This is a genomic window from Streptomyces gelaticus, assembly GCF_014649535.1.
Classification (GTDB): domain Bacteria; phylum Actinomycetota; class Actinomycetes; order Streptomycetales; family Streptomycetaceae; genus Streptomyces; species Streptomyces gelaticus.
In genome coordinates, this window is record NZ_BMTF01000008.1 from 168,375 (window position 1) to 282,598 (window position 114,224).

General features: G+C 71.2%; 103 protein-coding genes, 1 pseudogene and 1 CRISPR repeat array (1 of these 105 only partly in view). Of the genes and pseudogenes, 56 read left to right on the forward strand and 48 right to left on the reverse strand.

The window, feature by feature from the left end; genetic code table 11:
• Window positions 1–21: 21 nt before the first annotated feature.
• Window positions 22–1,005, reverse strand: a complete 984-nt coding sequence (locus IE107_RS14790) for an alpha/beta fold hydrolase (protein WP_189544204.1) — start codon at window positions 1,003–1,005, stop codon at window positions 22–24.
• Between the two features lie 327 nt (window positions 1,006–1,332).
• On the opposite strand from IE107_RS14790, the gene icmB reads away from it, so the two are divergent.
• On the forward strand, window positions 1,333–1,746 hold the full coding sequence (icmB, locus tag IE107_RS14795; protein WP_189544205.1) for a coenzyme B12-dependent isobutyryl CoA mutase small subunit: 414 nt from the start codon (window positions 1,333–1,335) through the stop codon (window positions 1,744–1,746).
• Window positions 1,747–1,778: 32 nt separating this feature from the next.
• Here the strand turns inward: icmB and IE107_RS14800 are convergent, their stop codons facing one another.
• Window positions 1,779–3,386 (reverse strand): DUF5691 domain-containing protein, encoded by a 1,608-nt coding sequence (locus tag IE107_RS14800; protein ID WP_189544206.1) that lies wholly within the window; start codon window positions 3,384–3,386, stop codon window positions 1,779–1,781.
• Window positions 3,387–3,408: 22 nt separating this feature from the next.
• Window positions 3,409–4,818: an SWIM zinc finger family protein gene (locus IE107_RS14805; protein WP_189544207.1), complete on the reverse strand. Its 1,410-nt coding sequence runs from the start codon at window positions 4,816–4,818 to the stop codon at window positions 3,409–3,411.
• A gap of 337 nt (window positions 4,819–5,155) precedes the next feature.
• Here IE107_RS14805 and IE107_RS14810 point away from each other — a divergent pair, with 337 nt between their 5' ends.
• The 5 genes from IE107_RS14810 (at window position 5,156) to sucD (ending at window position 12,328) form a co-directional block, all read left to right on the forward strand.
• Window positions 5,156–6,268: an ATP-binding protein gene (locus IE107_RS14810; RefSeq protein ID WP_189544208.1), complete on the forward strand. Its 1,113-nt coding sequence runs from the start codon at window positions 5,156–5,158 to the stop codon at window positions 6,266–6,268.
• Window positions 6,265–8,694, forward strand: a complete 2,430-nt coding sequence (locus IE107_RS14815; protein WP_189544209.1) for a DUF5682 family protein — start codon at window positions 6,265–6,267, stop codon at window positions 8,692–8,694. The genes IE107_RS14810 and IE107_RS14815 overlap by 4 nt, the downstream gene beginning before the upstream one ends.
• Window positions 8,691–9,980 (forward strand): VWA domain-containing protein, encoded by a 1,290-nt coding sequence (locus IE107_RS14820; protein ID WP_229866924.1) that lies wholly within the window; start codon window positions 8,691–8,693, stop codon window positions 9,978–9,980. Before IE107_RS14815 ends, IE107_RS14820 begins: the two co-directional genes overlap by 4 nt.
• Window positions 9,981–10,240: 260 nt before the next feature.
• Window positions 10,241–11,422 carry an ADP-forming succinate--CoA ligase subunit beta gene (gene sucC, locus IE107_RS14825; protein ID WP_189544210.1) on the forward strand — a complete coding sequence of 394 codons (1,182 nt, stop codon included), beginning with the start codon at window positions 10,241–10,243 and terminating at the stop codon, window positions 11,420–11,422.
• Between the two features lie 21 nt (window positions 11,423–11,443).
• Entirely contained in the window at window positions 11,444–12,328 is an 885-nt protein-coding gene (gene sucD, locus IE107_RS14830; protein ID WP_189544211.1) for a succinate--CoA ligase subunit alpha, read from the forward strand.
• A gap of 139 nt (window positions 12,329–12,467) precedes the next feature.
• Here the strand turns inward: sucD and IE107_RS14835 are convergent, their stop codons facing one another.
• Window positions 12,468–13,826: a helix-turn-helix domain-containing protein gene (locus tag IE107_RS14835; protein WP_189544212.1), complete on the reverse strand. Its 1,359-nt coding sequence runs from the start codon at window positions 13,824–13,826 to the stop codon at window positions 12,468–12,470.
• Between the two features lie 116 nt (window positions 13,827–13,942).
• Between IE107_RS14835 and IE107_RS14840 the strand changes: the two genes are divergently transcribed.
• Window positions 13,943–15,562: a cell division protein PerM gene (locus IE107_RS14840; protein ID WP_229866925.1), complete on the forward strand. Its 1,620-nt coding sequence runs from the start codon at window positions 13,943–13,945 to the stop codon at window positions 15,560–15,562.
• Here the strand turns inward: IE107_RS14840 and IE107_RS14845 are convergent.
• Window positions 15,559–16,452 carry a hypothetical protein gene (locus IE107_RS14845; protein WP_189544213.1) on the reverse strand — a complete coding sequence of 298 codons (894 nt, stop codon included), beginning with the start codon at window positions 16,450–16,452 and terminating at the stop codon, window positions 15,559–15,561. The genes IE107_RS14840 and IE107_RS14845 overlap by 4 nt on opposite strands.
• 317 nt (window positions 16,453–16,769) lie before the next feature.
• On the opposite strand from IE107_RS14845, the gene purN reads away from it, so the two are divergent.
• The gene (gene purN, locus IE107_RS14850) at window positions 16,770–17,426 is read left to right on the forward strand and encodes a phosphoribosylglycinamide formyltransferase (RefSeq protein ID WP_189544214.1); all 657 of its coding nucleotides are present in this window, start codon (window positions 16,770–16,772) and stop codon (window positions 17,424–17,426) included.
• On the forward strand, window positions 17,413–18,966 hold the full coding sequence (gene purH / locus IE107_RS14855) for a bifunctional phosphoribosylaminoimidazolecarboxamide formyltransferase/IMP cyclohydrolase (RefSeq protein WP_189544215.1): 1,554 nt from the start codon (window positions 17,413–17,415) through the stop codon (window positions 18,964–18,966). The genes purN and purH overlap by 14 nt, the downstream gene beginning before the upstream one ends.
• 69 nt (window positions 18,967–19,035) lie before the next feature.
• Here the strand turns inward: purH and IE107_RS14860 are convergent, their stop codons facing one another.
• Window positions 19,036–19,758, reverse strand: coding sequence for an RDD family protein (locus tag IE107_RS14860; protein WP_189544216.1), 723 nt, complete (start codon window positions 19,756–19,758; stop codon window positions 19,036–19,038).
• Between the two features lie 226 nt (window positions 19,759–19,984).
• On the opposite strand from IE107_RS14860, the gene IE107_RS14865 reads away from it, so the two are divergent.
• From IE107_RS14865 to IE107_RS14880, 4 genes are all read left to right on the forward strand, one after another.
• On the forward strand, window positions 19,985–20,845 hold the full coding sequence (locus IE107_RS14865; protein WP_189544217.1) for a bifunctional methylenetetrahydrofolate dehydrogenase/methenyltetrahydrofolate cyclohydrolase: 861 nt from the start codon (window positions 19,985–19,987) through the stop codon (window positions 20,843–20,845).
• 29 nt (window positions 20,846–20,874) lie between these two features.
• Window positions 20,875–21,465 (forward strand): DUF3017 domain-containing protein, encoded by a 591-nt coding sequence (locus tag IE107_RS14870; RefSeq protein ID WP_189544218.1) that lies wholly within the window; start codon window positions 20,875–20,877, stop codon window positions 21,463–21,465.
• Window positions 21,466–21,990: 525 nt separating this feature from the next.
• Entirely contained in the window at window positions 21,991–22,980 is a 990-nt protein-coding gene (locus IE107_RS14875) for a malate dehydrogenase (RefSeq protein ID WP_189544219.1), read from the forward strand.
• A gap of 120 nt (window positions 22,981–23,100) precedes the next feature.
• Window positions 23,101–24,477 (forward strand): B12-binding domain-containing radical SAM protein, encoded by a 1,377-nt coding sequence (locus IE107_RS14880; protein WP_189544220.1) that lies wholly within the window; start codon window positions 23,101–23,103, stop codon window positions 24,475–24,477.
• Between the two features lie 20 nt (window positions 24,478–24,497).
• Here the strand turns inward: IE107_RS14880 and IE107_RS14885 are convergent, their stop codons facing one another.
• Both IE107_RS14885 and IE107_RS14890 read right to left on the reverse strand, forming a co-directional pair.
• Window positions 24,498–25,232 (reverse strand): isocitrate lyase/PEP mutase family protein, encoded by a 735-nt coding sequence (locus tag IE107_RS14885; protein ID WP_189544221.1) that lies wholly within the window; start codon window positions 25,230–25,232, stop codon window positions 24,498–24,500.
• 60 nt (window positions 25,233–25,292) lie between these two features.
• Entirely contained in the window at window positions 25,293–25,808 is a 516-nt protein-coding gene (locus IE107_RS14890) for a carboxymuconolactone decarboxylase family protein (RefSeq protein ID WP_189544222.1), read from the reverse strand.
• Window positions 25,809–25,855: 47 nt separating this feature from the next.
• Between IE107_RS14890 and pdxR the strand changes: the two genes are divergently transcribed.
• The 3 genes from pdxR (at window position 25,856) to IE107_RS14905 (ending at window position 28,822) form a co-directional block, all read left to right on the forward strand.
• Window positions 25,856–27,271, forward strand: coding sequence for a MocR-like pyridoxine biosynthesis transcription factor PdxR (gene pdxR, locus IE107_RS14895; protein WP_189544223.1), 1,416 nt, complete (start codon window positions 25,856–25,858; stop codon window positions 27,269–27,271).
• Window positions 27,272–27,359: 88 nt separating this feature from the next.
• The gene (locus IE107_RS14900; protein WP_189544224.1) at window positions 27,360–27,635 is read left to right on the forward strand and encodes a hypothetical protein; all 276 of its coding nucleotides are present in this window, start codon (window positions 27,360–27,362) and stop codon (window positions 27,633–27,635) included.
• A gap of 5 nt (window positions 27,636–27,640) precedes the next feature.
• Window positions 27,641–28,822 (forward strand): glutathionylspermidine synthase family protein, encoded by a 1,182-nt coding sequence (locus tag IE107_RS14905; RefSeq protein ID WP_189544225.1) that lies wholly within the window; start codon window positions 27,641–27,643, stop codon window positions 28,820–28,822.
• Between the two features lie 230 nt (window positions 28,823–29,052).
• Here the strand turns inward: IE107_RS14905 and IE107_RS14910 are convergent, their stop codons facing one another.
• Entirely contained in the window at window positions 29,053–29,820 is a 768-nt protein-coding gene (locus tag IE107_RS14910) for an SMI1/KNR4 family protein (protein WP_189544226.1), read from the reverse strand.
• Window positions 29,821–29,887: 67 nt separating this feature from the next.
• On the reverse strand, window positions 29,888–31,093 hold the full coding sequence (gene rocD / locus IE107_RS14915) for an ornithine--oxo-acid transaminase (RefSeq protein ID WP_189544227.1): 1,206 nt from the start codon (window positions 31,091–31,093) through the stop codon (window positions 29,888–29,890).
• Between the two features lie 131 nt (window positions 31,094–31,224).
• On the opposite strand from rocD, the gene trpS reads away from it, so the two are divergent.
• Window positions 31,225–32,247, forward strand: coding sequence for a tryptophan--tRNA ligase (gene trpS, locus IE107_RS14920; protein ID WP_189544228.1), 1,023 nt, complete (start codon window positions 31,225–31,227; stop codon window positions 32,245–32,247).
• 112 nt (window positions 32,248–32,359) lie between these two features.
• A complete protein-coding gene (locus IE107_RS14925) occupies window positions 32,360–32,950 on the forward strand; it encodes a 2'-5' RNA ligase family protein (RefSeq protein ID WP_189544229.1) in 591 nt (196 codons plus the stop codon).
• Between the two features lie 42 nt (window positions 32,951–32,992).
• Here IE107_RS14925 and dprE2 read toward each other — a convergent pair whose 3' ends face one another.
• Complete coding sequence (dprE2, locus tag IE107_RS14930; protein WP_189544230.1) at window positions 32,993–33,838, reverse strand: decaprenylphospho-beta-D-erythro-pentofuranosid-2-ulose 2-reductase; 846 nt, start codon at window positions 33,836–33,838, stop codon at window positions 32,993–32,995.
• Between the two features lie 49 nt (window positions 33,839–33,887).
• Entirely contained in the window at window positions 33,888–35,237 is a 1,350-nt protein-coding gene (gene dprE1 / locus IE107_RS14935; protein WP_189544231.1) for an FAD-binding oxidoreductase, read from the reverse strand.
• A gap of 143 nt (window positions 35,238–35,380) precedes the next feature.
• Here dprE1 and IE107_RS14940 point away from each other — a divergent pair, with 143 nt between their 5' ends.
• Window positions 35,381–36,328: a YihY/virulence factor BrkB family protein gene (locus tag IE107_RS14940; RefSeq protein ID WP_189544232.1), complete on the forward strand. Its 948-nt coding sequence runs from the start codon at window positions 35,381–35,383 to the stop codon at window positions 36,326–36,328.
• On the opposite strand, the gene IE107_RS14945 is transcribed toward IE107_RS14940, so the two are convergent.
• The gene (locus tag IE107_RS14945) at window positions 36,276–37,529 is read right to left on the reverse strand and encodes a D-alanyl-D-alanine carboxypeptidase family protein (RefSeq protein WP_373302448.1); all 1,254 of its coding nucleotides are present in this window, start codon (window positions 37,527–37,529) and stop codon (window positions 36,276–36,278) included. The two genes, IE107_RS14940 and IE107_RS14945, sit on opposite strands and share 53 nt — an antisense overlap.
• Before the next feature lie 121 nt (window positions 37,530–37,650).
• Between IE107_RS14945 and IE107_RS34885 the strand changes: the two genes are divergently transcribed.
• From IE107_RS34885 to IE107_RS14955, 3 genes are all read left to right on the forward strand, one after another.
• Window positions 37,651–37,896: an SCO4848 family membrane protein gene (locus IE107_RS34885; protein ID WP_229866927.1), complete on the forward strand. Its 246-nt coding sequence runs from the start codon at window positions 37,651–37,653 to the stop codon at window positions 37,894–37,896.
• A gap of 29 nt (window positions 37,897–37,925) precedes the next feature.
• The gene (locus IE107_RS14950) at window positions 37,926–39,317 is read left to right on the forward strand and encodes a metallophosphoesterase (RefSeq protein ID WP_189544234.1); all 1,392 of its coding nucleotides are present in this window, start codon (window positions 37,926–37,928) and stop codon (window positions 39,315–39,317) included.
• A 187-nt stretch (window positions 39,318–39,504) separates the two neighbouring features.
• Window positions 39,505–41,061, forward strand: coding sequence for an ABC transporter substrate-binding protein (locus tag IE107_RS14955; RefSeq protein WP_189544235.1), 1,557 nt, complete (start codon window positions 39,505–39,507; stop codon window positions 41,059–41,061).
• Window positions 41,062–41,179: 118 nt separating this feature from the next.
• Here IE107_RS14955 and IE107_RS14960 read toward each other — a convergent pair whose 3' ends face one another.
• The 4 genes from IE107_RS14960 to IE107_RS14975 form a co-directional block, all read right to left on the reverse strand.
• Window positions 41,180–41,920, reverse strand: a complete 741-nt coding sequence (locus IE107_RS14960; RefSeq protein WP_189544236.1) for a TetR/AcrR family transcriptional regulator — start codon at window positions 41,918–41,920, stop codon at window positions 41,180–41,182.
• Window positions 41,921–41,943: 23 nt separating this feature from the next.
• Complete coding sequence (locus tag IE107_RS14965) at window positions 41,944–42,411, reverse strand: thiol-disulfide oxidoreductase DCC family protein (RefSeq protein ID WP_373302449.1); 468 nt, start codon at window positions 42,409–42,411, stop codon at window positions 41,944–41,946.
• On the reverse strand, window positions 42,384–42,815 hold the full coding sequence (locus IE107_RS14970; RefSeq protein ID WP_189544237.1) for a hypothetical protein: 432 nt from the start codon (window positions 42,813–42,815) through the stop codon (window positions 42,384–42,386). Before IE107_RS14970 ends, IE107_RS14965 begins: the two co-directional genes overlap by 28 nt.
• A 67-nt stretch (window positions 42,816–42,882) precedes the next feature.
• Window positions 42,883–44,109, reverse strand: coding sequence for an MFS transporter (locus tag IE107_RS14975; RefSeq protein ID WP_189544238.1), 1,227 nt, complete (start codon window positions 44,107–44,109; stop codon window positions 42,883–42,885).
• Between the two features lie 88 nt (window positions 44,110–44,197).
• Here IE107_RS14975 and IE107_RS14980 point away from each other — a divergent pair, with 88 nt between their 5' ends.
• The gene (locus IE107_RS14980; protein ID WP_189544239.1) at window positions 44,198–44,707 is read left to right on the forward strand and encodes a MarR family winged helix-turn-helix transcriptional regulator; all 510 of its coding nucleotides are present in this window, start codon (window positions 44,198–44,200) and stop codon (window positions 44,705–44,707) included.
• Window positions 44,708–44,826: 119 nt separating this feature from the next.
• Here IE107_RS14980 and IE107_RS14985 read toward each other — a convergent pair whose 3' ends face one another.
• The 6 genes from IE107_RS14985 to IE107_RS15010 all read right to left on the reverse strand — a co-directional run bounded on the left by IE107_RS14985 (window position 44,827) and on the right by IE107_RS15010 (window position 49,729).
• Window positions 44,827–45,426, reverse strand: a complete 600-nt coding sequence (locus tag IE107_RS14985; protein WP_189544240.1) for a hypothetical protein — start codon at window positions 45,424–45,426, stop codon at window positions 44,827–44,829.
• Window positions 45,427–45,599: 173 nt separating this feature from the next.
• Window positions 45,600–46,358, reverse strand: a complete 759-nt coding sequence (locus tag IE107_RS14990) for a succinate dehydrogenase iron-sulfur subunit (protein ID WP_189544241.1) — start codon at window positions 46,356–46,358, stop codon at window positions 45,600–45,602.
• Complete coding sequence (gene sdhA / locus IE107_RS14995; RefSeq protein WP_189544242.1) at window positions 46,358–48,112, reverse strand: succinate dehydrogenase flavoprotein subunit; 1,755 nt, start codon at window positions 48,110–48,112, stop codon at window positions 46,358–46,360. Before sdhA ends, IE107_RS14990 begins: the two co-directional genes overlap by 1 nt.
• A 29-nt stretch (window positions 48,113–48,141) precedes the next feature.
• Window positions 48,142–48,618: a succinate dehydrogenase hydrophobic membrane anchor subunit gene (locus IE107_RS15000; RefSeq protein WP_114246213.1), complete on the reverse strand. Its 477-nt coding sequence runs from the start codon at window positions 48,616–48,618 to the stop codon at window positions 48,142–48,144.
• Between the two features lie 5 nt (window positions 48,619–48,623).
• Window positions 48,624–49,004: a succinate dehydrogenase, cytochrome b556 subunit gene (gene sdhC / locus IE107_RS15005; protein ID WP_072486591.1), complete on the reverse strand. Its 381-nt coding sequence runs from the start codon at window positions 49,002–49,004 to the stop codon at window positions 48,624–48,626.
• 206 nt (window positions 49,005–49,210) lie between these two features.
• The gene (locus IE107_RS15010) at window positions 49,211–49,729 is read right to left on the reverse strand and encodes a 2-oxo-4-hydroxy-4-carboxy-5-ureidoimidazoline decarboxylase (protein ID WP_189544337.1); all 519 of its coding nucleotides are present in this window, start codon (window positions 49,727–49,729) and stop codon (window positions 49,211–49,213) included.
• Between the two features lie 318 nt (window positions 49,730–50,047).
• Here IE107_RS15010 and IE107_RS15015 point away from each other — a divergent pair, with 318 nt between their 5' ends.
• The 5 genes from IE107_RS15015 to IE107_RS15035 all read left to right on the forward strand — a co-directional run bounded on the left by IE107_RS15015 (window position 50,048) and on the right by IE107_RS15035 (window position 55,430).
• Window positions 50,048–51,655 (forward strand): beta-N-acetylhexosaminidase, encoded by a 1,608-nt coding sequence (locus IE107_RS15015; RefSeq protein WP_189544243.1) that lies wholly within the window; start codon window positions 50,048–50,050, stop codon window positions 51,653–51,655.
• A gap of 114 nt (window positions 51,656–51,769) precedes the next feature.
• Window positions 51,770–52,600 carry a DUF4328 domain-containing protein gene (locus tag IE107_RS15020; protein WP_189544244.1) on the forward strand — a complete coding sequence of 277 codons (831 nt, stop codon included), beginning with the start codon at window positions 51,770–51,772 and terminating at the stop codon, window positions 52,598–52,600.
• Window positions 52,601–52,716: 116 nt separating this feature from the next.
• The gene (locus tag IE107_RS15025; RefSeq protein WP_189544245.1) at window positions 52,717–53,286 is read left to right on the forward strand and encodes a hypothetical protein; all 570 of its coding nucleotides are present in this window, start codon (window positions 52,717–52,719) and stop codon (window positions 53,284–53,286) included.
• A 273-nt stretch (window positions 53,287–53,559) separates the two neighbouring features.
• A complete protein-coding gene (locus IE107_RS15030) occupies window positions 53,560–54,330 on the forward strand; it encodes an RNA polymerase sigma factor (protein ID WP_189544246.1) in 771 nt (256 codons plus the stop codon).
• On the forward strand, window positions 54,309–55,430 hold the full coding sequence (locus IE107_RS15035; RefSeq protein WP_229866929.1) for a hypothetical protein: 1,122 nt from the start codon (window positions 54,309–54,311) through the stop codon (window positions 55,428–55,430). The genes IE107_RS15030 and IE107_RS15035 overlap by 22 nt, the downstream gene beginning before the upstream one ends.
• Before the next feature lie 225 nt (window positions 55,431–55,655).
• Here IE107_RS15035 and IE107_RS15040 read toward each other — a convergent pair whose 3' ends face one another.
• Window positions 55,656–56,585 carry a L,D-transpeptidase family protein gene (locus tag IE107_RS15040; RefSeq protein WP_189544339.1) on the reverse strand — a complete coding sequence of 310 codons (930 nt, stop codon included), beginning with the start codon at window positions 56,583–56,585 and terminating at the stop codon, window positions 55,656–55,658.
• 232 nt (window positions 56,586–56,817) lie between these two features.
• Between IE107_RS15040 and IE107_RS15045 the strand changes: the two genes are divergently transcribed.
• The 5 genes from IE107_RS15045 (at window position 56,818) to IE107_RS15065 (ending at window position 63,998) form a co-directional block, all read left to right on the forward strand.
• Complete coding sequence (locus IE107_RS15045; RefSeq protein ID WP_189544247.1) at window positions 56,818–58,398, forward strand: acyl-CoA mutase large subunit family protein; 1,581 nt, start codon at window positions 56,818–56,820, stop codon at window positions 58,396–58,398.
• An 87-nt stretch (window positions 58,399–58,485) separates the two neighbouring features.
• On the forward strand, window positions 58,486–59,097 hold the full coding sequence (locus IE107_RS15050) for a Uma2 family endonuclease (RefSeq protein WP_189544248.1): 612 nt from the start codon (window positions 58,486–58,488) through the stop codon (window positions 59,095–59,097).
• A gap of 61 nt (window positions 59,098–59,158) precedes the next feature.
• Complete coding sequence (leuE, locus tag IE107_RS15055; protein ID WP_189544249.1) at window positions 59,159–59,824, forward strand: leucine efflux protein LeuE; 666 nt, start codon at window positions 59,159–59,161, stop codon at window positions 59,822–59,824.
• 302 nt (window positions 59,825–60,126) lie between these two features.
• Window positions 60,127–61,644, forward strand: coding sequence for a hypothetical protein (locus tag IE107_RS15060; RefSeq protein ID WP_189544250.1), 1,518 nt, complete (start codon window positions 60,127–60,129; stop codon window positions 61,642–61,644).
• Window positions 61,641–63,998 (forward strand): glycosyltransferase, encoded by a 2,358-nt coding sequence (locus IE107_RS15065; protein ID WP_189544251.1) that lies wholly within the window; start codon window positions 61,641–61,643, stop codon window positions 63,996–63,998. Before IE107_RS15060 ends, IE107_RS15065 begins: the two co-directional genes overlap by 4 nt.
• A gap of 75 nt (window positions 63,999–64,073) precedes the next feature.
• Here the strand turns inward: IE107_RS15065 and IE107_RS15070 are convergent, their stop codons facing one another.
• Both IE107_RS15070 and IE107_RS15075 read right to left on the reverse strand, forming a co-directional pair.
• On the reverse strand, window positions 64,074–65,459 hold the full coding sequence (locus IE107_RS15070) for a polysialyltransferase family glycosyltransferase (RefSeq protein WP_189544252.1): 1,386 nt from the start codon (window positions 65,457–65,459) through the stop codon (window positions 64,074–64,076).
• Window positions 65,456–66,445, reverse strand: coding sequence for a glycosyltransferase family 2 protein (locus tag IE107_RS15075; protein WP_189544253.1), 990 nt, complete (start codon window positions 66,443–66,445; stop codon window positions 65,456–65,458). Before IE107_RS15075 ends, IE107_RS15070 begins: the two co-directional genes overlap by 4 nt.
• 209 nt (window positions 66,446–66,654) lie before the next feature.
• Between IE107_RS15075 and IE107_RS15080 the strand changes: the two genes are divergently transcribed.
• From IE107_RS15080 to IE107_RS15095, 4 genes are read left to right on the forward strand one after another with little or no spacing between them, the layout of a single operon-like run.
• A complete protein-coding gene (locus tag IE107_RS15080; protein ID WP_229866932.1) occupies window positions 66,655–68,004 on the forward strand; it encodes a DUF6716 putative glycosyltransferase in 1,350 nt (449 codons plus the stop codon).
• 20 nt (window positions 68,005–68,024) lie between these two features.
• Entirely contained in the window at window positions 68,025–69,260 is a 1,236-nt protein-coding gene (locus IE107_RS15085) for an acylneuraminate cytidylyltransferase (protein ID WP_189544255.1), read from the forward strand.
• Window positions 69,261–69,311: 51 nt separating this feature from the next.
• On the forward strand, window positions 69,312–70,247 hold the full coding sequence (locus IE107_RS15090) for an N-acetylneuraminate synthase family protein (RefSeq protein WP_189544256.1): 936 nt from the start codon (window positions 69,312–69,314) through the stop codon (window positions 70,245–70,247).
• Window positions 70,248–70,258: 11 nt separating this feature from the next.
• Window positions 70,259–71,314 (forward strand): hypothetical protein, encoded by a 1,056-nt coding sequence (locus IE107_RS15095; RefSeq protein WP_189544257.1) that lies wholly within the window; start codon window positions 70,259–70,261, stop codon window positions 71,312–71,314.
• A gap of 16 nt (window positions 71,315–71,330) precedes the next feature.
• Here IE107_RS15095 and IE107_RS15100 read toward each other — a convergent pair whose 3' ends face one another.
• Window positions 71,331–71,573, reverse strand: a complete 243-nt coding sequence (locus IE107_RS15100) for a type II toxin-antitoxin system Phd/YefM family antitoxin (protein WP_189544258.1) — start codon at window positions 71,571–71,573, stop codon at window positions 71,331–71,333.
• Window positions 71,574–71,846: 273 nt separating this feature from the next.
• Between IE107_RS15100 and IE107_RS15105 the strand changes: the two genes are divergently transcribed.
• The 3 genes from IE107_RS15105 (at window position 71,847) to IE107_RS15115 (ending at window position 74,104) form a co-directional block, all read left to right on the forward strand.
• Window positions 71,847–72,488, forward strand: coding sequence for a hypothetical protein (locus tag IE107_RS15105; protein ID WP_189544259.1), 642 nt, complete (start codon window positions 71,847–71,849; stop codon window positions 72,486–72,488).
• Between the two features lie 193 nt (window positions 72,489–72,681).
• Window positions 72,682–73,914, forward strand: coding sequence for an amidohydrolase (locus IE107_RS15110; RefSeq protein WP_189544340.1), 1,233 nt, complete (start codon window positions 72,682–72,684; stop codon window positions 73,912–73,914).
• A 79-nt stretch (window positions 73,915–73,993) separates the two neighbouring features.
• Entirely contained in the window at window positions 73,994–74,104 is a 111-nt protein-coding gene (locus IE107_RS15115; protein WP_229866946.1) for a transposase domain-containing protein, read from the forward strand.
• A gap of 726 nt (window positions 74,105–74,830) precedes the next feature.
• On the opposite strand, the gene IE107_RS15120 is transcribed toward IE107_RS15115, so the two are convergent.
• The gene (locus tag IE107_RS15120; protein WP_189544261.1) at window positions 74,831–75,157 is read right to left on the reverse strand and encodes a hypothetical protein; all 327 of its coding nucleotides are present in this window, start codon (window positions 75,155–75,157) and stop codon (window positions 74,831–74,833) included.
• Window positions 75,158–75,610: 453 nt separating this feature from the next.
• Here IE107_RS15120 and IE107_RS15125 point away from each other — a divergent pair, with 453 nt between their 5' ends.
• The 7 genes and pseudogenes from IE107_RS15125 (at window position 75,611) to IE107_RS15155 (ending at window position 83,427) form a co-directional block, all read left to right on the forward strand.
• Complete coding sequence (locus IE107_RS15125; RefSeq protein ID WP_189544262.1) at window positions 75,611–76,651, forward strand: BMP family lipoprotein; 1,041 nt, start codon at window positions 75,611–75,613, stop codon at window positions 76,649–76,651.
• Window positions 76,652–76,900: 249 nt separating this feature from the next.
• Window positions 76,901–78,502, forward strand: a complete 1,602-nt coding sequence (locus IE107_RS15130; protein ID WP_189544263.1) for an ABC transporter ATP-binding protein — start codon at window positions 76,901–76,903, stop codon at window positions 78,500–78,502.
• The gene (locus IE107_RS15135; RefSeq protein ID WP_189544264.1) at window positions 78,499–79,617 is read left to right on the forward strand and encodes an ABC transporter permease; all 1,119 of its coding nucleotides are present in this window, start codon (window positions 78,499–78,501) and stop codon (window positions 79,615–79,617) included. The genes IE107_RS15130 and IE107_RS15135 overlap by 4 nt, the downstream gene beginning before the upstream one ends.
• On the forward strand, window positions 79,614–80,903 hold the full coding sequence (locus IE107_RS15140; protein WP_189544265.1) for an ABC transporter permease: 1,290 nt from the start codon (window positions 79,614–79,616) through the stop codon (window positions 80,901–80,903). The genes IE107_RS15135 and IE107_RS15140 overlap by 4 nt, the downstream gene beginning before the upstream one ends.
• Entirely contained in the window at window positions 80,900–81,298 is a 399-nt protein-coding gene (locus IE107_RS15145) for a cytidine deaminase (RefSeq protein ID WP_189544266.1), read from the forward strand. Before IE107_RS15140 ends, IE107_RS15145 begins: the two co-directional genes overlap by 4 nt.
• Before the next feature lie 145 nt (window positions 81,299–81,443).
• Window positions 81,444–82,721 (forward strand): thymidine phosphorylase, encoded by a 1,278-nt coding sequence (locus IE107_RS15150; RefSeq protein ID WP_189544267.1) that lies wholly within the window; start codon window positions 81,444–81,446, stop codon window positions 82,719–82,721.
• A 116-nt stretch (window positions 82,722–82,837) separates the two neighbouring features.
• A pseudogene (locus tag IE107_RS15155) lies at window positions 82,838–83,427 on the forward strand (Uma2 family endonuclease).
• Between the two features lie 113 nt (window positions 83,428–83,540).
• On the opposite strand, the gene IE107_RS15160 reads toward IE107_RS15155, so the two are convergent.
• Entirely contained in the window at window positions 83,541–86,873 is a 3,333-nt protein-coding gene (locus IE107_RS15160; RefSeq protein WP_444545017.1) for a S8 family peptidase, read from the reverse strand.
• Between the two features lie 303 nt (window positions 86,874–87,176).
• Here IE107_RS15160 and IE107_RS15165 point away from each other — a divergent pair, with 303 nt between their 5' ends.
• A complete protein-coding gene (locus IE107_RS15165; RefSeq protein ID WP_189544269.1) occupies window positions 87,177–87,587 on the forward strand; it encodes an STAS domain-containing protein in 411 nt (136 codons plus the stop codon).
• Window positions 87,588–87,618: 31 nt separating this feature from the next.
• On the opposite strand, the gene IE107_RS15170 is transcribed toward IE107_RS15165, so the two are convergent.
• The 4 genes from IE107_RS15170 to IE107_RS15185 form a co-directional block, all read right to left on the reverse strand.
• Window positions 87,619–87,825, reverse strand: a complete 207-nt coding sequence (locus tag IE107_RS15170) for a hypothetical protein (protein ID WP_189544270.1) — start codon at window positions 87,823–87,825, stop codon at window positions 87,619–87,621.
• 109 nt (window positions 87,826–87,934) lie between these two features.
• A complete protein-coding gene (locus IE107_RS15175) occupies window positions 87,935–88,924 on the reverse strand; it encodes a sigma-70 family RNA polymerase sigma factor (protein WP_189544271.1) in 990 nt (329 codons plus the stop codon).
• Window positions 88,925–89,029: 105 nt separating this feature from the next.
• The gene (locus IE107_RS15180; protein ID WP_189544272.1) at window positions 89,030–89,746 is read right to left on the reverse strand and encodes a L,D-transpeptidase family protein; all 717 of its coding nucleotides are present in this window, start codon (window positions 89,744–89,746) and stop codon (window positions 89,030–89,032) included.
• A gap of 85 nt (window positions 89,747–89,831) precedes the next feature.
• Complete coding sequence (locus IE107_RS15185; protein WP_189544273.1) at window positions 89,832–91,154, reverse strand: MFS transporter; 1,323 nt, start codon at window positions 91,152–91,154, stop codon at window positions 89,832–89,834.
• A gap of 62 nt (window positions 91,155–91,216) precedes the next feature.
• On the opposite strand from IE107_RS15185, the gene IE107_RS15190 reads away from it, so the two are divergent.
• Window positions 91,217–92,170: a LysR family transcriptional regulator gene (locus IE107_RS15190; protein WP_072486541.1), complete on the forward strand. Its 954-nt coding sequence runs from the start codon at window positions 91,217–91,219 to the stop codon at window positions 92,168–92,170.
• 82 nt (window positions 92,171–92,252) lie between these two features.
• Window positions 92,253–93,684: direct repeats of the CRISPR family, unit length 29 nt; unit sequence GGGACCAACCCCGCGTGCGCGGGGACCAC.
• 303 nt (window positions 93,685–93,987) lie between these two features.
• Here the strand turns inward: IE107_RS15190 and IE107_RS15195 are convergent.
• Entirely contained in the window at window positions 93,988–94,665 is a 678-nt protein-coding gene (locus tag IE107_RS15195; protein WP_189544342.1) for an alpha/beta hydrolase family protein, read from the reverse strand.
• Window positions 94,666–94,852: 187 nt separating this feature from the next.
• On the opposite strand from IE107_RS15195, the gene IE107_RS15200 reads away from it, so the two are divergent.
• Both IE107_RS15200 and IE107_RS15205 read left to right on the forward strand, forming a co-directional pair.
• Complete coding sequence (locus IE107_RS15200; RefSeq protein WP_189544274.1) at window positions 94,853–96,007, forward strand: adenosine deaminase; 1,155 nt, start codon at window positions 94,853–94,855, stop codon at window positions 96,005–96,007.
• Window positions 96,008–96,143: 136 nt separating this feature from the next.
• The gene (locus IE107_RS15205; RefSeq protein WP_189544275.1) at window positions 96,144–96,476 is read left to right on the forward strand and encodes a hypothetical protein; all 333 of its coding nucleotides are present in this window, start codon (window positions 96,144–96,146) and stop codon (window positions 96,474–96,476) included.
• Between the two features lie 72 nt (window positions 96,477–96,548).
• Here the strand turns inward: IE107_RS15205 and IE107_RS15210 are convergent, their stop codons facing one another.
• The 5 genes from IE107_RS15210 to afsQ1 form a co-directional block, all read right to left on the reverse strand.
• The gene (locus IE107_RS15210; protein WP_189544276.1) at window positions 96,549–96,752 is read right to left on the reverse strand and encodes a PspC domain-containing protein; all 204 of its coding nucleotides are present in this window, start codon (window positions 96,750–96,752) and stop codon (window positions 96,549–96,551) included.
• A gap of 94 nt (window positions 96,753–96,846) precedes the next feature.
• On the reverse strand, window positions 96,847–97,395 hold the full coding sequence (locus IE107_RS15215; protein ID WP_189544277.1) for a VanZ family protein: 549 nt from the start codon (window positions 97,393–97,395) through the stop codon (window positions 96,847–96,849).
• 113 nt (window positions 97,396–97,508) lie between these two features.
• Window positions 97,509–98,129 (reverse strand): GerMN domain-containing protein, encoded by a 621-nt coding sequence (locus tag IE107_RS15220; RefSeq protein ID WP_189544278.1) that lies wholly within the window; start codon window positions 98,127–98,129, stop codon window positions 97,509–97,511.
• On the reverse strand, window positions 98,126–99,664 hold the full coding sequence (locus IE107_RS15225; RefSeq protein WP_189544279.1) for an ATP-binding protein: 1,539 nt from the start codon (window positions 99,662–99,664) through the stop codon (window positions 98,126–98,128). Before IE107_RS15225 ends, IE107_RS15220 begins: the two co-directional genes overlap by 4 nt.
• Complete coding sequence (gene afsQ1, locus IE107_RS15230) at window positions 99,661–100,338, reverse strand: two-component system response regulator AfsQ1 (protein WP_176729344.1); 678 nt, start codon at window positions 100,336–100,338, stop codon at window positions 99,661–99,663. Before afsQ1 ends, IE107_RS15225 begins: the two co-directional genes overlap by 4 nt.
• A 192-nt stretch (window positions 100,339–100,530) precedes the next feature.
• Here afsQ1 and IE107_RS15235 point away from each other — a divergent pair, with 192 nt between their 5' ends.
• The gene (locus IE107_RS15235; RefSeq protein WP_189544280.1) at window positions 100,531–101,292 is read left to right on the forward strand and encodes a SigE family RNA polymerase sigma factor; all 762 of its coding nucleotides are present in this window, start codon (window positions 100,531–100,533) and stop codon (window positions 101,290–101,292) included.
• A 133-nt stretch (window positions 101,293–101,425) separates the two neighbouring features.
• Here IE107_RS15235 and IE107_RS15240 read toward each other — a convergent pair whose 3' ends face one another.
• The gene (locus tag IE107_RS15240; RefSeq protein ID WP_189544281.1) at window positions 101,426–102,133 is read right to left on the reverse strand and encodes a nucleoside/nucleotide kinase family protein; all 708 of its coding nucleotides are present in this window, start codon (window positions 102,131–102,133) and stop codon (window positions 101,426–101,428) included.
• Between the two features lie 63 nt (window positions 102,134–102,196).
• Here IE107_RS15240 and IE107_RS15245 point away from each other — a divergent pair, with 63 nt between their 5' ends.
• Window positions 102,197–102,598: a hypothetical protein gene (locus tag IE107_RS15245; RefSeq protein WP_189544282.1), complete on the forward strand. Its 402-nt coding sequence runs from the start codon at window positions 102,197–102,199 to the stop codon at window positions 102,596–102,598.
• Window positions 102,599–102,663: 65 nt separating this feature from the next.
• On the opposite strand, the gene IE107_RS15250 is transcribed toward IE107_RS15245, so the two are convergent.
• The 3 genes from IE107_RS15250 to deoC are packed head-to-tail and all read right to left on the reverse strand — an operon-like array spanning window position 102,664 to window position 105,960.
• Window positions 102,664–103,563 (reverse strand): aldehyde dehydrogenase family protein, encoded by a 900-nt coding sequence (locus IE107_RS15250; protein WP_189544283.1) that lies wholly within the window; start codon window positions 103,561–103,563, stop codon window positions 102,664–102,666.
• A complete protein-coding gene (locus tag IE107_RS15255) occupies window positions 103,553–104,992 on the reverse strand; it encodes an aldehyde dehydrogenase family protein (protein ID WP_189544284.1) in 1,440 nt (479 codons plus the stop codon). Before IE107_RS15255 ends, IE107_RS15250 begins: the two co-directional genes overlap by 11 nt.
• A 5-nt stretch (window positions 104,993–104,997) precedes the next feature.
• A complete protein-coding gene (gene deoC / locus IE107_RS15260) occupies window positions 104,998–105,960 on the reverse strand; it encodes a deoxyribose-phosphate aldolase (protein WP_189544343.1) in 963 nt (320 codons plus the stop codon).
• A 124-nt stretch (window positions 105,961–106,084) separates the two neighbouring features.
• Here deoC and IE107_RS15265 point away from each other — a divergent pair, with 124 nt between their 5' ends.
• A complete protein-coding gene (locus tag IE107_RS15265) occupies window positions 106,085–106,744 on the forward strand; it encodes a PH domain-containing protein (protein ID WP_189544285.1) in 660 nt (219 codons plus the stop codon).
• Between the two features lie 62 nt (window positions 106,745–106,806).
• Here the strand turns inward: IE107_RS15265 and IE107_RS15270 are convergent, their stop codons facing one another.
• From IE107_RS15270 to IE107_RS15280, 3 genes are all read right to left on the reverse strand, one after another.
• The gene (locus tag IE107_RS15270) at window positions 106,807–108,447 is read right to left on the reverse strand and encodes a phospho-sugar mutase (protein WP_189544286.1); all 1,641 of its coding nucleotides are present in this window, start codon (window positions 108,445–108,447) and stop codon (window positions 106,807–106,809) included.
• A gap of 54 nt (window positions 108,448–108,501) precedes the next feature.
• Window positions 108,502–109,326, reverse strand: coding sequence for a purine-nucleoside phosphorylase (locus IE107_RS15275; protein WP_189544287.1), 825 nt, complete (start codon window positions 109,324–109,326; stop codon window positions 108,502–108,504).
• 101 nt (window positions 109,327–109,427) lie between these two features.
• Window positions 109,428–109,865, reverse strand: a complete 438-nt coding sequence (locus IE107_RS15280; RefSeq protein WP_072486709.1) for a gamma-glutamylcyclotransferase family protein — start codon at window positions 109,863–109,865, stop codon at window positions 109,428–109,430.
• Between the two features lie 250 nt (window positions 109,866–110,115).
• On the opposite strand from IE107_RS15280, the gene IE107_RS15285 reads away from it, so the two are divergent.
• Both IE107_RS15285 and IE107_RS15290 read left to right on the forward strand, forming a co-directional pair.
• The gene (locus IE107_RS15285; protein ID WP_189544288.1) at window positions 110,116–111,555 is read left to right on the forward strand and encodes an NAD(P)H-quinone dehydrogenase; all 1,440 of its coding nucleotides are present in this window, start codon (window positions 110,116–110,118) and stop codon (window positions 111,553–111,555) included.
• A 187-nt stretch (window positions 111,556–111,742) separates the two neighbouring features.
• Complete coding sequence (locus IE107_RS15290) at window positions 111,743–112,723, forward strand: DeoR/GlpR family DNA-binding transcription regulator (protein ID WP_189544289.1); 981 nt, start codon at window positions 111,743–111,745, stop codon at window positions 112,721–112,723.
• 125 nt (window positions 112,724–112,848) lie between these two features.
• On the opposite strand, the gene IE107_RS15295 is transcribed toward IE107_RS15290, so the two are convergent.
• Entirely contained in the window at window positions 112,849–113,448 is a 600-nt protein-coding gene (locus IE107_RS15295) for a TetR/AcrR family transcriptional regulator (RefSeq protein WP_229866934.1), read from the reverse strand.
• Between the two features lie 149 nt (window positions 113,449–113,597).
• Window positions 113,598–114,224: the 3' end of an acetyl/propionyl/methylcrotonyl-CoA carboxylase subunit alpha gene (locus IE107_RS15300; protein WP_189544290.1), read on the reverse strand. The gene runs 1,128 nt beyond the window's last position; the window shows 627 of its 1,755 coding nt (coding positions 1,129–1,755); the start codon falls outside the window, past its right edge — the gene reads right to left on this strand; the stop codon is at window positions 113,598–113,600.

A 114,224-nucleotide genomic window follows, 5' to 3' on the forward strand; every position in this document is an offset into this window, starting at 1 on the left:
GTCTCCGTCGGGCCGTGGAGCTCATGCGGCTCCCGCGACTCCTCCGATTCCTCCGGCTCCGGTTGCGTCGGTGGTTTCGGCCGTCGGTTCGCGGCATTCCAGCGCCTGCCGGACCGCGGCGGCGACGGTGGGATGCACCGGCAGTGCGAGATGGCCGATCCCGGTGATTCGCACGTTCTGCGCGTCGAGGTCCGGGTGATCGATGCGGCCGGCCTCGGCCGGGACGATCACCCGGTCGAGCTCGCTCCAGAAGCTGACGAACCGGGTGCGGCAGCCGGGCGCCGGCCTGCGCAGCTCCTCGATCGGTGCGGAGCCCGTACGCATCTGCCGCACGATGGGGTGAGCGCTGGCCAGCCGCGCGGCGGTCGTGCCCGCGTGCGGTGTGCCGAGGGTGACCAGGGTGCGGACCCGCTGGTCACCGCCGAGTCGCTGTACGTAGTAGCGGGCGATCAGGCCACCGAGGCTGTGCCCGACGATGTCGACCTCGTGATGTCCGGTGCGTGCGCAGATCTCCTCGACGTGGCGCCCGAGCAGCTCGGCTGCCGTTCGGATGTCGCAGGTCAGCGGCGAGTAATTGAGCGATTCCAGGTGGCGCCAGCCGTGCCGGGCGAGGGAGCGGCACAGCAGGACGAAGACCGAACGGTTGTCGATGAAGCCGTGCAGCAGGACGACGGGGGGACGCTCGTCGCCCTCTGCGGGAATGCCCTCTGCGGGAAGGCTCTGGGTGTGAAGGTGCTCGGAGGGAAGGCCTTCGGCGTGAGGTGCGGAGGCTGCGCCCGGGGCGGTGGGGGCGGCGTCGGGGGCGGCGCCGGTGGGCGAGGCGGGCGGTACGGCCGGGTGGGGCGCGGCCCGTCGTTCCCCCGTGATGCCGGTGGGGTAGAGGAGTACATGGCCCGCGAGGACCACCAGCTCCAGCGCGGTGGCCTTCAGCAGCGCGGCCGACAGCGGAGCAGGGCCCGGACACGGCCGGCCCAGTGGCAGCGGAAGAAAAGGCAGGACCTTCATGGCCGACCTCCTGCTTCGGCGAGCGGGGGAGGCGGCTGGGTGGTACCGGCGCGCAGTCGGCCGGCGGACCGGATGGACCGGGCGGGCCGTACCACCGTGCCGTGCGGCTGCCGGCGCGGTGGTACGGCGACCTCGTCGCGGCTCCCCTGGCGCCGGCCCCGCACGGCAGGTCTGCCGTATGACGCGGGGATGGCGCCCGGTGAACATGTCCCACGTGTGATTTCCCCCTCCCCGTCCACCGCGAAACGGCGGCTTGCGGGATGCTGTAGATAACGTTCGTTCACATCCCCGGCCCTTCAGGCACGGGAGACGCATGTGGAGGCAGTGATGGGTGTGACCGGTCCGATCCGTGTGGTGGTGGCGAAGCCGGGGCTGGACGGCCATGATCGCGGGGCCAAGGTGATCGCGAGGGCGCTGCGCGATGCGGGTATGGAGGTCATCTACACGGGGCTCCACCAGACGCCCGAGCAGATCGTGGCCACCGCGATCCAGGAGGACGCCGACGCGATCGGCCTCTCGATCCTTTCCGGTGCGCACAACACGCTCTTCGCCAAGGTGATCGAGCTGTTGAAGGAGCGCGAGGCGGAGGACATCAAGGTCTTCGGCGGCGGCATCATCCCGGAGGCGGACATCCCGCCGCTGAAGGACCAGGGCGTCGCGGAGATCTTCACCCCGGGCGCCACGACGGCGTCGATCGTCGACTGGGTCAACGCGAACGTCCGCCACCCCGCGGAGGCCTGACGCCAGGAGCCCCGGGCTCGGGGCCGGTTCCGTCAGGCCGGGATCAGCTCCGAGTCCATCGCCGCGCGCAGCCGCAAGGTGGAGACCAGCCGCTGGAAGGCCTCGGACCAGTAGCCGTTCGCACCCGGTGAGGCGTCCTCCGGTTCGTCCGGGGTGGTGGTGAGGACCTCCAGACGGTCCGCTTCGGCCGGGTTCAGGCAGCGTTCGGCGAGGCCCATCACGCCGCTGAAGCTCCAGGGGTAGCTGCCCGCGTCCCGGGCGATGTCCAGGGCGTCGACGACCGCGCGGCCCAGCGGTTCGGCCCAGGGCGTCGGGCAGACCCCCAGGATCTGGAAGGCCTCCGACAGGCCGTGCGCGGCGATGAAGCCGGCCACCCAGCCCGCCCGTTCGGCCGGGGGAAGTATGCCGAGGAGCTTCGACCGCTCGGCGAGCGACGCGGTACCGGGGCCGTTCGACGGCGGGACCGAGGGAGTGCCGAGCAGCGCGCGGGCCCACTCGGGGTCACGCTGCCGCACCGTCGCCCGGCACCAGGCCGCGTGCAGCTCCTCCGCCCAGTCGTCCGCGACCGGAAGGCCGACGATCTCCCGCGGGGTCCGGCCGGAGAACCGCGCAGGCCAGGTGGCGAGCGGTGTCGCCTCCACCAGTTGGCCGAGCCACCACGACCGTTCTCCCCGCCCGGACGGGGGCACCGTCACCACCCCGTCGTGCTCCATCGAGGCGTCGCATTCGTGCGGTGCCTCCACGACGACCGTGGCCCCGTCGCCGGTGAGGTCCGGGCTCACACAGGACAGCGCGCGGGACGCCATCCGGCCGGCCAGCGCCGACTCCGGCAGCGCGGACAACAACTCCGCGGCGGTCGAGCGGACATTGCGGCTGCGGTCGGAGAGGGCCTGCTCCAGGAACGCCTCGTCCACCGGGGACAGCCCGGTGCGCAGCGAGTCGAGGAACATCAGCCGGTCCTCGGCCCGCTCGGTGCTCCAAGTGGTCGCGAGCAGCACGAGCGCTTCGGCGGGATCGTGCGCCCGGACAGCCGCGAGCAGCGCGATCCGCTCGGCGAACAACCCTTCCTCCCACAGCCGGGCGACCGATTCCGGCTCCGTCGGGTCGGGCAGCGAAGAGCCACCGGACGAGCCGCGCAACGCGAACTTCCACTCGGGGTTCAGCCCGGCCAGCCACAGCCCGCGCGGCCCGGCGAAGGCCAGGGCCTGCGGCCGCAGGTCCGTGCGGGCCCTGGCCGCGTCGAGCAGGGCCGGGAGCAGCGAAGCCGGGGCCCGGAAGCCGTGTCGGTTGGCGGTGGCCAGCCATTGCGGGATCAGCTCCGTGAGATCGGGAGCCGTACCGCGCCGGCCGGCCGGCCCGCCCGCCGCCGACCGGTCCGCCAGCAGCTGGGCGAGCCGGCGCCGCGCGGCCGGGGGCAGTGCCGGCCGCGGGTCGGCGGGCGCCGGCTCGGGCCGGGCGGCGGGGGCGGCGGGCAGGAGACCCGCCCTGCGCCGCACGGTGTGGAGCGCCGCCGCGTCCAGCAGTCCGGCGGGCCCGCCGGACGCCCCGGCCGGGCGGCGGTCGGTGCCGAGAAGCGCCGTGGTGACGAGCTCTTCCCACGGGACGGGTGCGGACGGCGCGGGCGTGATGGTGCCGGACATGGGTCCCCCTTCGAATCCAACGTCAGATGAGCGGCACGGTCCCGCACGCCGCGTCGTCGCCGACCCCGGCGGACCAGGTCGCGAACGGGTCGAAGCCGCGGTGGCCGCATGCGCCGAAGACCGTGACCGGCGCGCCGCCGGAAAGCGCGACGAGCCTCCACAGACCGGGCCGGGACAGCGCCGCCGGGGCGACGGGCAGGGCCGCCCCGCCCGCCGCGTCCGCCAGTTGCCAGCCGTCCCCGGACGGCACGGGTATGACGTCGCGCAGCGTCACCGGCCAGGCGTCCAGCCAGGGGTCCTCCCGCAGGGCGTGTCCGTACGCGCCGATCGCGGTCGCTGCCGTGCCGCCCGGTGGCGGGGTCCCGGCCGGCGACGGCACACCGAACTGCCGGCCCAGCTCCGCCCGCAGCTGCCCGGCGCCCGGGTACGGCGTGATCTCGGCATCGATCGTGCCGCCCACCGGCAGCGCCAACGCGGGGGAGCGCCCGGCCGCCCCGAAGGAGAGCAGCAGTGCCGTGCGGCCGGTCTCCCTCCCGTGCAGCCAGATGCGGCGCGCGACGATCTTGCCGTCCGGGGTGTCGTACTGGGCGAGGACCAGCCAGTGATCGCGGACCGGCGGGCCCTCGGCGGGAGCCGTCAGCCCCACCCGGGTGCGGACCGTGGCGGCCAGCGGCTCCGGCAGCCGGTCGATCCCCAGCCAGGCGCTGTCCAGCAGATGCAGCAGCGCGCACTCCTCCAGCAGCCGCACCGGCCAGCCCGGACCGGATGCCGCGATGGCGCCCAACTCCCTTACCCGCGCGGCCAGTCCGGGCGCCTGGGCGTCGACCATGCGGGCCGCTGCCTCCTCCCAGAGCCCGTATCCCGGCTGATCGGCCGCCGCCAGCCCGCCGCGCAGCAGATCGGCCAGCCGCTCCTCCAGCTCCTGTGCGCCGCCGGTGATCCGTTCGGCGCGGCGCTCGGCCCGCCGCCGGGCGGCCTCCGGATCGGCCGGGCCCGCGGCCGAAGTGCCGTCCGCCGCAGGCCGCTCCGTCTTCTCGGCCTTCCCGGCCGACCGCTCGCGGCGGCCCGTCAGCCACTCACCGGCCCAGTCCGGCGCCTCGCCCGGGGGCAGGGCCGATTCGTCCGACGCCCAGACCAGCAGCAGGCCCAGCGCGTGCTTGCAGGGAAACTTCCGGCTGGGGCAACTGCACTTGTACGCGGGGCCGGTGAGGTCGACCACCGTCCGGTACGGCTTGCTGCCGCTGCCCTTGCACAGCCCCCACACCGCATCCGAACCGTCGCACCCGCCGCCCGACCAGGGACCGGCCGAACCGAGCTTGCTCCCCGCCTTGCGTGACGCATCGTCAGGAGCGAGGGCCAGTACCTGCTCCACCGTCCAGCGCGCCACCGGACCGGCGGTGCGCGAGGGTTCTCCCCCGTGAGATAGCAGCATGGGAACGACGGTAGGGCGCCCCACTGACAATCGCCCTGACCTGCTGTTCCAGTGGTGTGCGCGCAGTCGACGGGGACGGAGCCGGTGCCTCCTGCTCGATCACGCACAAGGGCGAGGTCATCAAGGAGGCGAAGGGCGAGAGCATGCCTGCCGCGGGCGGCTGCGTCGCAGTCTCGCCGGTGGCAGGCCGAACTCCCCGTCCCCAGCGGCTGTCCGGCCTCGATGCGCCGGACACGCCCCGGCCGACGGATCGGCCCGACCTGCGGGCGGGGCCGATTGTCAGTGCCATGGTGCACGGTGGAAAACGCATCGGGTCGACCGATCCGGAGGGGGATCCATGACCGTGTCCGAAACCACCGCCGCCGTCGCCGTACAGGCGCTCCGGCCGCATGCCGAGGTCGCATTCGCCCATGAGCTGGAGGCCCTCGCCGCGGCCGACGACCGCCCGCGGCCCGCTCGTTGGAACCTTTCGCCGTGGGCCGTCGCCACCTACCTGCTCGGTGGCACCCTGCCGGACGGCACCGTGATCACACCGAAGTACGTGGGCCCGCGCCGCCTCGTCGAGGTCGCCGTGACCACACTCGCCACCGACCGGGCCCTGCTGCTCCTCGGCGTCCCGGGCACCGCCAAGACCTGGGTCTCGGAGCACCTCGCGGCAGCCGTCAGCGGCGATTCGACGCTGCTCGTCCAGGGCACCGCGGGCACCCCCGAAGAGGCCGTCCGCTACGGCTGGAACTACGCGCAGCTGCTCGCGCACGGGCCCAGCCGCGACGCCCTGGTGCCCAGCCCGCTCATGCGCGCCATGTCCGACGGCACGACCGCGCGGATCGAGGAGCTCACCCGCATCCCCGCCGATGTGCAGGACTCGCTCATCACGATCCTGTCGGAGAAGACACTCCCCGTCCCCGAACTGGGGCAGGAGGTCCAGGCCGTCCGCGGATTCAACGTCATCGCCACCGCCAACGACCGCGACCGCGGGGTCAACGAGCTGTCCAGTGCGCTGCGCCGCCGGTTCAACACCGTCGTGCTCCCGCTGCCCGCCACCCCCGACGCCGAGGTCGACATCGTGTCCCGGCGCGTCGAGCAGATCGGGCGCTCGCTCGACCTCCCGGCCGCACCGGACGGCATGGCCGAGATCCGTCGCGTCGTCACGGTCTTCCGCGAACTGCGTGACGGAGTCACCGCCGACGGCCGCACCAAGCTCAAGTCCCCCTCGGGGACGCTGTCGACGGCCGAGGCGATCTCCGTCGTCACCAACGGCCTGGCTCTCGCCGCCCACTTCGGCGACGGGATGCTGCGCCCCGGCGATGTGGCGGCGGGCATTCTCGGCGCGGTCGTCCGCGACCCCGCAGCCGACCGTGTGGTCTGGCAGGAGTATCTGGAGACGGTGGTCCGGGAACGGGACGGGTGGAAGGACTTCTACCGCGCCTGCCGCGAGGTATCCGCATGACCCGGGCCGGACGTCCTGCGGGACCACTGCTGCTGGGGGTGCGGCACCACGGACCGGGCTCGGCCCGCGCCGTCCGCGCGGCGCTGGACGCCGCCCGCCCGCGGGCGGTGCTCGTCGAAGGGCCCCCGGAGGCCGACGCGCTGCTGCCGCTGGCCGCCGACGAGCGGATGCGGCCGCCGGTCGCGCTGCTCGCCCATGCCGTCGGCGACCCGGGGCAGGCGGCGTTCTGGCCGCTGGCCGCGTTCTCGCCCGAATGGGTCGCGATCCGCTGGGCCCTTGAGCACGGCGCTGCGGTCCGGTTCATCGACCTGCCCGCGGCGAACTCCCTGGCCATGACGTGGGCCGCGGAAAGCGAAGCGCACGAGCACGGGGAGGGCGAGCCCGGAGCGGGCGGCCCGGCGGCGCGGGCCCCGATCGACCCCGTCGCCGTGCTCGCCACAACAGCGGGCTACGACGACCCGGAGCGCTGGTGGGAGGACGTCGTCGAACACCGCACCGGCCGTGAAGCCGCCGATCCACGGGCCCCGTTCGCCGCGCTCGCCGAGGCGATGACCGCCCTGCGCGAGGTGTACGGCGACGGCGGTCACCCCCGCGACGCCGTCCGCGAGGCGCACATGCGCATTCAACTGCGCAAGGCCGGCAAGGAGTTCGGCGACGACCTCGCGGTCGTCTGCGGCGCCTGGCACGTACCCGCGCTCGGTACCGGGACCACGCTCGCCGCCGACCGTGCCCTGCTCAAGGGACTGCCCAAGGTCAAGGCCGAGTTGACCTGGGTGCCCTGGTCGCACCGGCGTCTCGCCCGGCACAGCGGATACGGGGCGGGGATCGAATCGCCCGGCTGGTACGGACACCTCTTCGACGCCGCGGACCGCCCGATCGAGCGGTGGATGACGAAGGTCGCCGGACTCCTGCGCGACGAGGACCGGTTCGTGTCGTCCGCCCATGTCATCGAGGCCGTCCGGCTCGCCGGGAGCCTCGCCGCCATGCGCGGCCGCCCGCTCGCCGGACTGAGCGAGACCACCGACGCGATCCGCGCCGTGATGTGCGAGGGCTCCGATGTGCCGCTCGCGCTCGTCCAGGACCGGCTGGTCGTCGGCGAGACCCTCGGCCAGGTCCCGGACACCGCCCCCGCCGTCCCCCTCCAGCGCGACCTCACCCGCCAACAGCGCACGCTCCGGCTCAAACCGGAGACGCAGGAGCGGGAGCTGGAGCTCGACCTGCGCAAGGACAACGACGCGGCCCGCAGCCGGCTGCTCCACCGGCTGCGCGTCCTGGCCGTCGGCTGGGGCGAGCCCGCCGAAGGCCGCGCCGGCACCGGCACCTTCCGGGAGAGCTGGCGGCTGCGCTGGGAACCCGAGCTGTACGTACAGGTCGCGGAGGCCGGGACCTGGGGCACCACCGTGCTCTCCGCGGCGACCGCCAAGGCCGCTTCCCGGGCCGCCTCGGCGACCACGCTCGCCGAGGTCACGGCCCTCGCCGAGCAGTGCCTCCTCGCGGAACTGCCCGACGCGCTCCCCGTGGTGATGCGGGCGCTCGCCGACCGCGCCGCGCTCGACGCCGATGTGGGCCATCTCGCCGACGCCCTGCCCGCGCTCGCCCGCACCCTGCGCTACGGCGACGTGCGGTCCACGGACACCGCGGCACTCGGGGAGGTCGCGGCCGGGCTCGCCGAGCGGATCTGCGTCGCACTGCCACCCGCCTGCACCGGACTCGACGCCGACGGCGCCGCGGCACTGCGCGGCCGGGTGGACGGGGTCCACACCGCGATCGGCCTGCTCACCGGCACGGCACGGAGCGGCGCGGACGCCGACGGACTGCGCGAGCGCTGGACGGCCGTACTGCACAGGCTCGCCGCCCGGGACACGGTCGCGGGGGTCATCCGGGGGCGCGCGACCCGCCTGCTGCTCGACGACGGGCGGCTCGCGGAGGACGACGCGGCACGGCTGATGGGCCTGGCCCTCTCGCCCGGCACACCCCCGGCCGACGCCGCGGCGTGGATCGAGGGGTTCGTCGGCGGCGCCGCCGGCGGAGGCATGCTCCTCGTCCACGACGAGCGGCTGCTCGGTCTGGTCGACGCCTGGCTCACCGCAGTGCCCGCCGCCCTCTTCGCCGACGTACTGCCCCTGTTGCGACGCACGTTCTCGGCGTACGAGGCGGGTGTGCGGCGCACCCTGGGCGAGCTCGTCGGGCGGGGCCCGGCCGCCGGGGGACCGGCGGCCACCGGTGCCGGAACGGGGCCCGGGACAACGGCATCCGGATTCGCCCCGGGACTGGACGAGGCACGGGCCGAAGCGGTCGAGCCGGTGCTGCGTCTGCTGCTCGGACTGCACGACGATCCGGGCCCGGCCGGCGACACCCTGTCCGGGCGGGCCGGGCGGGCCGGGAGAGCCGCGGACGCCGAAGAACCACTGGGGGCGACGGGATGACCACGACCACGACCACGACCACGGGCGCGGGCGCGGGCGCGGACACGGCCGGCGCCGCACCGCGCCCGGCGCACACCACACCCCCGGCGCACACCGGCCCGCAGTCCGGCGGCCCGCAGTCCGGTCCGGCGAACGACGAGCGGCTGCGGCGGTGGCGGCTGGTCCTGGGCGCGGACAGTGCGGAGGGCACCGGCTGCACCCTCACGGGGCGCGACGCCGCGATGGACGGCGCACTGACCGCGCTGTACGGCGCCGGCGGCAGGCCCGGCGGCCGGGGCAGAAACAGCCGCGCGGCCGGGCTGGGGGCCTCCGCCCCCTCAGTGGCCCGCTGGCTCGGCGACATCCGGACGTACTTCCCCAGCTCCGTCGTCCAGGTCATGCAGCGTGACGCGATCGACCGGCTCGGCCTCGCCGCGCTGCTCCTCGAACCGGAGATGCTGGAGGCGGTCGAGGCCGACGTCCATCTCGTGGGCACGCTCCTCTCGCTCAACAAGGCGATGCCCGAGACGACGAAGGAGACCGCGAGAGCGGTCGTGCGCAAAGTCGTCGAGGACCTGGAGAAGCGGCTCGCCACCCGCACCCGCGCCACGCTCACCGGCGCCCTGGACCGCTCGGCGAAGATCAGCCGTCCCCGTCACCACGACATCGACTGGGACCGCACCATCCGGGCCAACCTCAAGAACTACCTCCCCGAGTACGGCACCGTCGTTCCCGAACGGCTCATCGGTTACGGACGGGCCGCCCGGTCCGTGAAGAAGGACGTGATCCTCTGCATCGACCAGTCGGGGTCGATGGCCGCCTCCGTCGTCCACGCCTCCGTCTTCGGCGCCGTGCTCGCGTCCATGCGCACCCTGCGCACCAGGCTCGTCGTCTTCGACACGGCGGTCGTCGACCTCACCGACCAGCTCGACGACCCCGTGGACGTACTCTTCGGCACCCAGCTCGGCGGCGGCACCGACATCAACCGCGCGCTCGCCTACTGCCAGTCGAGGATCACCCGCCCCGCCGACACTGTGGTCGTCCTCATCAGCGACCTCTACGAGGGCGGGATACGCAACGAGATGCTGAAGCGGGTCGCCGCGATGAAGTCATCCGGCGTGCAGTTCGTGACGCTGCTCGCGCTGTCCGACGAGGGTGCGCCCGCCTACGACCACGAGCACGCCGCCGCACTCGGCGCCCTGGGCGCACCGGCCTTCGCCTGCACCCCGGACCTCTTCCCGGAGGTGATGGCGGCGGCCATCGAGCAGCGGCCCCTTCCCGTGCCGGACAAGGAGGCCCACCGGTGACATGGCGAAGGCGCCGGTCGCGGGTGCCCTTCTGTCCACTGACACACGGCCACCGGCGTGATCTGTGACCGTAATCACCGCTCGGGTGTGATCTCTGATTTAGGGTCCTGCGGACCACGGGGATAACCTGCGAGATGGACATGCCGCGTATCCGGGGTCACCGTGTGCGCATTCCTGGTGACAGAGCAGTCACATTGCCCCTCGCGGCACGCCCACGCAGAAAACCAACCGCGAGACCATTGATTAAGGGACGGACGCGCGTGGACCTGTTCGAGTACCAGGCGAGGGACCTCTTCGCCAAGCACGGTGTACCGGTGCTGGCCGGTGAAGTCATCGACACGCCTGAGGCAGCCCGCGAGGCGACCGAGCGGCTGGGCGGCAAGTCGGTCGTCAAGGCGCAGGTGAAGGTCGGCGGCCGCGGCAAGGCCGGCGGCGTCAAGCTGGCCGCCACCCCCGACGAGGCGGTCGCCCGCGCGACCGACATCCTCGGCATGGACATCAAGGGCCACACGGTCCACAAGGTGATGATCGCCGAGACCGCGCCGGAGATTCTCGAGGAGTACTACGTCTCGTACCTCCTCGACCGCACCAACCGCACCTTCCTGGCCATGGCCTCGGTGCAGGGCGGCATGGACATCGAGGAGGTCGCGGAGAAGACCCCCGAGGCCCTCGCGAAGGTCCCGGTCAACGCCGTCGACGGCGTCGACATCGTCAAGGCCCGCGAGATCGTCGCGCAGGCGAAGTTCCCGGCCGAGGTCGCCGAGAAGGTCGCCGAGGTCCTGGTGACGCTGTGGGACACCTTCGTCGCCGAGGACGCGCTCCTCGTCGAGGTGAACCCGCTCGCCAAGGTCGCCTCCGGCGACATCCTCGCCCTGGACGGAAAGGTGTCTCTCGACGAGAACGCCGACTTCCGTCAGCCCGAGCACGAGGCCCTCGAGGACAAGGCCGCGGCCAACCCGCTCGAGGCTGCCGCCAAGGCCAAGAACCTCAACTACGTCAAGCTCGACGGCGAGGTCGGCATCATCGGCAACGGTGCCGGTCTGGTCATGTCGACCCTGGACGTCGTCGCGTACGCCGGTGAGAACCACGGCAACGTGAAGCCCGCCAACTTCCTCGACATCGGTGGCGGCGCCTCCGCCGAGGTCATGGCGAACGGCCTGGAGATCATCCTCGGCGACCCGGACGTCAAGTCCGTCTTCGTCAACGTCTTCGGTGGCATCACCGCCTGCGACGAGGTCGCCAACGGCATCGTCCAGGCGCTCGCGCTGCTCAAGTCCAAGGGCGAGGAAGTCACCAAGCCGCTGGTCGTGCGCCTCGACGGCAACAACGCGGAGCTGGGTCGCAAGATCCTCTCCGACGCCAACCACCCGCTGGTTCAGCGCGTGGACACCATGGACGGCGCGGCCGACAAGGCCGCCGAGCTCGCCGCGGCTGCGAAGTAAAGGACGAGGGACTCCAACACCATGGCAATCTTCCTCACCAAGGACAGCAAGGTCATCGTCCAGGGGATGACCGGCGCCACCGGCATGAAGCACACCAAGCTCATGCTCGGTGACGGCACCAACATCGTCGGCGGCGTGAACCCGCGCAAGGCCGGCACGTCAGTCGACTTCGACGGCACCGAGGTACCCGTCTTCGGGACCGTCGCCGAGGCGATGGAGAAGACCGGCGCGGACGTGTCCGTCCTCTTCGTGCCGCCGGCCTTCGCGAAGGCCGCCGTCGTCGAGGCGATCGACGCCGAGATCCCCCTCGCGGTCGTCATCACCGAGGGCATCGCCGTCCACGACTCCGCCGCCTTCTGGGCGTACGCGAGCTCGAAGGGCAACAAGACCCGGATCATCGGCCCGAACTGCCCCGGCCTGATCACCCCCGGTCAGTCCAACGCCGGCATCATCCCGGGCGACATCACCAAGCCCGGCCGCATCGGTCTCGTGTCCAAGTCCGGCACGCTGACCTACCAGATGATGTACGAGCTCCGTGACATCGGCTTCTCGTCCGCCGTCGGCATCGGTGGCGACCCGGTCATCGGCACGACGCACATCGACGCCCTCGCGGCGTTCGAGGCCGACCCCGAGACCGACCTGATCGTGATGATCGGTGAGATCGGCGGCGACGCCGAGGAGCGTGCGGCCGACTTCATCAAGGCCAACGTCACCAAGCCGGTCGTCGGCTACGTCGCGGGCTTCACCGCCCCCGAGGGCAAGACCATGGGCCACGCCGGCGCCATCGTCTCCGGCTCCTCCGGTACCGCCCAGGCGAAGAAGGAGGCCCTCGAGGCCGCCGGCGTCAAGGTCGGCAAGACGCCGACCGAGACCGCCAAGCTGGCCCGCGAGATCCTCGGCGCCTGATCGCTCCACCACACCGGAGCAGCACCGCAGTATCGCGGCACCGCACAGACGGCGCGGGTCCGTACCCGATCAAGGGGTACGGGCCCGCGCCGTTTCTGCGTGTTTGCCGGCCCCTGCGCGGAACGGTGGACCTCTCCGTTCAGCCGGCCTCGGGGACCAGCCGCGCCGGACCCCGTACGAACCCGCCGTGGAGCCTCTTCTGCAGCTTCAGGTCCTGCGGCGTCAGCTTCTGCGTACCGCCTCGCGGAGGCACCCCGTCGACCTGCTGGGCGGGTGACTCCGGGGTCTCGTACCGCGCCGGGGCCGTCCCCAGCGTGAACAGCGTCAGGCCGATGATCAGCACCGTGAAGGAGATGGCCGCCCGGGTCCACAGCCGGGCCTTGCGTTCGCTGTCCGTGCGGACCGTGAGCGGCGAGGGGAGCGAGTCGGAGGGCTGGGCCAGGGCGAGCGCCCCGAGCCGCTCGTTCAGGAGCGCGGACTGCTCGGCGGGCGACGAGGGCTCCGCCAGCTCGGGCAGCCGCTCGGCGACCGCGGCGCGGGCGTTCATCAGCCGGCCCGCGGCCGCCGGGGTGCTCGCCTCCGTCTCCGCCGCCGTCTCCGGCAGATCCAGGCCGACACCGTCGTAGAGCAGCAGGGTGCGGCGGTACGAGGGCGGCAGTGCGAGCATCGCGTCGAGCAGGGCGCGCGGCCCCGGCTCGGCCGGCGGCGGGTCGAGCCGGCGGTGGGAGCGCCGCAGGCGGTGCCACGGCGACGTGGCGTACTCGTACGCGGCGGCCCGCACCCAGCCCACCGGGTCCCGGTCCACCGCGACCTCGGGCCAGCGCTCCCAGGCCAGCGCGAAGGCCCGTGCGACCGACTCCCGGGAGAGGTTCCGGCGCCCGGTCAGCAGAAAGGTCTGCCGGAAAAGGGCGGCGGCGGAGTGCTTGTACAGGGCATCGAACGCCTCGGCGGGGGAGGGCCCGGCGGCTTCGGTCCCGGAGGCCGGCCCGGGTGTCGCGGATACGTCATTGGAGGTGGGGACCGGTCCGGGCGTCGTGGACGCGCCGGGGGTGCCGGGCAGATCGGGGGTGGTGCCGGGCTCGGTCGGGGCCATGGCGGTGCTCCCGGTGGCTTCGACGGGGGTCGGCGGACGCGACGGCGGTTTTGTGGACGTCACCGGCCTGGAAAGCCTGGCGACCGTCGTGGGCGCCGCAGGGCGGGCCGCACGCTTGACGGCGGCTTTCGGCCGGGTGTTCGGAGCGGCCGGTTCGGTCCGGGCGCTCGGCGATGTGGCCTGCCGGCTCGTCCGGCCGTCGTTGATCAGCCTGGCGTACGCCTCGCGTTTCCGCCCCCGGGGCGTGGTGCGGCCGGCCTCCCAGGACCGGACCGTGGCGCGGGTGACGCCCACCACCGTCGCGACCTGCTCTTCACTCAGTGACTTCGCCTCACGCAGCCTGCGTCGCTCCTCGGGGGAGGGGAGCGGGTGGGGAGAGGCCATATCGGTGGGGCCCTGCGTCATGAAGGACCCCCCACAGGGCTGCACCGGGTAGAAAAGTACATAAATGCATATTGAGCGACACAGCGGCCATTCGCCTGTTACGCGGAATAAGTGTGTGTCGTTGGGAGCATGGCCCGATGACCCAAGCGACCGAAGGCAGCCCGTCGTTGTCGGCAGAGCAGAGCCGCTCCGCTGTACTGGCCCTCGCCCTCCTGCGTGGAGCAGTTGCGGCCGGGCTCGGACTGGGCTCCATGGCCGTCCTCGTCCTGGCGCTGTGGATCAGCTCCCCGGCCTCCGGCAGCAACCCCGGCGGCGCGCTCCACGCGGCGGCCGGGCTCTGGCTGCTCGCCCACGGCGCCGAACTGATCAGGCCCGACACGCTCAGCGGGGTCCCCGCCCCGGTGGGCCTCGTGCCGCTGCTGCTCACCGTGGTCCCGGTGTGGCTGGTGCACCGGGCGGCACGGGACGTCCTGGTGCCGGAGGAGGGGCGCCCGGTGCCTTCCGCGATGGGCGCGTTCGCCATGGTCGTCGGCGGATATCTGCTGGTCGGAGCCGTTGTCGCGTACTACGGGAGGGGCGGCTCACCGGCCGTGCACCCGCCGCCGCTGCTCTTCCCGCCGGCCGTCGTGGTGGCGGGTGCGGCGGCGGCCGGGGTCTGGACGGCGGCCGGGCGGCCGGTCGGGCCGCCGCCGTCCTGGGCGCCGGTGAGCCTGCACGAGGCGCTGGCGCGCGGCCGGTTCAGGGAGCGCGCGGGGACGGTGTGGCGGTCGGCGGCGGCCGGGGTGACGGTGCTGCTCGGCGGCGGGGCACTGCTCGTCGCGGTGGGGCTGGTGTGGCATGCGCACTCCGCCCAGCAGTCGTTCGTCCAGCTCTCCGGCGACTGGGCGGGCCGGGCCGCGGTGCTCCTGCTCGCGCTGGTGCTGGTGCCGAACGCGGCGGTATGGGGAGCGGCGTACGGGCTGGGGCCGGGTTTCGCCCTCGGTACGGCGTCCACGGTCACCCCGATCGCCTTCACGGGGCGTCCGGCGCTGCCCCGCTTCCCGTTGCTGGCCGCGGTGCCCGCCGAGGGCCCGGGAACGGTCCTGAACTGGTCGGCCGTCGCGGTGCCGGTCGCGGCCGGGGTGACGGTCGCCTGGTTCACGGTACGGCGGGCCGCGCCCCCGAATGCCGTACGCGAGGAGGCGTGGAGCCTGCGGGAGACCGCGCTGGCGGCCGCGCTGGGTGCGGTGGGGTGCGGGGCCGGTACGGCGGTGCTGGCGGCGGCGGCCGGGGGTCCGCTCGGCACCCGGGCGCTGGCGGAGTTCGGGCCGGTGTGGTGGCTCACGGGTGCGGCGGCGCTGCTGTGGACGGCGCTGATCGGCGTCCCCGGGGCGCTGCTGCTGAGGGCCTGGCGGCTGCGGGAGCCCGGCGAGGGCGCATGGTGGCGGCGAGCGGACGCGGTAGGGGCACAGGAGCCGGAAGCGGCGTACGTCGCCGGGGCCCCGGGCGTCGTGGCGGCATCGGGGAAGGCCTTGGAGCCGGAGCGGGCGCCGGGGGACGAGCCAGCGCGCCGGCCCGTGGTCTCCCCGGCGGGCGGCGCCGCCTCTGTACCCGCCCCGGCGCCCGTGCCGCCCGCCGCCCGTGTCTCCGTCCCGGAGGAGGACGAGGACTTCGCGCCGTACGACTTCCTGCCGACCGACCCCTGGCACGAGCGGACGGCCCGGCCGAACGAGGCCGGGCCGTCCGGGACACAGGACTCCGGTCGCGGCACTAGCTAGTTCTTGACGCCGAAGAAGGGCTCCAGCGGCTTCGGCAGCTGGTCGTTGCAGGCCACCTGGCCGGCCTTGGTCAGGGCGTCGTTCACGCAGGTGTAGTAGTCGCGGTAGACCAGCTGCACCGTGAACGTCGTCGCGACGATCGAGAGCGCGATCAGCGCCGTCACCAGACCGCTGACCGCGGCCGTGGTCTGCTGCCTGCCGCCGCTCGGGGCCGCGGGGGTGTTGGGCGCAGGGATGGAACCGGACGTCCGGGCCGGGCCCGGCACCTGGCCGGAGCCGTCGGTCGCCGCTGCGGACGCACCCTTCGGCTTCGCCCGGAGCGAGCTGATCGCCCAGTACACGGCGAGTGCGCCGAGCAGCAGCGCGATCTCCGGGAAGTCGAAGAGCGCGAAGAAGAAGGCCCACATGCCGGCGAGCAGTGCGTAGCGCGCGCGGCGCTGGGCGGGGTCGGTCGGGTCCCAGCGCAGCCCGCCGGGGCCGCCCTCGGGTCCGCCCTGGCCGTTCGACCCGCCCTGGCCTCCGGGTCGGCCGCCGAAGCCGCCGCTCTGGCGGCCGGGCTGCCGGCTGCTCCACTGGCCGCCCCACACCGGCCGGTCGCCGGAGGAGCCGCCCTCGGGGGAGTCACCGCCGTTTCCGTTGCCCTGGCCGTCGTCGTTCCCGGTGTTCGCGGGGTGGCGGGGCTGCCAGGGCTGGTCGGGCCGGTTCTCGGGCGGCGCGGCGAACGGGTTGTCGTCCGCCCGGCCGGAGGAGCCCGGCGCGCCGGAGGAGCCGGCGGCGGGAGAGGAGGAAGAAGAGGGGGAGCCCGTGGGGGACTGGCGTTCCCGCATCAGCAGTGAGGTCCGCTCGGGCAGCGGCTGGCGGAAGGCGGTGCGGCGGCGTCGGTCCGGCATGTGGTGAACGTCTTCCCCATCTCGTCATTTCCGCCCTGCGGACGGTTCGCTGTCCCCTGACGCTACCTCCCGGTCAGGAGGGGCCGAAAGCGGGGAGCGGGGCTCGAACGGCCGATGTCCGTCACCCGGCCCGCTCCTTCTGCCCGGAGCGGGCCGCCGGCCGCCCACCCCCGTCCCGTGGGAGTCCCCCGAGGTGCCGGTATCGTTGCTGACGGTCGGCTGGTTCGTAGAGTTCCCCGTATCGAGGGGCTCAGTTCTTTCGTACGACCGTACAAATCAGCGCCGCTCTGCTTCACCACGCGAGAAAGGGCCCAGCCGTGGCCTCCCCGCCCCCCTCCACCGCCCCGGCACGCCTGGTCGTGCTGGTCTCCGGTTCGGGTACGAACCTCCAAGCCCTGCTCGACGCCATCGGTGACGACCCCGAGGGCTTCGGCGCACAGATCGTCGCGGTCGGCGCCGACCGCTCCGGCATCGCCGGCCTGGAACGGGCGGAGCGCGCCGGACTGCCGACCTTCGTGTGCAGGGTCAAGGACCACGCCACCCGCGAGGAATGGGACGCGGCACTCGCCGCCGAGACGGCCGGGTACCACCCGGACCTCGTGGTGTCCGCGGGGTTCATGAAGATCGTGGGCAAGGAGTTCCTCGCCCGGTTCGGCGGCCGGTTCATCAACACCCACCCCGCCCTGCTCCCCAGCTTTCCCGGTGCCCACGGGGTGCGCGACGCACTCGCGTACGGCGTGAAGGTCACCGGGTGCACCGTCCACTTCGTCGACGACGGCGTCGACACCGGTCCGATCATCGCGCAGGGCGTGGTCGAGGTGACCGAGGAGGACACGGCGGAGGGCGAAGCCGCTCTCCACGAACGCATCAAGGAAATCGAGCGCAAGCTGCTCGTCGAGGCCGTGCGGCGGCTCGCCCGCGACGGCTATCGCATTGAGGGACGAAAGGTTCATCTCGGTCATGTCGGTGAATAAGCCCATCCGTCGCGCCCTGGTCAGTGTCTACGACAAGACGGGGCTGGAGGACCTCGCCCGCGGTCTGCACGAGGCGGGTGTCGAGCTGGTCTCCACCGGCTCCACCGCCGGGAGGATCGCCGCCGCCGGAGTCCCGGTCACCAAGGTCGAGGAGCTCACCGGCTTCCCCGAGTGCCTCGACGGCCGCGTCAAGACGCTGCACCCGCGCGTGCACGCCGGCATCCTCGCCGACCTCCGCCTCGACGCGCACCGCGAGCAGCTCGCCGAGCTGGGCGTGGAGCCGTTCGACCTGGTGGTCGTCAACCTCTACCCGTTCAAGGAGACCGTCGCCTCCGGCGCCTTGGCCGACGAGTGCGTGGAGCAGATCGACATCGGCGGCCCGTCCATGGTCCGCGCCGCCGCCAAGAACCACCCCTCCGTGGCGGTCGTCACCAGCCCCGAGCGGTACGCCGACGTCCTCGCCGCGGTCAAGGCGGGCGGCTTCGACCTGACCGCCCGCAAGCGCCTGGCCGCCGAGGCGTTCCAGCACACCGCCGCGTACGACGTGGCCGTGGCCTCCTGGTTCGCCGACGACTACGCCGCCGCCGACGACTCGGGCTTCCCCGACTTCTTCGGTACGACTTACGAGCGCAAGAACGTCCTGCGCTACGGCGAGAACCCGCACCAGCCCGCCGCGCTCTACACCTCCGGCACCGGCGGCCTGGCCGAGGCGGAGCAGCTGCACGGCAAGGAGATGTCGTACAACAACTACACGGACACCGACGCCGCGCGCCGGGCCGCGTACGACCACGCCGAGCCGTGCGTCGCGATCATCAAACACGCCAACCCGTGCGGCATCGCGATCGCCGACGACGTCGCCGAGGCGCACCGCAACGCGCACGCCTGCGACCCGCTGTCGGCCTTCGGCGGTGTCATCGCCGTCAACCGTCCGGTGACCGTCGCCATGGCCGAGCAGGTTGCGGAGATCTTCACCGAGGTCGTCGTCGCCCCGGCGTACGAGGACGGCGCGGTCGAGATCCTGGCCCGCAAGAAGAACATCCGCGTGCTGCGCTGCCCCGACGCCCCGACCGCCCCGGTCGAGGTCAAGCCGATCGACGGCGGTGCGCTGCTCCAGGTCACCGACCGCCTCCAGGCCGAGGGCGACGACCCGGCCAACTGGACCCTCGCCACCGGTGAGGCCTTGTCCGCGGACGAGCTGAAGGAACTCGCCTTCGCGTGGAAGGCATGCCGCGCGGTCAAGTCCAACGCGATCCTGCTCGCCAAGGGCGGCGCCTCGGTCGGCGTCGGCATGGGTCAGGTCAACCGCGTCGACTCCGCGAAGCTGGCCGTCGAGCGGGCGGGCGAGGAGCGTGCCCGCGGCGCGTACGCCGCCTCCGACGCGTTCTTCCCGTTCCCGGACGGCCTGGAGATCCTGACCGCCGCGGGCGTCAAGGCCGTGGTCCAGCCGGGCGGTTCGGTCCGTGACGAGCTGGTCGTCGAGGCCGCGGAGAAGGCGGGCGTGACGATGTACTTCACGGGTACGCGGCACTTCTTCCACTGACCGTTCCCCAGCGCGAAGGGCCGGAACTCCTCGCGGAGTTCCGGCCCTTCGTGTCGTGCGCGGTGCGTGTTACTTCTTGATCACCAGGGTGCCGGCGGCGCGGTCGTGCCAGCCCTGGAGCTTCCCGGAGTTGTCGAAGAACGGCGAGAGGTAGACCAGGAGCGCGCCGATGTAGCAGAGGAACACGCCGACGATCGGGATGATCCAGCGGATGAACCCGCCGCCGAGGCCCGGGTTCAGGCCGGTGTTCTCCTTGACGACCTTCAGGCCGAGGGCCATCTTGCCGACGGTCGCGCCGAGCAGCGAGATCATCAGCCACTCGTAGAGCAGCGTGATCAGACCGAAGACCAGGATCATGCCGAGCATGGTGGCGATGAAGCCGCTGCTGGCCTCGTTCACACAGGACTGGTAGCCCGGGTCCAGGGAGGAGCCGCACTCGTCGACGCTGTCCGCGACGCCCATCGCGCCGGCGATGCCGATCGCGCTGAAGATGGCGTAGACGACGCCGATGACCACCGCGTCGATGCAGCGCGCGCCGAGGCGGCGGCCCATCGAGGCGACCTGGACGGTGCCCAGGACCGGGACGTTGATGTAGCCGTTGTTGGCCTGGAGGGTGCCCGGTGCCTGCTGCGGGTAGCCGGAACCCGGCTGTCCCTGCGGGTAGCCGTAGCCCGGCTGTCCCTGCGGCTGGCCCTGCTGCGGGTAGCCGTAACCGGGCTGCCCCTGCGGCGGCTGGCCCGGCTGCTGGCCGTACGGGTTGTTCGGATTCGGGTTCGGGTCGCCGAAACTCATCTGGGCGTTCCTCCAACGTGCGTGCGGGGACGATGCGGCCGCACGGAGGAAAGAAAGGTCAGCGGTCCGCCCCCCGGGTACTACTGCGGCACTGCGGCAATAATCGTTATAAACGAAATGTAAGTTTGTCCAGTCGCAGCCCTTGCTTGTTGCGCAAGCGCAACATCGCGCCACCGCCTGCGGCCTGAATTGGTATGCGGGCGGGGTCATCCGCGAGTATGGGGACATGACTGCCCAGATTCTCGATGGCAAGGCCACCGCAGCCGCGATCAAGTCCGATCTCACCGTCCGCGTGGCGGCCCTCAAGGCGCGGGGCATCACCCCTGGCCTGGGAACCCTGCTCGTCGGGGACGACCCGGGCAGCCGGTGGTACGTGAACGGCAAGCACCGTGACTGCGCGCAGGTCGGCATCGGCTCCATCCAGCGCGAACTCCCCGACACCGCCACCCAGGAGGAGATCGAGGACGTCGTACGGGAGCTCAACGCCAACCCCGACTGCACGGGGTACATCGTGCAGCTTCCCCTCCCCAAGGGGATCGACACCAACCGCGTCCTGGAGCTGATGGACCCGGCCAAGGACGCCGACGGCCTCCACCCGATGAACCTCGGCCGGCTCGTGCTGAACGAGACGGGCCCGCTGCCCTGCACCCCGCAGGGCGTCGTCCAGCTGCTCCGCCACCACGACGTGGAGATCAACGGGGCACATGTCGTGGTCGTCGGCCGCGGTGTCACCATCGGCCGCTCCATCCCGCTGCTGCTGACCCGTAAGTCCGAGAACGCCACCGTCACCCAGTGCCACACGGGTACGCGTGACCTCTCCGCCCAGCTCAAGCAGGCCGACATCATCGTCGCCGCCGCCGGGGTGCCGCACATCATCAAGCCCGAGGACGTGAAGCCGGGCGCCGCCGTGCTCGACGTCGGCGTCAGCCGGGACGAGCACGGCAAGATCGTCGGGGACGTCCACCCGGGCGTGGCCGAGGTCGCCGCCTGGATCTCTCCGAACCCGGGCGGTGTCGGCCCGATGACCCGCGCCCAGCTGCTCGTCAACGTGGTCGAGGCGGCCGAGCGCAACGCGGCCGCCGTCTGAGCCGGCCGACCCGATCCGGAGGGAACCCCATGGGTGCTGGTACGAGTCCGGCCGACCCGGCCGCCGAGGCGGACGGCACGTCCGCGGTGCCGTCACGCGCGGACGAGGAGCCGTCGGACGAGGCGGCGGCCGGCAAGGGGCCGGCGGACGAGGCCGCACCGGGCCGGGACGCCGCCGCGTCCGGTGACGCCCCCGCGAGCGGACCGGCGGCCGGCGGTAAGCGCCCCTCGCGGCGGTTCCCGTCGCTCACCCGGGACACCGCGCGTCCCGAGGGCGGGGGCAGGGCCGCGTCCGGGGACGCACCCGCCCCGGCCCGTCAGTGGCCGCTGCTCGCCGTGCTCTGCACGGCCGGGATCGGGCTGCTGATCGTGGCGGTCGACCCGTTCGCCGAGGCCTTCCGGATCGGCACGATACTGATCGGCGTCGCCCTCCTCGGCGGCGCCGTGCTGCGGCTCGTGGTGCCGTCGGTGGGCATGCTGGCGGTACGTTCCCGCTTCACCGACCTGGTGACGTACGGGCTGCTCGGCTTTCTCATCGTGATGCTCGCGCTGGTGGCGCAGCCCAAGCCATGGCTGGACCTTCCGTTCCTGGAACAGGCGGTCCACTTCACCATCCGCTGAGCCCGCCCGGACGGCCGGGCCGCTCGGAAGCGGTGCCCGTCCCCTCCCCCGAGAAGGGACGGACACCGGTATCGGGGCCCCTCGGAACGTAGACGCCCCGGAATGCGGTGACTTGAGCGGCCTTGCCCCGTCCGGACTTCAGCCTGGTCGACGGGGCGATGCCGGTTCAAGGGATACCTGTGGCCTGTGGCACGGAAGTGACCATTCCGCCACCGTGTGATCGTCCGGCAACGAAGCCCCTTGCCCGGGGCGCGGAGCGGGGGCGCGCCGGCACTGCTGACCGGTCCGGGGCGCCGACGGCGGAACCTGCGGACACCGCCGCCGGGACTGCCGCCTCCCGGGGACCGGGATTCGTCCGGGTGAGCGCTGTGTGACGGGTTGTGTGCGGTGCCACAGGGGGCAGGGCGGCCGGGATGCCCCGGGTCGGATAGCCTGACCGATGGATATCTCTTCACATCAAGATTCAGGGATGTCCAGCACCAGGGGCCAGGACCCCCCACCGCCAGCTGTCTAACGGAGATCGCCATGACCCGCACTCCCGTGAATGTCACCGTGACCGGCGCAGCCGGCCAGATCGGCTACGCGCTGCTCTTCCGCATCGCCTCCGGCCACCTGCTCGGCCCGGACGTGCCGGTCAACCTGCGTCTCCTGGAGATCCCGCAGGGCCTGAAGGCCGCCGAGGGCACCGCGATGGAGCTCGACGACTGCGCCTTCCCGCTGCTGCGCGGCATCGAGATCACCGACGACGCCAACAAGGCGTTCGACGGTGCCAACGTCGCCCTGCTGGTCGGTGCCCGCCCGCGTACGAAGGGCATGGAGCGCGGCGACCTGCTCTCCGCCAACGGCGGCATCTTCAAGCCGCAGGGCAAGGCCATCAACGACAACGCCGCGGATGACATCAAGGTCCTCGTCGTTGGTAATCCGGCCAACACCAACGCGCTCATCGCGCAGGCCGCGGCCCCGGACGTACCGGCCGAGCGTTTCACCGCGATGACCCGCCTCGACCACAACCGCGCGATCTCGCAGCTGGCCGCCAAGACCGGTGCCGCCGTCTCCGACATCAAGAAGCTGACGATCTGGGGCAACCACTCGGCGACCCAGTACCCCGACATCTTCCACGCGGAGATCGCCGGCAAGAACGCCGCCGAACTCGTCAACGACGAGGCCTGGCTGGCCGACACTTTCATCCCGACCGTCGCCAAGCGCGGCGCCGCGATCATCGAGGCCCGGGGCGCGTCCTCGGCCGCCTCCGCCGCCAACGCCGCCATCGACCACGTCCACACCTGGGTCAACGGCACCGCCGCGGGTGACTGGACCTCCATGGGTATCCCCTCGGACGGCTCCTACGGCGTGCCCGAGGGCATCATCTCGTCCTTCCCGGTCACCACGAAGGACGGCAAGTACGAGATCGTCCAGGGCCTGGAGATCAACGACTTCTCCCGTGCGCGCATCGACGCCTCGGTGAAGGAGCTCACCGAGGAGCGCGACGCGGTCCGCGAGCTCGGCCTGATCTGATCCGTACGTCTCTCCGCACGTGCCCCGTCGCCCCCGGCAGCACCCGCTGCCGGGGGCGACGGCGTATTCGGGCGGCCGTGGCCGGGAACTGACCGCAGCCCTTGCGGAGTCTGGGCTGTCATGCGTGTGACGATGATCCTTCCGGCTCTGACCGAGGCGACCAGCCCGCTGTTCAGGCCCATCAAGTACTCGCTCTTCCCGCCGCTCGGCCTGGCGACCCTCGCCGGGTACCTCGATCCGGACGACGAGGTGACGCTCCTCGACGAACACGTCGAGCGGGTCGACATCGAGGCGCTGGACAGCCCCGATCTCCTGGTCGTCCAGCCGTACATCACCTCGGCCCGGCGCGGCTACGAGATCGCCGACCACTTCCGTGCCCGGGGCGTCCACGTCGCCATGGGCGGCCTCCACGTGACCTCGCTCCCGGACGAGGCCGCGGCGCACGCCGACACGATCTTCACCGGGCCGGGCGAGGACATCTGGCCGCTGTTCCTCAAGGAGTTCCGCGACGGGGTGCCGGCCCGTCGGTACGACTCGAAGCTGCGCACCCTGGCCGGGCTGCCGCCGGTGCGGCGCGACCTGATCAAGCGGCAGCTGTATCTCGTACCGAACTCGATCGTCGTCTCGCGCGGCTGCCCGCACCACTGCGACTTCTGTTACAAGGACGCCTTCTTCGAGGGCGGGAAGTCCTTCTACACCCAGGCCGTGGACGACGCGCTCACCGAGATCGAGCGGCTGCCGGGCAGGCATCTGTACTTCCTCGACGACCATCTGTTCGGCAACCGGCGCTTCGCCGAGGCGCTCTTCGACGGGATGGCCGGGATGGGGCGGCTCTGGCAGGCCGCCGGCACCGTGAAGTCCGTGCTCCAGCCGGATCTGCTGGAGCGCGCCGTGGACGCGGGGCTGCGCAGCCTGTTCGTCGGCTTCGAGACCGTCAACAGCGCGAACCTCGCCGAGCGGCGCAAGGACCAGAACATCGGCAAGGACTACGCGGCCGCCGTCCGCCGGCTCCATGACGCCGGGGTCATGGTCAACGCCAGCTTCGTCTTCGGGCTCGACCACGACGGCCCGGACGTCTTCGACCGCACGGTGGAGTGGGCCGTGGAGCAGGGCATCGAGACGTCCACCTTCCACATCATGACGCCGTATCCGTCCACCGGACTGTGGAAACAGCTGGAGGCGGAGGACAGGATCGTCCACCGGGACTGGGACCTCTACGACACCCGCCATGTCGTCCACCGCCCGAAGGGGATGACCGCGCGCCAGCTGGAGGACGGGTACTGGCGTGCGTACCGCGACTTCTACCGGTGGTCCAGCATCTGGCGCGGCGCGGCCGCCCAGCCGGGCACGCACGAACGGCTCAGGCACCTGGCGTACGCGGGCGGCTGGAAGAAGTTCGAGCCCGCCTGGGACGCCCTGATCCGCTCCCGCAACGTGGTGCGGGCCATGCCGATGCTGGAGCGGACCCTGGCGGCCTTCGGCGGCAGACGGGCCTGACCGCGTGCCGACCGGGGCGCCTACCCCTTCAGCAGCTCGTTCGCGATCTCGCGTAGGGCCGTCATGGCCCGGCGCTGCAGCCCGGGGCCGAAGGTGATCCGGGTGGCGCCCAGCTCGCCCAGGCGTCGCGGGGGCGGTCCGTCCGGCCGGGCGAGGGCGTTGAGCGGGGCGGGGACGGCGGCGGCCAGAGCGGGCAGCGCCTCGGGCGGGGCCATGATCGGATAGACGCAGTCCGCGCCCGCCGCCACGTACAGCAGTGCGCGGCGGACCGTCTCCGTCTCCAGGTCCGTGCCGTGGGGGACCCCGTGGACATAGGTGTCGACACGGGCGTTGACGAAGAGCGCGTCGCCCGCGACCGCCCGCACCTCCGCGAGCCGGTCCGCCTGCCGCTGGGCGTCGACGAGGGTGCCGTCGGCGGAGTCCTCCAGATTGCAGCCGACGGCTCCGGTGTCGAGGAGCCGCTCGACGAGTTCCTCCGGTGCCAGTCCGTAACCCGCCTCGATGTCCGCCGAGACGGGCACGGAGGCCGGGACGGCGCGCACGATCCTGGCCACGGCCGCGAACATTTCGGCGGCGGGCGTCGCCCCGTCCTCGTGGCCGAGCGAGGCCGCGATCCCCGCGCTGGGCGTGGCGAGGGTCGGGAATCCCGCGTCGACGAAGACGCGCGCACTCGCCGCGTCCCACGGGCCGGGGACCACCAGCGGGTCCCCGGGGGTTCGGTCGTGGTGCAGGGCGCGCAGGACGGAAGCGGTCACACGGGGCTCCTGTGGTGTCGAGCGGTGGCGGGGCCGGCCTGCCGGGCCGGTCCTTTCGGGTCAGTGCTTGAGGTCGCCCGGCTTGTAGTGGCCGGGGACCATGCGGGTGGTCACGGCGAAGCGGTTCCAGGCGTTGATCGTCGTGATCGCGGCGACGAGATGGGCGAGCTCCGTCTCGTCGAAGTGCTTCGCTGCCTTCTCCCACACCTCGTCCGGCACGAAACCGTCGGTCAGCACCGTCACCGCTTCGGTCAGCTCGATGGCCGCGATCTCCTTGGGCGTGTAGAAGTGCTGCGACTCCTCCCACGCGTTGAGCTGGACGATCCGCTCGATGGTCTCGCCTGCCGCGAGCGCGTCCTTGGTGTGCATGTCGAGGCAGAACGCGCAGTGGTTGAGCTGCGAGGCGCGGATCTTCACCAGCTCCGCCACGACCGGGTCGAGGCCCTTACGGGAGGCTGCGTCCAGCCGGACCATGGCCTTGTAGACGTCGGGGGCGAGCTCGGCCCAGGGCTGCATGCGCGGGGCGTGCTCGGGGTTGAGGCCGGCGGTCGGGTGGTTGTGTCCGTTCGTTGTCATGGGTACGACGTTACGGCGCGGATGGCACCCCGGTATGGTCCATTTCCATGACGGATTCGTGGGCCACTTTCGGGGCCGACCTGCATCTCGAAACGACCGGTGCGAAGGGGCTCCGGGCCGGGCTCATGGACGCCCTTCGCGAGGCCGTACGGACGGGGCGCCTGGTGCCCGGCACCCGGCTGCCGTCGTCCCGCGGCCTCGCCGCCGACCTCGGCATCGCCCGGAACACCGTCGCCGAGGCCTATGCGGAACTGGTCGCCGAGGGCTGGCTCACCGCCCGGCAGGGCTCGGGCACCCGGGTGGCGCAGCGGGCCGAGCCGCGCCGGCCGGCCACCAGGACCACGCGGCCCCGGGCGGTGCGGTCCCGGCCCGTCCACAACCTGCTGGGCGGCTCGCCCGACCTCTCGACCTTCCCGCGCGCCGACTGGCTCAAGGCCTCCCGGCGCGCCCTGGCGGCCGCGCCCAACGACGCCTTCGGGTACGGAGATCCGCGCGGGCGCATCGAACTGCGCACCGTGCTCGCCGACTATCTGGCGCGGGCCCGCGGGGTGTACGCGGACCCGGAGCGGATCATGGTCTGCGCGGGTTTCGTACAGGCGCTGAAACTGATGGGGCAGGTGCTGCGCAAGCGGCGGGTGCGGGAAGTGGCCGTCGAGTCGTACGGACTGGACGTGCACTGGAACCTGCTCTCGGAGGCCGGGCTGCGGCTGCCCTGCCTGCCGGTCGACGACCTCGGGGCCAGGACGGGTGAACTGGCGGGTCTGCGCGGCGCGGGCGCGGTCCTGATGACACCCGCGCACCAGTTCCCGACGGGGGTGCCGCTCCATCCCGACCGGCGGGCCGCGGCCGTGGACTGGGCGCGCGGCACGGGCGGGCTGATCCTGGAGGACGACTACGACGGCGAGTTCCGCTACGACCGGCAGCCGGTCGGCGCGCTCCAGGGTCTGGACCCCGAACGCGTGGTGCACCTGGGGACGACGAGCAAGTCGCTGGCCCCCGGGCTGCGGCTGGGATGGATGGTGCTGCCGGAGTCGCTGGTGGGGGAGGTGTCCGAGGCCAAGGGGCTGAGCGACTGGTCGTCGAGCGCGCTGGACCAGCTGACGCTCGCGGAGTTCATCGCGTCGGGTGCGTACGACCGTCATGTGCGCTCGATGCGGCTGCGCTACCGGCACCGCCGCGACCAGCTCGTCGCGGCACTGGCGGAGCGGGCCCCCGGGGTCCGGATCAGCGGCATTGCGGCCGGGCTGCACGCCGTGCTCGAACTGCCGGAGGGCAGCGAGGCGTCGGTGCTCCGGGCGGCGGCGTGGCAGGGGCTGGCGCTGGAGGGGATCTCGCGCTTCCGGCACCCGGACGCGGCGCCGGGCCGCGATGCGCTGGTGATCGGCTACGGAACACCTACCGACAGCGCCTGGGCGGGTGCGCTGGACGCACTCTGCCGGGTGCTGCCCCGAGGTCTTCCCTAGGTGCCCCCGCTTCCTGCCGTACCCGGCGGCCCTTTAATCTGACGAACAGCCACACTGGCTTGATTCGTACGGCGGGGGAGACGGAAACATGGCCACACGCAGGCTGAGGTCGAGCACCGTGGTGCTCGGCGGCATGGGGGTGCTCGCGGCGATGATCACCTCCTGCGGTTCGGAGCCGGACAAGCGGTGCGTCGACCCGCTGACCCACGACAAACTGCCGAGCTACGAGTGCAAGAGGAGCGACGGCAAGGGGTCGTACTACTACGGCGGCAGCAGCAGGAACGGCAAGGTGGAGGGCGGCAGTTTCGACAAGTCCGCCGTCGAACGCGGCGGTTTCGGCTGTTCGGGCACCGGCGGCGGCTGACCGGCATGGAACGCCGCACCGTACAGCCGCGTGACGGCTGGCAGCAGACGGTGGAGGAGCAGGGGGTCGTCTTCCCGCTCACCCGCTACCCGGACGGATCGCTGCGCCCGTACTGGGACGAGAGCGCCTACTACGTCTTCTCGCTGCCCGAGGCCGAGGCGCTGGAGGACGTCGTCGAGGAACTGCACACGATGTGTCTGGCCGCGGCCGGGCACATCGTGGAACGGGACCGCTTCGCCGAGCTCGGCATCACCGACCGGCGACTGGCCGAGCTGATCGCCCAGTCCTGGCGGCGCCGTGACGAACTGCCCTCGCTCTACGGCAGGTTCGACCTGTGCTATGACGGCACCGGTCCGGCCAAGATGCTGGAGTACAACGCGGACACCCCCACCTCCCTGGTGGAGGCCGCGAGCGCCCAGTGGTTCTGGATGGAGGACCGTTTCCCGGGCGCCGACCAGTGGAACTCGCTGCACGAACGGCTCGTCGCGGCCTGGAAGAGGCAGGCCGCCCTGCTGCCGCCGGGGCCGCTGCACTTCGCGCACTCCGACGGGGACGAGCTGGGCGAGGACCTGATGACGGTCGCCTATCTGCGGGAGACCGCGGCGCAGGCCGGCATCGAGACGGAGGCGCTCTCCGTCGAGCGGATCGGCTGGGACCGGCTGAGCGGGCGGTTCGTCGACGAGCGGCTCCGTTTCATCCGGAGCTGCTTCAAGCTGTATCCGTGGGAGTGGCTGGCGACCGATCCGTTCGGCCCGCAGGTGCTCGACACCCTCGACAACGGCGGCGGTACGGGAACGACCTGCTGGATCGAGCCGGCTTGGAAGATGCTGCTGTCCAACAAGGCGCTGCTGGCGATCCTCTGGGAGCTCTACCCCGGCCACCCCAACCTGCTCGCCTCCTATCTCGACGGCCCCCGCGGACTCGCGTCTTCGGGCGGCTGGGCCGCCAAACCGCTGCTCGGCCGCGAGGGGGCCGGGGTCACGATCCACGAGCCGGGAAGCCCGGCCGCGTTGCGGGATGAGCCGTGCTGCTACCAGGAGCTGGCACCGCTGCCCGACTTCGACGGCAACCGTGTGGTGCTGGGGGCGTGGGTCGTCGAGGACGAGGCGGCCGGCCTCGGCATCCGCGAATCGGCCGGGCCGGTCACGGACGAGTACGCCCGCTTCCTGCCGCACGTCATTCTCTAGTGCCGCGACCGACAAGGTTTGCCCCGTCGCGACGCCCGGCACTTCCCCAAGCTCTCAGCTTCGTTCGAGCAGGGGAGCCCCCATTGCTCGCGGCGTCGGCCAAAAGCCCAGGCAGCGCCGCTACCCGGGCTTCCGGCCGCCTTGCGATCACCGCACCGGCCGCCGCTCCTTGACGGGCAGACCCTGCCGGTCGCGGCACTGGACGGCAAAGGGCTGGGGCCGGACACGGATCAGGACGCCCCGCCCGCGCGCAGCCAGCCGATCAGGTCGTCCGTGACCCGTTCGCCGGCCGCCGCCACGTCCCCGCCGATCGCGCCCAGCCCGAGCCGGTGGACGGAGGTCCGGTCGCGGCCGTGGTGGCGCATGAAGAATCCGTCGCCCCCGCTGTCGTCGCCGACCAGCACCCAGCCGGGCGCGTACCGGGACACCTCGAAGGTCTCGTTGCGTTCCCGGACGAGGTGCGGACCGTAGACATGGACGCCGTTGTCGAGCAGCACGCCCGGCGTCGACCGCCACAGGCGGGCGACGGCGGGATTGGGCCCGTCCCGCAGCCCGTGCAGCCGCGCCGCCAGGACGGCCAGGAACCCGGCGAAGGACTCCGCCATCGGGGACTCGCAGCCGTTCGTACCGTCACGGTGGACCACCGGGTACTCCCCGGTCTCCCCGGCCCGGTCGAGCGCGAAGCGGTACTCGTCGCCGCAGTCCGGCTCGACGGCGAAACAGAGCCGGTCGCCGCTCAGCCGCCACCCGGCGGTGACGGCCTCGTACATGTCGTCCTCGGACCCGGCCGCGCCGCCGCACGGCCCCACCGTCGCGATGTCCGCGTTCCCGGCCCGCCCGTGGCCGTACTCGGCCAGCCACCACCGGTACGACGGCGGCAGCGGGCCGACGCGGGCCTCGGCCTCGCGGATCAGCGCCTCCGGTACGGCACCGGCGCCCCGGCCGAACCCCGGTGATGCTTCGACCAGGTCCCGCAGCAGTGTCAGGTCAGGTCTCACGGGGCGGATTCTGCCAGGGCGGGCCCGCCGGACAGGCCCCGGGCCTGCCCGGCGGGGTGCGCGGAGGTCAGCCGCGCAGTACGGCGCGGATCTGTTCGAGGCCCCAGTCCAGGTCCTCCTTGCTGATCACCAGCGGTGGGGCGATCCGGATCGTCGAGCCATGGGTGTCCTTGACCAGCACCCCGCGGCCCATCAGCTTCTCGGAGATCTCCCGGCCGGTGCCGAGTGCCGGGACGATGTCGACGCCCGCCCACAGCCCGCGGCCGCGCACCTCCTCCACCGCGCTGCCGCCCACCAGCAGCCCCAGCTCCTGGTGCAGGTGCTCGCCCAGCTCGGCCGCCCGCTGCTGGAACTCGCCGGTGCGGAGCATCGCGATGACCTCCAGCGCGACCGCACAGGCCAGGGGATTGCCGCCGAACGTCGAACCGTGCTCGCCGGGCCGGTACACCCCCAGCACCTCCTGCGACGAGACCACCGCCGACACCGGCACCACACCGCCGCCCAGCGCCTTGCCGAGCACGTACATGTCCGGCACGACGCCCTCGTGCTCGCAGGCGAAGGTCCGGCCGGTCCGGCCCAGTCCCGACTGGATCTCGTCCGCGATGAAGAGCACGTTCCGTTCGCGGGTGAGCGCGCGCACCCCGGGGAGATAGCCCGGCGGCGGCACCAGCACCCCGGCCTCGCCCTGGATCGGCTCCATGAGCACCGCCACGGTGTTCTCGGTCATCGCCTCCCGGAGCGCCGTGAGATCCCCGTACGGCACGATCTCGAACCCCGGCGTGTACGGGCCGAAGTCCTCCCGCGCCTCCGGGTCCGTGGAGAAGCTGATGATCGTCGTCGTCCGGCCGTGGAAGTTGTTCGCGGCGACGATGATCTTCGCCATGCCGTCCGGGACACCTTTCACCTGGTAGCCCCACTTGCGGGCCGTCTTCACCGCGGTCTCCACGGCCTCCGCGCCCGTGTTCATCGGCAGCACCGACTCCATGCCGCACAACTCGGCGAGCTGCGTACAGAAGTCGGCGAACCGGTCGTGGTAGAAGGCGCGCGAGGTGAGGGTCACCCGCTCCAGCTGCGTCTTGGCCGCGTCGATCAGGCGCCGGTTGCCGTGACCGAAGTTGAGCGCCGAGTAGCCGGCGAGCATGTCGAGGTAGCGGCGGCCCTCGACATCGGTCATCCAGGCTCCGTCCGCCGTGGCGACGACGACCGGCAGCGGATGGTAGTTGTGCGCGCTGTGCGCCTCGGCGGAGGCGATGGCGGTTTCCGTGGTCGACACGGGATCTCCGTTCGTCGTGGGGCGTGGGCGGGGTGGTGCCCACTTTGTATCGTCGGTCGGATCCGTGGTGAGGAAACCTGTATTTCCCGGCGCGCCAGGCCGGTCGGGGCTCGGTGCCCGCACCTGAGACAATGAGTTCCATGGCCTCTGAACGCCCCCGTGTGCTCTCCGGAATCCAGCCCACCGCAGGCTCTTTCCACCTCGGCAACTACCTCGGCGCGGTCCGCCAGTGGGTGGCGCTGCAGGAATCCCACGACGCCTTCTACATGGTCGTGGACCTGCACGCGATCACCATCCCGCAGGATCCCGCGGAGCTGCGCGCGAACACCAGGCTCGCCGTCGCGCAGCTTCTCGCCGCCGGTCTCGACCCGGAGCGCTGCACGCTCTTCGTCCAGAGCCATGTTCCCGAGCACGCCCAGCTCGGCTGGATCATGAACTGCCTCACCGGCTTCGGCGAGGCGTCGCGCATGACGCAGTTCAAGGACAAGTCCGCCAAGCAGGGTGCCGACCGCACCACGGTCGGTCTCTTCACGTACCCGATGCTGATGGTGGCCGACATCCTGCTGTACCAGGCCGACCAGGTCCCGGTCGGTGAGGACCAGCGTCAGCACCTGGAGCTGACCCGTAATCTCGCCGAGCGGTTCAACGGCAGCTACGGCGACACGTTCACCGTGCCGGACCCGTACATCCTCAAGGAGACGGCGAAGATCTACGACCTCCAGGACCCCTCGGCGAAGATGAGCAAGTCGGCGCCGACCCCGAAGGGCCTGATCAACCTCCTGGACGAGCCGAAGGCCACCGCCAAGAAGGTGAAGAGCGCGGTCACCGACACCGACACGGTGATCCGCTTCGACCGTGTGGAGAAGCCCGGCGTCAGCAATCTGCTGAGTATCTACTCGACACTCACCGGGACCGGTATCGCGGATCTGGAGCAGAAGTACGAGGGCAAGGGTTACGGTGCGCTCAAGACCGACCTCGCCGAGGTCATGGTCGAGTTCGTCACACCGTTCCGTACCCGTACCCAGGAATACCTGGACGACCCGGAGACGCTGGACTCGATTCTGGCCAAGGGCGCGGAGAAGGCCCGTGCCGTCGCGGCCGAGACCCTGGCCCTGACGTACGACCGGATGGGCTTTCTGCCCGCGAAGCACTGAGTCCGAGGACCCTGGCGGTTTCGCGGCCGCAGGCGTCACACTGGCGACGGGAAGTCGAACCGGTCGGTGGCCGAAAACAGGCCACCGGTCATCGAGCATGGAGGAGGACGACGTGGGGACCGTAACGCTCGGCGTTTCGATCGCGGTCCCGGAGCCCTACGGCAGCCTGCTCCAGGAGCGGCGCGCGAGCTTCGGGGATCCTGCCGCGTACGGCATTCCCACCCACGTCACCCTGCTTCCGCCGACCGAGGCCGAGGCGGCCGACCTGCCCGCGATCGAGGCGCATCTCGCCCAGATCGCGACGGTCGGCCGTCCCTTCCCGATGCGGCTGTCCGGCACGGGGACCTTCCGTCCCCTCTCGCCGGTCGTCTTCGTCCAGGTCGTCGAGGGCGCCTCGGCCTGCACCTGGCTGCAGAAGCGGGTCCGGGACGCCTCCGGGCCGCTGGTGCGCGAGCTCCAGTTCCCGTACCACCCGCATGTGACCGTGGCGCACGACATCGCCGAGGAGGCGATGGACCGGGCGTACGCGGAGCTCGCCGACTACGAGGCCGCCTGGGCCTGCGGTTCCTTCGCGCTGTACGAGCAGGGCTCGGACAGTGTCTGGCGCAAGATCAACGAGTTCCCGTTCGGCGCCGGGGGCGGTGCGCCCGCCGTGCCCGCGCAGGGCGGCTCCTCCGTGGACGAGCCCTCCCTGCACCCCTGACCACGCGACCGCGCCCCCTGACCGCGCTCCGCCGCCTCCGGCTCAGATCGGCAGCCGCCGAAACAGCGGGCGCGGCACATGCCGCAGCGCCGACATCACCGCCCGCAGCGACCCGGGCACCCATACCGTCTCCGAGCGCCGCCGCAGCCCCGTCACGATGGCCTCCGCGACCGCGTCCGGGGTCGTGGTGAGCGGCGACGCCTCCAGCGGCGCCGAGGCGAACCCGGCCGCCGCACGCACTGCTCCGGCGGCCCGTACCGTCCCGGCGGCCCGCACCGTCTCCGCCGCCCACACCGTCTCCGCGGCCGGTTCCGGGCGTACGACGCCGGGGCGCACGACCATGACATGCACCCCCGTCCCGTGCAGTGCGTCCCCCAGCCCCTGCGTGAACGCGTCCAGCCCCGCCTTGCTGGACCCGTAGATGAAGTCGGCGCGGCGGACGCGCTCGCCCGCCACCGAGGACAGCACCACCAGTGAGCCGTGCCCCTGCGCCTGGAGCGCGCCGGCGCACACCAGCCCGGCGGAGACCGCTCCGGTGTAGTTGGTCTGGGCGACCCGGACCGCGGCGAGCGGCTCCTCCTCGTCGCGCCCCTGGTCGCCGGCGATGCCGAAGGCGAACAGCACCGTGTCGATGTCGCCCTCGGCGAAGACCTTGCCGAGCGTGGTCTCGTGCGATGCGGAGTCCAGGGCGTCGAAGTCGACCGTACGGACGTCGGCGCCGAGTGCGTGCAGTTCGGCGGCGGCCGATTCGAGCGCGGGGGAGGGGCGCCCGGCCAGCCGGACCGTACGGGTCCGCAGGGCGATCAGCCGCCGCGCGGTGGCCAGGGCGATCTCCGACGTGCCGCCGAGGACGAGCAGGGACTGCGGGGCTCCGAAGGCGTCCTTCACGTAAAAACTCCTTGCGACGTGGGGAGGTGGGGCGGGGCGGGCACGGGGGTCAGAGCGACAGGCGGCGCGACAGGTCGGAGCGGAAGGTCCCGTCCGGATCCAGCTCGGCGCGCAGCGACCGGAAGTCGGCCAGCCTCGGATACATCGCGGACAGCAGCTCCGGCCGGAGCCGGGAGTCCTTCGCCAGGCAGACCCGGCCGCCGGCCGTCGCCACCTCCTCGTCCAGCGAGTCCAGGAACCGGGCCAGGCCGGGCAGGGCGGCGGGCAGGTCGAGGGCGAGCGTCCAGCCGGGCACCGGGAACGACAACCACCCCGGGCCGCCGGTGCCGAACCGCTTGAGCAGCGCGTTCGACGCCGGGCAGCGCCGCTGGGAGATCCGGCGCACGATCCGGCGCAGCGCCTCCTCCTGACCGTGCCCGACGACGAACTGGTACCGCACGGAGCCGGTCCGCCCAGGGGCCCGGCTCCACTGCGGCAGTCCGTCCAGCGGGTGCAAGAACGCGGCCAGCTTCTGGAGTTCGCCGATCCGGTACCTGGGAGCGCCCCGGTACCGGACCTCGTTGAGCAGGGCGGCCGGGGCACCGCCGAGCAGCGCCTCCGGTACGCGGGCGGGGGCGGCCGGCAGCGGCCCCGGGCGGAACGCGAGCGGTGTGCGCCGGGCGCGCGCCGGGAGCGCGTACCGGGGTACGTGCTCCCCTCGGGTGAGTACGGAGCGGCCCGTCGCCCGGCCGCGGGCGCGGAGGTCGATCCAGGCGGCCGAGTAGCGGTAGCGGTGGTCCCCGGCGCAGAGCCTTTCCAGCAGGTCGTCCAGATCGACGGCGCGTTCGGTGTCGACCGACATCCAGGAGCTGGTGACGCGGTGGCACCGGAGGGTGGCCGAGAGAATCACGCCCGTCAGTCCCAGGCCGCCCGCGGTCGCGTCGAACAGGGGGGTGCCGGACCGGACCGTACGGATCTCGCCCCCGGCGGTCAGCAGCTCCAGTTCCTGGACGTGCCGGGAGAAGGAGCCGGAGACGTGCTGGTTGTGGCCGTGGATGTCGGCGCCGATCGCGCCGCCCACCGTGACGTAGCGGGTCGTGGGCGTGACGGGGACGAACCAGCCGAGCGGCAGCAGGACCTCCATCAGCCGGTGCAGGCTGACCCCGGCGTCGCAGACCACGGTTCCGGTCCCGGCGTCGATGGTCCGGATCCGGTTCAGCGCGGTCATGTCGAGGACGGAGCCGCCCGCGTTCTGGGCCGCGTCGCCATGGGCCCGGCCGAGGCCCCGGGCGATGGAGCCGCGCGGTCCGCAGCCGCGCACCGTCGCCGCCGCCTCCTCGTACGAACGGGGGCGGAAGCGCAGGGCGGTCGTCGGGGCGGTGCGGCCCCAGCCGGTCAGGGACACGGTGTCGACAGACATGACGGTGACCGTATCGCCCGAGAAAACCCTTTCGAGGTATTTGTTACAACACTCACTGATATGGGTGATTGAGGAAGCGTCAGTCCTTACGGCAACGAGGCCCGGTGCCGGATTTCCGCGCTCGGGAGGGTAAGCCGTACGTCATGGACTGGCTGAAAAAACTCCCCGTCATCGGGCCGATCGTCGCCCGGCTGATGACGACGCACACCTGGCGCTCCTACGAGACGCTGGAGCGGGTCCACTGGGCCAGGCTCGCCGCCGCGATCACCTTCATCAGCTTCCTGGCGCTCTTCCCGCTGATCGCGGTGGGTGCGGCGATCGGCGCAGCGCTGCTCTCCACCGAGCAGCTCCACAGGATCGAGGAAAAGCTGGCCGAGCAGGTGCCCGGCATCTCCGACCAGCTCGGCATCGAGAACCTGGTCACCCATGCCGGCACGGTCGGACTGGTGGCCGGTGCGCTGCTGCTCCTCACCGGCATCGGCTGGATCGGCTCGATGCGGGACTGCCTGCGCGCCGTCTGGGGCATGGACGACGTGGATCTGGGCAATCCGGTCCTGCGCAAACTCAAGGACGCGGGGCTGCTGTTCGGCCTCGGCGGGGCGGTGCTCGCCACTTTCGCCGTGTCGTCGGTCGGCTCCGTCGCCGTGGGCTGGGCCGCCGGTCTGCTGAACATCTCGGACCGGGGTGCGGGCGGCGTGGTGCTGCGGGTGGCCGCCCTGGTCGTGGCGGCGCTCGCCGGTTTCCTGCTGCTGCTCTATCTGCTGACCCTGCTGCCCGGCGTCGAGCCCCCGCGGCGCAGCCTCCTGGTCGCCGGGGCGATCGGCGCGGTCTGTTTCGAACTGCTCAAGCTGCTGCTCGGCAGCTATATGAGGAGCGTGGCGTCGAAGAGCATGTACGGCGCCTTCGGGGTGCCGGTGGCGCTGCTGCTGTGGATCAACTTCTCGGCGAGGCTGCTGCTGTTCTGCGCCGCCTGGACGGCGACGCCGAACAACGAGGACGCCGAGGACGCCGAGGGCGCCGAGGCGGCGCCCGGGGACGTCAGCGGCGGGGAAGGCGGCGCACCAGGTCCGGCAGCGGCCAGCGGCGGTTGACCAGGAACACCGCGCCGGCCAGCAGCACCAGGGCACCCCCGGCGATGCCCAGGGCGACCCCGACGCCTCCGCTGCCGTCCCCGGCCGCGGCGGCCTTCGCGTTCTGCGCGGGGCCGTTCCTGCCCTCGCCCTTGCCCTGCTCGGCCGCGGGTCCCTTCCCGGACCCGGCTCCGGTGGTGGCGGACTTCGGGGGCACCAGCTCACCGACCGGGGTCACCTTGCCGCTCGCGTCGAAGCCCCAGTCGAGGAGGCTGGCGGCCTCCTTGTAGACGGCGTGGGCCTCTTCGGACGAGGGGTTCATGACGGTGACGAGGAGCACCTTGCCGTCGCGTTCGGCGACACCGGTGAAGGTGTTGCCGGCGTGCGTGGTGTAGCCGTTCTTGACGCCCGCGATGCCCTTGTACGGGTCGACGCCGGCCGCGCCGGTGAGCAGCTTGTTCGTGTTCTGGATGGCGAAGCTCTCGCGCTTCCCCTTCTTCTCCGCGCCGGGGAACTGCGCCTCGGCCGTGGAGCAGTACTCCCGGAAGTCCGCCTTCTGCAGCCCGCTGCGGGCGAACAGCGTCAGGTCGTACGCGCTGGAGACCTGGTCGGGCGCGTCGTACCCGTCGGGCGAGACCACCTTGGTGTCGAGCGCCTGCAACTCCTCGGCGTGCGCCTGCATGGCGTCGACGGTCTTGGGGACACCGCCGTACATCGAGGACAGCACGTGCACCGCGTCGTTGCCCGACCGCAGGAACACCCCGAGCCACAGGTCGTGGACGGTGTAGCTGAGCTTCTCCTTGATGCCGACCAGGCTGCTGCCCTCGCCGACACCGGCGAGGTCCTCGTCCTTGACGGTGTACTCCTGGGTCTTCGGCTGGAGCGCGGGCATCAGGGTGTCCGCGAAGAGCATCTTCAGGGTGGAGGCGGGAGGCAGCCGCCAGTGCGAGTTGTGCGAGGCGAGGACCTGGCCGCTCTCCGCGTCCGCGACGATCCAGGACCTGCCCGTGAGGTCCTTCGGCAGCACCGGGGCGTCCGGTCCCAGATCGACCTGCGTGCCGGGCCGGCCCAGCAGTTCGCCACCGACCCTGGACATGTCCGAGGGCGGCTTCGGCCCGTCGTCGGAGGTGTCCTTGCCGACCGCCGATGCCGGACTGACGAGAAAAGTGGACACCAAGGCGGCAGAGATGACCGTCAGTGCGGTCTTTTTGAGAGCAGGCACGATCGGAAACGTACAGGCAGAAGATATGAAAATGGGTCCGGATGGCTTGACCCGCCGGGTGTTCCGCCGGGACAGCCCACCCCGGGCGGCTCTGCCGGAGCGCGGCGGAGATACTGAGTCCATGAAGCTCAGCCGCCCCGTCTCCTGGTTCCTGCTCGCCTTCGGGGTGTGGAGCTGGTTCATCTGGATCACTTTCGTCAAGAACCTGTGGAAGGACGGCAGCGGACTCGCCTTCGACGACGCGGGTGACCCGACTGCGTACTTCTGGGTGCATCTGCTGCTCGCCATCACGTCCTTTCTCCTGGGGACGGCTGTTGGTGTGATCGGGTTCCGTGGCGTCAAGGCCTTGCGCAGCGAACGCGCATAACTGGCCGTACGAGGGACGGGTGGGGGCGAGTGGCAGTGGCCGGTCTTGTGGTGGCGGTACTCGTGGTGCTCGCACTGTTCGCCGGTGTGCACCGCTATCTCTGGCAGCGCTTCGTCGGTGACACGACCGTCGAGGGCAGTGCCCTGCGCAGAGCCGGCACGGTGGCCGCGTACGTCCTGCCCCTGCTGAGCGTCGGCGCGCTGGTCTCCGGCCGCGCGGGTGCGCCCTTCCGGCTCCAGCAGGTGCTGGCCTGGCCGGGCTATCTGTGGCTGGCTGCCGTGCTGTACCTGACGCTGGCTCTGCTGGTGGGCGAGGCGGTACGGCCGGTTCTGCGCCGGGTGCTCGCGAGCCGGGCGGACCGGGCGGACCGGGCGGACCGGGCGGAGGATGCGGACGCGGCGTCAGCGGAGAGCACGCTTCTCGCGAATCGCTCAAACGGTGCAAATCGCCCGCCGGTTTCCTCGGCCGTGGAGGCTTCCGCCCCACCGGCTTCCGGCGGTGCGGCCCCGAGCGCCCTCGTCACCGTCACCGTCACCGTCACCGTCACCGACACCGACACCGACACCGACACCTCCGCCCCGCACCGTCCCGCCGCCCTCACGCGCCGGCTGTTCGTCGCGCGGGCCGTCGGGGGTGCCGCCGCCGTCGCCGGGCTCGGTACGGTCGGCTACGGCACCTACGGGGTGCTGCGCGGGCCGCGGGTCAAGCGGATCACCGTCCCGCTCGCCAAACTGCCGCGCTCCGCCCACGGCTTCCGGATCGCCGTCGTCAGCGACATCCACCTCGGCCCGATCCTCGGCCGCGCCCACACCCAGCGCATCGTCGACACCATCAACCGGACCCAGCCCGATCTGGTCGCCGTGGTCGGGGATCTCGTCGACGGAACCGTCGCCGATCTCGGGCCGGCCGCGGAGCCGCTCGCCCGGCTGAGTTCACGGCAGGGGAATTTCTTCGTCACCGGTAATCACGAGTACTACTCCGGCGCCGCCCAATGGATCGATCAGGTGAGGGAATTGGATCTTCACCCGCTGGAGAACGCCCGGGTCGAGATCGGTGGATTCGATCTTGCGGGCGTCAATGACGTGGCTGGGGAGAGCGAAGGGCAGGGCCCCGACTTCGCCCGTGCGCTCGGCGACCGGGACCGTACCCGCGCCGCCGTCCTCCTTGCCCACCAGCCCGTCGTCATCCATGACGCGGTCGCCCACGGAGTGGACCTCCAGCTCTCCGGCCACACCCACGGGGGCCAGCTCTGGCCGGGCAACCACATCGCGGACCTGGCCAATCCCACGGTCGCCGGGCTCGACCGGTACGGCGACACCCAGCTGTACGTCTCACGGGGCGCGGGCGCCTGGGGGCCGCCCGTACGGGTCGGCGCGCCCTCCGACATCACCGTCGTGGAACTCGCATCACTACGGGCGTGACTCTCCGTCGACGACAGGTTCCGGACGTTCACATGCACCCGAGGTTTCAAGTGCCGAACAAAAGGCTATGAGTCACAGTTTTACTCTTCCAGATGTGAAAACCTTGTGATTGGCTGATCGCGAACATGCGGTGATGCGCGTATCTGGGCACAACACCGAGGTGGGGCTGGTAAGGGAGAGCACGTCAATGCGGTCGATCCGGCTACGGATTCTCGCGGTTCTCGCGGTATTGGGCATCGCAGGCGTTGTCGCCTGGCAACTGCTCCCCTCGGACGAGGTGAACCAGGACCCCGTCGCGGTGGGCACGACGGACGAGGTCACCTCGCTCGATCCGGCCGGTGCGTACGACGCGGGTTCCTGGGCGATGTACAGCAACATCTACCAGTCCCTGCTGACGTTCAAGTCCGGGGCGGTCGTGCCCGAGCCCGACGCCGCCGAGAGCTGCGAGTTCATCGGCCAGAAGCTCCAGACGTACCAGTGCAAGCTCCGTGACGACCTGACGTTCTCCAACGGCCGCAAGATCACGGCCGAGGACGTCAAGTACTCCATCGAGCGCATGATCAAGATCAAGACGGACGTCGGTCCCTGGGTGCTCTTCCCGAGCCTCAAGAACGTGGTGGCCGACGGCCGCACCATCACCTTCAACCTCTCCTCGCGCGACGCGACCTTCCCGCAGAAGCTCGCCACCGGAGCCGGTTCGATCGTCGACCGCGAGTCGTACCCGGCGGACAAGCTCCGTGCGGGCGACACCGTCGACGGCTCGGGCCCGTACCTCCTGAAGTCGTACCGGCCGGGCGCGATCGCCGAGCTGGTCCCCAACCCCCTCTACAAGGGCGCGCTGAGCAAGACCGGTGTCCCGGTCACCGTGCACTACTACGACAAGTCGGAGGAGCTCCAGACCGCCTGGAAGGCCAAGCAGCTCGACGTCACGCACCGCGAACTGCCGCCGGCCACGCTCGCCGAGCTGAACCCCGGTGACCCCGACCTGCGCGTCACCGAGGCGGAGAGCGCCGAGATCCGCAACCTCGTCTTCAACGTCCGGCCGGGTTCCCCGCTGGCCGAGAAGAAGGTCCGGCAGGCCATCGCCTCGATCATCGACCGCGGGCCCCTGGTGACCGATATCTACAAGGGAACCGTCGAGCCGCTCTACTCGCTGATCCCGCAGGGCTACATCGGACACAGCACGCCGTTCTTCGACGCCTACCCGTCGCCCGACCCGGCGCGCGCCGAGCAGCTGCTGAAGGACGCCGGCGTGCAGACGCCGGTGAACATCAGCTTCGGCTACGGCGGCGGGAACGAGACCCAGGCGAAGGAGGCCGCGGAGCTCCGCCGTCAGCTGGAGGCCGACGGGCTGTTCAAAGTCACGGTCCACGCCGTCGACTGGCAGAAGTTCCAGAAGGAGTACGCGGCCGGCAAGTACGACGCGTACACGGTCGGCTGGCTCCCCGACTACCCGGACTCCGACACCTTCAGCCAGCCGCTGGTCGGCCGCAACAACAGCCTCCACAACGGCTACTCCAGCAAGAAGGTGGACAGCCTGATCAGCTCCACGCTTCAGTACGGCGACCGCGGACGCACCTCGGCCGACTTCAAGGAGCTCCAGGCACAGGTCGGCGAGGACGTGCCGCTGGTCCCGCTGTGGCAGAAGAAGGACTACGTCGTCAGCACGACGGACGTCTCCGGTTCGCAGTACCTCTCGGACGGCACCGGACTCTGGCGGCTCTGGGAGCTGAGGCGGATCTGACGGATCCGACGGATCCGACGGATCCGACGGATCCGGGGTCCTGGGGGCGCTGACAGTCCGCCGGACCGGACTCGGGGCGGTCGTACCGGCACTGCCGGACGGCCGCCCCGCCGCTTTCCTAGGCCCCGTCCGGTCCGCTGGATCCGCCCCGGCGCCCGGACTTCGCGGCGCCGGGCAGGAACTCCTCCAGCACGTCGTGGACCTGCCGCACCAGCGGGCGCAGCACCCGGAACCGGGAGAGCGCGATGGCGCGGGCGCCGATCGGGGCGGAGCGCTCGACCAGGCGGCGGCTGCGCTCGGTGTGCTCCGTGCGGTCGTACACCCAGTACAGCACCAGACCCATCTGTATCAGCCACATCAACTGCGGGAGCAGCTCGGCCAGTTCGGGATCGGTCTTGGTGTCGGACCCGGCCAGGCAGCGCCGGTGGATGGAGATCGCCGCCTCGCGGGCCGCGACCGACTCCGCCGAGAACGGGCTGAGCGGGCTCTCCGGGTCGGCGGCGTTCTTGAAGAACTGGGCCGCGAAGCGGTGGTACGGCTCCGCCACGTCCAGCCAGGTGAGCAGGACCCCGCGCATGCGCACCGCGAGATCCCGGTCGCCGTCCAGGACCGGTTGCACGGCCGCCGCGTGCTCGGCGGCGAGCCGGTCGTAGAAGCCCTGGACGAGGTGTTCCTTGTTCGTGAAGTAGTAGTAGGCGTTCCCCACGGAGACGCCGGCCTCCTGGGCGATGGCCCGCATCGTCGTCCTGTCGTAGCCGCGTTCCTGGAAGAGCCGGAGCGCCGTTTCGAGGATGAGTGTGCGGGTCTGCTCGCTCTTGGAGGCCTTGGCTTCCTTCACGTCCTTCGCTTCCTTCACCACAGTCCCGAGGGTATCCGCCGCTGTCAGCCGCCGGATCCGGGGACCGTACAGCCACCCTCCCCGTCCCCGTCGCCGCACGGGGGAGCGGTCAGGGACCGGTACTCCGCGGCGGCGAGCACGGCGGCACGGGCGAACGGGCGGCCCGCCGGGGCGGCCAGCCGGTGCGCCCCGGGCCGGTGCTCGGCCAGCGCCCAGAGGCACACGATCCACGCGGAGGCGGAGCGGTAGATCTGCCCCCGGTCGCCGACCACCGTGATCTCGTCCAGCGTCCCGGCGTGATCGAGACCGGGGAAGCGGCGGCGCGCCTCCGCGGAGGCCGCCGGGACGAGGTCGAGCGGCACGAGTTGACGCTGCTTCATCAGCCACTGCCGCAGATGGCGGCAGAGCGGGCACCGCGCGTCGTACAGCACCGTGAGGCGCTCGACGGGGAGCGGCCGCCCGCCCGGTCCGTCCGGCACGGCGCTCAGGCCCTCGGCGCGGGCGCCGCCCACGGACCCCCGCCCGGTCCCGTCCAGCCCTGCGGGGCCACCGGCGGGGTCTGCTCACGCTCCATCAGACCGCGGCGGCGGATCTTGTTGAGCACATAGACATTGCCGAGGTGCATCACGCCGAGGACGAGCAGGACGACGCCGAGCTTCACCGACAGCGCCTCGAAGAGCCCGCGGGCGTCGGTGACGCCGTCGGAGCTCCTCAGATAGAGGGTGACGAAGCCCAGGTTGACCAGGTAGAAGCCGACCACCAGCAGATGGTTGACGGCGTCGGCGAGCTTCTCGTTCCCATGCAGCACATCGGCCAGGAACACCCTGCCGTTGCGGCTGAGCGTGCGCGCGACCCAGATGGTCAACGCCACGCTGATCAGCAGGTAGATGACATACGCGACAACAGTGAGGTCCATGCCCCACCCTCCCTTGAACGCGTTCAAAAGCTGTTGTCATGGACTGTAGACCCACTTTTGAACATGTTCAAGCCGGATGGGCGGCAAGCTGCTCCGCCTGCTTGCCCGGCGCCCCGAAGCGTCGTACGCCCGGCACCGCCGCCGTCCCCAGGCAGGCCGCGCCGACCGCCACCGCGGCAACGGCCAGGGGCACTTCGGCACCCCAGGCCGAGGCGGCGAGCGGGGCCAGGGCGTAGCCGAGCGGCATCGCGCCCAGGGAGAGCAGCCAGTCGTACGAGGTCACCCGGGCCAGCGCGTGCGCCGGTACGGCGGACTGGACCGAGGTATCCCAGACCGGGCCGAGGAAGCCGAGGCCGGCCTGGGCGACACCGTACGCGGCGATGGTCAGCGCGACGGGCGCATGGGCGGCCAGCAGGCCGAGCGGCAGGGCGTACGTGGCCAGGCCCAGGTTGGCCGTCAGGACCGGGCGGCGGGGGCGGGCCCGGCCGGCCAGCAGAGAGCCGAGGAGCAGGCCGACCGCGCCGGTCTGGAGGAGGGCGATCCAGACGCCCTCGCCGCCCAGCTCCCGGACGAAGAGCGCCGGGCCGACCGTCATCAGGACGGCTGCCGCGCCGTTCCAGACGGCGTGCGCGATCAGGCTCGTCCAGTACCAGTCACGGCCGCGGACCTCTCCCCAGCCCTCCTTGAGGTCGGTGAACAGCGAGCGCCTCGGGACGGGTACGTGCCGGACCTCGACGGCGGCCAGCAGGGCGGCGCTCGCCGCGAAGGTGGCGCCGTCCAGCACGAAGGCCCAGCCCGGACCCGCGGTGAGGATCAGCGCACCGGCGAGGGCCGGCCCGCCGAGCCGGGTGGAGCTGTTGACGACCGCCATCAGCGAATTGGCGCGCAGCAGCCCGGACTCCGCCACGGTGCCGCGGATCAGCGGCGACGCGGTCGGCATCGCGAAGGCCCCGGCGGCGCCGCCGATCGCCTCGGCGAGGGCGATCTGCCAGAGCGCGGGGGAGCCGCCGAGCAGCTCGGCGCCGACGAAGAGCTGGGTCGCGCACCGTACGAGATCCGTGGTGAGCGCGACCGTACGGGCGTTGAAGCGGTCGCCCACGACGCCGCCCAGCGGCAGCAGGAGCAGCTTGGGGACCATCGCGCAGCCCAGGACGAGGGCGAGCGCCCCGGTCGAACCGGTGGCCAGATAGACGGCCAGGGAGAGGGCGGTGGGGATGACGGCGTCGCCGAGGAGCGAGAGCGTGCGGCCGATGAAGAGCAGGCGGAAGGCGCGCGTGCGCAAGGGGTGTGGCATGCGTGAGAATCTATTTCGGTACCGAACTATTCGTCAACGAAATATTGGGTTCCGAAGGATAGTTGGAGGTCCGGCGTACGCTTTCCCCATGGAGCGACGTGACTGGACCGACGGACATGTGGAGCGCTGGAAGCCCGTGCTTCCCGGCCTCGATCCCGAGGTCGAGGGCGCAGTGACCCGTATGAAGAAGCTCTCCGTGCATCTGCGCCGGGTACGCGAGCAGTCCCTGGTCGACTTCGACCTGGACCGTCAGGAGTTCGACACGCTCCACAAGCTGGCCGGACGCGGCGGGAAGGCGGCCCCCTCCGAACTCGCCGCCGACCTCGACCTCGCGCCCGCCTCCGTCACCGGCCGGCTGGACGTGCTCGAACGGCGCGGCTTCGTCCGCCGCACGCCCTCCACCACCGACCGCCGGCGGGTCGACGTGGAGCTCACCGACCAGGGCCGCTCGACCTGGCTGGGCGCGATGGATGTCCTCGGCCACGAGGAGTACCGGCTGCTCGGCGTCCTCGACAAGGACGAACGCACCCTGCTCAACGACATGCTGCGGCGCGTCATGGTGGTCGCGGAGGACCAGGGCGGCGCCGCCTGGGACTGAGCCGCGGACGCCCGATCGGACCCAGCGGGCGCTCAGCTGTCCCCGTCGCCCGCGTCGTCCACCGGTCCGGCGCGCGGACCGGTGACGGTGTGGTGGAGGCGGGCCATCGGCTCCGGACGTCAGACGCTCATCGCACGAGCCGTGTTGAGCTGGGCCATCACCATGGGGAAGGTGTCGGGGCCGGCCGCCGGGATCATCGTCGAGTGGTGCCGCCCGCCGCTGGTCACCGAGACCTGCACGAAGCCGGTCGTCCGCTTCTCCTTCATCAGCAGGAAGAGCAGACCGACCAGGCAGAACAGCGCGAAGACGATCGCGAGCACGATCCCCACCGTCGGGATCTTCTCCTCGGTGCGGGTCAGGTCCGTGGCCGTCCACACCGCGCCCTTGAGCGGCATCGGGCCGGCCGGGGTCACGATCTGGTCCTGCATCACAGCGATGTCACCGAACACCAGGACCGGCAGCCCGGCACCCGTCGGGGCGCCCGGCTGCTGTGCGAAGCCGGGGCCGGGCATGGTCGGCTGGGCCGCGACGCCCTGGGGATAGCCGTAGCCGGGGCCGGGCTGGACCGCGGATTCGGGCAGCGGCTGCGGGTAGCCGTAGGCCGGGGTGCCCGGACCGGGCTGGGCCTGGCCGTCCGCGACGGTGGGCGGACGGCCCGGCTGCTGGGGAGCCGGCCCCCACTTGTATGAGTCGTCCGCGTACGGATTCGGATCGCTCAACGTTCCCCGCTCTCGATCAAGCCTGTGCGCCCCGGGCCCTGCTGCACCGGCGGCGAACCGGCACCCGGTTCCGCACGACCGTACCGTCAAGACCCGCGCGGCGCAGCAACAGGCCCCGTTCTCCGCGGTGTTCCTGCGGAGAACGGGGCCGGACGAGGCTGCCGTGGCGGCGGTCAGAAGCGGCGCGTGATGAGCGCCCGCTTGACCTCCTGGATCGCCTTGGTGACCTCGATGCCACGCGGGCAGGCGTCCGTGCAGTTGAAGGTGGTGCGGCAGCGCCACACCCCGTCACGGTCGTTGAGGATCTCCAGGCGCTGCTCGCCGCCCTCGTCGCGCGAGTCGAAGATGAAGCGGTGCGCGTTGACGATCGCCGCCGGGCCGAAGTACTGGCCGTCGTTCCAGAACACCGGGCACGAGGACGTGCACGCGGCGCAGAGGATGCACTTGGTGGTGTCGTCGAAGCGCTCGCGGTCCTCGGCGGACTGCAGGCGCTCACGGGTCGGCTCGTTCCCCTTGGTGATGAGGAAGGGCATGACGTCGCGGTAGGCCTGGAAGAACGGCTCCATGTCGACCACGAGGTCCTTGAGGACCGTGAGGCCCTTGATGGCCTCGATCGTGATCGGCTTCTCCGGGCTGATGTCCTTGATCAGCGTCTTGCAGGCGAGCCTGTTCTTGCCGTTGATCCGCATCGCGTCGGAGCCGCAGATGCCGTGCGCGCAGGAGCGGCGGAAGGTCAGGGTGCCGTCCGTCTCCCACTTGACCTTGTGAAGGGCGTCGAGCACGCGCTCCTTCGGGTCGATCGAGATCTGGAAGTCCTGCCACTGGGCCTCGTCGGAGACCTCGGGGTTGAAGCGGCGGATCCGGAGGGTGACCGTGATGTACGGGGAGGCGGCGGAGTCCGCTTCGACCTTGTCCAGAATCGGGGTTGCCATCAGTACTTACGCTCCATCGGCTGGTAGCGGGTCTGGACGACCGGCTTGTAGTCGAGCCGGATCGACTCGGTGCCGTCGGCCGAGACCTCGCGGTACGCCATGGTGTGGCGCATGAAGTTGACGTCGTCGCGGTTCGGGTAGTCCTCGCGGTAGTGACCGCCGCGCGACTCCTTGCGGGCCAGAGCGGAGGTCGCCATGACCTCGGCCAGATCGAGCAGGTTGCCGAGCTCGATGGCCTCCAGGAGGTCCGTGTTGAACCGCTTGCCCTTGTCCTGGATGGACACCTCGAGGTAGCGCTTGCGCAGCTCGGCGATCTTGTCGACGGCCGTCTTGATGGTCTGCTCGGTGCGGAACACCATCACATTGGCGTCCATGCACTCCTGCAGCTCCTGACGGATCGCCGCGACCCGCTCGGTGCCCGTCGAGTTGCGCAGCCGCTCGATCTGCTCCTCGACCATCTGCGCCGGGTTCTCGGGAAGCTCGACGAAGTCGTTCTTCACGGCGTACTCGGCGGCGCCGATGCCCGAGCGGCGTCCGAAGACGTTGATGTCGAGCAGCGAGTTGGTACCGAGGCGGTTGGCGCCGTGTACCGAGACGCAGGCGACCTCGCCGGCGGCGTACAGGCCCGGGACGACGGTGGTGTTGTCGGCCAGCACCTCGCCCTCGACGTTGGTCGGGATGCCGCCCATGGCGTAGTGCGCGGTCGGCTGGATCGGGATCGGGTCCGTGTAGGGCTCGATGCCGAGGTACGTACGCGCGAACTCGGTGATGTCCGGGAGCTTGGCGTCCAGCTGCTCCGGCGGCAGGTGCGTGAGGTCGAGGTAGACGTGGTCGCCCTCGGGACCGCAGCCGCGGCCCTCACGGATCTCGGTGTAGATGGAGCGGGACACGACGTCACGGGACGCGAGGTCCTTCATGACCGGCGCGTACTTCTCCATGAAGCGCTCGCCGTCCTTGTTGCGGAGGATGCCGCCCTCACCGCGGGCGCCCTCCGTCAGCAGGATGCCCATGCGCCAGATGCCCGTCGGGTGGAACTGGAAGAACTCCATGTCCTCCAGCGGCAGGCCCCGGCGCCAGGCGGCGGCCTGGCCGTCACCGGTCAGGGTGTGCGCGTTGGACGTCACCTTGAAGAACTTGCCGGTGCCGCCGGACGCGAAGATGATCGACTTCGCCTGGAAGACGTGGATCTCGCCGGTCGCCAGCTCGTACGCGACGACACCGGCGGACTTCTTGACCCCGTCCACCTCCTGGAGCAGCAGGTCCAGGACGTAGAACTCGTTGAAGAACTCCACACCCTCCTTGACGCAGTTCTGGTACAGCGTCTGGAGGATCATGTGGCCGGTGCGGTCCGAGGCGTAGCAGGACCGGCGCACCGGGGCCTCGCCGTGGCCGCGGGTGTGACCGCCGAAGCGGCGCTGGTCGATGCGGCCCTCGGGCGTGCGGTTGAACGGGAGGCCCATCTTCTCCAGGTCGAGGACGGCGTCGATGGCCTCCTTCGCCAGGATCTCGGCGGCATCCTGGTCGACCAGGTAGTCGCCGCCCTTGACCGTGTCGAAGGTGTGCCACTCCCAGTTGTCCTCCTCCACGTTGGCGAGCGCGGCGGCCATGCCGCCCTGCGCGGCGCCCGTGTGGGAGCGGGTCGGGTACAGCTTCGTGAGCACGGCGGTACGGCTGCGCTTGGTGGACTCGATGGCCGCGCGCATACCGGCGCCGCCGGCGCCGACGATGACGGTGTCGTACTTGTGGATCTGCATGATTTCCTCTGGTCCCTCTGGCCCGGCGCCTAGCGGATGTTCGGGTCGAAGGTGAAGATCACCAGCGTGCCCAGCAGGACGGTGAACACCGTGGCGGTGTACAGGAGCATCTTCAGCCAGAACCGGGTGTTGTCCCGCTCGGCGTAGTCGTTGATGACCGTACGGAGACCATTGGCGCCGTGCAGCATGGCCAGCCACAGCATCGCCAGGTCCCAGACCTGCCAGAACGGCGAGGCCCAGCGGCCCGCCACGAAGGCGAAGCCGATCTTGGAGACGCCGCCGTCCAGCACCAGCTGGATCAGCAGGTGGCCCAGGACCAGGACGACCAGGACGATGCCCGACAGGCGCATGAAGAGCCAGGCGTACATCTCGAAGTTGGTGCGCGAACCCTTGGGGGTCTTGCCGGTCCGCTTGCGCGGCGGCTCGATGACCGGGGCCGGGTGGTCGACGTCGTAGAGGCTGACGCCCTCGACGGAGCCGATCGCGGCGGAGGACTCGGTGGACATTGGCCTCAGCTCCCGAATACTTCGCGTACGGCGTGGCCGAGGACCGGGTACAGCGCCCCGACCATCAGCACGACCCAGATACCCACGACCGACCAGAGCATCTGCTTCTGGTAGCGCGGGCCCTTGGCCCAGAAGTCCACGGCGACGATCCGGAGACCGTTCAGCGCGTGGAAGAGAATGGCGGCCACCAGGCCGTATTCGAGGAGCGCGACGATCGGCGTCTTGTACGTGGCCACGACGTCGTCGTAGGCCTCGGGGGAGACGCGGACGAGAGCGGTGTCCAGGACGTGTACGAACAGGAAGAAGAAGATGAGGACACCGGTGACTCGATGAGCCACCCAGGACCACATGCCTTCCCGGCCGCGGTACAGCGTTCCAGCCGGCACGGAAGAACCCTCCGGGAGCGGGGATTGGGGTCGGCCGGCTTGACTGTCGGTCTGACCCGGCCGGGTACGGTCCACCGGCCCCGGCCATCGTAGCGACGGTTTGTCGGTTCGTTCGCGCGGGGGCCCGCGGTGTGATCAAAGTGGCAATCAAACAGGCACGGACGGCCTAGAAAGCGCTGCTGGCTCTCTCCACCGAGCCCGTTCCGTTATGAACCCGATACCAGCTCGATGATGCGGCCCCGGGCGAGCCGTCGCATCTCCTCCGCGGAGACCACCCGCTCCTGGTCGGGTTCATGGCCAAGCCTGGCCCGGATCCCGGCGAGCACATGGTCCGGCTGTTCGGCGGGCGCCAGCCCGTCCACGCACATCACGAAGACATGGCCGAAGCGCGACTCGTACGCGGCGTGCGCGGCCCGCAGCGCGAGATGGGCGGAGTGCGGCGCGGCGTGGTGCAGACCGGGCGGGATCTCGACGGCGAGCGCCTCGGCGAGATCGGCCGGGGCCAGGTCGTAACCCGCCTCGTCGGCCGCGGCCAGCAGTGCGTCCAGGTCGGGATAGGGGCGGTGGGCGGTCAGCCGCTGCGCCCAGCGGCGGCTGCCGCAGCACTCCAGCAGCGCGGCCTCGACCTCGGCGGGCGGCACGGTGTTGAAGAGGCCGAGGCCCGGGGCGTGCGCGGATCCGGAACTCTGGACGGGTACGGCCGTCCGGGTGGCCGGTTGCCGCAGTTGCTCCGGGAGGCCGGCGTGGGAATCGCTGGACCTGGACAGCGTGGGCTCCTCGGATCAACGGCATCTGTGACCCTGGAGCGGAAAGGGACGGACAGGACCAGGCAGATGCGGGGTGAAGGGAGAGACGAATGTGCCTCAAAGCTACCGAGGAGGGGCAACGGACGTCCGACAAATGCGCGAACTTCACCCGGACGGGAGGGTTTCGGAACGCCCGCTGAACCGCGATCCAAGGAGAATGCCCGGCTGTCTGCCCGATTCTGATTGGGTCTGCCTGGTTCTGCCTTGTTTTCCGTAAACGACGGAGGTTTCTGAACGATGTCGCCCTCACGTGGCGCTCTCGTGGCCGGTGCGGTCCTCACCGCGGTGGCCGCCGCGACGATCACGGTCGTCGTCTGGCAGGAAGGCTCCGGCGGCGGACTCGCCGGCAAGAGGCCGGACGCCCGCACCCCGGCGCCCTCCACGGCCGCCCCCTCGCCCACCCGGAGCTACCCGCTCTCCACCGCCCCGCGCACCATCCCCGCCGTACGGGAGCACCTTGCGGCCCGCGGCCCCGGCTGGCGCCCCGGCCCGGACGGCGGGGTGGTCGTCGCCGGAGGCAGCGCGGCACTGGCGGACGAGGGGCGGCTGCTGGCCGAGGAGCTGAAGATCCACTACCGGGGCGAGGTTCCCGCCCGCGCGGGCGATGTGGAGCTGGCGCTCGCCCCGGGCGGGGGCGCTCCCGAGTCGTACACCCTCGACGTCCGCGACGGCCGGGTCAGGATCAGCGGACCCGACCAGGCCGGGGTCTTCTACGGGACCCGCACCCTGAAGCAGTCGGTGCGCGCCGACGGCGCGATGCCGGAGGGCGAGGTGCGCGACCGCCCCGACCGGCCGCAGCGCGGCCTCAACCTCGACATCGCGCGCAAGTACTACACCGCCGCCTGGATCGAGGACCGGCTGCGCGAGATGGCCGACCTCAAGCTCAACCAGCTCGGCCTGCACTTCTCCGACGACCAGGCCTTCCGTATCGAGTCCGACACCCACCCCGAGGTGGTGTCGCCGGAGCACCTCAGCAAGGCGGAGGTACGGCGGATCCTCGCTCTCGCGTCGCGGCTGCACATCGAGGTCGTCCCGGAGATCGACTCGCCGGGGCATCTCGGCGCGGTGCTGCGGGCCCACCCTGGCCTCCAGCTGCGCAATGTGTCGGGCACGCCTTCGCCCGGCTCCCTCGACATCTCCGACCCGGGCTCGGCGAAACTCATCGACGAACTCCTCGGCGAGTACACCGAGCTGTTCGGCGGCGCGTACTGGCATCTGGGCGGTGACGAATACCTCGCGCTGATGGCACGGGACCCGGCCGCCTCCTACCCGCAGCTCCAGCGCGCCGCCCAGCAGAAGTACGGAGCGCAGGCCGGTATCAAGGACCTGGCGACCGGCTGGCTCAACGACCGTGCGGCGGTGGTGCGCCCGCACGGCAAACGGCCCAAGGCATGGAACGACGGCTTCTTCCGCGACGGGATCGTCCACGCCGACAAGGACATCGAGGTCGAGTACTGGACGGGCAGGGAGTACGGCGCCCGGCAGCCGGAGGAGTATCTGCGCGAGGGGCGGCGCGTGGTGAACCTCAACGACGAGTTCCTCTATTACGTGCTCGGCCAGCCCAACAACTTCGTCTACCCGACGGGCGAGCGGATCTACGACCAGTGGACCCCGCTCGTCCTGCGCGGCACCCGGCCGGTCCCGGCGCGCTACTCCGGCCAGATCCTCGGCGGCCGGTTCGCGGTCTGGGGTGACCTCCCACAGGCGCAGACCGCCGCGCAGGTGGCGCAGGGCATCCGGATGCCGCTGCGGGCGACCGCCCAGAAGCTGTGGGCTCCGGGGAAGCCGGCGCTGAGCTGGGACGGGTTCCGGGCACTGGCCGCACGGATCGACGGGGCGGGCTGAGCGGAGCCGGCGTGGACAGCGGTATGGGCGGGGGCTAGGTTCCGCATGCCGCGCGTTCCGGGGAGGGGCGCGCGCTCTCGCGTTCGCGCTCAGAACCTTGGGGGGTTCCGTTTCATGCTCTGTTCCGCCTGCCGTCTCAGACCGCCGGTCACCGACGACGGACGCTGTCTGCTCTGTGCCGGGCCGGCCGGTGCCGCTGCCCCGACTTCGCCCGCCGCGGCCTTCTACGCGCCGCAGCAGTATCTGCGCTCGCCCGAGGGGCTCGCGAAGGCCGTGGTCGTGCTGCTGGCGCTCATGGTCGTGGCGGACCTGCTCGCCCTGGCGGCGGGGCTGAACATCCACCGCGTGCTGGCGGCCGGGGTGGCGAACGACTTCGCGACGTACGACGAAGAGGAGGCGACCTTCGCGTACAACCTGTACGGGGCCGCGAGCTCGCTCCAGACCTTTGTCGGCCTGGCCATCGCGGTCGTCTTCATCATCTGGTTCCGGCGGGTGCGGCTCAACGCCGAGGTGTTCGACCCGAGCATGCAGTCGATGAGGCCCGGCTGGGCCGTCGGCGCCTGGTTCATCCCGATCGCCAACTGGGTGCTACCGCGCCGGATCGCGGGCGGCATCTGGACCGCGAGCGCCCAGACCAACACCGACGGCAGCTGGCGCACGGTCCCGGCCACCGTGATGAACCTGTGGTGGGGCGCCTGGGTCTGCTCGCAGATCATCTCCCAGTACACGGCCCGGCAGTACTGGGCGGCCGAGCAGCCGCAGGAGATCATGGACACGACGGGCCTGTTGGTGGCGACCGACGCCATCGACATCGCGGCCGCGGTGTTCGCCATCCTCTTCGTGCGCAAGCTGACCCGGATGCAGGGGGAGCGGGCAGCACTCGGCGTGTATCCGCTGAGCAGGCCGGGTCTGGCGGAGCGCGCCCACTGGGGCCGCGCCCACTGAGCGATGCAATTCGGCCTCCAGTAGTGACGGTTTTGAGCCATCCGGCGCTGAACGCGGTAACAGGAAGCGCCTCGTCCCCATGTGCGCGCACGGGGGCGTGCCGACGGGAGCCGCCGATGAGCCTGCTGGACCTGATCGCCGCCGCCGACGAGCGCGGGCTCGCCGCGAGTGCGGTCGCCTGCCTCGACCGCTGTCTGCCGCAGCCCCCGGACGGAGCGGACCCCGATCCGCTCCGTCCGCTCTGGGCGGCGTGCGCGGACCCGGGGCTCTGGCCCGACCGCCTCGCGGAGGTCCGTGCGGCGCTGGACGCCGTGGCCGACGCCAGGGGCGCGGCTCCGCGGGTCCGGGAGCTGCTGGGCGAGGCGCCGGCCGGCCGGGCGGCGCCGGGGCTGCGGGAGTGGGCCGACGCCTGCTCGCTGCTGGCCCTGGCGGTCCACCTCGGCGCGGAAGCGGGGCCGGCCGCCGACGCGGAAACGGTGCGCCGCTGCCGCGAGGCCGGTCCGGACGGGGCGGGTCCCCTGCCGGCCGGGGAACTGCGCCGCCAGAGCCGGATCCTGGAGCTGCTGGCGGAGACCGCGGACGCCTCGTCGGCGGGAGCCGGGCTGCGCCAGGTGCTGGACGCGTCGGCGGAGGGGCAGCGGGTGCTGCGCGCGGCCATCTCGCGGCAGGCCCGCGGGCGGGGCTGAGGTGCCCATGGCCGGAGGGAAACGAGGACGACCGGGGCCGCCACCCCCCACAGGAGAGGCCCCGGTCGTCTTCCGCGGGGCCGTAGGACGACCCCGTACTCCACTCAGCGCCGTCGCTGCGTTTTCTGTCACACCACCAGGCATCGAGTGAATGTTGCAGGTTGTACAAGACGTGGACGCGAGCCCCGCCGAGGACGTAGCGTGCGGAGTCGCGCAGGGTGGCGCGGCAGTGATGACCAGCTGCGATCCGGGACAGCAGGGCAGGTTGAGGGAGTGCTGGGGGACGACGCGGAGCTGACTGCCGCGGTACTCGCGGCACAGGACGGGGACGAGGACGCCTTCCGTACTGTGTACCGCGCTGTGCAGCCGCGGCTGCTGGGCTATATAAGGACACTGGTGGGGGAGCCGGACGCCGAGGACGTGGCGTCCGAATCCTGGCTCCAGATAGCGCGGGACCTCGACCGGTTCAGCGGCGACGCCGACCGTTTCCGCGGCTGGGCGGCGCGCATAGCCCGCAACCGTGCGCTGGACCACCTGCGGATGCGCGGCAGGCGCCCCGCGATCGGTGGCGACGAGTCCGAACTGTCCGAGCGGCCGGCCGAGTCCGACACCGCGGGCGAGGCGATGGAGGCCCTGGCCACCGGCCGCACGATGTCGCTCATCGCCCAGCTGCCGCAGGACCAGGCCGAGGCGGTGGTGCTGCGGGTGGTCGTGGGCCTGGACGCGAAGAGCGCCGCGCAGACCCTGGGCAAGCGCCCGGGAGCGGTACGCACCGCGGCGCACCGGGGCCTGAAACGGCTGGCCGAGCTCTTGCGCACGGACACTGGCAGCAGTAACGACGCCGGCCCCGGTGGAACGGACACCAGTGACTGCGACGACGCCGCTCCCGCGGAGGAACCGGCGGATCCGTCCGCCACGCACCGGAGCGCGTCGGACCGGACGGCGGAACTCGACGCGGTGCCCGCGCAGCGCCCCGCCCGCAACGGCCTGGCGGCGCCGGCCGGTGTGACGCATTCGCGTCCGTGGACGCAGAAGGACATGTGATGGCCGACGAGCGGTACGAATGGCTTGACAAGGACGCGGCGGAGAGATTGCTCCGCGGCGAGCCGGTCGATCCCGTCGGCGGCCAGTCGTGTACGGACGCCGAGAGGCTCGTGGCCGCTCTGGAAGCCGCCGCACGGGCCGCCCGCCCGGCCGCCGGTGAACTGCCCGGCGAGGCCGCGGCGCTGGCCGCCTTCCGCACCGCCACCCATGCGGCGCGTACGAGGACCCGGACGAACGCGCAGGTGAAGGGCGGCGCGGAGAAGGCGGGCGGGCCGGCCGGTGCCGAGCTGCCCGAACCGGTGCGCATCGCGGCAGCCTCCGTCGGCTCCGTGTCCTCCGCGGCCTCCGGCCGTCTCCGTACCTCGCGCTGGAGCCGGCCCGTCCGCTTCGGTCTGGTCGCCTCCCTCGCGGGCTGTGCGCTCGGCGGGGTGGCCGTGGCGGCGGGGACCGGAATGCTGCCCGGCCCGTTCGGCGGGCACACCCCCCTTCCGGCGAGCTCGGTCTCGGCCGAGGCGACACCCGAGGAGCTGGATTCGGGGCTCACCGAGAAGGAGGCTCCGAAGTCGAAGCCGCCCGCCTCCCCGGAGACGGGAACCTCCGCGCCTGCCGCGGATCCCTCCGCCCCGGCCGGTGACCCGGCCCGCGGCGGATCGGGCCGGGCGAAGAAGGACGTCGGCGGCGGCGAGCGCAGGCCCGGTGGCGCCGCGACCGGCTCCGCGGGCAGGCCCGAGAACGGCGAGCAGCCCGAGAGCTCCGGGAACGACGGCTCCGGTGCGTGGTACGCCAAGGCGCTCAGGGCCTGCCGCGACTACCGCGAAGGCAGGCTGAACGACACCCAGCGGCGCAAGCTCGAAGCGCTGGCGAAGGGCGCCCACAACCTGGACCGGTTCTGCGACCGCGTGATCGAGGCATCCGGCAAGAACCAGAACGGCCAGAACGACACGGGCGAGGACGGCGACGAGGACGAGCAGGGCGACGGGGCCTCGAACACGAACAGCGGCTCCGGCTCCGGCGCGTCCTCCTCGGCCCGGTTCGCCAACGGTGTGCGGCCGCCCTCGACCCCGGCCTCCCTGGTGCCTTCGGCCCGGACCGCAGGCTGAGCGGAGCCGTTCGCAACAGGCTTTTTTCAGCCCTCCGCCGCCAGGTGTGACGTTTTTCGGGCCCGCGGCGCAGTACTGAGTGAGCCGACTGGTCATCGGCAGCGCACAGAGCCGGGGTTCCCCCCGTACCTACGGCTCAGCGCACATGGCGCGGGCGGGACACGTTCCCCCGGTCCCGTCCGCGCCTCTTTCTCCTTCGGCCGGCCCGGATCCGCCGGACAGCCCTCAGCCGTAGACCACGACCTTGTCGCCGTTCTTCACCTGGGCGAAGAGCGAGGCGATCTTCCCCTCGTCCCGGACGTTGACGCAGCCGTGCGAGGCACCGCTGTAGCCGCGGGCCGCGAAGTCCGCGGAGTAGTGCACCGCCTGGCCGCCGCTGAAGAACATCGCGTACGGCATGGCCGTGTGATAGATCGTCGACACGTGGTGGCGGGACTTCCAGTGGACCGAGAAGGTGCCTTCGCGCGTCGGGGTGTACTGGGAGCCGAAGCGGACGTCCATCGATGACACGACGCGCCCGTCGATCATCCAGGCCAGCGTCCGGCTGTTCTTGCTGATGCACAGGACCCGGCCGGTCATGCAGCGCTTGTCCGGCTCGGCGACCGTCCGGGTGGTCGGCGGATTCAGCTCGGCGGCCGTCGGCTCGTGCGTCATGCCGAGCAGCTTCCGCCAGGTGAGGGTGTCCGCTTTCCCTGTGCGGGAGAGGCCGCGCTTGCCCTGGAAGGACTGGACCGCGGCGACGGTGACGGTGCCGTAGTAGCCGGTGGGGCTGCGGTCGAAGTGACCGATCTGCCGCAGCCGGGCCTGGAGTTCCCGCACCTGCTTGCCCTCGGATCCGCTCGCCATCAGAGTCCTGCCCTGCGGGTCCGGCTTCGGCGTGGGTGATGCGGTGGCCGTCGGCGACGACGCGGCGGGCGACGGTGCAGTGGGCGACGGCTGCCGGGGCGCGGGCTTGCCGTCGTCGGTGGCGGCGGCCCTCGGCGGTGCCGACGGGGCCGCCGGTGCGCCGTTGGTGGCCTGCGCCTTGCAGCCGGCCGTCGCGGCGGCGACGGTGAGCACGGTGAGCACCGCCGCGGCCCCCGCCCTGCCCCGTTTCGCGGTCCGGGCCGTGCCCCGTATCCCGGTCCGCGTCGTGCTCCTGTCGGTGCTGTCCATCATCTCGGCCCCCTGTGTGTCCGGTGTCCCCTTGGACGGATTCCCGCTCTGCCCGGTTGCCAAAGCCCGCGCATGATGGGGAGAGCGGAAACGAGGACGTGGGCAGGGGCTGTGAGCAAGGTCCCAGCCCCTGCCCCTCCAACGGTCTCGCGCCCGCCGCTACAGTCCGTCGCGGGAACCGTGGTTACCGGCAAGTAGCTTTACTGGGCAACTTCAGCGGGAGGCACAGCAGATGACGCGCGAGTCGGAGTCGGGACTGCCCATCGAACCGGTCTACGGACCGGACGCACTCGACGGCTGGAACCCGGGCGAGAAGCTGGGAGAGCCGGGCGCCTACCCCTTCACGCGCGGTGTCTACCCCACGATGTACACCGGCCGTCCGTGGACGATGCGCCAGTACGCGGGCTTCGGTACGGCCACGGAATCCAACGCCCGCTACCGGCAACTGATCGCCCACGGGACGACGGGCCTGTCCGTCGCCTTCGACCTGCCCACCCAGATGGGCCACGACTCCGACGCGCCGATCGCGTCCGGCGAGGTCGGCAAGGTCGGCGTCGCGATCGACTCGATCGACGACATGCGGGTCCTGTTCGACGGGATCCCGCTGGACAAGGTCTCCACGTCCATGACGATCAACGCCCCGGCGGCGCTGCTCCTGCTGCTCTACCAACTGGTCGGCGAGGAGCAGGGGGTCCCGGCGGAGAAGCTCACCGGCACCATCCAGAACGATGTCCTCAAGGAGTACATCGCGCGCGGCACGTACATCTTCCCGCCGGGTCCCTCGCTGCGGCTGATCGCCGACATCTTCAAGTACTGCCGGACCGAGATCCCGAGGTGGAACACCATCTCGATCTCCGGCTACCACATGGCCGAGGCCGGGGCCTCGCCCGCGCAGGAGATCGCGTTCACCCTCGCCGACGGCATCGAGTACGTCCGTACCGCCGTCGCGGCCGGCATGGACGTCGACGACTTCGCGCCCCGGCTCTCCTTCTTCTTCGTCGCCCGTACGACGATCCTCGAAGAGGTAGCCAAGTTCCGTGCGGCCCGCCGGATCTGGGCCCGGGTGATGAAGGAGGAGTTCGGCGCCGAGAACCCCAAGTCGCTGATGCTGCGCTTCCACACCCAGACCGCGGGCGTCCAGCTCACCGCCCAGCAGCCCGAGGTCAACCTGGTGCGCGTCGCCGTGCAGGGGCTGGCCGCGGTCCTCGGCGGCACGCAGTCGCTGCACACCAACTCCTTCGACGAGGCGATCGCCCTCCCCACCGACAAGTCCGCCCGGCTGGCCCTGCGCACCCAGCAGGTCCTGGCGTACGAGACGGACGTCACCGCGACGGTCGACCCGTTCGCCGGGTCGTACGTCGTCGAGAAGATGACCGACGACGTCGAAGCGGCCGTCCTGGAGCTGATGGCCAAGGTCGAGGACATGGGCGGCGCGGTCAGCGCGATCGAGCGCGGCTTCCAGAAGAGCGAGATCGAGCGCTCCGCGTACCGCATCGCCCTGGAGACCGACAGCGCGGAGCGCGTCGTGGTCGGCGTGAACCGCTTCCAGCTCGACGAGGAGGAGCCGTACGAGCCGCTGCGCGTCGACCCCGCGATCGAGGCCGAGCAGGCGGCCCGCCTGGCGAGGCTCCGCGCCGAACGCGACCAGGACGCGGTGGACACCGCACTGGCCCGGCTGCGGAAGGCGGCCGAGGGCACGGACAACGTCCTCTACCCGATGAAGGACGCGCTCAGGGCGCGGGCGACGGTGGGCGAGGTCTGCGACGCGCTGCGCGAGGTGTGGGGGAGGTACGTGCCGTCGGACGCGTTCTGAGGGGGCGGATACGCACGGGTGATCTCTCGCTGAATGTCCGCGACCGTGGATAAGCTCATGAACAGTGGTCCCCGAAAGGAGGATGCCGTGGCCGTAATACAGCACGAGGAGCAGGTGCACGTGCAGGAACAGCCGGAGCTGACGCTCGGCGAGGCAGCCGACCAGCTCGCACGCTCGCTGCCTGGGCATCGCGTGGAGATTCTCCAGGGGAGGCTCACTGTGACACCACCGGCGGACGGGACGCACGCTCTGGCGCTGTCCTGGCTCAGCGAGGAGTTCGGCGCCCGGGCCCGCAAGACAGGGCTCAGGCTCGTCCAGGGCGTCGGCCTGTGGCTGCCCACCGGCCCCGACGACTACGCGATTCCCGACCTGTCGGTCGTCGAGGCGGACTTCCGGGACCATCACGCCATGAAGAACTGCTATGCCACGCACGTCTTCCGCATGGTCGTGGAGGTGACCTCGACCAACTGGGCGGACGACCTCGGCCCCAAGGTCGAGGACTACGCCCAGGCGGGCATCCCGGTCTACGTCGTGGCCGACCGCAAGCACGACCAGGTGCTGCTCTGCACCGACCCCCGGGGCGGCGAGTACAAGAACAAGAAGCACCACAAGCGCGGGACCTCGTTCACCGTGCCGGACGTGGTCGGCGTCGAGATGGAGCTCTCCGTCGACCGCCTCCTCGGCGGCGACGAGGACTGACCCCGCCCCTTCCCGAAACCCCCTGGACGGAGTGCCGCACCTGCGTGCGACACTCCGTCTCATGCTGGGTGTCACCGATCTTCCGACCTATCTCGCCGGCCTGGTGCTGATCGTCCTGCTGCCGGGACCGAATTCGCTGTACGTGCTCTCTGTCGCCGCCCGGCGCGGAGTGCGGACCGGGTATGTGGCGGCGGCCGGGGTGTGGACCGGGGACACCGTCCTGATGACGCTGTCCGCGCTCGGGGCCTCGTCGCTGCTGAAGACGACGCCGGTGCTCTTCGCCGTCGTCAAGTTCGCTGGTGCGGGCTATCTGACCTGGCTGGCGATCGGCATGCTGCGGGCCGCGGTGGCCATGTGGCGCGAGCGGCACCGGCGGATGGCCGAGCTGACCGAGGAGGATGCCGGGCCCGCGGTCGCGGCGGCGATGGAGCGGCCGTACCGGCGGGCGCTGGTGGTCAGCCTCTTCAACCCGAAGGCGATCCTGTTCCTGATCTCGTTCTTCGTGCAGTTCGTCGATCCCGGCTACGCCTATCCGGCGCTCTCCTTCCTGGTGTTGGGCACCCTGCTGCAGATCGCCAGCTTCCTCTACCTGTCGATGCTGATATTCGGCGGCACCCGGCTGTCCGCCGCGTTCCGCCGCCGCAAGCGGCTGTCGGCGGGGGCCACTTCGGCGGCCGGGCTGCTCTTCCTCGGCTTCGCGGCCAAGCTCTCGCTCAGCAGCGTGTGACGCGGTGCGGGGTGCGCTGACGCGGGGAGCCGAAGTGCGCGGCACGGGGTGTGACTGACGCAGGGCTTCGTAGTGCGGTGCGGGCTGCGCCGACCCGTGCGCGTACCTGCGGGGTCGGTGCGCAGTTTCCGGTACCGACAGGGTGAGTTCATCCAGCGGCCGCTCAGGTTTCTTAGCGTGACGCGGAACCGATCACGCGCGCCGGGCATCCGCCCCTCGACGGAGCGGGGCTCCGTGCGCGCCCCGGTGACCGCACACCCGCACCCGCCCCTCCCCCCACGGGCACAGACGCTTGGAGCGCCATGAGAGAAGCCCGCACCCGTTGGCCACGGCAGCGTGACGCGGCCCCGCCCGGGAGTGCCGCTCCGCAGCTCGCCTCCGTCACCCCGACCGACGTGGACGTGTGCCTGCGGGCCTGTGCCGCACACAGCACCAAGCTGGTGGCGGGGCTCGACCGGCGGCGTACGGCACTCGCGGAGGCGCTGCGGCACCTGCTGGCCGTGCACGCCGCGACGCAGCCCGCGGGCCCGCCGGCCGCCGGGTCCTCGATCCCGCTGATACGGCGGGCGGGCAAGGCGGGCGCGGCCTCCACGGCGGCTCTCGCCGACGAGCTGCTCGACCCGCTGCTCGCGGTCGGCAACAAGGCGCTGGACTGCGGCTACGAGGACGAGCTGAAGCTCGCGGTGCTCATCGGGGACACCGTGCTGACCCAGCGCAAGGGCTCACGGGCCGGCTGGCGGCTGCGGGCCAGGACACTGGAGGCGATGGGCGCGGAGGCCGCGGCCATCGAGGCGTACGAGCGCTACCTCTCGTACACCGAGGACGACGGCTTCGGCGTCGCGGCCAAGGTCGTCGGGCTGCGGGCGGGCGCGCGGCTCCAGGACGAGCTGCTGCGCGGCCAGGAGCGCGACTGCCCCGCCGCCGCCGAGTACGCCGCCCGCCCCGTCACCGAGACCTGGGCCGAGGGCCTGGCCCTCCAGGCGCGGGGCGACTGGGGCCGGGCGCGGCCCCGGCTGGTCGGCGCCCTGCTCGCCCAGGAGCGTGCCGGGGCCCCGGTGACGGAGATCCAGGAAGCCACCTCGCAGTACCTCGCACTGGCCATGGAGGCGGCCGGAACGGACCCCGGCGCCGTGGCCGGGCTCACCGGGATCGTCGGCCTCTACGCCGAACAGCGCAGGAGCCGGATGCGCGGCCCGGTCGAGGACCCCACCTTCGGTGGCGTCGAGTGGACCACGGTCGGCGAGTTCCGCAACCGGATCGCCGGCAGGTCGATCTGCCTCATCGCCAACTCCCGGCGGGTCGGCGGCAGTTCGATGGGCACCGAGATCGACGGCTACGACCTGATCGTCCGCTTCAACTCGTACCGGATCGACCCGGCGGCGACCGGACGGCGCACCGACATCCACGCCACCATCCACAAGCACGGATTCAACTGGGACCAGAAGGTGCACACCCGGCTGGTCTTCGGCGGGATCTCCGGCGACTGGAAGCACTCCCTGCGCAACCGCCTCGTCCCCGGCGCCCAGCAGTACTTGGGCGACGAGTCGCTGCGCTGGCCGCTGCGCGACATCGGGCGCGTCGGCGCCGACGCCTGGCCGGCCATCCCCACCACCGGCTTCAACATGCTGTGGCTCCTGGACCACCTGGACGTCAGCAGCCGGATCGACCTCATCGGCTTCGACTTCTACGAGAGCGGCGCCTACCGCGTGCCCGGCGCGATGCGGATGCCCATCACCTCCGTGCACGAGTACACCAGTGAAAAGGCGTGGGTGATGGAACGCGCCCAGAGCGTCACCGACATGAGGATCCGACTGCGATGACGACGACCGCCACGACCCTGTCCGCCACCGGCCCGGACCTCCCTGTCTCACCCGCGCCCGCCAACCCGCTCACCGGCAAGCGCCGGGTCGCCTTCGCGAGCTTCGTCGACGAAAACTACCTGCCCGGCTTCCTCGCCCTGCTGCGCAGTCTGGCCCTGTCCAACCCGAACGTCTGCGAGGACTTCCTCGTCCTGCACGACGGGCTGCGCCCCGCCTCCGTCGCACAGATCCGGGCCCTGCACCCGCGCATCGACTTCCGCCGGGTCGACGCCGAGCACTACGACTCGTACGCCAAGGGCGACCAGGACAACTACCTGGTCCGCAAGGCCTACTTCATCCTCGACATCTTCCGGGTCCGCGACTACGACACCGTGATCACGCTCGACACCGACATGGTCGTCCTCGGCGATCTCGGTGAACTGCTGGCCCTGCGCGACGGACTGGCCGCCGTACCGCAGTTCTTCTACGGGCAGCACAAGCTCAACAGCGGGCTGCTGGTCATCCAGCGCGAGTATCTGAGCGACGCGTTCTGCGCGCGGCTCGACGAGGTCGGCCGGGCCGGCACGTACGAGCTCGACAAGCACGACCAGGGCATCCTCAACGCCGTGCTCGACGGCGACTTCGTCCAGCTCGACGCCCGCTACAACTTCGTCAAACGGCGGCTCTCGGGCGACCTCCCGGTCCCCGAATCCACTGCGATCCTGCACTTCACCGGACGGCACAAGCCCTGGCAGGGCGGTGAGGCCGGCTACCGCGAGGCGGAGGACCGCTGGCGCGAATTCGAGCTGTCCGACGCCGAGTTCCACTCCGCGTACGTGGAACTGCCCGGCGCCAAGCACCACGACCTGCTCGTCCACTACGGCACCCCGCACGTGCTGCGCACCGGCTCCCCGGAGGCCGCTCGCAAGGTCGCCGCCGCCCACATCGCGGCGGGCGAGTACCAGGAGGCGGCCGATCTGCTGGGCCGGGTCACGATCCCCGTCGACGAGTCCTGGCCGCACGAAGTGCTCGGCCACGCACTGATGAGCGTCTCCCGCTACGAGGAGGCCCGCGCCCGGCTGCTGCTCGCCACCGCCTCGCCCAACCGGGCCGCGACCGCCTTCGCCCGCCTCGCCCAGATCGCCTGGATCCACGGTGACGACGGCGCGGCGGCCGAGTACGCCCTGAAGGGCCTCGCGGTCGACCCCACCCACCGCGCCAGCCGGCTGATGCACCAGCGCACCGCGGATGCGGCCGCGCCCGTGGAGGGCCCCGCCTCCGGCCAACTGGCCCATGTCGCCTTCTACATGGAGCGCCAGGGCAACGCCGGCGACAAACTGCTGCCGGAGAGCGTACGGCTGGCCTTCGGCCGGGACACCGGACCGCGGCGCTGGCACTCGATCCACGCCCACCGGCTCTTCGACGAGGCCGCGCTGGAGCGGGTCAACGAGCGCCGGGGCCTGGTCATCGGCGGCGGCGGCCTCTTCATCCCGGACACCGCGCCCAACGGCAACAGCGGCTGGCAGTGGAACGTCCCGGACGAACTGCTCGACCGGATCGACGTACCCGTCATGGTGTACGCGGTCGGCTTCAACGCCTTCGACGGCCAGGCGTACGGGCACGGGCGCGACCGGTTCCTGTCCAGCCTGCGGAGGCTCGTCGAACGGGCCTCGTTCTTCGGGCTGCGCAACCACGGCTCCATCGAGAAGGTCCGCGAACTGCTGCCCGCCTCGCTCCACGACAAGGTGCGCTTCCAGCCCTGCCCGACCACGGTCACCCGGCAGCTGGTGGACGGCTGGACGGACCCGGAGCGGCGCGAGGACACCGTGCTGATCAATGCCGCGTACGACCGTGCCGGGCTCCGCTTCGGGCACGACTACGGGCATTTCCTGGGCGAGATGGCGACCGCGGTGCGGGAGCTCGGCAAGCGGGCCGAGGTCCGCTGCGTCGCCCACTCGCTGGACGACGAGCGGATCGCCTTCGACCTGCGGCGCGAGCACGGGATCGCGCTGCCGGTGATCCCGATGTACGACTTCGGCAACGACGAGATCCGGGACACCTACGCCCGCACCAAGCTGGTCATCGGGATGCGCGGGCACGCGGGGATGATCCCGTTCGGCTGCGGTACGCCGATCATCAGCCTGATCTCGCACCCGAAGATGGCGTACTTCCTGGCCGACATCGACCGTCCGGAGTGGGGGATCTCGGTCCACGACCGGCACCTCGGGGCCCGGCTCACCGAGCGGGCGGCCGGGCTGCTCGACGACCACGCGGCGACGGTCGCCGATGTGCACGGCCGGCAGTGGGAGCTCTGGAAGATCACCGAGGCCAACGCGGCGGACCTGAGGGTGATCCAGGGCGGTGTGCCCGCCTGACGGCCCCGGGAACGCGGCGGGGCGGGGCCGGGTTCGGTGCCCGGCCCCGCCCCGCCGCGTTCCCGGGGCCGCCGCCTACTGCCGCACCACCCGGCGCCGCACCGACCGCGCCACCCTGCGCACCACCGCGTTGCGCGGCAGGAACGCGAGCTGCGCCGGTACCGCCCCCGGCAGCGCCAGCGAGGTCAGCCGCTTGCGCTTGAAGTACCGCCGGGTGGTGGTGTCCAGGTGCGCGGCCAGATACCGCTCGGCGGCGGGCCGCAGCCCCGGGTAGATCCTCGGCTGCATCGCGAATCCGACCGCGGTGACCAGCCCGGTCAGGTCCGCCGGGTCCACCGGCCCGGCGCCCTGCGCCGTCCCCGCCCGCTCCACGGCCGCCCGGTCCGTCACCTCCGGCACCAGCGCGTCCACGAGCGTGACCGGGACGCGGTTGCTGTTCTCGTACGGGGCGAGCCGGTCCAGCAGCATCTCGGTGCCGACCCGGGCCACCGGCAGCCCGTAGAACGCCGAGGCGGTGAGCAGCGCCGTCGAGAAGCAGCCGACGACCAGCGCGGGCCGCATCCGCTGGTAGAGCATCTCGGCGAGGACCGGAGCGGTGAGCACCCCGTCGTCCAGCACCGTCAGCTCGGCGCCGAGCTTCCCCGCCTCCTCGCCCATCGCCCTCGACCACTGCGCCGGGGCCGTGGGATGCGGTTTGAAGACGATTTGGGTGTGACCGAGCGCGACCGCGCCGCGCATCATCCGCAGATGCAGCTCCTCCTCCTCGGCCGCGCTGATCAGCCCGAGCGCCGAGAGGTACTGGCCGAGCAGCAGCGCGGGCGCCTCCACGGCCGGAACGCCGTCCTGGGCCCCCGGCGCGTCCGCCAGCTCACCGAGCACCTTGAGGAACACCTCGGTCGGTACGAGCTGCGGAGCCACCCCGAACTCCGTGAGCAGCAGCGGCTTCAGCCCCGGCACCAGGTCGAGGTGGAGCAGCCGGCGCACCCGCGTACCGATCAGCGGGTCGATCTTGTTGCGGGTGGGGCCGTAACTCATCAGCCCGTCCGCGTACACATCGACCGGAGCGCCGGTGAAGATCTGTGCGACGGCCAGCGCGGGGTTGACCTGGATCGACTCGACCGCGAGCTCGATGTCGTCGTCGCCGAGTCCCCAGGCCAGGCGCAGATGGCGCTCCCACAGGGGGACGTCGTCGGGGCGCGGCGCCCAGCCGCCCGGGTGGAACGGGGCGATCGTGGTGTTCCACGACACCACGTCGTCGAACCGGCCGCGCAGCGCGTCGAAGCCGGGCATCGCGTCGAGGGAGGCCGTCGTCTCCGGCACGGCCGCGTTGTTCGAGACGAGCAGGATGCGGCGGTCCGCGTCCGGGAAGCAGCCCGCGTCGAGCGCGGCGGCGAGCGTGGCGGTGCCGTAGAGCGTGGAGGCGAGGAAGATCTGCGTGGTGCGGGAGCGGGCGGTGTTCACGCTGCCGTCACCTCCTTGGCGCCCGCGGCGGCCGGGCGGCGGCGCAGCCGGCGCAGCAGGGTGGCGCGCTGCACGTCCATCGAGTCCAGGGCGTCGTCGAGTACCTGCTGCGGCATGCGCCTGAGCGCGGCGGCACTCATGGACTTCAGTGTGCGGGCCACGGCGGGTTCGAACCTTTCGATCGAGCTCATGTGGTGAGAAATGATCGCGCAATAGGTACGGACCGCTTTCGGTAGCAGTACCTCTGCGTCACGGTCTTCCACGGTTTCCTGAATGACCTGGTCGAACGAGCGAATGAAATCGAGCTGGCGTACGTCGCCGATCTGTGTGAGGGAAGAGGCGACACCGCGCCGGTAGAAAATCCCCAGAAGCCCCAGCACCGCGAAAGAATCCGCCTCGCGATGCAGCCGCCAGATCCACGGACGGTCCTCCGCGGTACGCAGCCCGTCCGTGAAATGCAGCAGCCCGCGCTCCAGCAGCCGCCGGTGGTACAGCCCGGCCCAGGCGTACGGGTAGTCGACCGAGGTGGACCGCTCGGCGGGCAGGATCGCGTCCCGCGGATCGAGCACCTCGCCGCGCCTGCCGTGCGGCACCCGGTGCACCGTGCGGTTCCTGTGCTCGACCTGGACATGGTCGGTGCGGACGAAGTCGCAGCCCAACTCCTCGGTCCGGGACAGGAGTTCGGTGTAGAACCCGGGGGCGAGCCAGTCGTCGCCGTCCAGGAAGGCGAGGTACTCGCCGCGCGCGGCGTCCAGGCCGGTGTTCCGGGCGGTGGCCAGTCCGCCGTTCTGCTTGTGTCTGCGTACGACCACCCCCGGAATCTCGTCCTCGGCGCGGCGCAGTATGTCCGCGGTCCCGTCGGTCGAACAGTCGTCGACGAGGATGAATTCGAAGTCCTCGCGGGCATTGGCCCGCAGGCTTCTCAAGGTGTCGGGGGCGTATGTCTGCACGTTGTAGAACGGCACGATGACCGAGAGCTTAACCACCCGTCTCACGCTAGGCGCGAGCCCGTCATTTGCCTTGGCGCCGGGACGGACGGCGGGTGAACGGCGAATGTCGGAATGATGAACCGGGCTGAATCGTGGGCGATTGCGTCCCCTTTGTGAAGGCGATTCGCCAAGCGTCGGCGGGCTGTTAACCAGCTGTTGCCGTCACGTTGGGCCGCGAATCGAAATGCCTTCCTAAGTTCTTGGACGTGCCCCCACGTACCGAAAAGACGACCGCCCTCCGGGTAGCCGTGCTCGCCGACTCCGACACCCGGTGGAAATGGGGCGCGCTCACCGCGCGCCGCCTCACCGCCGGTGCGTCCGGGACGCCGGCGCGGCGCGTCGAGATCAGCGGACTGCTGCTGCGCGGCCGGGCCACCCCGACGCCGCGCCAGCTCGCCGAGGTCGGCGACGTCGGCATCGAGGCCGGCCGGGTGCGCGAGGTGACGGCCGTCGAATTCCTGCACGGTGTGCGGGACGAGGGGTACGACGTCGTCGTCCTCGCCCTCGTCGGCGGCGCCGTCCAGGCGATGCTGCACGGACTCGCCGCACTGCGGCTGCCCGCCCGGCCCGTCGTCGTCACCGGCTATGTCGGCGTCGTCTACGAGAAGCTCGCCGACGGGCTTCTGCTGCGGCACGGCGCCGACGTCGTCCTCGCCAACTCCCGCCACGACGCGGAGCGTTTCCGCGCGGTGTACGAGGGAGTGGGCGCCGACGCCTCGGCCGTCACCGAGGCCGCCCTGCCGTTCCTCGGCGGCGAACCGCACCGCCCGCAGGAGGGCCGCGACACCGTCGTCTTCGCCGCCCAGCCCTCCGTACCGGCCTCCCGCGACGACCGGATGTACCTGCTGCGCAGGCTCGTCGAGCACGCCAGGCTGCACCCGGAGCGCGAGGTGCTGCTGAAGCTGCGCTCCAAGCCCGGCGAGCACACCACGCACATCGAGGAACTCCCGTACCAGCGGCTCGCCGAGAAGCTGCCCGGCGGACTGCCACCCAACTTCCGCCTGGTGTACGGGCACATGGGCGAGGTCCTGGACCGCACCGACCTGCTGGTCACGGTCTCCTCGACCGCCGCGCTGGAGTCCCTGCACCGGCGCGTCCCGACCGCGGTCCTCACCGACCTCGGCGTCCGCGAGGCCCTCGGCAACCACCACTTCATCGGCTCCGGCCTGCTCACCTCCTGGGACCACCTGGACGGCGGCTTCCGCCCGGAACCCGACCCGCAGTGGCTGGCCGGCCAGGGCGTCGCCGCCGACGGCACGTACGCCACCGCCTACGATCACGCCCGCGCCCGGGTCGACGCCCTGCTCGCCGCCGCCCGGCTGCCCGACCTCGCGCCCTACTACACGCCTGCCGCCGCCCCCGGCTACCTCCCCGGCATCCTCGCCCGGCACCACCTCGCCCCCGACGGCCACCCGCTGCCGGGCGCCGAACGGCCCCGCGAGACCGGCGGCGTGCGCGGCGCGGTCCGCGAGGCGGTCCGGGAAGCGGCGCGCGGCGCCTACCGGCACGGCGTCCAGCGGGTCGCCCCGGTGATCCGACGGATGGGCGAGCTGTGAACACCACTTCAGGAGCAGAGATGACCCCGACCCCCATCGTGCTCGCCGTGATCCCCGCCCGCGGCGGATCCAAGGGCGTACCGGCCAAGAACCTCGCCAAGGTCGGCGGCGTACCGCTGATCGCCCGCGCGGTACGGGCCTGCCTGGCCTCCCGCGAGGTCACGGACGTCGTCGTGACGACCGACGAAGCGGCCATCGCGGATGAGGCCCAGACCGCCGCCGACACGCTGGGCGCCCCCGAGCGGCTGCACATCGTCCAGCGGCCCGCGGCCATCGCCGGGGACAAGTCGAGCAGCGAGGACGCGGTGCTGCACGCCCTGGACGCCTACGAGGCGATGCGCGAGCGGACCGCCGACGTGGTGCTGCTGGTCCAGTGCACCAGCCCCTTCGTGCTGCGGGAGGACATCGACGGCGTCGCCGCCGCGGTCGCCCGTGACGGCGCCGACACGGCGGTCACGGTCGCCCCCTTCCACGGCTTCCTCTGGCGCGACGGCAGCGCGATCGAGGAGGACAACTACGGCGTCAACCACGACAAGTCCGTCCGGCAGATGCGCCAGGACCGCCCCGAGGACCTTCTCGAAACGGGCACCGCGTACGCCATGAACGCCGCGGGCTTCCGTACCCACCGCCACCGCTTCTTCGGCCACACCGCCCTGGTGCGCACCGACGCCGCACGGGTCCTGGAGATCGACGACCCGCACGACCTGGCCCGCGCCCGCGCCCTCGCGCCGCTGCTCGACCCCTCGCCGCTGCCCACCCTCGACGACATCGACGCGGTCGTCCTCGACTTCGACGGCACGCAGACCGACGACCGGGTCCTCATCGACGCCGACGGACGCGAGATCGTCGCCGTCCACCGCGGCGACGGTCTGGGCATCGCCGCCCTGCGCAAGGCCGGACTGCCGCTGCTGATCCTCTCCAGCGAGCAGAACCCGGTCGTCGCCGCCCGCGCCCACAAGCTCCGCATCCCGGTCCTGCACGGCATCGACCGCAAGGACCGGGCGCTCAAGCAGTGGTGCGACGAACAGTCCATCGCTCCCGAACGTGTCCTCTACGTCGGCAACGACGTCAACGACCTGCCGTGCTTCGCACTCGCCGGCTGGCCCGTCGCCGTCGCGAGCGCCCACGACTCGGTACGGGCGGCCGCACGCGCCGTCACGACCACCCCCGGCGGGTCCGGCGCCATCCGCGAGATCGCGGCCTGGCTGCTCGGCCCCACCCTCACAGCCACGCGTCCCACTCAGTCCCCCAAGTGATCCCGGGTCCCCCAAACCCGCGAAGTCATCCGATCTAAGGAAACACACCTCATGAGCACCTCCCGTCTGCGCACCCTCGGCACCCGCACCGCCGGCCCCGGCCGGCCCGTGTACGTCACCGGCGAGATCGGCATCAACCACAACGGCGACCTCGACAACGCCCTCGCCCTGATCGACGTCGCCGCCGAAGCCGGCTGCGACGCCGTCAAGTTCCAGAAGCGCACCCCGGAGATCTGCACCCCGCGCGACCAGTGGGACATCGAGCGCGACACCCCCTGGGGCCGGATGACGTACATCGACTACCGCCACCGCGTCGAGTTCGGCGAGGACGAGTACCGGGCCATCTCCGAGCACTGCGCCAAGCGCGGCATCGACTGGTTCGCCTCCCCGTGGGACACCGAGGCCGTCGCCTTCCTGGAGAAGTTCGACGTCCCCGCCCACAAGGTCGCCTCGGCCTCGCTCACCGACGACGAGCTGCTGCGCGCCCTGCGCGCCACCGGCCGCACGGTCATCCTCTCCACCGGCATGTCGACCCCGCGCCAGATCCGCCACGCGGTCGAGGTCCTCGGCTCCGACAACATTCTTCTCTGCCACGCCACTTCGACGTACCCGGCCAAGGCCGAGGAGCTGAACCTCCGGGTCATCAACACCCTCCAGCAGGAGTACCCCAACGTCCCGATCGGCTACAGCGGCCACGAGACCGGCCTCCAGACGACCCTCGCCGCCGTCGCCCTCGGCGCCGCGTTCGTCGAGCGCCACATCACCCTCGACCGCGCCATGTGGGGCTCCGACCAGGCCGCCTCCGTCGAGCCGCAGGGCCTCACCCGCCTCGTCCGCGACATCCGCACCATCGAGGCCTCGCTCGGCGACGGCGTCAAGAAGGTGTACGAGTCCGAGCTCGGCCCGATGAAGAAGCTCCGCCGGGTCGCGGGCGTCGTCGCCGAGAGCACCGAGGCGGCCCCGGTCGCCGAGCCGGTCGCGGTCTGACGGGCCGACCGGTGAACCTCGCCTTCGTCGAGAGCCCGGTCCAGCTCCTGAACGTCCTGGAGTGGGCCTACGCAGAGGGAGGCGGCGACCGGGTCCTCACGGACATCACGGTCGTCGTCCTCCCCCCGGTCGACCCGATGTCGCGCGGTCAGCTGCGCCGGATGGCGGAGCTGGCCCGCGACGAGGGCATCAACGTCCGCTGGCAGGAGGCGCGCGGCGGCGCGGGCGCGCCCCTGAAGAGCCTGCGCGACCTGTCCGGACTGGTCCGCAGGGCGCAGCACATCGTCATCGGCGACCCGTTCTCCCGGTACGTCCAGCTCCTGCTCACCCTGGTCCGGGCCCGCCGTCTCACCGTGGTCGACGACGGCACGGCCACCATGGAGTTCGTCGCCCAGCTCGCGCGCGGCGAGCGCCTGGTGCGCTGGCACCGCAAGGGCAGCTCGGGCCCGCGCGAACTGGTCCTGGCCCCGGTCACGGCCCGCGCCCGCCGCCGCTTCACGCCCTCCGCCACCCGTACGGTCGAGGTCTTCACGGCCATGCCGGTCGAGGCTCCGCCCGGCGTGACCGTCACCCCCAACACCTTCGCCTGGACCCGCGCCCGCTTCGGCCCGCCGCTGCTCACCAAGGGCGCGGACCTGGTCGGCACCTCGCTGGTCGAGACGGGCGTGGTCGACCGGGACCAGTACCTGGAGGCCGTCGCGGCCCTGGCCCGCACCCACGGGGCGACCCGCTACTTCGCGCACCGCCGCGAGTCCACCGACAAGCTCCACGCCCTGGAGGCCGCCACCGGCCTGGAGATCGTCCGCCCCGACCTCCCCCTGGAACTCATCGCCCGCCGCGGCCCCATCGGCCGCACGGTCCTGAGCTTCCCCTCCACCGTCGTCCACACCCTGCCCCTGGCCCTGGCCGGCACCGACGTGAAGGTCGCCGTCTGCGACATCGCCCCCGAATGGCTCCGCGAGACGGCCTCCCCCCGCGCCCAGGGCTTCCTGAGCGGCGTCACGGAAACCGCCCGCGACGTCCAGCGCCTGGCGCCCTGGCGGGCGACGGCGGTGACGGAGGCGTAGCCCGTTCGGCATTTCATCAGCGCATCCCGAAGGCGTCGGCCAGGTCGTCCGGCAGGTCGTCGAAGTCGTCCTTGATGTGGATCTGCCCGCTGAGCGAGCCGCGCCCGGTCCGCCTTGTACGAGGATGGAGCGGCACCACCTTGGCCACTGGCTCTCCCGCTTTGGAGATCACCACTTCCTCGCCCGTGGCCACCTGCTCCAGGATGCGCGAGAGGTGGGTCGTCGCCTCGTGGACGTTGTACTGACGAGCTGCTTCCACGGCTGTCTCACAGGGGCGGATCGAGGGGGGACTAACCAGTGGACCAAGTCTGCCTCGCGCAGGCGGATCATGCCGGTGTGCCCGTTTCGTGTGCGGCCTGTGCGTTCGGAGCGCACGCGGAGTGCCTCGACGGCGTCGAGCTGCACCTGATGCAGAGGGTGGACGCCCCGACGCCGTCATGGATCACCCTGAGCCGTAAGTGGCCAGTCCCCAGGGTTTGTTGGGGGTAAGCCCCGATGGCGGGCAGGGGCCGCCGGGCGCGAGCATCGACGCATGACGACGATGCGGATGGCGACGGAGCGGCAGGGCGGGGCAGCCGGTGTGCAGGGCACGGCCGGGGCGACGGTCGGAGCGGCCCTCCTCGCGGGGCCCGCCCTGATGGCGGGGTACGGGGCCGTGCGGCTGGCCGGGCGGGCCGTCGGTGATTACGGGCCCGGGGTGTGGTGGACGGCGGCGCATCTGCTGTTCCTGGCCGGGGTGTTCGCCTTCGTCCCGGTCTTCCTGGGGTTGCGGGGACTCGCCGGGGAGCGCGGCGGCAGACGGGTCGCCGTCGAGGTGGCCGCCTGGACCGGGCTGCTCGGTGCGGCGGCGGTGGCGGTGCAGGCGGTGATCGACCTGGCGGCCGCGTTCGTCGCCGCGGACAAGCAGGCCATGAGCGAGATCTTCGAGCGGGTGCAGGACGTGCCCGGCGTGATGCCGTTGGTCTACACCGTGGTGCCGATGCTGTTCTGGCTCGGGCTGCTGGCCCTGGTCACCCTGCTCGCGTTCTTCCGCCGTGACGCGGTCCCGGCGTGGGCCCCGGTGCTGGTGCTGGCGGGCACGGCGCTGATGGCCGTGAGTCTGGATCTGCTGCCGGTCGGGGCCCTGTGTATCGGGGCGGCCCTGTTGCCGGTGCGCCGGGGGCTGTCCGGCTGACGGGGCCGGGTGGCCCGTTGCAGCCGCCGATCGTGGTTGCGGATCATGGTGCAAAAGGGGGCGAGTGTACCCACCCCGCCGTCACCTCACACGCCACGACGCAGTCATTTATTCGTCTATGTGGCTGAACTTTTCTTGTTTCATGGTCAGTTGAAGGGGGAAGGGCCTTACCCTTCACCAGGTGAACCCGTTGATGTCCCGCGATTCCGATGTCCAGCTGCCCGGCGACGAGGCGCTGCCCGGCACCCTGCCCGAGAACCTGCGTGCCGAGCTGATCGCCTTCCGGCGCGACCTGCACATGCACCCCGAGCTGGGCAACCAGGAGTTCCGCACCACCGCGGCCATCAAGGCCCGGCTGGAGAAGGCCGGGCTCGCACCCCGGGTGCTCGACACGGGGACGGGGCTCATCTGCGACGTGGGCACGCGGGACGACTCCACCGCGCCGATGCTCGCGCTGCGCGCCGACATCGACGCACTGCCGATCCCGGACACCAAGAGCGGCGTCCCGTACCGCTCCACCGTCCCCGACCGGGCGCACGCGTGCGGGCACGACATCCACACCACCTCGGTCCTCGGCGCCGGGCTCGTGCTCGCCGACCTCGACCGGCGCGGGCTGCTCCCGAACCCGGTGCGGCTGATCTTCCAGCCGGCCGAGGAGGTGCTGCCCGGCGGGGCGCCCGACACGATCCTGTCCGGGGCACTGGAGGGCGTCGGGCGGATCATCGGGGTGCACTGCGACCCGAAGGTGGACGTCGGGCGGATCGGGCTCCGGGTCGGGGCGATCACCTCGGCCTGCGACCGGCTGGAGGTGTCGCTCGACGGCCCCGGCGGCCACACCGCCCGCCCGCACCTGACCACCGACCTGGTCACCGCCGCCGCCAAGGTCGCCACCGAAGTGCCCGCGCTGCTGGCCCGCCGGGTCGACGCGCGCGCCGGGCTCGCCGTCACCTGGGGGCGGCTGGAGGCCGGTCACGCCTGCAATGTGATTCCGCAGCACGCCGAGCTGTCGGGCACCGTCCGCTGCCTGGAGCTGGCCGCCTGGCGGGAGGCCCCCGACCTGGTGCACGCCGCGATCGACGAGGTGGCCGGAATGCACGGCGCCAAGACGGTGATCAACTACGTCCGCGGCGTCCCGCCCGTCGTGAACGACGCCGCCATGATTGATCTGCTCGCCACGGCGATGACCGCGCGCCGCGGATCGTGCGCGATCGAGGACACCGAACAGAGTCTGGGCGGCGAGGACTTCTCCTGGTACCTGGAAAACGTGCCCGGCGCCATGGCCCGGCTCGGGGTGCGCACGCCCGGCGACACCGCCCGTCTCGACCTGCATCGCGGCGATTTCGACGCCGACGAGGAGGCGATCACGGTCGCCGTCGAGCTGTTCACTGCCTCCGCGTTGCTTGAAAAGACTCGGACCTCATTCTGAATTGATCAGTTGGACCCACCGGTGTTGATGCGCGTGTCCCCGCCCGTGGTGGTCGACGAGGTGGTCGCTGGGTGCGGTGATGGTCTATTTCGTGCTCGCGACGTGTCTGTTCTCCGGGCAGGGCTATGAGGAGGTGGCCCGGCTGCTCGCGCAGGAGCTGGAGCGGCTCCGCTGGTGGGAGAAGCCGTGACGGGTGCCGACGACAGCGGCGATCGGCCCGGCCCGCCGACGACTGGGGCTGGAGCCGCTGAAGGTGTTGTTCGCGCGGGTGTGTCGGCCGCTGGCGGGCGAGGACACTGCTGGCGCCTGGCACCGTCTTCGATGTGCCGGACACAGAGGCGAACGGCGGTTTCTTCGCGGCTTCCTCTGCTGCTTCAGACGACTTCTTCGCCTCACCACATAGGACACGGTTTTGGTGAGTGAGATCGTGCAGGGGCGCCGTCCCGCCTGGTGTGGATTGGACGGCGCCCTCAGCTATCGTCAGATGCGGTAGACGTTTGCTCCCACCTTGTACACACCGACGTTGGGGTTGTCGGAGCACTTTGCGCTGGAAGTTTCTCCGTTGCCCTTACCCCGGCCGTAGACGACCCATTGGCTCCCACGAGGGTCGATGCAGATGACCTTTACCTGCTGACGCTCAACAAGGGGCAGCATCCCCGTGCATTTTGAGTAGCCGGTCCACGGGGCCTTGCTGGACTTCCATACCTCACAGTCGGCCTTTTGGATTCGTACCTCGCTTGCTGTGGCGCTTGGCGCCACCAGTAAAGATCCAGCCACTGCAGTGAAAGCGAGCACTGAAGTGATCGAACGCCTTTTCATCTCTGCCCCTCCTTGTAATTCTGGCACCAAGTACCCCGCCGATGGGGACTCTTTGGCTGCCTGAGCAAGATAAAGAGTCACCGACTTGGTGATCTCCTCAGTGATCGAAAGTGAAACCGACTTTCAGGATGCCGACATTTGGATTATCTGAGCACTTCGCGGTGGAGGTCTCGGTGTTCTTCTTCCAGGGGCCGTAGGCGATCCACTGCGATCCGCGTGGGTCAACGCAGGTGACCTTCACTCGGAACTTGTCGGCCCATGCCATGCCGCTGCAGTAAGCAGAGCCGGTCCACGGTGCCCTGTTCGACTTCCAGGTGTTGCAGTCGCCGACTCGCACCCCTGCCGATGCGCCGGGGGCTAGCGCGAACGTTCCGGCGGTGAGTGTGAGCGCGATTCCCGTAACAACGGAGACCTTCTTCTTCACGGTTCCCCTTCCGCATCGCAAAAACCAGGCCGGGAGACAAATTCGGCATCCAGTTTTCGGGCAGCGTAAATTATTCCCGGTCAAGGTGCAGAACTCTCTGAGTGGCACGCACTGACGGGGGTTGAGTGGTCGGTCAATTCTTATCATTGAATGAACGGGCTTGGCAATGAGATGGTCAATTATGCAGGCGAGGGGCATGGAGCGGGGAATTCCGCTTTTCCTTCTCTCGGGGCTTTTTTCTCCTGGCGTGTTCCCTTTCGGTGCTCGGCGACGTTGGTCACGCAGCGTGGCCGCATCACTACTCGCACTGCCCTGGTGGTCGGCCTCGCGGTGGTTCGCGACGATCCGATAACGACTCGTGAACGGGTGCTTAACTGACATCTACGCGCGTTACGATCGCCGCGAAACCAGCGCCGGAAGAGGCGCTTCGGTCAGGTTTGAAGGAGCCTTCCCTTGCGCCGGGTATCCAAGATCACCGCTGCGTGTGCCGTCACTGCGACTCTGGCACTCACCGCCAGCGCGTGCGGCGAGTCGTCCACCGAGAGCTCCGGCTCCGACAAGGGCAAGATGAAGATCGGCATGGCCTACGACGTGGGCGGCCGTGGTGACAACTCGTTCAACGACTCCGCCGCGCGCGGCCTGGACAAGGCCAAGTCCGAGTTCGGTGCCGAGACCAAGGAGCTCACCGCCAAGACCGGTGAGACCCCTGCCGACCGCGAGCAGCGCCTGGAGTCGCTCGCCGAGGGCGGCTACAACCCGGTCGTCGCCGTCGGCTTCGCGTACAAGGACGCGGTCGACAAGGTCGCCGCCAAGTACCCGAAGGTGAACTTCGGTCTGGTCGACTCGGTCGCCACCGCCAAGAACGTCGACAGCATAGTCTTCACCGAGGAGCAGGGCTCCTACCTCGCCGGCGTCGCCGCCGCGCTGAAGTCGAAGGACGGCCAGGTCGGCTTCATCGGCGGTGTGGACCTTCCGCTGATCAAGAAGTTCGCCGCGGGCTTCCAGCAGGGTGTCCTGGACACCAACCCGAAGGCCAAGGTGCAGATCCAGTACCTGTCCACCGGTTCGGACCTGTCCGGCTTCGGCAGCCCCGACAAGGGCTCGGCCGCCGCCAAGGGCATGCTCGACAAGGGCGCCGACGTCATCTTCGCCGCCGCGGGCGGCTCGGGCGCCGGTTCGATCGAGGCCGTCGCGGGCAAGAAGGGCGCCTGGTCCATCGGCGTCGACTCCGACCAGGCCCTCGACCCGTCCCTGGCGAAGTACAAGGACACGATCATGACCTCCGTCGTCAAGAACGTCGACGGCGGTGTCTACGACCTGGTCAAGTCCGTCAAGGACGGCAAGCCGCTGACCGGCACGCAGACGTACACCCTGGCCAAGGACGGCGTCAGCCTGACCACCACGGGTGACCACATCAAGGACATCCAGACCAAGCTCGACGAGGCGAAGAAGAAGATCGCCGACGGCACCATCAAGGTCAAGACCACGACCTGATCCGACGTCGATCGGGGCCCGCGTGAGCCGCTTCGGCTTCACACGGGCCCCGATTTCACGTACGGACCCGGCCGGATTGCCGTAGCCGTACGCACACGGTCCGCGACCTGTCATCAGGTGGCCAACGATTCGGTGGCGCTACGCGCGTAGCCCCCCACCGGGCGCGATACCTTTCACGCTCCCACCGCCTCCGCCCTCCGCTCCTGCCAAGGAGAGTGCGCCATCAACGCGTCCAGCAGTCCCCATGCCGTGGAGCTCCGCGGCATCACCAAGCGGTTCCCCGGGGTCGTGGCCAACCACGACATCGACATCACCGTGCGCCGCGGCACCGTCCACGCCCTCGTCGGCGAGAACGGCGCCGGCAAGTCCACTCTGATGAAGATCCTTTACGGCATGCAGAAGCCGGACGAGGGCACCATCGCGGTGGACGGCGAGCAGGTCTCGTTCCACAACCCCGGTGATGCCATCGCGCGCGGCATCGGCATGGTGCACCAGCACTTCATGCTCGCCGACTACCTCACCGTCCTGGAGAACGTCGTCCTCGGCTCGGAGAAGCTGTACGGCATCGGTGACCGGGCCCGCGCGAAGATCAAGGAGATCTCCGACTCGTACGGCCTCGGGGTCCGCTCGGACGCCATGGTCGAGGACCTCGGGGTCGCCGACCGGCAGCGCGTGGAGATCCTCAAGGTCCTCTACCGCGGCGCCCGCACCCTGATCCTCGACGAGCCCACCGCGGTCCTCGTACCGCAGGAGGTCGACGCGCTCTTCGACAACCTGCGCGAGCTCAAGGCCGAGGGCCTGACCGTCATCTTCATCTCGCACAAGCTGGGCGAGGTCCTGTCGGTCGCCGACGAGATCACCGTCATCCGGCGCGGTACGACGGTGGGTACCGCCGACCCGAAGAGCACCACGACCAAGCAGCTCGCCGAGCTGATGGTCGGCAGCGAGCTCCCGTCCCCCGAGACCCGCGAGTCGACCGTCACCGACGTGCCGATGCTGACCGTCGACGGGCTGCGGCTGAGCGCCACGGACCCGGACGGCGTGGTCCGCTCGGTCCTCGACGGCATCGGCTTCACCATCCACAAGGGCGAGGTCCTCGGGATCGCGGGCGTCGAGGGCAACGGCCAGTCCGAACTCGTCGACGCGATCATGGGCATGCGCCAGCTCGACGCCGGAGTGCTCACCCTCGACGGCGCCGACATCTCCCGCACTCCCACCCGCAAGCGCCGCGAGGACGGCATGGGCGTCATCCCCGAGGACCGCCACCGGCACGGACTGCTGCTGGAGGCCCCCCTCTGGGAGAACCGCATCCTCGGCCACGTCACCGAACGCCCCAACAGCAAGGGCGCGTTCCTCGACCTCAAGGGCGCCCGCGCCGACACCGAGCGGATCGTCCGCGAGTACGACGTGCGCACCCCCGGCATCGACGTCACGGCCGCCTCGCTCTCCGGCGGCAACCAGCAGAAGCTGATCGTCGGCCGTGAGATGAGCCACGACCCCAAGCTCCTGATCGCCGCGCACCCGACCCGGGGCGTGGACGTCGGCGCGCAGGCGCAGATCTGGGACCAGATCCGCGAGGCGCGCCGCGAGGGCCTCGCGGTGCTGCTGATCTCCGCCGACCTGGACGAGCTGATCGGGCTCTCCGACACCCTGCGTGTCATGTACCGCGGGCGGCTGGTCGCGGACGCCGACCCGGCGACCATCACTCCGGAGGAGCTCGGCTCGGCGATGACGGGCGCGGCCACCGGACACCTGGAAGCCCCGGATGCGTCCCCGGCCTCCGAAGACGCGGCCCCCGACGGCGCCGACAGCACCGACACCGACCCCCGGAACGGGGGAGAGGACCGATGAAGAAGATCGACAAGGAGCGGCTGCTCCTGGGGATCGCGGCCCCCGTACTCGCGATCGTGGTCGCCTTCCTGGTGACCGCACTCGTGCTGGCCGCCACCGGCAAGGAGCCGTTCAGCGCCTTCGGCATCATGTTCGACTACGGAATGAAGTCGGACAGCCAGGTCTACATCCTCAACAAGGCGACGACGTACTACCTCGCGGGTCTCGCGGTGGCCGTCGGCTTCCGGATGAACCTCTTCAACATCGGCGTCGACGGCCAGTACCGCCTCGCCGCCTTCTTCGCCGCCGCTGTCGGCGGCGCGCTGACACTGCCCGGCGCCCTCCAGATCCCGCTGATCATCCTCACCGCGGTGATCGTCGGCGCGATGTGGGCCGGCATCGCCGGTGTCCTCAAGGTCACCCGTGGCGTCAGCGAGGTCGTCTCGACGATCATGCTGAACGCCATCGCGACCGCGATCATCGGCTACCTCCTCCAGCAGGGGCGCCTCGGCCACCTGGACGAGGCCGGCACGAAGATCTCCACCAATCCGATCCCGGAGTCCTCGCACTTCTTCGAGTTCCCGACCACCCCGTCGCCCGTCTGGGGCTTCATCGTGATCGCGGTCGTCGCGGGCGTCGCCTACTGGTTCACGCTCTCGCGCACCCGCTTCGGCTTCGACCTGCGCACGGTCGGCCAGTCCGGTTCCGCGGCCGAGGCCAGCGGTGTCGACGTCAAGAAGATGGTCGTCACCTCGATGCTGATCTCCGGCGCCGTCGCCGGTCTGGTCGGAATGCCGACCCTCCTCAACGACAGCTACGAGTACAGCGGCGACTTCCCGGTGGGCATCGGCTTCACCGGTATCGCCATCGCCCTTCTCGGCCGCAACCACCCCGTCGGCATCGCACTCGGCGCGCTGCTCTGGGGCTTCCTGGAGCGCGGCACCGGCAAGCTCGAATTCGAGGGCTACGACAAGGAGATCGTCGGTGTGATCCAGGGAGTCATCGTCCTGTGCGTCGTCATCGCCTACGAAGTCGTCCGCCGCTACGGACTCAAGCGCCAGCAGAGCAAGGTCGGCGCGGAACTGGCCGCACAGGCCGCCGCCCGTAACAACGACCAGCAGGAGGTGTCGGCGTGAGCGCCACGGCGACTTCCACCCCGCCCCCCGCGGCCCCCAAGGTCTCCGGTGGCAAGGGCGGCCGCACCCGCCTCTCCTTCCCCGTCGTCCTGCTGATCATCGCGGGCGTGCTGCTCGCGCTGTCCGCCGTGCGCGCCATCACCGGTGCGGAGGATGTCACTTCGGCGGGCCAGATCAGCGCGGCGCTCGCCATGGCCGTACCGATCGGACTCGCCGGTCTCGGCGGCCTGTGGGCCGAGCGGGCCGGTGTGGTCAACATCGGCCTCGAAGGCATGATGATCCTGGGCACCTTCTTCGGCGCCTGGGCCGGCTGGCAGACCAACCCGTGGCTCGGCGTACTGGCCGGGGTCGTCGGCGGCATGCTCGGCGGGCTGCTGCACGCGATCGCGACCGTCACCTTCGGCGTCGACCACATCATCTCCGGTATCGCCATCAACATCCTGGCGCTCGGCTTCACCACCTACTTCGCCAAGCTCTGGTTCAACTCGGGCGAGGCCGCGGCCAAGGGCGGCAGCCCGAAGCAGTCCCCACCGGCCGACGACATCACCTCGGTGACGATCCCGGGCCTCTCCGACTGGCTGCACTCCATCGAGAAGCACCACTGGTTCTTCGTCTCCGACCTGGCCGGTGTCATCGGCGGCCTGGTCACCAACGTGTCGCTGCTGACGATCGTGGCCATCGTCCTGTTCGTCCTCACGTTCTTCGTGCTGTGGAAGACCTCGTTCGGGCTGCGGCTGCGCTCCTGCGGTGAGAACCCGGTCGCCGCCGAGTCGCTCGGTGTGAACGTCTACACGTACAAGTACATCGCGGTGATCGTCTCCGGCGGTATGGCCGGCCTCGGAGGTGCCTTCCTCTCGCTGGTCACCTCGCACATCTACAACGAGGGTCAGACCGGCGGCCGCGGCTACATCGGTCTCGCCGCGATGATCTTCGGCAACTGGCGGCCCGGCGGACTCGCCATGGGCGCCGGGCTGTTCGGCTTCGCCGACGCGCTCCAGCTGCGCAACGGCGGCGAGTCCGTCCACGCGCTGCTCCTGCTGCTCGTGGTCGTGCTGGCCGTGCTCGCGGCCTGGAAGCTCTACCGCAAGAGCTTCGTCCAGGGCGTGGTCAGCGCGGTCATCGCCGCCGCGGTGCTGGTCTGGTACCTCGGTACGGACACCGTGCCCACCGAGTTCGTGAGCGCCACCCCGTACATTGTCACGCTGCTCGTCCTCTCTCTCTCCGCCCAGCGGCTGCGGATGCCGAAGGCGGACGGCATGCGCTACCGCAAGGGCCAGGGCAAGTGACGGCCGCCGCCGAGGTCGACTGGGCGGCGCTGCGGAGCGCCGCACGGTCCGCGATGACCCACGCGTACGTCCCGTACTCGCACTACCCGGTCGGCGCCGCGGCGCTCGTCGACGACGGCCGTACGGTCTTCGGCTGCAACGTCGAGAACGCCTCGTACGGCATCGGGCTGTGCGCCGAGTGCGGCCTGGTCTCCCAGCTGCACGCCACCGGGGGCGGCCGACTCACCCACTTCACCTGCGTGGACGGGGCCGGCGAGATCCTGGTGCCGTGCGGCCGGTGCAGGCAGCTGCTGTACGAGTTCGGCGGCCCCGAGCTGGTCCTGGAGACGCCCGACGGGCTGCGCACGCTCGACGAGATGCTGCCGCAGGCGTTCGGCCCGGACCATCTGAAGTAGCGGGCGCCCGCAGCGCGCCCACCGTGGCCCTCCCGCCCGCCGGGAGGGCCACCTCCATCTCCCCCCTCTATGCGCGTAGAGTCATTCGGGACTCTTGCGTACCGCACGCACTCCTGTACGTACCGGCCGGAAGGACTCCCAGGACATGGACGCCATCTCCGTCATCCGCACCAAGCGGGACCGAGGCGAGCTGACCCCCGAGCAGATCGACTGGGTGATCGACGCGTACACCCGCGGTGAGGTCGCCGACGAGCAGATGTCCGCGCTGGCCATGGCGATCCTGCTGAACGGCATGAACCGCACCGAGATCGCCCGCTGGACCGCCGCGATGATCGCCTCCGGTGAGCGGATGGACTTCGCGTCGCTCTCCCGGCCCACCACCGACAAGCACTCCACCGGCGGCGTCGGCGACAAGATCACCCTGCCGCTCGCCCCCCTGGTCGCCGCCTGCGGCGCGGCCGTGCCGCAGCTCAGCGGCCGGGGCCTCGGCCACACCGGCGGCACCCTCGACAAGCTGGAGTCCATCCCCGGCTGGCGCGCCCACCTCTCCAATGAGGAGATGCTGAACGTCCTGGACACCACCGGAGCGGTGATCTGCGCCGCCGGTGACGGGCTCGCCCCCGCCGACAAGAAGCTGTACGCGCTCCGCGATGTCACCGGCACCGTCGAGGCCATCCCGCTCATCGCCAGCTCCATCATGTCCAAGAAGATCGCCGAGGGCACCGGCGCGCTCGTCCTGGACGTCAAGGTCGGCTCCGGCGCCTTCATGAAGACCATCGAGGACGCCCGCGAACTGGCCTCCACCATGGTCGCGCTGGGCACCGACAGCGGAGTGCGCACCGTCGCCCTGCTCACCGACATGGCCACCCCCCTCGGCCTGACCGCGGGCAACGCCCTGGAGGTGCGCGAATCGGTCGAGGTACTGGCCGGCGGCGGCCCGAAGGACGTCGTCGACCTCACCCTCGCCCTGGCCCGCGAAATGCTGGACGCGGCCGGGCTCAAGGACGCCGACCCGGAGAAGGCCCTCGCCGACGGCTCCGCGATGGACGTCTGGCGCCGGATGATCTCCGCCCAGGGCGGTGACCCCGACGCCACGCTCCCGGTCGCCCGTGAGCAGCACGTGGTCACGGCCCCGTCCACCGGCGTACTGACCCGCCTGGACGCCTACGACATCGGCGTCGCCGCCTGGCGCCTCGGCGCGGGCCGCGCCCGCAAGGAGGACCCGGTCCAGGCCGGCGCGGGCGTCGAGCTGCACGCCAAGCCGGGCGACGAGGTGACGGCCGGGCAGCCGCTGCTGACGCTGCACACCGACACCCCCGAGAAGTTCGACTACGCCCTGAAGGCGCTGCCCGACGCGTACGACATCGCCCCGGCCGGTACGGCGTTCACCGCCACCCCGGTGGTGCGGGAACGTATCGCCTGACCTGCGGCTTTCCCATTCGGGTGAACGGGATCGGTGGACCGCCACCGGTCCCGTTCGGCGTGCTGGACTCGGTGACGCAGCGACAAAGGATGACGCACCGACATGAGGAGACCGCCATGGGCGCACTCACCGTCGATCCCGCCCCGGGCCACGGCCAGGACTGGGACGACCTCGTCCGGATCTGCGAGGAGACGGACGCGCCCGAGGGCTGCAAGGTGCAGCTCATCGAGGGGATCGTCACCGTGGAGCCACCGCCGTCCAAGGACCACAACCTCACTGCGGAACTGCTGCAACGCAGGCTCTACGGCGTCATCCCCGAGAACTGGGGGATTTACCAGACTCTCGGCGTCGCCATGCCCGGACGGGGCGGGATCTACATCCCCGATCTCGTCGTCATGCCGTGTGCCGCGGTGGCCGGGCCGGGCAACCGCGTCCCGGCCGAAGAGGCGCGGCTCGTCGTCGAGATCACCTCGCAGGCCAACGCCGACCACGACCGCATCGGCAAGGTGCACGGCTACGCGAAGGCCGGTGTCGGGCTGTTCCTGCTGCTCGACCCGTGGCACTCGGGCCGCCCCACCGCCACGCTCTACGGGGAACCCGACGGCGGCACCTACCGGGTGCTGGACACGGTCGAGCACGGGGAGAAGCTGACGCTGCCCGAGCCGTTCGGGCTGACCTGGACACCGGGATCTTCCCGGTCAGCTGAGCGACGCCGCAACGCGCCCGTCCTCCCGGTGCGACCCGGAAACGCGAGCGGCCCGCCGGGGCGGAAGGATCCGTCCCGGCGGGCCGCCGTCATGCGGTCGGGTGGCTATGCGCTCACTTGCCGAAGTACGCGTTGTAGATCGACACCGACGACTTGTTGCCCTGCTTGTCCGTGACGTCCGCCCGGTAGGAGATGGACTTCCCCTTGGCCGGGTTCTTCACGGAGATCTTGCCCGCCTTGACCGTGGACTTCTTCCAGGTCTTGCCGGCGTCGTAACTGACGTACACCGTCAGAGACTTGAGGTTCTTCCCGGCGGCCGCGCCCTGCACCTTCACGGGCACCGAAGCGGTCCGGCCCGAGGTCACCTTGCCGTCCAGCGTCACATTGGGCGTGAAGCGGACCGTGGAGACCGGCAGCAGGGTCTCGGCGGCGGTCTTCTTGGAGCGGAAGGTCCAGCTCGCGTCGATCCGGGTGGAGAGGGCCGTGGCCTTCGGGTCGAGCCGGACGGAGCTCGTCAGCCGGTAGTCGGCGGCGGCCGCAGGCACGGTGAAGGGCACGCCCTCCAGCGGGTCCGTGTTCTGGGCGAGCTTCGCGCCGTTGCGGTACAGCACGGTCTTGACCGAGCTGTAAGCCGTGAAGCCGACGTTGCCACTGCCGTCGGCCGAGATCGGCAGCTTCGGGACGATGGAGTTGCCGTCGCGGAGGATCCCCGCGCCGGAGCCGAGCGCCGGGCCGAACACCGCGGTGTTGACCTTCTTCGCGTAGGTCTTGCCCGCCTTGAGGGTCTGCGGGTCGCCGAGGGTGTACATCGCGTCGGTGGCCGGGATGCCGTCGGCGTCCGGAGCACCGTCCTGCATGAAGTCGAAGGCCCACTTCGCCTTGTCGTCGGTCGAGACGTAGGCGGTGGCGGTGCCGGGGACCTTGTGCAGCGACCAGGCGGCCCAGCCGCCGTCCATGCCGGGCAGCGTGCCCGACACGGCGATCTCACCGGTCTTGCCCTTGGCGGCCGAGCCGAGGGAGAGGCCGACCTTGGCCAGCTGGCCGGTGGTGTACTTCCGCTCGAAGCCGGTGGCCGCCCCGGTCACCGGACCGCCGGCCACGATGTCGTACCGGGTCGAGGTCCCCTTGGCCCAGCTGCCGATCCAGTTCTGGCTGAGCGAGCCGTCGGTGACCTTGGGGCCGAAGTGCGCCGTGCGGAAGTTCTTGTACGTGTCGAGGAGCCAGCCGTACCCGTAGGCGTTGTCCTCGGACGCGTACTGGAGCTCGGTCGTCGCCAGCAAGGGCTTGGCGCCGGTGGCGGGCACGGTGATGTTCACCGGCTTCGCCTTGCGCGCGTCGAACGTCAGGCTGACGTCCTTGTTGATGTCCAGCTTCGGCTGTGACAGCCAGTCCGTGCCCTTGGTGTAGTCCTCGGGGTCGACGGTGACGCCGGTGTTCAGCGTGTAACCGCCCGCGGGGACGCGGACCTTCGCCGTGCCGGCGGTGCTCGTCGGCGCGAGCCACTGGCCGACCGCCGAGCCCGTGAGCCCGAAGAGGTTGGAATCGACGAACTCGGCCGGCTTGCCGTCCCGGCCGATGGTCTTGACGGTGAGGTCGTACGACTCGATCTCGCGCTCGACCGCGGCCGCGGTGCGGACGCTCTGGCCGCCACCCGTCCCGACGACGTACGCGGAGTACGTGCCGTCCTCCGTACCGCCCAGCTTGGTGTTCACGGTCAGCGGCACGTCCGCGGTGCCGCCCGCCGGGACGGTCACCTTGTCGGCGCCGAGAGCGAAGAAGCCGGCCGGGGCGGGCTTGCCCTTCGGGCCGGTCGCGGTGATGGCGAGGTCGAGGGTGACGTCGCTGCTGCCGAGGTTGCGGTACGTCACCTTCTTGGTGACCGGGGTGTCGTCGGTGTGCGGCCACTGCTGCAGCCCGAAGCTCACCGAGACCGGCTCGGCCACGACGGTCTGGGCGATCGCCCGGTCGACCGCGATCCGGCCCGTGCCCTGCTCGAACGGCGTGTACGCGCCCGGCTTCGTCGAGGCGGTCAGCGCGCCCTTGAGCTCGGCGTACTTCCACTCGGGGTGCTGCTGCTTGAGGAGCGCGGCGGCGCCCGCGACATGCGGGGTCGCCATCGACGTACCGGAGATCGTCAGGTAGCCCGGCGGGTTCTGGCCGACCTCCTGGTCGATGGCGGAGCCGGGAGCGGCCGCCGCCGTGATGTCCACGCCGGGGGCGGTGACATCGGGCTTGATCGCGCTGTCGCCGATGCGCGGGCCACGGCTGGAGAAGTCGGCCAGCTGGTCCTTGTCGTCGACCGCGCCGACCGTCAGCGCGGCGTCCGCGCTGCCCGGGGAGCCGACCGTACCGGCCCCGTCGCCCTCGTTGCCCGCCGCGATGGCGAACAGGACACCCTTGTCGGCGGACAGCTTGTTGACCGCCGCTTCCAGCGGGTCCACCTCGGGGGTGTCGCCGCCGCCGAGGCTCAGGTTGATGATGTCGGCGTCCTGCGCGACCGCCCACTCCATGCCGGCCAGGATGCCGGCGTCGTCGCCGAAGCCGTCGTCGTCGAGCACCTTGCCTTCCAGCAGCTTGGCGTCCGGGGCCACACCCTTGAACTTGCCGCCCGACTTGGCGCCGGTACCGGCCGCGATCGACGAGACATGGGTGCCGTGGCCGACCCGGTCCTTCGCGTCGGGCGAGGCGGTGAAGTTCTTCGTGTCGAGGATCTGGCCCTTGAGGTCGGGGTGGGTGGCGTCCACACCGGTGTCCAGGACGGCGATCTTGACGCCCTTGCCGGTGTAGCCGGCCTTCCAGGCGGCCGGGGTGCCGATCTGCGGAACGCTCTTGTCGAGGCTCGCCCGGCGTATGCCGTTCAGCCAGACCCGGTCGATCCCGGCGGCGAAGGTGCGCTGGGCGCGTTGCGAGGCCTCGCTGGTGAGCGCCTGCCAGATGTCCTGGGCGTCACGCCGAGGGGTGATCACCGACTCGGCGTTCAGCGTCTTCAGGGTCCGGTCGACCCGGGTGGAGCCGGCCTCGCGGACCTCGGCCTTCGCGTCGGCGGCCTTCGCGCCCCGGTAGGAGACGATCAGCTTCAGGCCCGACTTCTGGGCCCGGCGGTTCTCCGCGCGGTTCAGCTCGGTGACGTCGAACAGCCGGCGGTCCAGCTTTCCTGAGCTGATCAGGCGGTGCGCGTCGGCGGGGACGAGCAGGGTGTGCCCGTTGTGTATCTGCCGCTGCACGGGTATGTGCTCGCGTCCCTCGGCGGCCCGGAATCCTATGACCCGGCCCTTGGCGTCCACCGTGACGACGTCGCCGGTGATCAGCGTCAGCCGGTGCTGGCTCTGGGACTGGGTGCCGGTCTGCCGGGCGGCGTCGGGCTGGGCGACGGCCGGGGTGGTCATCCCGGCCGCGAGCGCCACGGCGGCTGCCGCGGCGACGGTCGAAACACACGCGTTTCTCACGTGTTTGCGCAACTCTCCCCCTGGAGAATCGGGCGGCCCGAGAAGGGGCCGCTGGTCAGTCGGTGCGGCGGGGACGCCGCACCGGCCGGTTCACGTACCTAGAGGGGGAATTGAGCGGACGGGTTCACAGGAACCGCACGAATAACCGGAGTTGACGGAAGTTCACCGGACAGAGGAGGTCTCGGAGGCACCCGAGGCGGTCGGAGGTCCTGCGGGGCGGGCCGAGACCGTACGCGACCGTGGGAGGCGCGTGCGGGGTGCCCCGGGACGCGATCTCCGGGGAAAGAGCGGATCCGGACAGCGATGAGTTTCGGCCGCCGGAACGGTCTCCCTGATGTGGAACCCATGACCCCGAACCTTCTCGTCGTCACCGGCCGTGTCACCAGAGCCGCCGTGCCGGGACTCTGCGCCGAACTGGAGGCGCTGTTGTACGACCCCGACGGCTCCGTCCGCGCCCCGGACACAGGGGTGGACTGCGACGTGGGCGGGGTGGCGCAGGTGGATCTGGCCCTGGTCGAGGCGATAGCGCGGCTGGGGCTCGTGGCGCGCCGGGCGGGCGGCAGGAAGCTGCGGCTGCGCAATGTGCCGCCCGAGCTGCGGGGTCTGCTGGACCTGGTCGGGCTGGCAGATGTGGTGGATGTGGAGTGCGGGACAGGAACAGGGACAGGGACCGGGACGGAGACCGGGGGTGGGGCAGGGGAGGGCGGGGGCTGAGCGCACGGCCCGCCCCGCGGCCCCGCCCCGCTCAGTCCGCGGACCTGGCCACGTCGCAGACCACCTGCCGGAGCCGGACGGTGCCGCCGTCGACCGGGCCTGCCGACGCCTTGAGGAGCAGTTCGGCGCTGGCGCCGGGGCGGGGTGACGCGGCGCCGGTGAGGTCGTCGCAGTCGTGCTCGGGCTGGGGCCCCGGCTCACCGCCCGGCCCGGAGGGCCGTACCGGGCTCGGGGCCACCGGTGGCGGACGGCTCGCCCATCCACTGGGCCCGGCCCCCAGCCACCGGCCGCCGGCACCACCCAGCCGGCCACCAGCCCGTTCCGGATGCCGCGCTTCATGCCCGGTCTCACACCGCCGCTTCGTCGAGGTGGTCCGGCAGTCCGAAGAGCGGGAACCAGCGCGGGGTGTCCAGGAAGCAGTGCATCCCGGTGATGGCCCCGTCCGAGATGTCGATGACCTGCACCGCCCACGGCACGAACCCGGGCCCGTCCGGATTCGGCTTGTAGTGCGCGAACGCCGGGGTGCCGTTCGCCGACGTCGCCACCAGACGGGAGCCCGCACAGGCCGCGCCGATGGAGAGCATGAAGCCGGTGATGTCCTCGTGCCCCTGGAGCCAGAGGTCGAACGGCGGCATGGTCATCACGGCGTCCTCGTGGAGCAGCGCCGTCAGCGCCGCCATGTCGTAGCCCTCGAAGGCGGCCACGTACCGCTCCAGGAGCTTGCGCTGCTCCTCGTCGAGCGGATTCGCGGCGTCGACGGGCTTGCCCTCGCGTTCGGCGAGGGTGGCCCGCGCCCGCTGGAGGGCGCTGTTGACCGAGGCGACCGAGGTATCGAGCAGCTCGGCGACCTCGCTCGCCTTCCAGGCCAGGACCTCGCGCAGGATCAGCACGGCACGCTGCTTGGGCGGCAGGTGCTGGAGCGCGGCGACGAACGCCAGGCGCACCGACTCCCGTGCCACCGCGGCCTCCGCCGGGTCGGCCACCGTCGGCAGGATGCGGCCGTCCGGCATCGGCTCCAGCCAGGTGTTCTCCGGCAGCGGGTTGAGCGCCGCCTGGGCGAGCGGTGTCGGGCCCGTCAGATCGACCGGACGGGCCCGCTTGTTCCCGGCGTTCAGCATGTCCAGGCAGACATTGGTGGCGATGCGGTACAGCCACGAGCGCAGCGAGGAACGACCCTCGAACTTGTCGAAGTTGCGCCAGGCACGCACCAGCGTGTCCTGCACCGCGTCCTCCGCCTCGAAGGCCGAGCCGAGCATCCGGTAGCAGTAACCGGTCAGCTCGACCCGGTGTCCCTCCAGACGGCTGTCGACGTCCGCCGTCGCTGTCAGATCACTCATCGCTCCACCCCTGTTGCGCTGTGACACCGCTCACCCGGCACTCCGGAAGCTACCGCAGGCCACTGACAATGGGGACGTGAAGTACCGAAAGCGCCCGGATCGCGGTCACGTTCCGGGCTTGCGCCCGTACACGTGGACGTCGTCGCCGTTCCTCAGCAGTTTCCAGTACGACTTGGCGTCGGCGGTACGCATGTTGACGCAGCCGTGCGAGCCCGGCGGGTTCCACATCTTCACGCCGACCGCGTGGAACGCCTGACCCCCGTCGAAGAACTGGGAGTACGGCATCGACACGTGGTAGATCGACGAGACGTGGTTGATGTGCCGCCAGTAGATCTTCTTCGACCCGGTGCGGGTCTCGTACCCGTTCCGCCCGGTCCGCACCGGCACGGGGCCGAACTTCAGCTTGCTGCCGTCCTGGATCCAGCTCAGCTGCCGGGTCAGGTCAACGCACGCGATGCGCCCCTTGTCGGTGGGGCACTTCTTGTCCTTGTTCGGGTTCTTGCCGGCGGCCTTCTGGGCCGTGAGCGTCTTCATCGTCCGCCAGGTGACCGGACCCGCGTACCCGATGGCGGGGGTGACCCCGTACGTGCTCTGGAACGACCTGATCGCCTTGCAGTCGGCGGCCGACTGCCTGCCGTCGACCGGCCGCTTCAGATACTTCTCGACCTGCTTCTGGTACGGCCCGGTGGACGCCGTGCAGGACGCCGCCTGCGCCTGCCCGCCGGTGGCCAGCACCAGGGCCGGCACCGCGGTCAGGCCCGCGACCGACAGCGCGAGCCCACGCCGCAGCCGTACTCCCCGGATGTTCCCCGCAACTCCCATGTACGCCAACTCCCCTTCGCGCGCCGTGAGATGGTTCCGCCTGCTAGACGCGCGTCGGGGAGTCGATGGTTGTGCGTCGTATGTCTCAGTTCTGTACGGACACCGCCGGAACCAGCCGGCGCCGCTCGGCGCGGGCGGCCCGGGTCCCGTACAGCGTGATCGAGACGACGCCGAGGACCGCGAGCAGTCCCAGCGAGACGGTCCCGGCCCAGCCGCCGGCGTGGAAGGCGACTGCGCCGAGCGTGCCGCCCGCGCTGGAGCCCAGGTAGTACGCGGACTGGTAGAGCGCCGACGCCTGGGCGCGGCCCTTCGTCGCGGTACGGCTCACGGACGAGGAGGCGACCGCGTGCCCGGCGAAGAAGCCCGCCGTGATCAGGACCAGGCCGAGGAGCACGGCGGCCAGCTGGTCGGCGAGGGAGAGCAGCAGACCGGCGGCCGTGGTGGAGACGGCGAGGTACAGCGCGCCCCGGCGGCCGAGCCTGGCGACCAGCTTTCCGGCCGCGGCGGAGGAGACCGTACCGACGAGGTAGACCAGGAAGATCGAGCCGACGACACCCTGCGGGAGGTTGAACGGCGCCTCCACCAGGCGGTAGCCGATCACCGTGTAGACCGCGCCGAACACCGTCATGAACAGTGCGCCGATCGCGTACAGCCGGCGCAGCAGCGGATCGGCGAGGTGTCCGCCGACGGTCTTCGCGAGGGCCTTCGGGTTCAGCGTCCCGGGGGTGAAGTTCCGTGCCCGGGGGATCATGAAGTGGAAGACGGCCGCGCAGGCCACGGCCAGCACCCCGACCGCGCCGAGCGCCGCGCGCCAGCCCCACAGCTGGGCGATCCAGCCGGTGAGGATACGGCCGCTCATGCCGCCGATGCTGTTGCCGGCCACGAACAGTCCGATCGCGGCGACCAGTGCCTTCGGCCGTACCTCCTCGGCCAGGTACGCCATCGCGGAGGCGGGCAGCCCGGCCAGTGCCGCGCCCTGGACGGCGCGCAGCGCGATCAGCCAGCCCAGCGAGGGGGCGAAGGGGACGAGCAGCCCGACCAGCACGGCGACCGCCAGCGAGGCGGTCATCATCTGCCGCCGTCCGAACCGCTCGGAGAGCGCGCTCATCGGCAGCACGCACAGCGCCAGTGCGCCCGTCGCGGCGGAGACCGTCCAGCTGGCCTGCCCGGCCGTGGCGCCGAAGGAGGCGGAGACGGCGGGCAGCAGGGCCTGCGTGGAGTAGAGAAGTGCGAACGTTGCAACACCTGCGGCGAAGAGCGCGAAGCTCATCCGGCGGTAGCCGGGGCGGCCGGGTTCGAGACGGTCCGGCGCGGCGGGGCCGGTGGGGGCGACGGGCGCGGCAACGGGGGACGGCTGGGGCGAGGCGGCCACGGTGAGCGTGGACGCCCCGGTACTGGCAGGAGGCATGCTTCGAAAGTAGGCTCTCCGGTTTCATGCGTCCAATGCACGAAGTGGCGATAATCAATCCCATGGTGCATGAACGCAGCTCACAGCCACGGCTGTCACCCAGTAGTTACGAAGAAGACATTCGCGCCGTGCTGGCACCGCGACTGGCCCACTTCGAGGCGGTGGCCCGCCACGAGCACGTCACACGCGCCGCACAGGAGCTCGGCGTCCCGCAGTCGACGCTGTCGCGGGCGATGGTCAGGCTCGAACAGGACCTGGGAGTCGCCCTGTTCGCCCGCAAGGGCCGTACCGTCTCGCTCACCCCGGCGGGCCGCACCTTCCTCGGCTCCGCCGAGCGGGCGCTCGCCGAGGTGGAGAAGGCCGCCGATTCGGTACGCGCCGACGCCGACCCGGCCACCGGCAAGGTGGCCTTCGGCTTCCTGCACACCATGGGCTCGGAAACCGTCCCCGCTCTCCTCCGGGCCTTCCGCGCCGACCACCCCCGGGTCCGCTTCCAGCTCGTGCAGAACTACGGCGAGGCGATGATCGAACGCCTGAGGGCGGGCGGCCTCGACCTCTGCCTCACCTCTCCCGTCCCGGACGCCCCCGACCTCGTCGCCCGCCGCCTGGACGAACAGCGCCTGCGCCTGGTCGTCCCCGAGGACCACCGCCTCGCCACCCGCCGCCGCATCCGCCTCGCGGAGGCCGCCGACGAAAAGTTCGTCACCCTGGAACCGGGCTACGGCCTGCGGCGCATCACCGACGACCTGTGCGCCGAGGCGGGCTTCACCCCCCGAGTGGCCTTCGAGGGCGAAGAGGCGGAAACCCTGCGCGGCCTGGTCGCGGCCGGCCTGGGCGTCGCCCTGCTGCCCCCACCCGCCGTACCCCGCCCCGGAGTCGTCGAACTCACCGTCACGGCCCCCAGGGCAGCCCGGGAGATCGGCGTCGCCTGGCTGGACGGCCACCCCGACACCCCGCCGGTGGCCGCCTTCAAACGCTTCCTGCTGTCGAGGCGAGGCCACCTGCTGCCGGACTGACGGCTTCCCCACGGACGCGGGCCACCTTCCGGCGCCGAGGCCGGGCCCACTCTGTCGCCGCGTTCACGGCGACCTCGCCGCAGGGACCAACCCCGCGTGCGCGGGGACCACGACGAGCACGGTCCGATCAGCATCAACGACCCGGGACCAACCCCGCGTGCGCGGGGACCACTGGGGAAGGTCGTCGGAGTGCACACCGGGCCGGGGACCAACCCCGCGTGCGCGGGGACCACCAGGTCTACCGGTGGGCGGCTGCCACCCCGGAGGGACCAACCCCGCGTGCGCGGGGACCACACACCACGTCCTGGACAGTGCCCGGCCTGGACGGGACCAACCCCGCGTGCGCGGGGACCACTGGGGAAGGTCGTCGGAGTGCACACCGGGCCGGGGACCAACCCCGCGTGCGCGGGGACCACCGCTCTGACCTGCGGTTTCGCTTACGCGTGGAGGGACCAACCCCGCGTGCGCGGGGACCACAAGAACTTGCCCTGACTTTCCACCTTGGGCTCGGGACCAACCCCGCGTGCGCGGGGACCACGTCCTGCTGGCCCAGCTTCGAGGCGACCGCGAGGGACCAACCCCGCGTGCGCGGGGACCACCTACCGACATGGTGGACGAGGTCACCGACACCGGGACCAACCCCGCGTGCGCGGGGACCACAACGCGACTCCGCGTATGTAGTACCGCCACGCGGGACCAACCCCGCGTGCGCGGGGACCACTTCGAGTCCGACTTCGACGAGCTCGCGATCAAGGGACCAACCCCGCGTGCGCGGGGACCACTACCCAAGCGGTGCGGTCCTCGGGTGTCATCCGGGACCAACCCCGCGTGCGCGGGGACCACCCGTGCTCTCGTTGACGCCTGCGGCTGCGCAGGGGACCAACCCCGCGTGCGCGGGGACCACGTGGCCGAGCAGGCCCGTGTGTGGGATGCCCAGGGACCAACCCCGCGTGCGCGGGGACCACCTGTACGGCCATCTTCAGCGGGAGCACGAGACGGGACCAACCCCGCGTGCGCGGGGACCACATTCGGATGCCTACCCCCGAAGAGTCCAAGCAGGGACCAACCCCGCGTGCGAGGGGACCACTGTGACGGGGTCTTGATGATGAGCGGCACCCAGGGACCAACCCCGCGTGCGCGGGGACCACACCGCCCCGGTCCTCGCCGCGGCCCCGAACCTGGGACCAACCCCGCGTGCGCGGGGACCACCGGCCCTCCCGGTTGGTCCGGCGGGCGCCGTCGGGACCAACCCCGCGTGCGCGGGGACCACCTTGATCCCTTCCAGGGGCTTGAGGCTGATGAGGGACCAACCCCGCGTGCGCGGGGACCACTCTGAATCGGGATCACGGGCTCGACGACCCCGGGGACCAACCCCGCGTGCGCGGGGACCACCTCACACCTATGCATCACGACCGACTGGCTTTGGGACCAACCCCGCGTGCGCGGGGACCACGTCGTCGCGGTGTCGGCTGGGCGCCCGGCGTCGGGACCAACCCCGCGTGCGCGGGGACCACAGTTCGTGACCTGGGGGTTTATCGCGGCAGGGTGGGGTTTTCGTTCACTTTCATCGAATCCGGCGTAACGGTCATAGTGGTCATCGTGTTGGAGTAGCAGGTTGATGCCTGGGTGAAGCGATTATCTCCGATTGTCTTCAACTCTCCACTTCCTTCTCCGGCCTAACCCCGCCTGCAGCGCAAGTGCCTGATCGGCCATCAGGAGCCCGGACCGATCACGGGCCGCGCCCCGGCCCTCGGAGCCTCGCTGCGGTACCGGCGCCGGTGACGACGGCCCCGGCTGCCGCCCGTCACCCCGCCGCCTCACCCCCGCAGCGACTTCCCGAACCCCGCCGCCAGCGGCATCCGCAGCCCCAGCGGCGGCGGCGCCGCCAGTGCGTCGGCGACCGGGCGGGCGTATGCGTGGCCGAACAGGGAGCCGCGTACGAAGTCCGCGGCCAGGGCCGTCACCTCGGCCCGGTGCTGGCGGAGGCTGTGGCCGTCCGAGTGGACCTCGAAGCGGCAGGTGTCGCGGTTGGTCTTCTTGGCCCGTTCGGCCAGGCGGAAGGAGAGCTCTGGGTCGGTGCGGGCATCGTTGGTGCCGTGGACGAGCAGTACCCGGCGCCCCAGCAGGTGCTTCACCGGCTCCGGCTCCTCCTCCCCGCCGTCCGGCAGCCAAGGGGCCATCGCCAGTACGGCGGTGACCGCCGCGTGGCCGCCCGCCCGTAGTGCGGCGCGGCCGCCCATGCCGTGGCCGGCCAGGCAGACGGGGACGTCGCCGTAGCGTCGTACGACCTCGTCCACCGCCCACTCGGCGTCCGCCGCGAGGTGGGCGTCGCTCGCGTTCCAGCCCCGGCAGCGGTAGCGCACGACGTGCGCGGCGAGTCCGTCCTCCTGGCCGACGCGGGCCAGGGCGCGGGCCAGGGGGAGCTGGAACGCGTAGGAGAGAGGGGAGGGGCGGCGGTGCGAATCGGCCTCGCCGTCCGGGAGCAGCAGGACCACACCGCTGACCGCGGTTGGAGCTCCGGCCGTCCTGACGGCCCGTCCCAGCCTTGCGGCAGGCAGGGGAAGTGCGCTCTGTGCCATGACAGAACAGTGTCAGAAGGGCGGGTGTACTCCACCCGTATTCGCGGTCACTGTTACGTATCGACGAGCGACAATCTACGCGCGTAGGAACTAGAATGTGCAGATGATGAGCCCGACCCTTCACGTGCCCGGCCAGGATCAGATCCGGCGTGCCCCCAAGGTGCTTCTGCATGACCATCTCGACGGCGGCCTGCGCCCGGGAACGATCGTCGACCTCGCCCTCGCGAGCGGATACGAAGGACTTCCCGAGACCGAGCCCGACAAGCTCGGCATCTGGTTCCGCGAGGCGGCCGACTCCGGATCGCTGGAGCGCTATCTGGAGACGTTCGCCCACACCTGCGCCGTCATGCAGACCCGTGAGGCGCTGGTCCGGGTGGCCGCCGAGTGCGCCGAGGACCTGGCCGCGGACGGGGTCGTGTACGCCGAGGTGCGGTACGCCCCCGAGCAGCACCTGGAGGCCGGGCTGACCCTCGAAGAGGTCGTCGAGGCGGTCAACGAGGGCTTCCGCGAGGGCGAGCGGCGGGCCCGCCTGGACGGGAACCGCATCCGGGTGGGCGCCCTCCTCACCGCGATGCGGCACGCCGCCCGCTCCCTGGAGATCGCCGAGCTGGCCAACCGCTACCGCGACCAGGGCGTGGCCGGCTTCGACATCGCGGGGGCGGAGGCGGGCTTCCCGCCCACCCGGCACCTCGACGCCTTCGAGTACCTCAAGCGCGAGAACAACCACTTCACCATCCACGCGGGCGAGGCCTTCGGTCTGCCGTCGATCTGGCAGGCGCTCCAGTGGTGCGGTGCGGACCGGCTCGGTCACGGGGTCCGCATCATCGACGACATCGAGGTCGCCGACGACGGCGGTGTGAAGCTCGGCCGCCTCGCCTCCTACGTACGGGACAAGCGCATCCCGCTGGAGCTGTGCCCGACCTCCAACCTCCAGACCGGCGCCGCCGCCTCGTACGCCGAGCACCCCATCGGGCTGCTGCGGAAGCTGCATTTCCGGGCCACCGTGAACACGGACAACCGGCTGATGAGCGGTACGAGCATGAGTCACGAATTCGAGAAGCTGACCGAAACCTTCGGATACACGCTCGACGACATGCAGTGGTTCACCGTCAATGCGATGAAGTCGGCATTCATTCCTTTTGATGAACGTCTGGCGATGATCAACGATGTGATCAAGCCCGGATACGCCGAGTTGAAGTCCGAGTGGCTCTTCGAGCAGACCACCGCGACCAGCGTTTCTTCCGGTTCCGCCGACTGATCGACGCCACTGCGCAGAAGGGCCGGGAAGTCGAACTCCCGGCCCTTCTCCGCGTGTCGGAATGTTTGTGGGGAGGGAGGTGGGGTGGCTACGTTTCGGAGCCCCCCACACCCCTCTCCCCAAGGATGAAATCCACATGAAGAAGTCTGCTGTCAGGACTCTCGGCGTCGCCGCTCTCGGTGCCGCTTTCGCCGCCGCTGCCGCGGGTACCGCCTCCGCGGCCGTGCTGCCGGCCGACACCGCGGGCACCGCGCTGCCGGTCGCGGGCACGGCGCTGGGGACCGCGACCCAGAGCCTGCCGGCCCAGGAGACGACCACCAAGCTCCTCGGCACCGGCCAGCAGAAGCTCGCCGACGACGCCACCACCCCGGTCAAGGGCCTGCTCGGTGGTCTGCCCGCGGGCGGCCTGAAGACCAGCGGCCTGAAGACCGGCGGCCTGTCGACCAGCGGTCTTCCGCTCGGCGGCTGATCCCCGTACACGCCTGTGGGGCGGACACCCGGACCGGGTGTCCGCCCCACAGGCGTATCTGTCCGTACGAGGTCACCAGGCGGTGGCCGACGACGTCTTCTCGGACGGGAACAGCAGCCACAGTGCCAGGTACAGCAGGAACTGCGGCCCCGGCAGCAGGCAGGAGACCAGGAAGATGATGCGCATGGTCCCCGCAGAGGTGCCGAAGCGCCTTGCCAGCGCTGCGCACACTCCGCCGATCATGCGTCCGTCGCGGGGGCGGGCAAGTGCGGCCATGGTGGGCTCCTTCGCGAACCGTTGCTGAGGGAGCAGCTCCGTCGTGCTCCCGATGACTCCATGGTGGCCCGGCGAGCGGTGGCAAAGCGTCGCTCTACGGGGCGATCCCGACCCTGGGAATCGTCGGGGTCGCACCCTGACCGGCCTCGTCCCTGGGGTGGGACACCACCCTGGCCCGCCCCTGCTTCCGGCGGCGCAGCCGCGCCCGGCACATGGGGACGACGAGCAGATGGGCGAGCGCCACCCCGGTGGTGTTCAGCAGCAGCGAGTCGACATCGACGACCTGTCCGGGCACTCCGGTCTGGGCCAGTTCGATGGTCGTGGAGATCAGTGCCCCCGCCGCGACGGTACGGGCCAGTGAGGCCCACGGCGAGACGGTGAGCCGGCCGCCGGCCATCGGCAGCAGTACGCCCAGCGGGGCGAGCAGCAGCAGCCCCTCACCGATCCGGCGGGTGGCCTCGACCGGGCCGAGGGACAGATCGGCTCTGATGCCGGCGAGCGGCTGAAGATTCGAGGCGGTCGTCCACGGCACGTCGAGGGGGCGCAGCGTCAGCCACCCGACGAGCAACAGGTGCGCGAGGAGGAGGGATACCCCGGCCGCGCGGAAACGGATGACGGTTTGACCGTCCGAACCTTGACGCACGCCCCCCAAGACGCGGCGAACGGCAGGATCGGTTCCGCCGGTCCGGAATCCGGCCTGCCGGGCGCCCGGCAGGCGCGCGGGGGCGGGCGGGCGGCCGGACCGGGGCGTGCCGGTCAGGCGCCCGTGCCCGTCACCGGCGTCGGGACCGTCTTCGGCCTCGCCTTCATCTCCGAGGTGCACAGATAGCCGCGCGGCGCGTAGTTCCCGGGCCCGCCCAGCACCACCGTGCCCTCCGGGGCGAGCGTGTCGTTCTCCGCGTACGTGCACACGATCTGCGCCAGTGCCTCGGACTGCAGGTCCTCCGGCTGCTCGCTGAGCCGCAGCGTGCCCTGCCGGTCGCCGGCGCGGGCCGCGCCGACCCGCAGGTCCTCGGGGACGGCCGTGGAGTACCCGGCCTGCCGCTCACCGGCCGGCGGCTTGCGCCGCAGTTCGTCCAGGAGCGCCTGGGCGACCGGCACCCGGTCCGAGCCGTTCTTGTCGACCTGCACCGTGCGGTCCACGGTGACCAGCTGCGAGGAGCAGACCAGATAGATCTGTACGGGGATGCCCTTGAGCGCCTGTGTGGTGACGTTCTCCGCGGACATCGTGCACGGCACCTGGGACGGTGCGGCCCCGGCGTCCACCGGCACTGAGGTGGACCTGATCCCGCAGCCCGCGGCCAGCACGGCGCCGGCCACGGCCCCGGCCAGTGCCAGGGCCGAACGGCGCGCCCGGCGGTTGTCGCTGCCCCTCACGTCGCGTCGCCCTCCTCGTGCCGGTCCCCGGCGTCTTGCCCGTCGGCGGAACGGGTGAGCGGCTCGGCATCGCGCGGCAGCCGCAGTACGAACACCGCGCCGTCGCCGTCCGGCGAATTCGCGGCCGTGATGTCACCGCCGTGGATGTGCGCGTTCTCCATGGCGATCGACAGGCCGAGACCGCTGCCCTCGGAGCGCGGGCGCGAGGCGCTGGCCTTGTAGAACCGGTCGAAGACATGCGGCAGCACGTCCTCGGGGATACCGGGTCCGTGGTCGCGGACCTCGATGACGAGTTCGTCGCCCTCGGTCCGTACCGCGACCCGTACCGGCGAACCGCCGTGCTTGAGCGCGTTGCCGATCAGATTCGCCAGGATCACATCGAGCCGGCGCGGGTCGAGGCGGACCATCATGCCGCGCTCGGCGTCCAGATCCACCGCGTCCAGCCAGGCGCGGGCGTCGATGCAGGCGGTGACCTGGTCCGCGACGTCGACGGTGTCGAGGACGAGCCGGGCCGTGCCCGCGTCGAAGCGGGTGACCTCCATCAGGTTCTCCACCAGGTCGTTCAGACGCCGGGTCTCGCTCACCACCAGGTGGACCGCGGGCGCGATCATCGGGTCGAGGCTGTCCGCCTCGTCCTCCAGCACCTCGGTGACGGCGGTCAGCGCGGTGAGCGGGGTGCGCAGTTCGTGCGACATATCGGCGACGAACCGCCGGCTCGCCTCGTCCCGCGCGCTCATGTCCGCGACCCGCTTCTCCAGCGAACTCGCGGTCCTGTTGAACGTACGGGAGAGATCGGCCAGTTCGTCCGTGCCGGAGACCACGAGCCGGGTGTCGAGCTTGCCCTCGCCGAGCTTGCGGGCGGCGTCCCCGAGCCGCTGCACGGGCCGCAGCACGGTCGTCGCCGCGGCCTGCGCGAGCAGCGCCGATCCGATCAGCGCGAGCCCGGTGGCGATCCCCAGCGACCAGGCGAGGGAGTTGAGGTCCTGCCGCTCCTGGTCGAGCGACTTCAGCATGTAGCCGGTCGGGCCACCGCCGATGATCTTCGTACCGCCCACCAGGTACGGCGTGCCGCGGATGCTGGTCCGCTGCCAGAACAGGTGGTACTCGTACTTGTTGCCCGCCTCCAGCGGCTGCTTCTTGTCGACCGCCTTCTGGAGCGAGACCGGTACGTTGTCGAGCGTGAAGGTGTCCAGGTCGGAGTTGCCGACGATCGGCTTGCCGGTGTCGCGCTCGTCGACCAGCAGCACGCTGTAGCCGGGCGAACTGCTCGCCATCTGCACGGCCGCGTTCTGCAGATCGTCCCTGGTGGGGTGGAGCGGCAGCGAGGCCGCCCGGCCCTGCATCTCCTGGCGGAAGTCCCCGAGCGCGGAGTCCTGGGTACGGGTCAGTACGGCCTCGCGGTTCAGCCAGTACGCGATCCCCGACGCGGACACCGCGGCGGTCAGCGCCACCAATGCGAACACCACGACGAGCCGCAGCCGCAGACTGGTCCAGCGAAGCCCGGTGAGCAGGCTCCGTTTGACGACATTGCTCACTGAGGCGAGTCCAGCCGGTAGCCCACACCCCGGACGGTACGGATCAGCGTCGGTGAGGACGGCACGTCCTCCACCTTGGCCCGCAGCCGCTGCACACACGCGTCCACCAGCCGGGAGTCACCGAGGTAGTCGTGCTCCCAGACCAGCCGCAGCAACTGCTGCCGGGACAGGGCCTGGCCCGGCCGGCGGCTCAGCTCCAGCAGGAGGCGCAGCTCGGTCGGCGTGAGCTGCAGATCCTCCCCGTTCTTGGTCACGGTCATCGCGGAGCGGTCGATCACCACGTTCCCGAAGGACGCGGAGTCGGTGGACTCGCGCTCACCGCGGCGCAGCACCGCGCGGATCCGGGCGTCGAGCACCCGGCCCTGCACGGGTTTCACCACGTAGTCGTCGGCACCGGACTCCAGCCCGACCACGACGTCGATGTCGTCGCTGCGCGCGGTCAGCAGAATGATCGGCAGCTGGTCGGTGCGCCGGATGCGCCGACACACCTCGAAGCCGTCGATCCCGGGCAGCATCACATCCAGCACGATCAGGTCCGGCCGCTGCTCACGCAACAGTTTCAGGCCGTCCTCTCCCGTCGCCGCGGTGGCCACACGGTGGCCCTGGCGTGACAGCGAGAGTTCGAGCGCCGTGCGGATGGCGTCGTCGTCCTCGATCAGCAACAGGAAAGGCACGCTGGTCATTCTGACCCATGGTGGCGCCCCAGTTCGACAGTTGGGGTCGACTCATACATCCCGCGCGCCCCAGCCGCACGGTCGGCAGGCCCTGTGACAGGCCTGTGACAGTCGGCGGACAGCGCCATGAAACTGCCCCGGCAAGCTCTTTGGCACAAGGAACGGACGGACTCCACCGATGGGGGGCGCGAGATGAACGCAACTCACAGCATCACCGCAAGCGCAGTTGTCACGCGTCTCCACGATGTCGGCCGGGGTATCGAGAAGTCCGGCGCCGGGAGTGGGCGGGGGTGCGTTCGTGGCGCCGGGCGTCAGCACCCGTCGTACATGACGGTGGTCGACGCGCCTGTGGGGGACAACGGGGGGAACAACGGGGGCAAGGCGTACGGGGAGGGCATGGGGGAGCGGAAGTCCCCGGCGCAGGGCGAGGACGCCGAAGCGGCGTTCACGGCCTACGTCCGGGAGCGCCGCGCCTCCCTGTACGCAACCGCCTACCACCTGACCGGAGACCGGTTCGAGGCCGAGGACCTGCTGCAGAGCGCCCTCTTCTCGACGTACCGGGCATGGGACCGGATCAGCGACAAGGCGGCGGTCGGCGGCTATCTGCGCCGCACCATGACGAACCTGCACATCAGCGCCTGGCGCAGGCGCAAGCTCAACGAGTACCCGACCGAGGAGCTGCCGGAGACGGCGGGCGACACGGACGCGATGCGCGGCACGGAACTGCGCGCCGTGCTCTGGCAGGCGCTGGCGCGGCTGCCGGAACTCCAGCGCACGATGCTGGTCCTTCGTTACTACGAGGGCCGCACCGATCCGGAGATCGCGGCCATCCTCGACATCAGTGTCGGCACGGTGAAGTCCAGCATCTGGCGGTCGCTCCGCCGGCTGCGCGAGGACGAGGTCCTCAGCTTCGGCCGTGACGAGGAGGAGTCCTTCGGCGAGCTGGTGGCCTGAGGCGAGGGGGGACACGGGGGAAACACGGGGCCGCTGCTTCGGGGGAGGCGGCGGAGCACGGGGGGAAGTGCTGCGAGGTCGGACGGGCCGGGGGGCCTGTCCGACCCCGTTCGCGTACGTACGGGGGAGGCCTCTATGCCGTCCCGCGTGCGGCGGGCGCCCGTCGGCAGCGGCCGGCCGCCGCCGCGGCCAGCCGGCCCAGGGCCTCTTCCTTGCCGCACGGATGCGCGCCCAGCGCCGTCTGCCGCGCCACGATCCGCCGCTCCGCCCGCATCAGCCGCCACCCGCGCCGCAGCAGGAACGGCACCGACTTGCGTCCCTCGCGCAGGTCCCGCAGCAGACGGCGGCGGAACGTCGTCGTCGGACGGCCGCGCAGGCACAGTGCGTCCGCCAGCACGCCCAGCTTCTGGCACCGTTCGACTATGTCCGCCGCGAAGATCCCCTCGGCCACGAACAGCGGCGTGCGCTCGATGTGCAGAGCCTCCCGGTCGACCCTGGAGCTGGTGGCGATGTCGTAGACCGGGACGTGGGTGCGGCCCGTGCGGCACAGCTCCACGATCGCGGCGACCGCGGCGTCGGCGTCCCAGGACTGCGCGGAGTCCCAGTCGATGTCCGTACTGCCGGGAACGAGCGGCAGCGTGGGGTCGTCGCCCTCCTTGTAGAAGTCGTCCAGGCGCAGCACCGGCAGGTCGGTGCGGGCGGCGAGGGAGGACTTGCCGGAGCCGGAAGGGCCCGCGAGCAACACCACGCGGGTCGGGATCGGTTGGGAATTCACAGAACACGAGTGTGAAGCATTGCCCCGCACAGGGGATCCCCCGGTGCCTGTGTTGGTATCGAGCATCACACCTCAACTACTCTACGCACTCGATTGATTACCGGATTGTCTCGATCAGGTGGGAACCCGATGGCACGTCATGCTCTTTCCAGGTCCCGGCGCCGTGCTCTGCTGAGGGCAGGTCTGACCGTCACCGCGGTGGGTGCCGCGCTCGGTGCGGGGGGTGCGGCGGCCCAGGCGGCGCCGCTGCCCCACGTGCCGGTCGTGGGTGCCGGCACCGGCTTCGGCGAGGCCGGGGATGCCGCCGGGGGCGCGGTGACCGGGACGCTCGGCCACTCGCTCGGCAACGGCATCGCCCCGGTGACGCATCTGCAGCTCGACCCGCTGGCCGGCACCGGCACGGACCCGCTGGACAACGCGGTGGGGACGCAGGTCGCCGACTTCAAGCCGCTGTCCACGGCCGCCGTCACCGACCCGCTGACCAGTGGTGGTGCGCTGAAGGACCTGCCGTCGGCGCTGCACGGCGGCTGAGCGGCTGGGAACGGCCTGTTCCTCCGGGGTGCCGGACGAACAGGCCGTTGCCGTGCGGGGGCAGGTCAGTACGAGGAGCCCGAGACGCCCAGGGCGCCCGTCGGGTGCCAGACCGTCTTCGTCTCCAGGAAGGCCGTCAGTCGGTGGGTGCCCGGGTCGGCCGTCCAGTCCGCGGCGCCGTCCACAGGCTGTGGGCGGAGGACCCGCTTCAGGTTGTCCGCCGCCGCGGTCTCCAGCTCCTTCGCCAGTGCGGCGTCGGCGCCGGTGAGGTCGATGGCGTTGACGTCCTGGTGGGAGGCGAGCGGCGCCGCGATCTCCGCCGTCCGCCCGGACAGGATGTTCACCACTCCGCCCGGCAGGTCGGAGGTGGCCAGCACCTCGCCCAGCGAGAGTGCGGGCAGCGGGGAGTCCGCCGAAGCGACGACGACGGCCGTGTTGCCGGTCGCGATCACCGGGGCGACGACCGAGACCAGGCCCAGGAACGAGGACTTCTGGGGGGCGAGGACCGTGACCACACCGGTCGGCTCGGGGGTGGACAGGTTGAAGAACGGGCCCGCGACCGGGTTCGCCCCGCCCACGACCTGGCCGATCTTGTCGGTCCACCCGGCGTACCAGACCCAGCGGTCGATCGCCGCGTCGACGACGGCCGCCGCCTTGGACTTCGACAGGCCCTCCGCCTCCGCCACTTCCCGTACGAACTGGTCCTTGCGGCCCTCCAGCATCTCCGCGATGCGGTAGAGGATCTGGCCGCGGTTGTACGCGGTCGCCCCCGACCAGCCGCCGAACGCCTTGCGGGCGGCCACGACCGCGTCGCGCGCGTCCTTGCGGGAGGACTGGGGGGCGTTCGCCAGCCACTTGCCCTTCGAGTCCGTCACCTCGTACACCCGGCCGCTCTCGGAGCGGGGGAACTTGCCCCCCACGTACAGCTTGTAGGTCTTGAAGACGCTCAGACGGTTATCGGACATCGAGGTACGCCTCCAGGCCGTGACGGCCGCCTTCGCGGCCGAAGCCCGACTCCTTGTAGCCGCCGAAGGGCGAGGTCGGGTCGAACTTGTTGAACGTGTTGGCCCAGACGACGCCCGCCCGGAGCTTGTTCGCCACCGCGAGGATGCGGGAGCCCTTCTCCGTCCAGATGCCGGCCGAGAGGCCGTACTGGCTGTTGTTGGCCTTGGCGACCGCCTCGTCGGGCGTGCGGAACGACAGCACCGACAGCACCGGGCCGAAGATCTCGTCGCGGGCGATGGTGTGCGCCTGGGTGACACCGGTGAACAGTGTCGGCGCGAACCAGTAACCGGCGGAGGGGAGTTCGCAGGGGGCGGTCCAGCGTTCGGCGCCCTCCGCCTCGCCCGTCTCGGCGAGCGCGGTGATCCGGGCGAGCTGCTCCGCGGAGTTGATCGCACCGATGTCGGTGTTCTTGTCCAGCGGGTCGCCGAGCCGCAGCGTGGACAGCCGGCGCTTCAGCGCGTCCAGCAGCTCGTCCTGGACCGACTCCTGCACGAGCAGGCGCGAGCCCGCGCAGCAGACCTGGCCCTGGTTGAAGAAGATGCCGGTGACGATGCCCTCGACGGCCTGGTCGATCGGGGCGTCGTCGAAGACGATGTTGGCGCCCTTGCCGCCCAGTTCGAGGGTGACCTTCTTGTCCGTGCCGGCGACCTGGCGCGCGATGGCCTTGCCGACCGCGGTCGAGCCGGTGAAGGCGACCTTGTTCACGTCCTCGTGCGCGACGAGGGCGGCGCCCGCGTCGCCGTACCCGGTGAGGATGTTCACGACACCCTTGGGCAGGCCCGCCTGGCGGCAGATGTCCGCGAAGAACAGCGCGGAGAGCGGGGTCGTCTCGGCGGGCTTGAGGACCACCGTGTTGCCGGTGGCGAGCGCCGGGGCGATCTTCCACGCGAGCATGAGCAGCGGGAAGTTCCACGGGATGACCTGGCCCGCGACGCCGAGCGGGCGCGGGTTCGCGCCGAAGCCCGCGTGGTCCAGCTTGTCGGCCCAGCCCGCGTAGTAGAAGAAGTGCGCCGCGACCAGCGGGAGGTCCGCGTCGCGGGTCTCCCTGATCGGCTTGCCGTTGTCGAGGGTTTCCAGGACGGCGAGCTCGCGGCTGCGCTCCTGGATGATCCGGGCGATCCGGAAGAGGTACTTGGCGCGCTCGGAGCCGGGCAGCGCCGACCACTTCTCGAAGGCCTTGCGGGCCGCCTTCACGGCCCGGTCGACGTCGGCCGCACCGGCCTGCGCGACCTCGGAGAGCACTTCCTCGCTGCTGGGCGAGACGGTCTTGAAGACCTTGCCGTCGGCCGCCTCGCTGAACTCGCCGTCGATGAACAGCCCGTACGAGGGGGCGATGTCGACGACCGAGCGCGACTCGGGGGCGGGGGCGTACTCGAATGCAGATGCCATGGGGATCAGTCCACCGTCACGTAATCGGGGCCGGAGTAACGGCCGGTGCTGAGCTTCTGGCGCTGCATCAGCAGATCGTTCAGCAGGCTGGAGGCGCCGAAGCGGAACCAGTGGTTGTCCAGCCAGTCCTCGCCCGCGGTCTCGTTCACCAGCACCAGGAACTTGACCGCGTCCTTGGACGTACGGATGCCTCCGGCCGGCTTCACACCGATCTGCACACCGGTCTGCGCGCGGAAGTCGCGCACGGCCTCCAGCATCAGCAGGGTGTTCGCGGGCGTGGCGTTCGTCCCGACCTTGCCGGTCGAGGTCTTGATGAAGTCGGCACCGGCCATCATGCCGAGCCAGGAGGCGCGGCGGATGTTGTCGTACGTGGAGAGCTCGCCCGTCTCGAAGATCACCTTCAGGCGGGCGTCGGTGCCGTCGGCCCGCGCGCACTCCGCCTTCACGGCGAGGATCTCCTCGTACACCTTCAGATAGCGGCCGGAGAGGAAGGCTCCCCGGTCGATCACCATGTCGATCTCGTCGACCCCGGCGGCCACGGCGTCGCGGACGTCCGCGAGCTTCACGTCGAGCGCGGCGCGGCCGGCGGGGAAGGCCGTCGCCACCGACGCCACCTTCACACCGGAACCGGCCAGCGCGGCGACGGCGGTCGCCGCCATGTCGGGGTAGACGCAGACCGCCGCGGTGCGCGGGGTCGTGCGGTCGGTCGGGTCGGGATTGACGGCTTTGGCGGCGAGGGCCCGGACCTTGCCCGGGGTGTCCGCGCCTTCCAGCGTCGTCAGGTCGATCATCGAGATGGCCAGGTCGATGGCGTAGGCCTTGGCGGTCGTCTTGATCGAACGGGTGCCGAGGGACGCGGCACGCGCTTCGAGGCCGACGGCGTCGACGCCGGGCAGCCCGTGCAGGAAGCGGCGCAGCGCACTGTCGGACGCGGTCGCGTCGGAGAATGCGGGAGCTGTGGTGGGCATGGTCACCAGAGCAGCATATCTACGCGCGTAGCGACCTGTACAGGGGGACCGCCTCTCCGCGTACGGTGCGGTCCCGGGGCGGCCGCCCCGGCGCCCCTTGCGCCCGTCAGGCAGAATCGGGCCCATGACGAGCCCCACACCATCCGCCGAGCCGGTGTACGCCGACCGGACCTTCCGCTCGCCCGCCGGGATCGTCGGGGGCGTCCTGCTGCTCCTGCTCATCTTCTGGATCGGCGGGGACGCCGCGATCCGGGGGGACGGCCGGGTGCGGTGGCTGGCGGTGGCGGGCATGCTGACCTCGGTGCCGCTGGTCGTCGCGTTCACGCTGCGGCCCGTCGTACTCGCCAACGACCGGCGCATCCGGATCCGCAACCCGTTCCGGACGATCACCATGCCGTGGACCGAGGTCGCCGATCTGCGGGCCGGGTATTCGAGCGAGCTGTTCACCGAGGGCGGCGCCAAGTACCAGCTGTGGGCGGTACCGGTCTCGCTGCGGCAGCGGAAGAAGGCGGCCCGGCAGCAGTCGAGGCGGTCGCTGGACGACCCGTACGACCGTACGTCCGTGCAGGCCGATGTCCGCGACACCAAGGCCCGGATGGCGTCGGCCGACCAGACCATGGCCGACCTGCGCGAGCTGGTGGAGCGGGCGAAGACGGGCGCGGGTGCCTCCTCGGCGGCCGCGGACGCCACGAAGCCGTCCGTCTCGGTGCGCTGGGCGTACGAGGTGATCGCGCCGGCCGTGGTGGGCGCGGTGCTGCTCGTGGTGCTGTTCGCGGCCGGCTGAGGCCGGACACGGGTGAGGCCCGCACCGGAGCGGTGCGGGCCTCAGTCATGTGCGTACCCCGGTCAGATCCCGGCCGCCGTCGCCAGATCGCGCTTGATCCCGGCGAGCAGCTCCGCGCCCTTCGCACGGGCCGCCGGCAGTTCGTCCGCCGAACCGACCGGCACCACGACCTCCAGATAGCACTTGAGCTTCGGCTCGGTGCCGCTCGGGCGGACGATCACCCGGGCGCCCCGGAGGCGGTAGCGGAGCCCGTCGGTGGGCGGCAGCTCGGCCGTGCCCCGCGCCAGGTCCTCGGCGGAGGTGACGGCGAGACCCGCGAGCGTGGTCGGAGGCTGCTCGCGCAGCCGTGCCATGGCGTCGGAGATGACCGACAGGTCCTTCACCCGGACCGACAGCTGGTCGGTGGCGTGCAGCCCGTGCGCGACCGCGAGGTCGTCGAGGAGATCGAGGAGCGTACGCCCCTGCTCCTTGAGCACCGAGGCGAGCTCGGCGACGAGCAGCGCGGCGGTGATCCCGTCCTTGTCGCGTACGCCCTCGGGGTCGACGCAGTAGCCGAGCGCCTCCTCGTACCCGTACCGCAGCCCGTCCACCCGGGCGATCCACTTGAACCCGGTCAGCGTCTCCGCGTAGCCGTTGCCCGCCTGCTCGGCGATCCGGCCGAGCAGCGAGGACGAGACGATCGACTCGGCGAAGACACCGGTGGCACCCCGGTCCACCAGACGGGCGGCGAGCAGCGCCCCCACCTCGTCCCCGCGCAGCATCCGCCAGCCGCCGTCGGCGCCGGGGTCCGGGACGGCGACGGCGCAGCGGTCGGCGTCCGGGTCGTTGGCGATGACGATGTCGGGGTCCGTGCGGCGCGCGGTCGCGAAGGCGAGATCCATCGCGCCGGGCTCCTCCGGGTTGGGGAAGGCGACGGTGGGGAACGCCGGGTCGGGCTCGGCCTGTTCGGCGACGAGCACCGGCGCGGGGAACCCGGCCCGGTCGAAGGCGGCGGTCAGCACGGACGTACCGACACCGTGCATCGCGGTGTACACGACCCGGGCGGTACGCGGCGAACCGGCGGCGAGCACGGCGTCCGTGCGGGCCAGATAGGCCGCCAGGACCTCGTCGCCGAGTACCTCCCAGCCGTCTTCGGGGCGGGGCACTGCGTCGAGCGGGCCGACCGCGGCGATCGCGTCGGCGATCTCGCCGTCCGCCGGGGGGACGATCTGCGAGCCGTCGCCGAGATAGACCTTGTAGCCGTTGTCGCGCGGCGGATTGTGGCTGGCGGTCACCTCGACGCCCGCGACGGCGCCCAGGTGCCGTATGGCGTACGCGAGCACGGGGGTGGGGAGCGGGCGGGGGAGCACCGCCGCCCGCAGGCCGGCGCCGGTCATCACCGCGGCGGTGTCGCGGGCGAAGTCGGCGGACTTGTACCGGGCGTCGTACCCGATGACGACGAGCCCGCCGGTCTGCCCCTGCGCCTTCAGGTACGCGGCGAGTCCGGCCGCCGCCCGGATGACGACGGAGCGGTTCATCCGCATCGGCCCGGCCCCCAGCTCACCGCGGAGCCCGGCGGTCCCGAACTGCAGCGTGCCGGCGAACCGTGCGGCGAGCTCGTCGAGATCCTCGGATTCGATGAGCCCGGCGAGCTCCTCGCGGGTCTCGGGATCGGGGTCCTCCGCGAGCCATGTCCTGGCCTGCGCGATGAGGTCCTGCAGCACGGTGTCCGCCTTTCTGCGGGTGCTTCGTCGGTGGGTGCGTGAACCGCGGCCGGCTCAGATGCGTTCGAGGACCCGGGCCAGCAGCGAACCCATCCGGGTCGCCGAGTCCCGCCCCGCCTGGAGCACCTCTTCGTGGTTGAGCGGCTCCCCGCTCAGCCCGGCCGCGAGGTTGGTGACCAGCGAGATGCCCAGCACCTCGGCGCCGGCCTCGCGGGCGGCGATGGCTTCGAGCACGGTGGACATGCCGACCAGGTCGCCGCCCATCACCCGGACCATGTTGATCTCGGCCGGCGTCTCGTAGTGCGGGCCGGTGAACTGGACGTACACGCCCTCTTCGAGCGTCTCGTCGACCTCCTTGCACAGCGCGCGCAGCCGCGGCGAGTACAGGTCGGTCAGGTCGACGAAGTTGGCGCCGACGATGGGGGAGGCCGCCGTCAGGTTGATGTGGTCGCTGATCAGCACCGGCTGACCGGGGCGCATGCCCTCGCGCAGACCGCCGCAGCCGTTCGTCAGGACGACGGTCCCGCACCCGGCCGCCACGGCGGTGCGGACCCCGTGCGCGACGGCGGCGACGCCCCGGCCCTCGTAGAAGTGCGTGCGGCCGAGGAAGACCAGGACGCGCTTGTCGCCGGTCCGGTACGAGCGGATCGTGCCGCCGTGCCCCTGGACGGCGGGTGCCGGGAAGCCGGGCAGCTCGGTCACCGGGAACTCGGCCTCCGGAGCGCCGAGCGCGTCGCCCGCGGGTGCCCAGCCGGAACCCATCACGAGCGCGACGTCGTGGGTCTCGGCACCGGTCAGCTCGCGCAGGCGGGCGGCGGCGTCGGCGGCGGCGGCGTACGGGTCGCCCTGGATGTGGTCCGGAATAACTGATGCGTTCACGCCGATGAGGGTAACCGGTGATTCCCTACGCGCGTAGATGCCCTGGTGCAGACGCTGCGCACTCTTGCTCGTACTTTCACACAAAAGCGCAGGTGGGCCGGTCAGCAGGGGCGCTTGCGCAGTTCCATCACATAGTCGTGCGGTGCGCCCGCGGACTCCGCGGCGTCGGCGATCTCACCCAGATAGCGGGCGGACGGCAGCCCGCCCTCGTAGCCGTTCAGCACATACATCCAGGCCGGCTCCTCGCCGTCCAGGGTGTGCACCCGCACCCGCATCCGGCGGTAGATGTCGAGCCCGACACCCTCCCACCGGTCCATGGAGTCCTCGTCCATCGGCGCCAGGTCGTACAGCGCCACGAAGACCTGGGAGCGGGGGGCCTCCACCACCGTGGCGAGCGCGCCCTCCCAGCCCATCTGCTCCCCGCCGAAGGTCAGCCGCCAGCCGTTGAGCCAGCCGGTGCCGCGCAGCGGGGAATGCGGTGCGCGGCGCGTCATCAGCCGCGCGTCGAGGTTGCCGGCGTACGCGGCGTAGAGCGACATGGGTTCGAGGGTACGGGAGGTGACGGGGGGAACGACGATTTCGGTGCGGAAGACCACTCATGGGGTTCCGCTTCCGGCTCCGGGGTCCCGGCGCGCACGCCCCCGGCACACGTATGGAGGGCCCCGGGGCGAAGCACCTTGGCGCGTGCGGGACAATGAAGTACGTACTGCATTCCCCCGGGGCACTCCCCCGGACCCCCGGCCGGGGCAGCAGACGGCCGCGGGATGACATACGCGAGGCGGACTTTTCGTGACCCGGATCGTGATCATCGGCGGCGGACCCGGCGGCTACGAGGCGGCACTGGTGGGCGCCCAGCTCGGCGCGGAGGTGACCGTCGTCGACTGCGACGGTCTCGGCGGCGCGTCCGTGCTCACCGACTGTGTGCCCTCGAAGACCCTGATCGCGACGGCGGAGGTGATGACCACCTTCGACTCCTCGTACGAGGAACTGGGCATCATCGTCGCCGACGACACCCCGCACATCGAGCAGGCCGCCCGCGTGGTCGGCGTCGACCTGGGCAAGGTCAACCGACGGGTCAAGCGCCTGGCGCTCGCCCAGTCCCACGACATCACCGCCTCCGTCACCCGTGCCGGCGCCCGGGTGATGCGCGGCCGCGGCCGGCTGGAGGGCCTCCAGGCCGCCGACGGCTCCCGCACGGTCGTCGTGACCGCCGCGGACGGCACGGAGGAGCGGCTCACCGCCGACGCCGTGCTGATCGCGACCGGCGGCCACCCCCGGGAGATACCGGACGCGCTCCCCGACGGCGAGCGCATCCTGAACTGGACCCAGGTCTACGACCTCGACGAGCTGCCCGAGGAGCTCATCGTGGTCGGCTCCGGCGTGACCGGCGCCGAGTTCGCGGGCGCCTACCAGGCGCTCGGCTCGCGCGTCACCCTCGTCTCGTCCCGCGACCGGGTGCTGCCGGGCGAGGACCCGGACGCCGCCGCCGTACTGGAGGACGTCTTCCGGCGCCGCGGCATGAACGTCATGGGCCGCTCCCGCGCCCAGGCCGCCAAGCGCGTCGGCGACCGGGTCGAGGTCACCCTCGCCGACGGCCGGGTCATCTCCGGTTCGCACTGCCTCATGGCGGTCGGTGCGATCCCGAACAGCGCGGGCATGGGCCTGGAGGAGGCCGGCGTCCGGCTCAAGGAGTCCGGCCACATCTGGACCGACAAGGTCTCCCGCACCAGCGCCCCGGGCGTGTACGCGGCCGGCGACGTCACCGGGATCTTCGCCCTCGCCTCGGTCGCCGCCATGCAGGGCCGGATCGCGATGTACCACTTCCTCGGCGACGCGGTGGCCCCGCTGGACCTGAAGACGGTCTCCTCGAACGTCTTCACCGACCCCGAGATCGCCACCGTCGGCTACACCCAGGCCGACGTCGACGCCGGCAAGATCGACGCCCGGGTGGTCAAGCTGCCGCTGCTGCGCAACCCGCGCGCCAAGATGCAGGGCATCCGCGACGGCTTCGTCAAGATCTTCTGCCGCCCCGGCACCGGCATCGTGGTCGGCGGCTGTGTCGTCGCACCGCGCGCGAGCGAACTCATTCACCCCATCTCGATCGCGGTCGACAACAATTTGACGGTGGAACAGATCGCGAACGCCTTCACCGTGTATCCGTCCCTGTCGGGTTCGATCGCTGAAGTGGCCCGGCAGTTGCACACCCGTAAGCGCGCGGGCGAGGCGTAACCGCCTTCGGGAACCCGGCGATCCCCGGCAACTCCCGGCAACTCGGGCGGCCCGGTGACCGCCGTCCGGTCGGTTCAGAACAACAACGGGGCCGCCTATACCACTTGGCGGCCCCTTGTATGTACAACTTCCGTTATTCGGCGCAAACTGCTGAAAACACTCGGGCGGTCACGTTACTGTCAGTTTCGTGTTCGCTGCAGAACGTCGTCAATTGATCCTCGAAATGGTGCGTGCCAACGGAGCGGTGTCGCTCCGTGAGCTCGCCCGCGTCGTCCAGACCTCCGAAGTGACCGTACGGCGGGACGTGCGGGCACTGGAGGCAGAAGGACTCCTCGACCGCCGGCACGGCGGTGCGGTACTGCCGGGCGGTTTCACGCGGGAGTCCGGCATTCCGCAGAAATCCCATCTCGCCACCGCGGAGAAGACGGCCATCGCCGACCTGGCCGCCGGTCTCGTCGAAGAGGGCGAGGCCATCGTCGTCGGCGCCGGTACGACCACGCAGGAGCTGGCCCGCCGGCTCGCGCGGATCCCCGGCCTGACCGTCGTCACCAACTCCCTGCTGGTCGCCCAGGCGTTGGCCCATGCCAACCGGGTGGAGGTGGTGATGACCGGCGGCACCCTGCGCGGTTCCAACTACGCCCTGGTGGGCAGCGGCGCCGAGCAGTCGCTCCAGGGCCTGCGGGTCTCGCGCGCGTTCCTCTCCGGGAGCGGGCTCACCGCGGAGCGCGGCCTCTCCACGTCCAACATGCTCTCCGCGAGCGTGGACCGGGCGCTGGTACAGGCCGCCGCGGAGGTGGTGGTCCTCGCCGACCACACCAAGCTCGGCTCCGACACCATGTTCCAGACGGTGCCGACGGACCTCATCACCCGCCTGGTGACGGACGAACCCCCCGGTCACGACGACCGCGCCGCCGCCGAACTGCAGGCCCTGGCGGACCAGGGAGTGCAGATCGCGGTGGCGGGTGCGGGCAGCGGCCCCGCAGCGGCCGAACCCCTCCCGCACGGCAGGCAGGGCCGACGCGACATGCCCCTGCCCGGACAACGCCGCACCCACGGGAGCGGCCCCGGGGCCGGGGGCCCGCAGCAGCTGCGGAGCGCGGCGTCCCTGACGGAACCGGGCCAGGGCCCGGGAGACCGGGCGAGGGTCGCGGACCTGCGGCGCAGGTAGCAGCCGGGGCGAAATCCCGGCCTCACCGGCGTTCGAGGCGCGGGGTCCGGGGTGGAGCCCCGGTTGTGGGAAGGGGCGGGCAGGGACGCCCCGGGCGGCGGACCGCAACGCACCGCCCCCGCCCCTCAACACCCCTCCGCGTTCGGCCCCTTCAGCCCCTGCAAGGTGAGCATCAGCAACCGCTCCGCCAACTCCGGGTCGTCCGGCGACTGTTCGGCGGCCAGCGCGATCGCGTTCGTCAGCTTCATCAGGTCGTCGATCGACACATCCGACCGCACGTCACCGCCCGCCTGTGCCCGCGCCAGCAGCACCGCCCCCGCCTCGCGCAACGGCACATTGCACTGCGCCAGGGCCGAAGTCTCGTCCCGCGACGTCGACATGAGCGCCTGTGCGAGCCCGCGGTATTCACCCGCGTGGGTGATGATCGCACCCAGCCACTCCACCAGGCCCCGGCACGGCCGCTCGGCCCCCGCGAGTTCACGGGAACGGGTGATCAGGGACGACAGGGCTTCCTGGAACACCGCGTTCATCAGCGCGTGCCGGTTCGGGAAGTGCCGGTACAGCGTCCCGATGCCCACGCCCGCGCGTCGCGCGATGTCCTCCAGGGACGCGTCGGTGCCGTGCTCCGCGAAAGCGGTCCGGGCCTCGTTCAGCAGCCGGTCGTAGTTCCGGCGTGCGTCGGCACGCATCGGCCGGGCCGACGCCCGTGCCGCACTGATCGCCATGGCGCAGTCCTCACTTTCTTCCGCCCCGGGGTCCAGGATGCCATCGCACGCCCGGGAGCGGTGAGGCAGCGCGGAGCGGCGCACGGCAGAGGCCCCCGCCGAGTCGCGCGACTCGGCGGAGGCCCGGTGGGACGTCGGGTACCGCCCGGTCAGTCCTTGATCTCGCAGATGACGGCGCCGGAGGAGATCGAGCTGCCGACCTCGGCGGCCAGACCCTTGACGGTGCCGGAGCGGTGCGCGTTCAGCGGCTGCTCCATCTTCATGGCCTCCAGGACGACGATCAGGTCGCCCTCCTGGACCTGCTGGCCCTCCTCGACCGCGATCTTGACGATGGTGCCCTGCATCGGGGACGCCAGGGTGTCGCCGGAGACCGCCGAGCCGCTCTTCTTCGCGGCGCGGCGCTTGGGCTTGGCTCCCGCGGCGAGTCCGGTACGGGCCAGGCTCATGCCGAGCGAGGAGGGCAGGGAGACCTCCAGGCGCTTGCCGCCGACCTCGACGACGACCGTCTCGCGGCCGGTCTCCTCCTCGGCCTCCGCCTCGGCGGTGGCGGTGAAGGGCTTGATGTCGTTGACGAACTCGGTCTCGATCCAGCGGGTGTGGACCTGGAACGGTTCGCTGGTGAACGCCGGGTCGGTGACGACCGCGCGGTGGAACGGGATGGCGGTGGCCATGCCCTCGACGTTGAACTCGGCCAGCGCACGGGCGGCGCGCTGGAGCGCCTGCTCGCGGGTCGCGCCGGTCACGATCAGCTTCGCCAGCAGCGAGTCCCAGGCGGG

Excerpts from the sequence above, each read along its gene's own strand:
- IE107_RS14790 (WP_189544204.1), bottom strand. The coding sequence starts at position 1,005 with ATGAAGGTCCTGCCTTTTCTTCCGCTGCCACTGGGCCGGCCGTGTCCG.
- icmB (WP_189544205.1), top strand. The coding sequence starts at position 1,333 with ATGGGTGTGACCGGTCCGATCCGTGTGGTGGTGGCGAAGCCGGGGCTG.
- IE107_RS14800 (WP_189544206.1), bottom strand. The coding sequence starts at position 3,386 with ATGTCCGGCACCATCACGCCCGCGCCGTCCGCACCCGTCCCGTGGGAA.
- IE107_RS14805 (WP_189544207.1), bottom strand. The coding sequence starts at position 4,818 with ATGCTGCTATCTCACGGGGGAGAACCCTCGCGCACCGCCGGTCCGGTG.
- IE107_RS14810 (WP_189544208.1), top strand. The coding sequence starts at position 5,156 with ATGACCGTGTCCGAAACCACCGCCGCCGTCGCCGTACAGGCGCTCCGG.
- IE107_RS14815 (WP_189544209.1), top strand. The coding sequence starts at position 6,265 with ATGACCCGGGCCGGACGTCCTGCGGGACCACTGCTGCTGGGGGTGCGG.
- IE107_RS14820 (WP_229866924.1), top strand. The coding sequence starts at position 8,691 with ATGACCACGACCACGACCACGACCACGGGCGCGGGCGCGGGCGCGGAC.
- sucD (WP_189544211.1), top strand. The coding sequence starts at position 11,444 with ATGGCAATCTTCCTCACCAAGGACAGCAAGGTCATCGTCCAGGGGATG.
- IE107_RS14835 (WP_189544212.1), bottom strand. The coding sequence starts at position 13,826 with ATGACGCAGGGCCCCACCGATATGGCCTCTCCCCACCCGCTCCCCTCC.
- IE107_RS14840 (WP_229866925.1), top strand. The coding sequence starts at position 13,943 with ATGACCCAAGCGACCGAAGGCAGCCCGTCGTTGTCGGCAGAGCAGAGC.
- IE107_RS14845 (WP_189544213.1), bottom strand. The coding sequence starts at position 16,452 with ATGCCGGACCGACGCCGCCGCACCGCCTTCCGCCAGCCGCTGCCCGAG.
- purH (WP_189544215.1), top strand. The coding sequence starts at position 17,413 with ATGTCGGTGAATAAGCCCATCCGTCGCGCCCTGGTCAGTGTCTACGAC.
- IE107_RS14860 (WP_189544216.1), bottom strand. The coding sequence starts at position 19,758 with ATGAGTTTCGGCGACCCGAACCCGAATCCGAACAACCCGTACGGCCAG.
- IE107_RS14865 (WP_189544217.1), top strand. The coding sequence starts at position 19,985 with ATGACTGCCCAGATTCTCGATGGCAAGGCCACCGCAGCCGCGATCAAG.
- IE107_RS14870 (WP_189544218.1), top strand. The coding sequence starts at position 20,875 with ATGGGTGCTGGTACGAGTCCGGCCGACCCGGCCGCCGAGGCGGACGGC.
- IE107_RS14875 (WP_189544219.1), top strand. The coding sequence starts at position 21,991 with ATGACCCGCACTCCCGTGAATGTCACCGTGACCGGCGCAGCCGGCCAG.
- IE107_RS14880 (WP_189544220.1), top strand. The coding sequence starts at position 23,101 with ATGCGTGTGACGATGATCCTTCCGGCTCTGACCGAGGCGACCAGCCCG.
- IE107_RS14890 (WP_189544222.1), bottom strand. The coding sequence starts at position 25,808 with ATGACAACGAACGGACACAACCACCCGACCGCCGGCCTCAACCCCGAG.
- pdxR (WP_189544223.1), top strand. The coding sequence starts at position 25,856 with ATGACGGATTCGTGGGCCACTTTCGGGGCCGACCTGCATCTCGAAACG.
- IE107_RS14900 (WP_189544224.1), top strand. The coding sequence starts at position 27,360 with ATGGCCACACGCAGGCTGAGGTCGAGCACCGTGGTGCTCGGCGGCATG.
- IE107_RS14905 (WP_189544225.1), top strand. The coding sequence starts at position 27,641 with ATGGAACGCCGCACCGTACAGCCGCGTGACGGCTGGCAGCAGACGGTG.
- trpS (WP_189544228.1), top strand. The coding sequence starts at position 31,225 with ATGAGTTCCATGGCCTCTGAACGCCCCCGTGTGCTCTCCGGAATCCAG.
- dprE1 (WP_189544231.1), bottom strand. The coding sequence starts at position 35,237 with ATGTCTGTCGACACCGTGTCCCTGACCGGCTGGGGCCGCACCGCCCCG.
- IE107_RS14940 (WP_189544232.1), top strand. The coding sequence starts at position 35,381 with ATGGACTGGCTGAAAAAACTCCCCGTCATCGGGCCGATCGTCGCCCGG.
- IE107_RS34885 (WP_229866927.1), top strand. The coding sequence starts at position 37,651 with ATGAAGCTCAGCCGCCCCGTCTCCTGGTTCCTGCTCGCCTTCGGGGTG.
- IE107_RS14955 (WP_189544235.1), top strand. The coding sequence starts at position 39,505 with ATGCGGTCGATCCGGCTACGGATTCTCGCGGTTCTCGCGGTATTGGGC.
- IE107_RS14970 (WP_189544237.1), bottom strand. The coding sequence starts at position 42,815 with ATGGACCTCACTGTTGTCGCGTATGTCATCTACCTGCTGATCAGCGTG.
- IE107_RS14975 (WP_189544238.1), bottom strand. The coding sequence starts at position 44,109 with ATGCCACACCCCTTGCGCACGCGCGCCTTCCGCCTGCTCTTCATCGGC.
- IE107_RS14980 (WP_189544239.1), top strand. The coding sequence starts at position 44,198 with ATGGAGCGACGTGACTGGACCGACGGACATGTGGAGCGCTGGAAGCCC.
- IE107_RS14990 (WP_189544241.1), bottom strand. The coding sequence starts at position 46,358 with ATGGCAACCCCGATTCTGGACAAGGTCGAAGCGGACTCCGCCGCCTCC.
- sdhA (WP_189544242.1), bottom strand. The coding sequence starts at position 48,112 with ATGCAGATCCACAAGTACGACACCGTCATCGTCGGCGCCGGCGGCGCC.
- IE107_RS15000 (WP_114246213.1), bottom strand. The coding sequence starts at position 48,618 with ATGTCCACCGAGTCCTCCGCCGCGATCGGCTCCGTCGAGGGCGTCAGC.
- IE107_RS15015 (WP_189544243.1), top strand. The coding sequence starts at position 50,048 with ATGTCGCCCTCACGTGGCGCTCTCGTGGCCGGTGCGGTCCTCACCGCG.
- IE107_RS15020 (WP_189544244.1), top strand. The coding sequence starts at position 51,770 with ATGCTCTGTTCCGCCTGCCGTCTCAGACCGCCGGTCACCGACGACGGA.
- IE107_RS15025 (WP_189544245.1), top strand. The coding sequence starts at position 52,717 with ATGAGCCTGCTGGACCTGATCGCCGCCGCCGACGAGCGCGGGCTCGCC.
- IE107_RS15040 (WP_189544339.1), bottom strand. The coding sequence starts at position 56,585 with ATGGACAGCACCGACAGGAGCACGACGCGGACCGGGATACGGGGCACG.
- IE107_RS15045 (WP_189544247.1), top strand. The coding sequence starts at position 56,818 with ATGACGCGCGAGTCGGAGTCGGGACTGCCCATCGAACCGGTCTACGGA.
- leuE (WP_189544249.1), top strand. The coding sequence starts at position 59,159 with ATGCTGGGTGTCACCGATCTTCCGACCTATCTCGCCGGCCTGGTGCTG.
- IE107_RS15060 (WP_189544250.1), top strand. The coding sequence starts at position 60,127 with ATGAGAGAAGCCCGCACCCGTTGGCCACGGCAGCGTGACGCGGCCCCG.
- IE107_RS15065 (WP_189544251.1), top strand. The coding sequence starts at position 61,641 with ATGACGACGACCGCCACGACCCTGTCCGCCACCGGCCCGGACCTCCCT.
- IE107_RS15085 (WP_189544255.1), top strand. The coding sequence starts at position 68,025 with ATGACCCCGACCCCCATCGTGCTCGCCGTGATCCCCGCCCGCGGCGGA.
- IE107_RS15090 (WP_189544256.1), top strand. The coding sequence starts at position 69,312 with ATGAGCACCTCCCGTCTGCGCACCCTCGGCACCCGCACCGCCGGCCCC.
- IE107_RS15105 (WP_189544259.1), top strand. The coding sequence starts at position 71,847 with ATGACGACGATGCGGATGGCGACGGAGCGGCAGGGCGGGGCAGCCGGT.
- IE107_RS15110 (WP_189544340.1), top strand. The coding sequence starts at position 72,682 with ATGTCCCGCGATTCCGATGTCCAGCTGCCCGGCGACGAGGCGCTGCCC.
- IE107_RS15115 (WP_229866946.1), top strand. The coding sequence starts at position 73,994 with ATGGTCTATTTCGTGCTCGCGACGTGTCTGTTCTCCGGGCAGGGCTAT.
- IE107_RS15135 (WP_189544264.1), top strand. The coding sequence starts at position 78,499 with ATGAAGAAGATCGACAAGGAGCGGCTGCTCCTGGGGATCGCGGCCCCC.
- IE107_RS15150 (WP_189544267.1), top strand. The coding sequence starts at position 81,444 with ATGGACGCCATCTCCGTCATCCGCACCAAGCGGGACCGAGGCGAGCTG.
- IE107_RS15165 (WP_189544269.1), top strand. The coding sequence starts at position 87,177 with ATGAGTTTCGGCCGCCGGAACGGTCTCCCTGATGTGGAACCCATGACC.
- IE107_RS15175 (WP_189544271.1), bottom strand. The coding sequence starts at position 88,924 with ATGAGTGATCTGACAGCGACGGCGGACGTCGACAGCCGTCTGGAGGGA.
- IE107_RS15180 (WP_189544272.1), bottom strand. The coding sequence starts at position 89,746 with ATGGGAGTTGCGGGGAACATCCGGGGAGTACGGCTGCGGCGTGGGCTC.
- IE107_RS15185 (WP_189544273.1), bottom strand. The coding sequence starts at position 91,154 with ATGCCTCCTGCCAGTACCGGGGCGTCCACGCTCACCGTGGCCGCCTCG.
- IE107_RS15190 (WP_072486541.1), top strand. The coding sequence starts at position 91,217 with ATGGTGCATGAACGCAGCTCACAGCCACGGCTGTCACCCAGTAGTTAC.
- IE107_RS15200 (WP_189544274.1), top strand. The coding sequence starts at position 94,853 with ATGATGAGCCCGACCCTTCACGTGCCCGGCCAGGATCAGATCCGGCGT.
- IE107_RS15205 (WP_189544275.1), top strand. The coding sequence starts at position 96,144 with ATGAAGAAGTCTGCTGTCAGGACTCTCGGCGTCGCCGCTCTCGGTGCC.
- IE107_RS15210 (WP_189544276.1), bottom strand. The coding sequence starts at position 96,752 with ATGGCCGCACTTGCCCGCCCCCGCGACGGACGCATGATCGGCGGAGTG.
- IE107_RS15235 (WP_189544280.1), top strand. The coding sequence starts at position 100,531 with ATGAACGCAACTCACAGCATCACCGCAAGCGCAGTTGTCACGCGTCTC.
- IE107_RS15240 (WP_189544281.1), bottom strand. The coding sequence starts at position 102,133 with ATGCTCGATACCAACACAGGCACCGGGGGATCCCCTGTGCGGGGCAAT.
- IE107_RS15245 (WP_189544282.1), top strand. The coding sequence starts at position 102,197 with ATGGCACGTCATGCTCTTTCCAGGTCCCGGCGCCGTGCTCTGCTGAGG.
- IE107_RS15250 (WP_189544283.1), bottom strand. The coding sequence starts at position 103,563 with ATGTCCGATAACCGTCTGAGCGTCTTCAAGACCTACAAGCTGTACGTG.
- IE107_RS15255 (WP_189544284.1), bottom strand. The coding sequence starts at position 104,992 with ATGGCATCTGCATTCGAGTACGCCCCCGCCCCCGAGTCGCGCTCGGTC.
- deoC (WP_189544343.1), bottom strand. The coding sequence starts at position 105,960 with ATGCCCACCACAGCTCCCGCATTCTCCGACGCGACCGCGTCCGACAGT.
- IE107_RS15265 (WP_189544285.1), top strand. The coding sequence starts at position 106,085 with ATGACGAGCCCCACACCATCCGCCGAGCCGGTGTACGCCGACCGGACC.
- IE107_RS15280 (WP_072486709.1), bottom strand. The coding sequence starts at position 109,865 with ATGTCGCTCTACGCCGCGTACGCCGGCAACCTCGACGCGCGGCTGATG.
- IE107_RS15295 (WP_229866934.1), bottom strand. The coding sequence starts at position 113,448 with ATGGCGATCAGTGCGGCACGGGCGTCGGCCCGGCCGATGCGTGCCGAC.